This window comes from Bacteroidota bacterium, from assembly GCA_005882315.1.
Classification (GTDB): domain Bacteria; phylum Bacteroidota; class Bacteroidia; order Chitinophagales; family Chitinophagaceae; genus VBAR01.
In genome coordinates, this window is record VBAR01000003.1 from 561,517 (window position 1) to 665,922 (window position 104,406).

97 protein-coding genes, 1 other RNA gene and 1 pseudogene (1 of these 99 only partly in view) are annotated in these 104,406 nt (G+C 38.1%); 25 read left to right on the top strand and 74 right to left on the bottom strand.

Annotated elements, in window-relative coordinates:
* A protein-coding gene (gene glgB, locus E6H07_15895) for a 1,4-alpha-glucan branching protein GlgB (GenBank protein ID TMI62885.1) crosses the window boundary here: on the bottom strand, nucleotides 1-66 show its 5' end (the start). Its footprint begins 1,950 nt before the window's first position; the window shows 66 of its 2,016 coding nt (coding positions 1-66); it begins with the start codon at nucleotides 64-66; its stop codon lies off the left edge, out of view.
* Between the two features lie 163 nt (nucleotides 67-229).
* Between glgB and E6H07_15900 the strand changes: the two genes are divergently transcribed.
* Together E6H07_15900 and E6H07_15905 are read left to right on the top strand one after the other, a co-directional pair.
* Nucleotides 230-3,013 carry a hypothetical protein gene (locus E6H07_15900; protein ID TMI62886.1) on the top strand — a complete coding sequence of 928 codons (2,784 nt, stop codon included), beginning with the start codon at nucleotides 230-232 and terminating at the stop codon, nucleotides 3,011-3,013.
* A gap of 6 nt (nucleotides 3,014-3,019) precedes the next feature.
* Complete coding sequence (locus tag E6H07_15905; GenBank protein TMI62887.1) at nucleotides 3,020-3,769, top strand: GLPGLI family protein; 750 nt, start codon at nucleotides 3,020-3,022, stop codon at nucleotides 3,767-3,769.
* A gap of 1 nt (nucleotide 3,770) precedes the next feature.
* Here E6H07_15905 and E6H07_15910 read toward each other — a convergent pair whose 3' ends face one another.
* The 5 genes from E6H07_15910 to E6H07_15930 all read right to left on the bottom strand — a co-directional run bounded on the left by E6H07_15910 (nucleotide 3,771) and on the right by E6H07_15930 (nucleotide 11,093).
* Nucleotides 3,771-5,645, bottom strand: coding sequence for an alpha-amylase (locus E6H07_15910; GenBank protein ID TMI62888.1), 1,875 nt, complete (start codon nucleotides 5,643-5,645; stop codon nucleotides 3,771-3,773).
* Between the two features lies 1 nt (nucleotide 5,646).
* A complete protein-coding gene (locus E6H07_15915) occupies nucleotides 5,647-6,978 on the bottom strand; it encodes an SLC45 family MFS transporter (GenBank protein ID TMI62889.1) in 1,332 nt (443 codons plus the stop codon).
* A 118-nt stretch (nucleotides 6,979-7,096) separates the two neighbouring features.
* Entirely contained in the window at nucleotides 7,097-8,386 is a 1,290-nt protein-coding gene (locus E6H07_15920; GenBank protein TMI62890.1) for a glucose-1-phosphate adenylyltransferase, read from the bottom strand.
* 8 nt (nucleotides 8,387-8,394) lie between these two features.
* Nucleotides 8,395-9,813: a glycosyltransferase gene (locus E6H07_15925; protein TMI62891.1), complete on the bottom strand. Its 1,419-nt coding sequence runs from the start codon at nucleotides 9,811-9,813 to the stop codon at nucleotides 8,395-8,397.
* An 11-nt stretch (nucleotides 9,814-9,824) separates the two neighbouring features.
* The gene (locus tag E6H07_15930) at nucleotides 9,825-11,093 is read right to left on the bottom strand and encodes a sugar MFS transporter (GenBank protein ID TMI62892.1); all 1,269 of its coding nucleotides are present in this window, start codon (nucleotides 11,091-11,093) and stop codon (nucleotides 9,825-9,827) included.
* Between the two features lie 121 nt (nucleotides 11,094-11,214).
* On the opposite strand from E6H07_15930, the gene E6H07_15935 reads away from it, so the two are divergent.
* Nucleotides 11,215-12,165, top strand: a complete 951-nt coding sequence (locus E6H07_15935; protein TMI62893.1) for an ROK family protein — start codon at nucleotides 11,215-11,217, stop codon at nucleotides 12,163-12,165.
* Nucleotides 12,166-12,255: 90 nt separating this feature from the next.
* Here the strand turns inward: E6H07_15935 and E6H07_15940 are convergent, their stop codons facing one another.
* From E6H07_15940 to E6H07_15960, 5 genes are all read right to left on the bottom strand, one after another.
* Complete coding sequence (locus E6H07_15940; protein TMI62894.1) at nucleotides 12,256-12,771, bottom strand: DUF4382 domain-containing protein; 516 nt, start codon at nucleotides 12,769-12,771, stop codon at nucleotides 12,256-12,258.
* A gap of 112 nt (nucleotides 12,772-12,883) precedes the next feature.
* Nucleotides 12,884-13,888, bottom strand: a complete 1,005-nt coding sequence (locus tag E6H07_15945; protein TMI62895.1) for a phosphodiester glycosidase family protein — start codon at nucleotides 13,886-13,888, stop codon at nucleotides 12,884-12,886.
* 8 nt (nucleotides 13,889-13,896) lie between these two features.
* The gene (locus E6H07_15950) at nucleotides 13,897-14,574 is read right to left on the bottom strand and encodes an NAD-dependent epimerase/dehydratase family protein (protein TMI62896.1); all 678 of its coding nucleotides are present in this window, start codon (nucleotides 14,572-14,574) and stop codon (nucleotides 13,897-13,899) included.
* Nucleotides 14,575-14,773: 199 nt separating this feature from the next.
* Nucleotides 14,774-16,417 (bottom strand): AarF/ABC1/UbiB kinase family protein, encoded by a 1,644-nt coding sequence (locus tag E6H07_15955; protein ID TMI62897.1) that lies wholly within the window; start codon nucleotides 16,415-16,417, stop codon nucleotides 14,774-14,776.
* Between the two features lie 107 nt (nucleotides 16,418-16,524).
* Nucleotides 16,525-16,839, bottom strand: coding sequence for a YtxH domain-containing protein (locus tag E6H07_15960; protein ID TMI62898.1), 315 nt, complete (start codon nucleotides 16,837-16,839; stop codon nucleotides 16,525-16,527).
* 131 nt (nucleotides 16,840-16,970) lie between these two features.
* Here E6H07_15960 and E6H07_15965 point away from each other — a divergent pair, with 131 nt between their 5' ends.
* Nucleotides 16,971-17,441, top strand: coding sequence for an SRPBCC domain-containing protein (locus tag E6H07_15965; protein ID TMI62899.1), 471 nt, complete (start codon nucleotides 16,971-16,973; stop codon nucleotides 17,439-17,441).
* Nucleotides 17,442-17,529: 88 nt separating this feature from the next.
* On the opposite strand, the gene E6H07_15970 is transcribed toward E6H07_15965, so the two are convergent.
* From E6H07_15970 to E6H07_16010, 9 genes are all read right to left on the bottom strand, one after another.
* On the bottom strand, nucleotides 17,530-18,147 hold the full coding sequence (locus E6H07_15970) for a DUF4304 domain-containing protein (protein TMI62900.1): 618 nt from the start codon (nucleotides 18,145-18,147) through the stop codon (nucleotides 17,530-17,532).
* A 45-nt stretch (nucleotides 18,148-18,192) separates the two neighbouring features.
* A complete protein-coding gene (locus E6H07_15975; protein TMI62901.1) occupies nucleotides 18,193-18,591 on the bottom strand; it encodes a PAS domain S-box protein in 399 nt (132 codons plus the stop codon).
* A 195-nt stretch (nucleotides 18,592-18,786) separates the two neighbouring features.
* Nucleotides 18,787-19,521 carry a hypothetical protein gene (locus tag E6H07_15980; protein ID TMI63090.1) on the bottom strand — a complete coding sequence of 245 codons (735 nt, stop codon included), beginning with the start codon at nucleotides 19,519-19,521 and terminating at the stop codon, nucleotides 18,787-18,789.
* Nucleotides 19,522-19,677: 156 nt separating this feature from the next.
* Entirely contained in the window at nucleotides 19,678-20,133 is a 456-nt protein-coding gene (locus E6H07_15985) for a hypothetical protein (GenBank protein TMI62902.1), read from the bottom strand.
* Nucleotides 20,134-20,313: 180 nt separating this feature from the next.
* Nucleotides 20,314-20,736: a hypothetical protein gene (locus E6H07_15990; protein TMI62903.1), complete on the bottom strand. Its 423-nt coding sequence runs from the start codon at nucleotides 20,734-20,736 to the stop codon at nucleotides 20,314-20,316.
* 143 nt (nucleotides 20,737-20,879) lie between these two features.
* Nucleotides 20,880-21,365: a hypothetical protein gene (locus tag E6H07_15995; GenBank protein TMI62904.1), complete on the bottom strand. Its 486-nt coding sequence runs from the start codon at nucleotides 21,363-21,365 to the stop codon at nucleotides 20,880-20,882.
* Nucleotides 21,366-21,387: 22 nt separating this feature from the next.
* Complete coding sequence (locus E6H07_16000; protein TMI62905.1) at nucleotides 21,388-21,813, bottom strand: hypothetical protein; 426 nt, start codon at nucleotides 21,811-21,813, stop codon at nucleotides 21,388-21,390.
* A gap of 1,269 nt (nucleotides 21,814-23,082) precedes the next feature.
* A complete protein-coding gene (gene lipA / locus E6H07_16005; GenBank protein TMI62906.1) occupies nucleotides 23,083-24,000 on the bottom strand; it encodes a lipoyl synthase in 918 nt (305 codons plus the stop codon).
* Nucleotides 24,001-24,201: 201 nt separating this feature from the next.
* Nucleotides 24,202-25,002: a hypothetical protein gene (locus E6H07_16010; protein ID TMI62907.1), complete on the bottom strand. Its 801-nt coding sequence runs from the start codon at nucleotides 25,000-25,002 to the stop codon at nucleotides 24,202-24,204.
* 149 nt (nucleotides 25,003-25,151) lie between these two features.
* On the opposite strand from E6H07_16010, the gene E6H07_16015 reads away from it, so the two are divergent.
* Nucleotides 25,152-25,565 carry an OsmC family protein gene (locus E6H07_16015; protein TMI62908.1) on the top strand — a complete coding sequence of 138 codons (414 nt, stop codon included), beginning with the start codon at nucleotides 25,152-25,154 and terminating at the stop codon, nucleotides 25,563-25,565.
* Between the two features lie 342 nt (nucleotides 25,566-25,907).
* Here the strand turns inward: E6H07_16015 and E6H07_16020 are convergent, their stop codons facing one another.
* The 7 genes and pseudogenes from E6H07_16020 to serA form a co-directional block, all read right to left on the bottom strand.
* Nucleotides 25,908-26,453, bottom strand: a complete 546-nt coding sequence (locus tag E6H07_16020) for a hypothetical protein (protein ID TMI62909.1) — start codon at nucleotides 26,451-26,453, stop codon at nucleotides 25,908-25,910.
* A gap of 11 nt (nucleotides 26,454-26,464) precedes the next feature.
* On the bottom strand, nucleotides 26,465-27,721 hold the full coding sequence (locus tag E6H07_16025; GenBank protein ID TMI63091.1) for a DUF2851 family protein: 1,257 nt from the start codon (nucleotides 27,719-27,721) through the stop codon (nucleotides 26,465-26,467).
* Between the two features lie 98 nt (nucleotides 27,722-27,819).
* A pseudogene (gene maf / locus E6H07_16030) lies at nucleotides 27,820-29,340 on the bottom strand (septum formation protein Maf).
* Between the two features lie 95 nt (nucleotides 29,341-29,435).
* Complete coding sequence (locus E6H07_16035; protein ID TMI62910.1) at nucleotides 29,436-29,957, bottom strand: 3-deoxy-D-manno-octulosonate 8-phosphate phosphatase; 522 nt, start codon at nucleotides 29,955-29,957, stop codon at nucleotides 29,436-29,438.
* A gap of 97 nt (nucleotides 29,958-30,054) precedes the next feature.
* The gene (gene iscX / locus E6H07_16040) at nucleotides 30,055-30,294 is read right to left on the bottom strand and encodes a Fe-S cluster assembly protein IscX (protein ID TMI62911.1); all 240 of its coding nucleotides are present in this window, start codon (nucleotides 30,292-30,294) and stop codon (nucleotides 30,055-30,057) included.
* A 126-nt stretch (nucleotides 30,295-30,420) separates the two neighbouring features.
* Nucleotides 30,421-30,756 (bottom strand): 2Fe-2S iron-sulfur cluster binding domain-containing protein, encoded by a 336-nt coding sequence (locus E6H07_16045; protein TMI62912.1) that lies wholly within the window; start codon nucleotides 30,754-30,756, stop codon nucleotides 30,421-30,423.
* A gap of 176 nt (nucleotides 30,757-30,932) precedes the next feature.
* Nucleotides 30,933-32,168 (bottom strand): phosphoglycerate dehydrogenase, encoded by a 1,236-nt coding sequence (serA, locus tag E6H07_16050; GenBank protein ID TMI62913.1) that lies wholly within the window; start codon nucleotides 32,166-32,168, stop codon nucleotides 30,933-30,935.
* A 102-nt stretch (nucleotides 32,169-32,270) separates the two neighbouring features.
* Between serA and E6H07_16055 the strand changes: the two genes are divergently transcribed.
* From E6H07_16055 to E6H07_16075, 5 genes are all read left to right on the top strand, one after another.
* A complete protein-coding gene (locus tag E6H07_16055) occupies nucleotides 32,271-33,530 on the top strand; it encodes a beta-lactamase family protein (GenBank protein TMI62914.1) in 1,260 nt (419 codons plus the stop codon).
* A 52-nt stretch (nucleotides 33,531-33,582) separates the two neighbouring features.
* Nucleotides 33,583-35,088 (top strand): NAD(P)H-hydrate dehydratase, encoded by a 1,506-nt coding sequence (locus tag E6H07_16060; GenBank protein ID TMI62915.1) that lies wholly within the window; start codon nucleotides 33,583-33,585, stop codon nucleotides 35,086-35,088.
* Between the two features lie 92 nt (nucleotides 35,089-35,180).
* A complete protein-coding gene (locus tag E6H07_16065; protein TMI62916.1) occupies nucleotides 35,181-35,759 on the top strand; it encodes a hypothetical protein in 579 nt (192 codons plus the stop codon).
* 267 nt (nucleotides 35,760-36,026) lie between these two features.
* Nucleotides 36,027-36,665 carry a hypothetical protein gene (locus tag E6H07_16070; GenBank protein ID TMI62917.1) on the top strand — a complete coding sequence of 213 codons (639 nt, stop codon included), beginning with the start codon at nucleotides 36,027-36,029 and terminating at the stop codon, nucleotides 36,663-36,665.
* 176 nt (nucleotides 36,666-36,841) lie between these two features.
* Nucleotides 36,842-38,548, top strand: coding sequence for a cytochrome c (locus E6H07_16075; GenBank protein TMI62918.1), 1,707 nt, complete (start codon nucleotides 36,842-36,844; stop codon nucleotides 38,546-38,548).
* A gap of 4 nt (nucleotides 38,549-38,552) precedes the next feature.
* Here the strand turns inward: E6H07_16075 and E6H07_16080 are convergent, their stop codons facing one another.
* The 3 genes from E6H07_16080 to E6H07_16090 all read right to left on the bottom strand — a co-directional run bounded on the left by E6H07_16080 (nucleotide 38,553) and on the right by E6H07_16090 (nucleotide 42,277).
* A complete protein-coding gene (locus tag E6H07_16080; GenBank protein ID TMI62919.1) occupies nucleotides 38,553-39,683 on the bottom strand; it encodes a Rieske 2Fe-2S domain-containing protein in 1,131 nt (376 codons plus the stop codon).
* Between the two features lie 72 nt (nucleotides 39,684-39,755).
* Nucleotides 39,756-41,021 (bottom strand): aminotransferase class V-fold PLP-dependent enzyme, encoded by a 1,266-nt coding sequence (locus E6H07_16085; protein TMI62920.1) that lies wholly within the window; start codon nucleotides 41,019-41,021, stop codon nucleotides 39,756-39,758.
* Nucleotides 41,022-41,035: 14 nt separating this feature from the next.
* Nucleotides 41,036-42,277: an MFS transporter gene (locus tag E6H07_16090; protein TMI62921.1), complete on the bottom strand. Its 1,242-nt coding sequence runs from the start codon at nucleotides 42,275-42,277 to the stop codon at nucleotides 41,036-41,038.
* Nucleotides 42,278-42,593: 316 nt separating this feature from the next.
* Between E6H07_16090 and E6H07_16095 the strand changes: the two genes are divergently transcribed.
* Nucleotides 42,594-42,884 carry a hypothetical protein gene (locus tag E6H07_16095; GenBank protein ID TMI62922.1) on the top strand — a complete coding sequence of 97 codons (291 nt, stop codon included), beginning with the start codon at nucleotides 42,594-42,596 and terminating at the stop codon, nucleotides 42,882-42,884.
* Nucleotides 42,885-42,919: 35 nt separating this feature from the next.
* On the opposite strand, the gene E6H07_16100 is transcribed toward E6H07_16095, so the two are convergent.
* The 5 genes from E6H07_16100 to E6H07_16120 all read right to left on the bottom strand — a co-directional run bounded on the left by E6H07_16100 (nucleotide 42,920) and on the right by E6H07_16120 (nucleotide 48,470).
* On the bottom strand, nucleotides 42,920-43,468 hold the full coding sequence (locus tag E6H07_16100) for a GNAT family N-acetyltransferase (protein ID TMI62923.1): 549 nt from the start codon (nucleotides 43,466-43,468) through the stop codon (nucleotides 42,920-42,922).
* Between the two features lies 1 nt (nucleotide 43,469).
* Nucleotides 43,470-43,916 (bottom strand): GNAT family N-acetyltransferase, encoded by a 447-nt coding sequence (locus tag E6H07_16105; GenBank protein ID TMI62924.1) that lies wholly within the window; start codon nucleotides 43,914-43,916, stop codon nucleotides 43,470-43,472.
* 94 nt (nucleotides 43,917-44,010) lie between these two features.
* Nucleotides 44,011-44,931: a hypothetical protein gene (locus tag E6H07_16110; GenBank protein TMI62925.1), complete on the bottom strand. Its 921-nt coding sequence runs from the start codon at nucleotides 44,929-44,931 to the stop codon at nucleotides 44,011-44,013.
* Between the two features lie 163 nt (nucleotides 44,932-45,094).
* The gene (locus tag E6H07_16115; protein ID TMI62926.1) at nucleotides 45,095-47,023 is read right to left on the bottom strand and encodes a tetratricopeptide repeat protein; all 1,929 of its coding nucleotides are present in this window, start codon (nucleotides 47,021-47,023) and stop codon (nucleotides 45,095-45,097) included.
* 190 nt (nucleotides 47,024-47,213) lie between these two features.
* Nucleotides 47,214-48,470, bottom strand: a complete 1,257-nt coding sequence (locus E6H07_16120) for an imidazolonepropionase (protein ID TMI62927.1) — start codon at nucleotides 48,468-48,470, stop codon at nucleotides 47,214-47,216.
* 265 nt (nucleotides 48,471-48,735) lie between these two features.
* Here E6H07_16120 and E6H07_16125 point away from each other — a divergent pair, with 265 nt between their 5' ends.
* Complete coding sequence (locus tag E6H07_16125) at nucleotides 48,736-49,119, top strand: BlaI/MecI/CopY family transcriptional regulator (protein ID TMI62928.1); 384 nt, start codon at nucleotides 48,736-48,738, stop codon at nucleotides 49,117-49,119.
* Between the two features lie 3 nt (nucleotides 49,120-49,122).
* The gene (locus tag E6H07_16130) at nucleotides 49,123-50,796 is read left to right on the top strand and encodes a M56 family metallopeptidase (protein TMI62929.1); all 1,674 of its coding nucleotides are present in this window, start codon (nucleotides 49,123-49,125) and stop codon (nucleotides 50,794-50,796) included.
* 3 nt (nucleotides 50,797-50,799) lie between these two features.
* On the opposite strand, the gene E6H07_16135 is transcribed toward E6H07_16130, so the two are convergent.
* The 5 genes from E6H07_16135 to E6H07_16155 form a co-directional block, all read right to left on the bottom strand.
* Nucleotides 50,800-51,831, bottom strand: coding sequence for a type IX secretion system membrane protein PorP/SprF (locus E6H07_16135; GenBank protein TMI62930.1), 1,032 nt, complete (start codon nucleotides 51,829-51,831; stop codon nucleotides 50,800-50,802).
* A gap of 5 nt (nucleotides 51,832-51,836) precedes the next feature.
* Entirely contained in the window at nucleotides 51,837-56,942 is a 5,106-nt protein-coding gene (locus tag E6H07_16140; GenBank protein ID TMI62931.1) for a PKD domain-containing protein, read from the bottom strand.
* A 774-nt stretch (nucleotides 56,943-57,716) separates the two neighbouring features.
* A complete protein-coding gene (locus tag E6H07_16145; GenBank protein ID TMI62932.1) occupies nucleotides 57,717-58,124 on the bottom strand; it encodes a heavy-metal-associated domain-containing protein in 408 nt (135 codons plus the stop codon).
* Nucleotides 58,125-58,147: 23 nt separating this feature from the next.
* Nucleotides 58,148-58,780: an orotate phosphoribosyltransferase gene (locus E6H07_16150; GenBank protein TMI62933.1), complete on the bottom strand. Its 633-nt coding sequence runs from the start codon at nucleotides 58,778-58,780 to the stop codon at nucleotides 58,148-58,150.
* Between the two features lie 54 nt (nucleotides 58,781-58,834).
* Nucleotides 58,835-59,758, bottom strand: a complete 924-nt coding sequence (locus E6H07_16155) for a TIM barrel protein (GenBank protein TMI62934.1) — start codon at nucleotides 59,756-59,758, stop codon at nucleotides 58,835-58,837.
* Nucleotides 59,759-59,852: 94 nt separating this feature from the next.
* On the opposite strand from E6H07_16155, the gene E6H07_16160 reads away from it, so the two are divergent.
* Genes E6H07_16160 through E6H07_16170 form a run of 3 tightly spaced genes read left to right on the top strand, consistent with a single transcriptional unit; the run spans nucleotide 59,853 to nucleotide 62,795 of the window.
* Entirely contained in the window at nucleotides 59,853-60,806 is a 954-nt protein-coding gene (locus E6H07_16160) for a formylglycine-generating enzyme family protein (protein TMI62935.1), read from the top strand.
* 12 nt (nucleotides 60,807-60,818) lie between these two features.
* Nucleotides 60,819-62,162, top strand: coding sequence for a Gfo/Idh/MocA family oxidoreductase (locus E6H07_16165; protein ID TMI62936.1), 1,344 nt, complete (start codon nucleotides 60,819-60,821; stop codon nucleotides 62,160-62,162).
* A 6-nt stretch (nucleotides 62,163-62,168) separates the two neighbouring features.
* Nucleotides 62,169-62,795 carry an NUDIX domain-containing protein gene (locus E6H07_16170; protein ID TMI62937.1) on the top strand — a complete coding sequence of 209 codons (627 nt, stop codon included), beginning with the start codon at nucleotides 62,169-62,171 and terminating at the stop codon, nucleotides 62,793-62,795.
* Here the strand turns inward: E6H07_16170 and E6H07_16175 are convergent.
* The 10 genes from E6H07_16175 to E6H07_16220 form a co-directional block, all read right to left on the bottom strand.
* Nucleotides 62,772-63,221, bottom strand: a complete 450-nt coding sequence (locus E6H07_16175; GenBank protein ID TMI62938.1) for a hotdog fold thioesterase — start codon at nucleotides 63,219-63,221, stop codon at nucleotides 62,772-62,774. The two genes, E6H07_16170 and E6H07_16175, sit on opposite strands and share 24 nt — an antisense overlap.
* 11 nt (nucleotides 63,222-63,232) lie before the next feature.
* Nucleotides 63,233-63,703 (bottom strand): pantetheine-phosphate adenylyltransferase, encoded by a 471-nt coding sequence (gene coaD, locus E6H07_16180; GenBank protein TMI62939.1) that lies wholly within the window; start codon nucleotides 63,701-63,703, stop codon nucleotides 63,233-63,235.
* 48 nt (nucleotides 63,704-63,751) lie between these two features.
* Nucleotides 63,752-64,687: an aspartate carbamoyltransferase catalytic subunit gene (locus E6H07_16185; GenBank protein ID TMI62940.1), complete on the bottom strand. Its 936-nt coding sequence runs from the start codon at nucleotides 64,685-64,687 to the stop codon at nucleotides 63,752-63,754.
* 64 nt (nucleotides 64,688-64,751) lie between these two features.
* A complete protein-coding gene (locus tag E6H07_16190; protein ID TMI62941.1) occupies nucleotides 64,752-65,471 on the bottom strand; it encodes a hypothetical protein in 720 nt (239 codons plus the stop codon).
* A gap of 22 nt (nucleotides 65,472-65,493) precedes the next feature.
* Complete coding sequence (gene pyrR / locus E6H07_16195) at nucleotides 65,494-66,018, bottom strand: bifunctional pyr operon transcriptional regulator/uracil phosphoribosyltransferase PyrR (protein TMI62942.1); 525 nt, start codon at nucleotides 66,016-66,018, stop codon at nucleotides 65,494-65,496.
* Nucleotides 66,019-66,191: 173 nt separating this feature from the next.
* Nucleotides 66,192-66,794 carry a PorT family protein gene (locus E6H07_16200; GenBank protein ID TMI62943.1) on the bottom strand — a complete coding sequence of 201 codons (603 nt, stop codon included), beginning with the start codon at nucleotides 66,792-66,794 and terminating at the stop codon, nucleotides 66,192-66,194.
* Nucleotides 66,795-66,949: 155 nt separating this feature from the next.
* Nucleotides 66,950-68,581 carry an L-glutamate gamma-semialdehyde dehydrogenase gene (gene pruA / locus E6H07_16205; protein TMI62944.1) on the bottom strand — a complete coding sequence of 544 codons (1,632 nt, stop codon included), beginning with the start codon at nucleotides 68,579-68,581 and terminating at the stop codon, nucleotides 66,950-66,952.
* 60 nt (nucleotides 68,582-68,641) lie between these two features.
* A protein-coding gene (locus E6H07_16210; GenBank protein ID TMI62945.1) for a peptide chain release factor 2 occupies nucleotides 68,642-69,734 on the bottom strand; the annotation gives its coding sequence in 2 pieces (ribosomal slippage) (nucleotides 68,642-69,673 and nucleotides 69,675-69,734; 1,092 coding nt in all).
* 42 nt (nucleotides 69,735-69,776) lie between these two features.
* Nucleotides 69,777-71,057 carry a DEAD/DEAH box helicase gene (locus tag E6H07_16215; GenBank protein ID TMI62946.1) on the bottom strand — a complete coding sequence of 427 codons (1,281 nt, stop codon included), beginning with the start codon at nucleotides 71,055-71,057 and terminating at the stop codon, nucleotides 69,777-69,779.
* Nucleotides 71,058-71,285: 228 nt separating this feature from the next.
* The gene (locus E6H07_16220) at nucleotides 71,286-72,032 is read right to left on the bottom strand and encodes an acyl-CoA desaturase (GenBank protein ID TMI62947.1); all 747 of its coding nucleotides are present in this window, start codon (nucleotides 72,030-72,032) and stop codon (nucleotides 71,286-71,288) included.
* A gap of 216 nt (nucleotides 72,033-72,248) precedes the next feature.
* On the opposite strand from E6H07_16220, the gene E6H07_16225 reads away from it, so the two are divergent.
* Nucleotides 72,249-72,515: a hypothetical protein gene (locus E6H07_16225; protein TMI62948.1), complete on the top strand. Its 267-nt coding sequence runs from the start codon at nucleotides 72,249-72,251 to the stop codon at nucleotides 72,513-72,515.
* Nucleotides 72,516-72,670: 155 nt separating this feature from the next.
* On the top strand, nucleotides 72,671-73,498 hold the full coding sequence (locus tag E6H07_16230) for a dienelactone hydrolase family protein (protein ID TMI62949.1): 828 nt from the start codon (nucleotides 72,671-72,673) through the stop codon (nucleotides 73,496-73,498).
* A gap of 56 nt (nucleotides 73,499-73,554) precedes the next feature.
* Here E6H07_16230 and E6H07_16235 read toward each other — a convergent pair whose 3' ends face one another.
* Nucleotides 73,555-74,469 carry a hypothetical protein gene (locus E6H07_16235; GenBank protein TMI62950.1) on the bottom strand — a complete coding sequence of 305 codons (915 nt, stop codon included), beginning with the start codon at nucleotides 74,467-74,469 and terminating at the stop codon, nucleotides 73,555-73,557.
* Nucleotides 74,470-74,573: 104 nt separating this feature from the next.
* On the opposite strand from E6H07_16235, the gene E6H07_16240 reads away from it, so the two are divergent.
* Nucleotides 74,574-75,497 carry a CPBP family intramembrane metalloprotease gene (locus E6H07_16240; GenBank protein ID TMI62951.1) on the top strand — a complete coding sequence of 308 codons (924 nt, stop codon included), beginning with the start codon at nucleotides 74,574-74,576 and terminating at the stop codon, nucleotides 75,495-75,497.
* Nucleotides 75,498-75,609: 112 nt separating this feature from the next.
* Nucleotides 75,610-76,326, top strand: coding sequence for a hypothetical protein (locus E6H07_16245; GenBank protein ID TMI62952.1), 717 nt, complete (start codon nucleotides 75,610-75,612; stop codon nucleotides 76,324-76,326).
* Between the two features lie 2 nt (nucleotides 76,327-76,328).
* Here the strand turns inward: E6H07_16245 and rnpB are convergent.
* From rnpB to E6H07_16260, 3 genes are all read right to left on the bottom strand, one after another.
* Nucleotides 76,329-76,718, bottom strand: an RNA gene (rnpB, locus tag E6H07_16250) — RNase P RNA component class A.
* Between the two features lie 56 nt (nucleotides 76,719-76,774).
* Nucleotides 76,775-77,788: a hypothetical protein gene (locus E6H07_16255; GenBank protein ID TMI62953.1), complete on the bottom strand. Its 1,014-nt coding sequence runs from the start codon at nucleotides 77,786-77,788 to the stop codon at nucleotides 76,775-76,777.
* Between the two features lie 101 nt (nucleotides 77,789-77,889).
* Nucleotides 77,890-79,806, bottom strand: coding sequence for an amino acid permease (locus E6H07_16260; GenBank protein ID TMI62954.1), 1,917 nt, complete (start codon nucleotides 79,804-79,806; stop codon nucleotides 77,890-77,892).
* A gap of 129 nt (nucleotides 79,807-79,935) precedes the next feature.
* Between E6H07_16260 and E6H07_16265 the strand changes: the two genes are divergently transcribed.
* Nucleotides 79,936-80,310, top strand: coding sequence for a hypothetical protein (locus E6H07_16265; GenBank protein ID TMI62955.1), 375 nt, complete (start codon nucleotides 79,936-79,938; stop codon nucleotides 80,308-80,310).
* A gap of 20 nt (nucleotides 80,311-80,330) precedes the next feature.
* Here the strand turns inward: E6H07_16265 and E6H07_16270 are convergent, their stop codons facing one another.
* From E6H07_16270 to E6H07_16330, 13 genes are all read right to left on the bottom strand, one after another.
* Entirely contained in the window at nucleotides 80,331-81,296 is a 966-nt protein-coding gene (locus E6H07_16270; protein ID TMI62956.1) for a polyprenyl synthetase family protein, read from the bottom strand.
* Nucleotides 81,297-81,339: 43 nt separating this feature from the next.
* Nucleotides 81,340-83,337 carry a ribonuclease R gene (gene rnr / locus E6H07_16275; protein ID TMI62957.1) on the bottom strand — a complete coding sequence of 666 codons (1,998 nt, stop codon included), beginning with the start codon at nucleotides 83,335-83,337 and terminating at the stop codon, nucleotides 81,340-81,342.
* A gap of 2 nt (nucleotides 83,338-83,339) precedes the next feature.
* Nucleotides 83,340-84,410 (bottom strand): tetraacyldisaccharide 4'-kinase, encoded by a 1,071-nt coding sequence (lpxK, locus tag E6H07_16280; GenBank protein TMI62958.1) that lies wholly within the window; start codon nucleotides 84,408-84,410, stop codon nucleotides 83,340-83,342.
* Entirely contained in the window at nucleotides 84,400-84,969 is a 570-nt protein-coding gene (locus tag E6H07_16285) for a 5-formyltetrahydrofolate cyclo-ligase (protein ID TMI62959.1), read from the bottom strand. Before E6H07_16285 ends, lpxK begins: the two co-directional genes overlap by 11 nt.
* A gap of 53 nt (nucleotides 84,970-85,022) precedes the next feature.
* A complete protein-coding gene (locus tag E6H07_16290) occupies nucleotides 85,023-85,571 on the bottom strand; it encodes a methyltransferase domain-containing protein (GenBank protein TMI62960.1) in 549 nt (182 codons plus the stop codon).
* Nucleotides 85,559-86,371, bottom strand: a complete 813-nt coding sequence (locus E6H07_16295; GenBank protein ID TMI62961.1) for a DUF3822 family protein — start codon at nucleotides 86,369-86,371, stop codon at nucleotides 85,559-85,561. Before E6H07_16295 ends, E6H07_16290 begins: the two co-directional genes overlap by 13 nt.
* Nucleotides 86,372-86,455: 84 nt before the next feature.
* Nucleotides 86,456-86,953 (bottom strand): DUF4442 domain-containing protein, encoded by a 498-nt coding sequence (locus E6H07_16300; protein TMI62962.1) that lies wholly within the window; start codon nucleotides 86,951-86,953, stop codon nucleotides 86,456-86,458.
* Between the two features lie 2 nt (nucleotides 86,954-86,955).
* Nucleotides 86,956-87,456 (bottom strand): DUF255 domain-containing protein, encoded by a 501-nt coding sequence (locus E6H07_16305; protein ID TMI62963.1) that lies wholly within the window; start codon nucleotides 87,454-87,456, stop codon nucleotides 86,956-86,958.
* Between the two features lie 9 nt (nucleotides 87,457-87,465).
* Nucleotides 87,466-89,025: a peptidase C1A papain gene (locus E6H07_16310; GenBank protein ID TMI63092.1), complete on the bottom strand. Its 1,560-nt coding sequence runs from the start codon at nucleotides 89,023-89,025 to the stop codon at nucleotides 87,466-87,468.
* Nucleotides 89,026-89,286: 261 nt separating this feature from the next.
* The gene (gene lysA / locus E6H07_16315) at nucleotides 89,287-90,498 is read right to left on the bottom strand and encodes a diaminopimelate decarboxylase (protein ID TMI62964.1); all 1,212 of its coding nucleotides are present in this window, start codon (nucleotides 90,496-90,498) and stop codon (nucleotides 89,287-89,289) included.
* A 74-nt stretch (nucleotides 90,499-90,572) separates the two neighbouring features.
* Nucleotides 90,573-91,277 (bottom strand): SMC-Scp complex subunit ScpB, encoded by a 705-nt coding sequence (gene scpB / locus E6H07_16320; GenBank protein ID TMI62965.1) that lies wholly within the window; start codon nucleotides 91,275-91,277, stop codon nucleotides 90,573-90,575.
* A gap of 127 nt (nucleotides 91,278-91,404) precedes the next feature.
* The gene (atpG, locus tag E6H07_16325; protein TMI62966.1) at nucleotides 91,405-92,286 is read right to left on the bottom strand and encodes an ATP synthase F1 subunit gamma; all 882 of its coding nucleotides are present in this window, start codon (nucleotides 92,284-92,286) and stop codon (nucleotides 91,405-91,407) included.
* Nucleotides 92,287-92,395: 109 nt separating this feature from the next.
* On the bottom strand, nucleotides 92,396-93,091 hold the full coding sequence (locus E6H07_16330; GenBank protein TMI62967.1) for a hypothetical protein: 696 nt from the start codon (nucleotides 93,089-93,091) through the stop codon (nucleotides 92,396-92,398).
* Nucleotides 93,092-93,401: 310 nt separating this feature from the next.
* On the opposite strand from E6H07_16330, the gene secA reads away from it, so the two are divergent.
* The 3 genes from secA (at nucleotide 93,402) to E6H07_16345 (ending at nucleotide 98,736) form a co-directional block, all read left to right on the top strand.
* Nucleotides 93,402-96,698, top strand: a complete 3,297-nt coding sequence (gene secA / locus E6H07_16335; GenBank protein TMI62968.1) for a preprotein translocase subunit SecA — start codon at nucleotides 93,402-93,404, stop codon at nucleotides 96,696-96,698.
* Between the two features lie 150 nt (nucleotides 96,699-96,848).
* Entirely contained in the window at nucleotides 96,849-97,826 is a 978-nt protein-coding gene (locus E6H07_16340; GenBank protein TMI63093.1) for a YitT family protein, read from the top strand.
* A 67-nt stretch (nucleotides 97,827-97,893) separates the two neighbouring features.
* Nucleotides 97,894-98,736, top strand: a complete 843-nt coding sequence (locus E6H07_16345) for an ion transporter (GenBank protein TMI62969.1) — start codon at nucleotides 97,894-97,896, stop codon at nucleotides 98,734-98,736.
* Nucleotide 98,737: 1 nt separating this feature from the next.
* Here the strand turns inward: E6H07_16345 and aroQ are convergent, their stop codons facing one another.
* On the bottom strand, nucleotides 98,738-99,157 hold the full coding sequence (gene aroQ / locus E6H07_16350; GenBank protein TMI62970.1) for a type II 3-dehydroquinate dehydratase: 420 nt from the start codon (nucleotides 99,155-99,157) through the stop codon (nucleotides 98,738-98,740).
* A gap of 38 nt (nucleotides 99,158-99,195) precedes the next feature.
* Here aroQ and E6H07_16355 point away from each other — a divergent pair, with 38 nt between their 5' ends.
* Nucleotides 99,196-99,624, top strand: coding sequence for a hypothetical protein (locus tag E6H07_16355; GenBank protein TMI62971.1), 429 nt, complete (start codon nucleotides 99,196-99,198; stop codon nucleotides 99,622-99,624).
* A 1-nt stretch (nucleotide 99,625) separates the two neighbouring features.
* Here E6H07_16355 and carA read toward each other — a convergent pair whose 3' ends face one another.
* The 6 genes from carA to rpsM all read right to left on the bottom strand — a co-directional run bounded on the left by carA (nucleotide 99,626) and on the right by rpsM (nucleotide 104,375).
* On the bottom strand, nucleotides 99,626-100,726 hold the full coding sequence (carA, locus tag E6H07_16360) for a glutamine-hydrolyzing carbamoyl-phosphate synthase small subunit (protein TMI62972.1): 1,101 nt from the start codon (nucleotides 100,724-100,726) through the stop codon (nucleotides 99,626-99,628).
* Nucleotides 100,727-100,847: 121 nt separating this feature from the next.
* Nucleotides 100,848-101,327 carry a 50S ribosomal protein L17 gene (locus tag E6H07_16365; GenBank protein TMI62973.1) on the bottom strand — a complete coding sequence of 160 codons (480 nt, stop codon included), beginning with the start codon at nucleotides 101,325-101,327 and terminating at the stop codon, nucleotides 100,848-100,850.
* 136 nt (nucleotides 101,328-101,463) lie between these two features.
* A complete protein-coding gene (locus tag E6H07_16370) occupies nucleotides 101,464-102,465 on the bottom strand; it encodes a DNA-directed RNA polymerase subunit alpha (GenBank protein TMI62974.1) in 1,002 nt (333 codons plus the stop codon).
* A 117-nt stretch (nucleotides 102,466-102,582) separates the two neighbouring features.
* Nucleotides 102,583-103,188 carry a 30S ribosomal protein S4 gene (rpsD, locus tag E6H07_16375; protein ID TMI62975.1) on the bottom strand — a complete coding sequence of 202 codons (606 nt, stop codon included), beginning with the start codon at nucleotides 103,186-103,188 and terminating at the stop codon, nucleotides 102,583-102,585.
* A gap of 231 nt (nucleotides 103,189-103,419) precedes the next feature.
* Nucleotides 103,420-103,836 (bottom strand): 30S ribosomal protein S11, encoded by a 417-nt coding sequence (gene rpsK / locus E6H07_16380; GenBank protein TMI62976.1) that lies wholly within the window; start codon nucleotides 103,834-103,836, stop codon nucleotides 103,420-103,422.
* Between the two features lie 158 nt (nucleotides 103,837-103,994).
* The gene (rpsM, locus tag E6H07_16385) at nucleotides 103,995-104,375 is read right to left on the bottom strand and encodes a 30S ribosomal protein S13 (protein TMI62977.1); all 381 of its coding nucleotides are present in this window, start codon (nucleotides 104,373-104,375) and stop codon (nucleotides 103,995-103,997) included.
* Between the last annotated feature and the right edge of the window lie 31 nt (nucleotides 104,376-104,406).

Consider the following 104,406-nt stretch of genomic DNA (forward strand, 5'->3'; position numbering starts at 1 on the left):
TGAGCGGACAGACCCTTGATCATTTTCTTCATTTTTTTGTGTGGACTTTTTCGAAAGTTGCGTCATAATAAATTCGTTTCTTTTCCGTTCATGTAAAATACAATCCTTTAACGTAAAATTAGAATCTATTTTGCGGCATTAAGGATAAGAAGATGGAAATTCGTCCCGCTTTTGAAATCCACTATCCACATTTAACCAGACCACTCAACCTAAACCGTATAGCCAACTAATGAGAAAAACATTTCTATGCCTGCTTGCATTTATTATAGCAGCAACCGCCTACTCACAACAATCTTCTTTAAAAGGAATTATTACCGATACTTCAGAAAAAAAGAACCTGCAATACGCAGTTGTTTCATTGATCCGTGAACAGGATTCTGTACTTGTAAAATTTGCCCGTACAAAACCGGATGGTTCTTTTTCCATTCATGGATTAAAACCCGGTAATTATATTCTTACCGTATCAAGACCAAAATATGCCAGCTACACAGATAAAGTTGTTATTAAAGAAAATGAATCGAAGGATCTTGGCACACTCAGTATCATCTCTGCAGGCAAACTGCTTGAAGAAATAGTGATTCGTCAGAATAGAGCCATAGTTGTAAAAGGTGATACAATTGAATATAAAGCCGACAGTTTTAAAGTAGCGATGGGTGCCAATGTGCAGGAACTTTTAAAACGTTTACCCGGTATAGAAGTAGATAAAGATGGAAAGATAACTGCACAAGGTAAACAAGTGGAAAGAGTATTGGTAGATGGTGAAGAATTTTTTACCGACGACCCGGCAATCGTAACAAAAAATCTGCGGGCTGATGCCATTGATAAAGTACAGTCCTACGATAAGAAAAGCGACCAGGCAGAATTTACCGGTGTAGATGATGGTGTACAAAGTAAAACGCTTAATCTCGTATTGAAGGAAGATAAAAAGAAAGGCTATTTCGGAAAAATAGCTCCGGGTGTTGGAACCAACGGCCGGTACAGTAATGAAGCAATGTTCAATTTATTTAAAGGAAAAAAGAAAGCAGCTGCCTATGGTATAATGTCCAATACAGGTAAGATCGGTTTAGGTTGGGAAGACAATGATAAATTCGGCGGTGGCGGTGATTTTGCAGATGGCGATATAGAAATGGGTGCCGGTTATATTTCGATCAATAATAGTGACTACGATGATGAATTTAGCGATTGGGGTCAAAGTTACTGGGGCGAAGGAGTACCCGTTTCACTGAAGACAGGCGCCCATTTCAGTAATAAATGGGAGAAAGATAAATTTCATATCAACGGCAACTATAGTTTTAAAAGACAGACCAATGATGCCGAAGGCGGTTCTTTATATAAATACCTTCTACCCGATTCCGCTTATTACAGTTTCGAAAATCACCGGAATATTTCAGAAGAGAACAGGCATCTCTTCACAGGATTTTATGATGTAAAGATCGATTCATTATCTTCTTTTAAGATCCGCTTGAATGCACAAAAGTTAAAAAGTATTCGCCAGCAGTTTACTAACTCTGGTACCAATGATGAATTTGAAGAAGCTGTAAACCGTAATATCAGGAATTTAACCACCAACAGTAATAGCGAAGCAGCCCTGCTAAGTTTATTGTGGAGAAAGAAATTTAAAAAGATCGGTCGCACCTTATCTGTTTCTGCTTCGCAAAAAATAAGTGACAAGAGTAGCGATGGATATTTTGACTCCTATACACAAATCTATAATGCAGGGACAATTAGTGACCTCGATTCTCTGCGGCAATACAAAGAAAATACGGGCCGCAATTTAAAAACACAGGCAAGGGCCGTATTCACCGAAAAATTTTCGTCCAAATTAATGGTTGAGTTTAATTATACATTCGGACTTAATAATACATTGAATGATCAGCAGACATACGATAAAGCGATCAATGGTAAATATGAAGATTATAACCAACTATTCAGCAACCGCTATTCATTGAATATTTTATCCAATACTGGTGGTGCTAAATTCCAGATCAATGGAAAGAAAATAACTGGTAATGCCGGTCTTAATATCGGCCGTACTACTTATTCACAAAAAGATTCAGCAGGTCTGCTTAGCAGTAAATATTCTTATACTAATCTGTTACCGAGTTCAAGGCTTACTTATAAATTTGGTCCACAGAAAAGTTTGGGATTAAACTACAATGGCAGCAACAGGCCGCCTTCTATGAGCCAAATACAGCCATTAGTGGTTAATAATGATCCGTTGAATTTAACAATTGGTAACCCCGACCTGGAGCAATCTTACAATCATAATTTTGGACTTAATTACAATGATTTCAAAACACTGAGCGGTAGAAATACCTGGGCAAATGCAAATTTTAGTTTTACCGACAAAGCGATCGTAAGCAGTGAAACGATCAATGCAGAAGGAAAACGAATTGTTCAATATGTGAATACTGCTGGTACTTATAATTATGGTTTTTATATAAGCAATGGATATAAAATAAAAAAACCAGAAATGCGTATAAGTTTCCGCATAAACAGCAACGGCAGCCGCAGCGTTAACTTTATAAACGGAACCAAAAATGAGAGTAACACTTTCCGTTATGGTATAGGCCCCGGAATTTCAAAATATAAAGAAGGTAAATACGACATTTATATCAACTACGATTTCAGCAATAACAGTAACACCAGTTCATTAAACAATCGTAAAACAAGTTTCTGGTCACAAAACATCAACAATAGTTTTAATTTTTATGTTGGGAAGGATGAAAAATTCAGCATTGGCACCAATCTTAATATAAACCTGCGTGAGAAAACAGATGCCTTTGATAATAATAATGATGTGTACAACTGGTCGGCTTCTACAAGTTTGAAATTATTTAAGAATAATACGGGTGAAATAAAACTGGAAGTACAGGATATTCTTAACCAGAAAATTGGCTTTGATCGTCAGACCACATCCAACTATATCTCCGAACGTACTTATGAAGTGCTGCGTCGCTATGCGCTGGTCAGCTTTATATGGAACTTTAGTAAAGGTCCCGGACAAAAATAAAATAACATGAAAAAATTATTTTCAATACTCCTGTTTAGTGGTGCTACCTTTTTGGGAAAGGCACAAATGCAAACTGATTTTATTACTGCAGGTAAAATAAAATTTGAAAGAAAAACAAATGTGCACCGGCTTTATTTTACAGACGAAGAAATGGGCAGTTGGGAGGAGGCTTTTAAAAAAGCAATTCCTCAGTTCCAAACGAATTTATTTGAGCTCAGCTTCAATAACAATCAATCACTATATAAGCCTTCGAAAGATAATCCTGAAAATAAAATGGGATTTTTTGGCGAAGCACCCGGTGCAAACAATGTGATCTATAAAGATCTTGAGATGGGAAAAGCAGCCAGCCAGAAACAAATATTTGAAAAACTGTTTCTCGTAAGCGACAGCATTCCGCAATATGAATGGAAACTACAACCCGAAACAAGAACCATTGCAAATTTCGAATGTAAAAAAGCGATCACCCGTATCTGCGATTCAGTAGTAATAGTTGCCTTTTATACGGAAGAGATTCCCGTTTCATCCGGCCCTGAATCATTTGGCGGTTTACCGGGCATGATACTAGGGTTAGCTGTTCCCCGTTTATATACTACATGGTTTGCAACAAGTCTTGAAATTTCGAACGCTGCACCACCTGCAGCACCAACAAAAGGTAAAGACACAGATTCAAAAGGATTATTAAAATCAATTGAATCGGGTATTGGTAAATGGGATGCCAAGTATAAGGATAGATTGATCTGGCAATCGATATTGTAAATTATTTTTTCAATTCCAGTACCAATACATATTTTTCTCCAAGCGTCAATGTAGGTTCAAGATTGAACGTAGCTCCTGTTGCTGCATCCAGTGCTTTTGTAAATCCATTCATCCGTTCTGCAAATCTTGAAAGATCAATAATAGCCGGCGTTTCATTCGAGTTTACAATGCACATGACTGTTTGCGTGGATGTATAGCGGAAATAAACATAAACACCATCCTCCGGTACAAACTGCATGGTCTTACCGTTTTTTATTGCGGATGAGTTTTTCCGGAAATTGGCCAATGTTTTTACATAATTAAATGCTTCATTCTCTTCAGCAGTTCTACCAGATGCATCAAATTTGTTTTGCGCATCGCCGGGCCAGCCACCGGGAAAATCTTTTCTTACTTCAGCATCAGTTGGATCTTTAAAATTTTTCATCAGTATCTCTGTGCCGTAATAGAACTGCGGTATCCCTCTTATGGTAAACAACATTGCAATTGCCATTTTATAGTTGCGCATATTTTCTCCAACAATTGAATAAATGCGATCCTGGTCATGATTATCCAGCGAGGTACAATTATTCATCGGGTTTTTATAAAGCATATCCTGGGCAAGTGTTGTATAAAGACTACTTACTCCCCCATCCCAACTAAATGGCTGTTTGATCGCATTGTGAATGGAAAACATAACAGGAAAATCAGTAACACCCGGGCAATTATGTTTAAAAGGAACCGTAAGATTATTTTCAGAATAGTAAGCTGTGCTGGCAACAAGGTTCACTGCTGTCTCGCCAAAAACAGTGATCTTCGAAAACTCTTTGCGTAATACATCATTTATTTTATTAAGAAAGACAGGGTCATTATAAAAATAAGTATCTACCCGCCAACCGTCCAATCCAAATTCTTCTGTAGCCCAAACTGCATACTGAATTAAAAAATTTGAAACAAAAGGGTTTCGTTGATTTAGATCCACCAAAAAAGGTGTGAACCATCCATCGGCTGTGATCTTTGCATCCAGTTTAGAAGCATTCGGATCGAACAGTGTTTGATTTTTATGAGAAGTATTCTGGTAGGTTGGCCATTGATTTATCCAATCCTTTGCAGGCAGATCACGAAAAAGAAAATGATCATTACCGATATGATTGTACACAGCATCCTGGATAATTTTCATTCCCTTTTTATGGGCCTCATCAATCAAAGATCTATATGCTTCATTTCCTCCAAATCGCTTGTCCACTTCATACTGATTCGTAAATGCATAACCATGATAAGTGCTGCGGCTTGTACCGCCTTCCATTGTCCGGCTCATATTATTTTCAGTCACCGGTGTCATCCAGATAGCAGTAGCACCTAGATCTTTTAAATAATCAAGATGGTTTTGCACACCTTTTAGATCACCACCATGCCGGTCGAATGGATTATTGCGGTCATGATCCTTATCCCTCATATCAGCGAAAAAATCATTAGAAGGATCGCCATTACTAAAGCGATCTGGCATTATTAAATAAATCAGATCCTCTGATGTAGCTCCTTTTACTCTTGTCTTACCATTTTCTTTGCTGCGGGATTTTAATTCATAGCTTATATCTTCTGCAGCTATTCCGCTACCGGAAAGAATTATTTTAAACCTGCCCGGTTTAGCTGCGACAGAAATCGTAATATCAACAATCAAATAGTTGTTGCTTTCCAGTTTTGTTGTTTTATCAAGTTTGATACCGGGATAAGTTATACTGACTTTAGAATACTGTTTAATATTTTCTCCATGCAAAACGATCTGCAGTTTTGGATTTTTCATTCCCACCCACCAATGAGTGGGATATACTCCAAACATATCCGTAGCATTGGCAGTGTTTGCAAATACTATTAAGAGGATAAAAAATATTTTTTTCATATCACTTACCATGTTTTGATTCTTTAACAATCAATGAACAAACGATGCCAGCTGTGCAGAGGAGTATGCCACCAATGAGTACTGCAGTCAGCCGGTCATTATGAAGAAAATTCTCCATGATCTTTCCAAAGAATAACGAAGCAATTATTTCAGGAAGCACAATAAAGAAATTGAAGATGCCCATATAAATACCCATTTTTTCGGCGGGCAGGCTTCCGGAAAGCATTGAATAGGGCATTGATAGTATAGATGCCCAGGCAATACCAACCATACTCATGGACATATAAAGCATCCAGGGTTCATGAATAAAATTTACTGAAATTAAACCCAGCCCACCAATGATTAGGCAAACTGTGTGTGTCATTTTCATTCCTATCTTACCAACCCAAAAAGGAATTGTGAATGAAAAAGCAAAAGTGACAAGATTCAAAATGGCAGAAGTAGCATTTGCATGCTCAAGTCCCTTAGTATAAACTTCACTGTTTGTTTTCGCATCACCACCAAATATATCGGCAGCTACACCAGTACTGTAATAAAACCACATGAGGAATAAACCTGGCCATGTTAAAAACTGAACAACAGCCAGTCTTTTCATTTGATCTGGCATATTACCAATTGCTGATATTATTTCTTTTGCAATACCCTCGCCTTTATGTTCCTTTTTTAAATTCTCCTTCCAGTTCGGATCTGAAGGTGGATACTCTTTACTCTTGAACACAGTAAGTAAAACTGCTCCGAGAAAAACAAAAGCTCCGATATAAAAAGACCACATAATATTTTGCGGAATGCCCCCCGCTCCTTTCTCTCTTGAAACACCAAACCAATTAACCAATAACCCTGGCAAAAAACCCGCAATAAAAGATGCAGCGCCAATAAACATGCTCTGCATCGAATAACCGAAAGAACGTTGCTTATCATTCAGGTTGTCTGCAACAAATGCCCTGAAGGGTTCCATGCTTATATTAATACAAGAATCTAAAATCCATAATGTACCTGCGGCCATCCAAACTGCAGAAGAGTTTGGCATAATAAATAATGCCAGTGAACTTAATATAGCACCAACAAGGAAATAAGGTCTTCTTCTCCCCCATCTCGGATGCCATGTTCTGTCGCTAAAATATCCGATGATAGGTTGAACAAGTAAGCCAGTCATTGGGGCTGCTAACCATAAGCCCGGTATTTCTTCAGGAGTAGCACCGAGGAATTCATAAATAGCACTCATGTTTCCCATTTGCAAACTCCAGCCGAACTGAATTCCGAAAAATCCGAAACACATATTCCAGATTTGCCAGAAAGATAAACGTGGCTTTATACCGGTGTAGACTGTAGACATATGCAAGCATTATTTAATGGATGGAAGATAAGGAGATTAAGTGCAGATTGCTTATGCTGTAGAACTTTCTAAAAAAAATCCCGCCGGTGGCGGGATAGAAATCGTTTGCGGTTGAAAATTAAATTACAAACCCATCGGGTATCACTGATCCTTTCTTTATGACGACAATACCGTCTTTCACTGTATAGAGTATGTGATCCTGGTTTTGCAAATGATTACCGCCATTAATACGTACATCACTTCCTATTCGTACGTTTTTATCAATGATCGCATTGCGGATATAACATCTTTCACCAATACCCAATTCTGGCAATCCTTTCGCTTTTGCTTCAGCAATTTCATTTAATGTTTCATACTGGTCATTACCCATCATATAAGTACTTACCAGTGTAGTGCCGTGGCCAATTCGTGAACGAATGCCAACAACACTATGCTCCACACGGGATGCATTTATAATGGAACCTTCAGCTATCATTGTTTTCTCCAGCGTAGTGCCGCTGATCTTTGCGGGTGGCAGCATGCGGGCCCTTGTGTAAATAGTACGTTCATCATCAAATAAATTAAATGCCGGTATATCTTCTGTAAGATCAAGATTGGCCTCAAAAAATGAATAGATATTTCCAATATCAGTCCAGTAACCTGTGTATTGGTAGCTTGCTACTTTCAGTTTATTAATAGACTGAGGGATGATCTCTTTTCCAAAATCTGTTGCGTCAGCATAATCAGTTTGCAACAGATCAAATAACAATTGGCGGTTAAAAATATAGATACCCATCGAAGCAAGATAATTCCGGCCAGCCGCTTTCATCTGGGCATTCGTTTCACTTACCCATTCAGGCAATAACTCTTTTTTGGGTTTTTCAATAAATGCAGTAACAAGTCCTTCCTGTGATTTTAAAATACCAAACTCAGGGGCTTCTCTGTCACCAACCGGAATTGTTGCAATAGAAATATCAGCGCCAAGTTGTTTATGATTTTCCAGCATCTCTGCAAAATCCATTTGATATAACTGGTCACCTGATAAGATCAAAACATAATCGCTTTCAAAAGGGCCAATATGACGAAGTCCCTGTCTTACCGCATCTGCAGTACCTTGAAACCAGGTTGGGTTATCGGGAGTTTGCTCAGCAGCAAGGATATCGACGAAAGCTTTACTGAAAGCACTAAAGTGATAAGTATTCTTAATATGTCTGTTAAGCGATGCAGAGTTGAATTGCGTTAACACAAACATTCTTCCTATCCCATTGTTCAGGCAATTTGAAATTGGAATGTCAACGAGACGGTATTTACCCGCAATTGGAACAGCGGGTTTGCTTCTGCTTGAAGTAAGCGGGTATAATCTTGAACCCGCACCGCCACCGAGGATCACGGATAATACTTCATTTGTAGTTATAGTTCTGGTAGCCATAATTGAATTTATTTAAGCGACTCATATAAAGATATATATTGTCCGGCAGAATTTTCCCATGAGTGATCAATACGCATCATATATTCTCTTATCTCGTCAAATTGTTCTTTCTTATTATTATAAAGATCGATGGCCCGGCCAACAGAGTATGATATATCCCATGCGGATGCCCGGTCGAAACGAATACCGAAACCATCTTTTTCGCCAAAGTCTTTTACTGTATCCTTCAATCCACCTGTGCTGCGAACTATTGGAACAGTACCATAACGTAATGCATACATCTGGTTTAGTCCACAAGGTTCAACACGGCTTGGCATTAAAAGAAAATCGGCACCAGCATATATTAAATGACTAAGCGATTCACTATACCCGATATAAACATTTACATATCCTTTCAATGAATATTTCAATGCATCCAATTGTGCTTCTACAGCCGGATCACCGGAACCTAATATCAGGAAATTGCATTGCCCCTGGTGATGATAAATAGATGAACTGATAGCTTCAGGTAAAATATCGGCAGCCTTCTCTCCTACTAAGCGTCCAATGAAAGTAAATAATGGTTTTGCCGGATCTAGTTCAAATTCCTTACAAAGCTTTTTCTTATTTTTTTTCTTTCCCTTCTCAATATTTTCTGCTGTAAAGTTTTTTTCAATGAATTCATCTGTTTCCGGGTCCCATACTTCATTATCGATACCATTCAGTATCCCGGTACATTTCCCTTTTTCATATTCAAACAGATATTCAAGGCCATTGGAGTTGTAGCGCAGTTCATCCATATAGCTGTAGCTAACCGTACTTACCTTCCATGCACATTTAACTGCTGAAGCCAATGGGTTAATTGATTTCTTCCATTCAAGCATTCCGGATTTCCAGCTATCATAAGCAGGTATCAGGTTTGATTTACCCCAATCTATCCATCCCTGGTATTGTGCATTGTGAATTGTAAGAACAGTAGGAATGAATTCTAAGTTTTTAAACGCATAACAATATTTAACCATAAACGGAATAAGCCCTGCATGATAGTCGTGCACATGAATTATATCAGGTCGGTGGCTCCATTTACTCACCCAATCGCAAAAAGCGATCTGGAAAGCAACGAATCGTTCGGTGTCATCATCGTATCCATAAATTTTTTCACGGTCAAGCAATCCATTTATATCGATCAGGAATAGATCGAAACCGAGTTTGTTTGTTTTTTCTTTTATAACACTGTAATGAAAAAAACGTCCAGCCAGGTATTGCCCGCCTTCATGTACGAGTTCCCATTCATTTTGCAATAAATATTTTGTCCGGTACATGGGCATTACCACTTTGGCAAAATGCCCGATCTTGGTTTGATATTTAGGCAAGGCACCCACTACATCACCTAATCCGCCGGCCTTCGCCATAGGATAACATTCTGCAGAGACGTGTATGATTTCCATATAATACTTTATTAGATCCCGGTCTTATACCCTCTTAGAGAATAATAGAGAATATAAATATAACAGGGTATCATTAGCCAATATCCCATTTGTTTTGAACCAAGCATTTTTGACAATTCACCATATAATGGCGGGAGAATAGCACCACCTACAATTCCCATGATAAGTAAAGCAGCTCCAATTTTTGTAAATCTGCCCAGGCCATCAATTGCCAGTGGCCAGATAGCCGGCCACATTACTGCATTTGAAAAACCCAGCAAAGCAAAACAGGCAACAGCGGTCATCCCTGTTGTGAAAATTGCTAATAAAACAAGAAACATACTCAGGATGGTGCTTGCCACCAATGCTTTCCTTTGTGAAATATATTTTGGAATACAAATAATGCCAGTAACATAACCCAATAATAATCCGTACCCGGTGAACGATGCAAACGTTGAGGATTTTTCCAGTGGGAAGCCAAGAAATTCACCAAATCCTGCAAATGTATCATAACTGATCACTTCAACTCCTACATAAAAGAAAATAGCAACTGCTCCCAACACGAGATGCGGGAACTGGAATACACTGGTTTTATCCTTGCGATGAAATGTATCAGCTTCCTCTTCCTCATTTATTTCAGGCAGGTGAAGAAAATAAATTACTACTGCAAGTATTGCTAAAACAATTGCAATAGTTATATAAGGATTCACTACCCTTGATGCCAGCAGATCCAGCTCAGCATTTTTATCACCGGCTGATAAAGTAAGCAATTTTGCTTTCAAGGCATCTACATCTTTTAAAACGATGCCACCTAAAATAAATACGGCAAGTATACCCGCTACTTTATTACAAATACCCATAATGCTGATACGTTGTGCAGCACTTTCCATCGGGCCCAAAACAGTAACATAAGGATTGGAAGCTGTTTGCAGTAATGCAAGACCAGTTCCTATTATAAATAAACCAATTAAAAATAAAGAATAGCTACGTGAACTTGCAGCTGGAATAAAAATTAATGCACCTGCTGCCATCACAAACAATCCTAATGACATACCTTTTTTGAAACCGGTCTTTTTAAGGATCAAAGAAGATGGAATAGCCATAACAAAATAAGCAGCAAAAAAAGCAGTAGCTACCAGGAAAGATTGTGTATCTGTCAGTTCACAGGCAATTTTTAAATACGGAATTAACTGGCTGTTGGCCCAGGTAACAAAACCGAAAATAAAAAAAAGTGCCCCGATTATGATCAAAGGAAAAATAAAACTGTTTCGCCGGTTGATGACTGCTGTTTGTGTATTCATAATAATGCAAAGTTTGCCCGAACTTAACGAAGAATCGGTAATTTGTAATAAACTATTTTTTGTATCCCTTCAATAATGTTTCTTTAGTTTCCTGTACCTTCAGACCAGTTTAATTCTTACTATGGAGCAACTCGTGATCGGCATTGATATCGGCGGTACCAGCACCAAATTCGGGATAGTGGATGTTGATGGTAATGTTTTATTCTCCGGCAATATGTCCACAAAAAAACATGCGACAGTTGAAACTTTTATAGATGAGCTCTACGAAGAATTGTCGGTACTGATAAAAAGAGCAGGCGGATCTTCAAGAATAAAAGGGATCGGTATTGGTGCACCTAACGGAAATTTTTACACCGGGAATATTGAATATGCAGCGAATCTTGTATGGCAGGGGATCGTGCCATTGTCAAAACTGGTGCAGGCAAAATTTAAATTACCTGTTGTAGTAACTAATGATGCGAATGCTGCAGCTATTGGCGAAATGACCTATGGCGCTGCGAAAGGAATGAAGGATTTTATAATGATAACACTCGGTACCGGTGTGGGCAGTGGTATCGTTGCAAACGGCCAGTTGATATACGGTCATGATGGTTTTGCCGGCGAGTTGGGTCATACTATAATTATCCCTGATGGAAGATTACATGCAGGCACAGGGAAAAAAGGATCATTGGAAAGTTATGCGTCTGCAACAGGTGTAATGCTAACAGCTATTGAATTGCTGGTTAAAAGCAAAGAGCCAAGTTTATTGAGAGATGTACCGAAGGATAAACTCGATTCCAAAGCAGTACATGATGCGGCCCTTCAGGGTGATAAAATAGCGTTAGAGATCTTTGAATTCACCGGGAAAATTTTAGGGCTTGCATTGGCCAATGCAGTAATGTTCAGCAGCCCGGAAGCAATAATTCTTTTTGGTGGTCTTACCAAATCAGGCGAATATATTTTAAAGCCTACAAGAAAATATATGGAAGAAAACCTGATAAAAATTTTCCAGGGTAAAGTAAAAATATTAGTGAGCCATTTAAGAGAATCCGATGCTGCTATATTAGGAGCAAGTGCATTGGCCTGGGAATGATCAATTTTATTTTCTCAATCACATCCCTTCAAAAAAAGGAACAGCCACCCGCATATAACGTGATGGCTGTTTTACCCTAAATGTATAGCCCTAATTCTTAAGAGTTAAAACCGGTGAAAGGCGATAAGTGCCATTACCTTCAAGAACTACAGAAAGATTTGCATCAAAGTCAACGATCAATGAATCCAAAGTTCCGTTGAGTTCTTTATCTACTTTGATCATCAATTTTGTTTGTGTTCCATTATCCATTACTAATGGAAATGTTTGCCCGGCTACTTTAATTGAATTATTTGTACCCAGGTAGAGACGAATTTCCTTTACAAAATTGGATGGTAAAATTCCTGTTGCAAGCAAAGTATCAACACCATTTTGCAAACCGAGCAGGTTATATATTCCGGCATTGGTACTTAAAGAAACCCAGGCTGAAGTATCATTCCTTAATTTTACTTTTACTTCCTGTATATCTACATTCACTTCTTCAAATGCCGCCGGCGCATCGGTCATATGAACATCTAACTTATAACTTCCTTTTTCTTTATTACATGCTAAAAATACGAGTGTAGATAAAATTGCGATTACTGCTGTAGCCAGCGTTATTCTTTTCATAGTTGACGTTTTGTTTTATTGCAGTTGTATTCAGAAATACCATGCCAAACTGGATGTGAAATTTCCTTAACAACTTCAGGATACTGTCATATTTATGAAAAGTTGAAGCTGATCATTTTATTTTAATAGTAAAAACTGCAGGAACTGGTCTTTGTACTCCTTCAGAAGAAGGTTTGATAGTTGTTTTACCATTCACAAGCATGCAACTACTACCACCACCATCAAGATTCAATGCTTCCCAACAACCAAGATCTTTTAATATTTGTGCCTCTTGGTTTAATGTTGCCCCTTCTGCTATCATAGGAAATCTACCTTGTACAACGAGTATTATAAGTTTATTATCCTTTGTATATCCCATTGCTGTTCGTGGATGTTTATCATTGATGGCTTTACCTGCAAATTTTATTTCTTCATTGTTAGTTATTTTTATTTCACCTTCTTGCAATAATACCGGGCCTCCCCCTATAGCCGATTGCATTTTCCATTTGAGAAACCCCTTTGGGGCATGCAAACTTATTTTTTCATGCAAGTGACCGTCATACTTAGCCCTGTAAGTCTTTACGAATTTTGAATTGATTGTTGTCGCTGAGTCCTTGTATGCCTCGACCGGATGTTGGCTTGCAAGTGGACGTTTTGCAAAAGAGTCAGAGTATACCCATGCAATATCAGCATTGCCTTTTTTGTCAATACCGATTGCACTACCAAACGGATGACGATATGTAAATGTGTCTTTTCCTCTACCGTTTATTGTATGAATGTTATAACCGACTAGTCTTGAATCATCAATTACCACATTCAGGTTTTGGTTTGTTTCAAATGAAAAGAAAGTACAGTTAACAACAAGCAACGGCTGCTTATTCTTTTCATAGAATTGCGAAGGAGTTAATCTTCTTTTATAAGTTGTATCAGCATCAAACAAAAGATGTTTGTCTTTCAGGTCAGCAATAACATAATAAGCAATATTGGGTTTGCCATCAAACATAGAATCAGTTGTTTTAAACACATGAACTGATCCTGGCAAAGGCTGGTAGAGTGAATCAACATTCTGCCATTTGAGTTGTGCAAAAACCTGAACTGAAAATGAAAATAGCATTGCAACTAAAAAGAATATTTTCATGGGTGGTATTACTGTTTTGATAGCGAAATTATATCTTTTACCTCCAGCACTTTTTTCTCATATCCTTTAGTCACAGCATTGATCATTGCCATACCAATTTGTTTCAATGAGACAATTGAGTCGGAACTAAAAAATTTAATGACAGGTAATAGCCAACCCATATATGTGTAAAGCTTCAATGTATTTTTCAATCCCTTTGTGGGTTGAATTATACCGGGTCGAAAATTATAGGCCTGTTTAAAACCAAGCTTTAGCAAATCATTTTCTGTTTTGCCTTTTACTCTTGCCCACATCATTCTTCCTTTTTCAGTACTGTCGGTACTGGCACCAGAAATATAACAGAAACTTATTCCGGGGTTTTGTTTCAAAACAGTTTCGGCAAAATTCATCGTCAGCGTATAAGTCATCCGGTAATACTCGGGTTCCTTCATTCCAACGGATGAAACACCGAGACAAAAGAAACAGGCATTATATCCTGCTAACTGATTTTCTACCGGCGAAAGATGGAAAAAATCCGCATGAACAATTTCTTTCAACTTGGGATGCGATACGCCGCAGGATCTCCGGTTGATAACTAAAACCGATTCCACTGCATCATTCTGCAAGCATTCATGCATTACCCCCTCACCTACCATACCTGTGGCACCGGTTAGAATTACCTTGAGTTTTAATTGCTGACCATTCATAAGGATTAAAGTTACAGGAATAGTTTATTCGGCGACACCTGTTCTGCTCAATATTAGTGTCTCAATTTGAGATCAGGTTGTTGTGAATTCTTTTTGAACCACATAGACACATAGAACTCCTATGTGAAAACCTATGTAACTATGTTCCTATGTGGTTCAATTGTTTTTCAAACTGAGACACTACTGCTTAATAATATGATCAACCGAATTTTGTTTTAATAAACAAACGTATTGCTGTCAATCCGGTAACGATAATAGTAGTATAAAAAAATCCTGTTGTTATGTTACTATCGGGCCGATAAATAAGTAACATTGTTGAGCAGACCAATAACAATCCCATAATAAATACAAAAGCAAGCCGGTTGGTACCCTGGCGCAAAGCTTTATTCGTAAAACTATCCTCCCTGAAATTGATCTCGTGGCGGAGTACACCTTTACGCAGGTTGCTTACTATTTCTTTAATGTCTTTTGGAAGCGTATCGACGAGGTAAAGATAATCTTCAGCAGAGTTGACGATCTTTCCCCATATATTTTCCCAACTAAATTTTTCAACTATTCTTTCTCTTGCATAAGGTTTAATAAATTCTATCACCGAAATATCAGCATCAAGGTCTTCTGCAAATTTTTGAATAGTACCGATCGCTTTTATAAGCATATAAAGACTTGAAGGCACTTTTAATCCATGCCGTAAAATGATACGGAAGGATTCCGTCATAATATTAGAAACATTCATTTTCCCGTATGATATATAACTGTATTTCTGTACCAGTTCATTAATATCAAATTCCAGCTCTTCCATGTTTTTATAATACCCTATTTCCATCAGGCCCAGCAATGCTTTAGCAATTTTATGTTCATTATTTTCCGAAAAGCCAAGCAGGAAGCTGATGAGTGCATCGATCTGTTTAGGCTTAAGACCTGACGTCATCCCATGATCAAGTAGGATCAATTGATTGTTTTTACCAATAAACATATTTCCCGCATGCGGATCAGCATGAAAAAAACCATACTTCAGGATCATTTTAATAATGACATGTGTTCCGTTCTCTGCAATTTTTTTAGTATCATATCCATTCTCTTTCATTCCTTTTATATCACCGGGTCTTAATCCTTCCACCCATTCCATTACCAATACTTTTTGTGTAGTAAACTTGTTATATACTTCGGGGATATGAACGGAAAAATCGTCTTTAAACATTTCTGAAAAACGCATCATGTTTGATGCTTCGTTAGCGAAATCAAGTTCCTTCATCATGATAGCGCCGAAATCTTCTACAAAACTCACAAGATTAAAATTGGCCAGCTCCGGGTAAGATTTTACAGCTTGTTGTGCCAATAGTTTCATCAGTACCAAGTCAAGCCTGATCTTTTGTTTGATATGCGGACGCTGTACCTTGACTGCCACAACCCGTCCATCTTTTAATACAGCTTTATAAACCTGCGCAATGGAAGCAGATGCTACTGGATCAGGGTCTATCTGTTCAAATATTTCATTAATATGATCGCCTAGTTCTTCTTCGATAATAAGATATGCAAGATCATTATCAAAAGGCTTAGCTGAGGTTTGCAATTTTTTTAATTCAACTCTTAATTGTTCAGAAACAAGGTCAGGTCTGTCAGCAACGATCTGCCCGAACTTGATGAATGTAGGGCCGAGATCCTCAACCACCAGGCGGATACGTTCGGAACGGGTCATCAGTTTTTTCCGCTTCGGATCAACAAACCGGCGGATAGGCCGACGGGTAAAAAACCATTGGGTGAAACTATGCCGGATGATAATAAAAAGAATATTGAGGAAGCGGAAAAAATTCCTGAAGAACCGATTGAGGCGGAAAATCCACATACTGATTAATTTAATAGCGCTGATTACACAGGCACCGGGTTTAGCTGCTCAATAACAAAGGAGCCCTGAACATGGCTCCTTTATTGAAAAAAATGATTACTGTAGAGTTATGCAGGATATTCCTTCATTTCCATTTCTTCCCTCACCTCTTCCTTCGCAGGTCTTGAAGATTCTATGATCTGTAAAACCTTTTTACGAACATCTTCACTCAGTCCTGCAATATTTTGCTTAAAGATCTCTTTAAGCTCTCTCAAATCCTCTGCTTTAATGTTTTTCAGGTTAGTGATATCCTTCCACTTATCCTTCAGTTTACCAAACGAATCACCCAATTTCTTTTGGGTTTCAGTGCCTTTTTCCGGCGCCATGATCATACCCAACGCAATACCTGCAGCCGTTGCGGCCAATAGAGTTTTTGTTCCCATGATTATTTTGTTTTATTGAATAAAGTTAGATTTTCAAGAACCTTGCCAAAGATGACAAGCCCGTCATTTACAACCAGCCTGTGAGAAAAATGACCGATACATAATTCTGGCATTAATTTTTGGGTATCCTTATGAATCAAAAGTTTTTTAAAATGAAAAACAATATAACCGGCCGTGTAGAGCTTGAAATAAATGCTCCTGTAGAAAAAGTATGGGAAGCACTGACAAAGCCAGAAATAATAAAGCAATATTTTTTTGGCACTAATACATTTACAGACTGGAAAATGGGAAGCCCGATCATTTTCAGAGGTGAGTGGGAAGGAAAAACCTATGAAGACAAAGGCACTATACTGGAGGTAGATAAATATAAAATGATCAAATACGATTACTGGAGTTCAATGTCGGGTATTGAAGATAAGCCTGAAAATTATGTCATCATTACTTATCACCTGACGCAGGTTGATAGTAAGACAAAACTTGTAATAACCCAGGAAAATATTCCTGATGAAAAAATGAAAGAACATTCCGAAGAGAACTGGAAAAAAATTATGACTGATATGAAAAGATTAGTGGAAAAGAAATCATTTAGTTTAAGCGCATAATCAACCTGTCGAAACCGGTGCTGATAGCGAACAAAAGATGAGGATTTATTCGTCAGCCAGCATAGCAGCCCAATGTTAGCTGTTGTTTTTAATCCGTCAATTTGTATTTATCTCTATACTCAAACAGTGTTGATTTCATATTGTTAAAAGTGTACTTGTCTTGTTTAAGTTTGTCATACTCCAATTGTGCTTTGTCAAACTGCTCATACTCTCCAAAAATTATCAGTCTGGCAAACTTGACGAGGTTAATATTCTCGTCTTGCAATAATTGTAATACGTCAGATTTGGTTTTGCTTCTTTCAAAATAGGGAACAATAAAGTTGAGAACATTGTCTGTTGTCTCTCTCTTTAATTCTGTGATGTCAGTACTTAAATCTATGTCGAACCACTTGTCAATATTGTATTTCAGCTTTCCGATTCTTTGTCTGATTGCACAATCGGGTTCTGTTGGATAAGAGGGGATTTCGCCATTATGATATGTATAAAAAGTCAGCCAATATTCAGGTATAAAAAGCCCTGTGTTAATTGTAAAAGAGATATGGTCTTTTGAATAAAACGAACTCTTCTGAACATTAATAATTTGTCCAAGGTCTTGAAGTTGTCGATAAAAATTGTTCCCTTTCTTTTTAAAACCCAATGGCTTTAAAATTGTCTGAAAACAATCCTTAATTATTATGTCAAAATTTTGTTCTGTAACGGTCTTCATAAAATAACAGTTAAGGTATGTATTGCCGCAATTTACGAAGCTCTTTTAAATTTTATGATCGTCGGTAAGTTCCTGTGTTAACTTAGTGAAACCTATTACGTTTCCGTTATCATCATGAAGTGCGGTGATAAGAATACTTCCCCAGAATATATTTCCATCTTTTCTAACCCGCCGCCCTATATGACGGGCACGGCCTTCTTTTTTTGCTAATTCAATTAATTGTTCAGGTAGCCCGGACTGCCTGTCTTGCGGCATATAAAAGATCCTGAAGTTCTGCCCAAGGATCTCATCTTCTTTATACCCTTTTATTTTTTCAGCTCCCTTATTCCATGATAAAATAGTTCCGTCAGCATCCATCAAAATGATAGCATAATCCTGTATCTCAGCGATCATTTTTTGGTGCAGCTTCTCAAGTATTTCCTTTTTTTCCATATCTGATTTCATAACGAGGCGCAAAAATAAGTAAACGTTGCTTTTAATATGCTCTTAATATGCTTTTATTAACCTGAAGCAAGTCACTTATAAATCATGTTTCAACTTCTATAAAGATCCATGCTTCCTTTTAAAAGTTTAAATTTTTTCAGCTTTAGTTCTGTCAGGCTGAGCTTGGTTGTCACCCTGAGCTTATCGAAGGGCTGCTCAGCCATTTTCCTTTTTTGCTGACAATATTTTAATGTCGGAATACAAATAAATGCCTGCAACCATTATTGCTCCAAGTCCTGCTGCAATACTCTTAGCTGTCAATGGTTGCAAAACCAAATAAACACCAAATACAATTAGGAAAATGCAAAAAGGATACACAAAAAGTCGGAATATAATTCTCTTTATGCTCCACTCATTGATCTGATTCTCAATTTTGATCTCTGCTGGTTTATTATTCAAAACGTCAGTCAGGTTTTTTATGAATGTGCTAATATTCTTTCTATTCACGCCGAATGAAGTAAACGATGAGAAATTTTTTGGATCGCAGATGCTGTTTACTAAAAGCCGGTCTTTGTCTTTTATAATTATTATTACTTCCCAACTACCTCTGTATGCTTTGAAAAAATTCTCGCTGTTGCTATCTATTCGCAATTCTAAGTCTGTAACAGTTCGTTTAATGGCTTCTTGAAATTCTTCTTCTGTAAAGTTGGCTTTATACTCTTTAAAACGTAGTCGCCTGTATTGAACAATAGCAAAGAAAATAGCAAGGGCTAAAAACGGCCATAAACTATTTATAAGTTCATTTGTTGACCGAACTCCTGTGTAAGAATTCAGGTAAATTTCGATTAAATCTTTAAAAAGCAATACCACAAGGAATAGAAAAAAAATTACAATCCCATAATGATTAAAAGTCTGACCCAAAGTCAGCTTTAATCTTTTAGTGTTCTTCATTGTGGTTATCCACTTTTGTTTCATTTATGCAGTTGTTGGTATTAAAGTTCGGGAATTTTCTTTTATAGTTATCTGTCAGGCTGAGCTTGGTTGTCACCCTGAGCTTGTCGAAGGGTTGCTCAGCTTTTGTACTAACTGTTCATCAGGTATAAAAGATTATTTCCGATCTCCCCACATATTAAATTTATAATAGCCCAAATACTTTAATTCGTTTAAAGCTGTTTTTAATTCTCCTACGTTTGAATAGAAAAAACTGTCGATCTTAATTAATACATTTCCGTCTTTTATTATTCCTACTGTTTCGAAGTTCCGTGTTATAGTTGTGTGTCGCTTATGCGTATCAAAATAACCATCCAATTCAGTAAACGAGTAAGTTCGACCTGTCCTAAAAATTATATTCCTGATGCTTATTATTTTATTGATATGATCAATCGTGATACTTTTTACATAAAAACACATAATAGAAAGGATGAATATTGCCAGGAAAAGAAGAGCCATTATTGATTGCCAAAGATCATATTCGTTCGAAAATTTTATCCTGATCCAATATGCATAGGGGGTATGCCACTCCCAAAGCCAGTAAAGTGCAATTGCTATGAGAAAAGCAACCATGAGCATAAACATCCAAAAGCCCCAAAAACTATATCTCGATTTTATAACCATCTTAGACTACGCCATTGTTTGTATTCAAAATACGGGATTTTCTTTTATAGTTCCCTTTACCAACAACACAAAATATAAAACCTCACAATAACAGAGTTGTTGGTGCAATGTTCTTAAGTTGGGATTTCATTAACTCCGGACACCAGCAACGGCATAAATGACAACTGAGAGAATCAAAAAAACTAAAGTAAAAACAATATATAGTATTGTAAGCTTGGCATGTGAAATACCTGTCTTTCCTATTTTATAATTATTTGCTTGCTGCTGACATACTTTCAAATATTTTTTTGGAGCAAGTACATTAACATAAATCCAAATATAGATTAGGGTGCCAATTCCAAATATTATAAGCATAGCTGTTGACATGGAGTTTATCAATGTTATTTGAAATAAACCCGAAAAAAGCATATGAAAAGAAGCAAGATTAGCTATCAGTAATAGAACCATACATAATGCCGCTGTTTGAGCAGAATTTTCTTTGTCAACCGATAAATAATACCTAACATTCCAATAGTAAAGCTTACAAAAAGTTATTCTGAAAAATTTCTTCATATGTCATACTATTTACGCCGTTGTTAGTATTCAAAATACGGGATTTTCCTTTATAGTTTCTTATACCAACAACACAAAATATAAAACCTCACGATAACAGAGTTGTTGGTGCAATGTTCTTAAGTTGGAATTGCATCTAAAAGCTATGGCACCGACCAAATAGAAGTGATCTTGAATTTGCCATTTATTTTTTCAATCGTTAAAAAACCCTGATGACCCTCAGTTCTTTCAGAAGGTAGAACCATAGGATACCCGAAGAAAAAGGAGCATTTGCCTTTGTCATTTTCGGATGCCTGCAATAACTCAAAGAGTCGTCCTTTACTGACTGTTTCCATAAACCATGCACCAAAAAACTCATCATACTTTCCTTGCAAAAACCTTTTATAAGAAACCATATAAGGCTCCTTGGAATTTGAATTATCTTTTATATTACAAGCACTGCAGGGAAAAGGAAATTGAAAGAACTCCGAAATATTTTTAAGGTCACGCTGATTTACGGCTTTTTTGAAACCTATACAAAACTGTTCCAATTGAATACTGTCTTTTTGTTTTTGGCGGTCACAATTGACTTGCCCGTTTACAAAAATGGAAAGAGAGCTTCCAAAAATTATTAATAAGAGTCGATTCATATTATTTTATACCAGATGAATTTTATCTATTAGGCAACCTGTCAAACAAATATTCCAAACATGACACAACTCCATTATACTGAAATTTATCTTTAAAGCTTTCGGCTAATTCTTTAAACAGAGCTTCAACACGCAGTTTAGATTTCATAAGTTGCCAATTATCCTTCCCATCTACTATAGTCCTGATTCCGATTAAAGAATTAATAATATCTGAAGAAAGGGTTTGCTTTTCAATAATGCCTTTTACAGTTTTTAATTCATTCTCTGTTACATCAATTTGATACAAAAACATTGCACCTTCAAAGATTGAATCTATATTATCGAAAAAATTAAAAACTACAATAGGATATGGCTTATTAGTATCCCCATTGTAATAAATGTATATACATCCCGGAATCGCATTGGGCGGCTTAAATTTTAATTCATCAGGGGTTTTTGTTGAGTCCATTTTCGAGAACATCCAAGCTCTTCGAGCTTTCCGAAGGTTTATCGAGTCCTCCATCCAAGATCTTCGGCTGTTTGCCGAGTCCATCTCAATGGATACACCTATTCCATATCTCTGACTGACAAACTCATCATGAATTTTTGTAGAGTCCTCCTTAGCGGGATTCCTTCTTCCAGTTCTCTGACTATTTGCTGTGTTATACAGAAAAAGTATGATGGATAATATGAAAAGTATTTTCCGCATATTAGTTCATAAAAATCACTAAATGGAAACTGACCTGATTTACGCTAACGAAAAATTAAACCAATTATTTTACATCTTGAATGGATGAAGCCTCTGAGATGTCTCGCTCAAAATCTTTAAATATAAAATAACATTAACCCCGGCTCGACATGACAAGACCCCGGATAATAGTTGATGAACTCCTGACCCGATAGCTATTCGAAGTTCGGGGATTTTCTTTTATAGTTCCCTCTACCAACAACACAAAGTATAAAACCTCACAATAACAGAGTTGTTGGTACAATGTTTTTAAGTTGGAATTTCATTAATTCCCGCAGATCAGATTCTTACCTAAAAAAAGAAATTTGCCTTGTTTATCGAACACGAAGGATATGTAGAGTCTTCGATAACTGGAATTTGGATCAGTCCAAAAATAGTATCGATAAGATACGTAATCGGTTTTGACATCATTCACTTCCTGATTTTGAATCTCATTCGGATTTCCCAGATACTTAAACAAAACTGATTCAGTCAAATCACTAAAGGAACATTCGAGCAATCGGCTTCTAACATCATACCTGTAATTTGTATTTGTTAAGGAGTCATTTTTCCATCCAATTGATACTGAATCTAAGACTGCGAGCCAATTATCTTCGACAGATAATAATTGACATTTTGCATAATTACTCATGCATAAGAATGATAATATTAAAAGTGTCTTATTTAACATCTTAAATTAATTGCGTATGGCATTTTTCAAAACTACTATTCTTTAAAACGAAAAAACAAACCGATTATTTTACATCTTGACTGAATGGAGTCTCTGAGATGTCTCACTTAAAATCTTTAAATCTAAAATAACATTTGCCACGGCTCGACATGACGGACTCTGAAAGTGAGTTACTGGATACTGGATACAAGATATTTGATATTGAGATATTAGGATATTGGATACTGACTCCTGAAACGACTCATAACTCCTATCTCATAACTCCCAACTCCTATCTCATAACTCCCAACTCCTATCTCATAACTCCGAACTCATAACTCCTAACTCCTACCTCCCAACCACTCCTTCCTTCCCAATCCGGCAAACACATGTCTTTCGCTGTGGTAAGATGAACGGACAAGCGGGCCGCTTTCTACATAATCTAATCCGAGGTTGTAACCTATTTCGCGGTATTCAGCAAATTCATCAGGATGTACAAAGCGATGAACAGCTAAATGTTTTTTTGTAGGTTGTAAGTATTGACCGATTGTAATTACATCGCATCCGCTGTCACGCAGATCGGTCATTGTTTGTATCACTTCTTCTTTCTTTTCGCCGAGACCGAGCATAATGCCACTTTTTGTACGCATGCCACCGGCTTTCAATGTTCTTATTACATCCATACTGCGGTGATACCTGGCCTGTATGCGTACCTGTTTGGTAAGGCGTTCTACTGTTTCAATATTATGGCTTACTACTTCCGGCGCAGCATCAATAATGCGTTGTATGTTTTCTTTGTCTCCTTTAAAATCGGGTATCAGCGTTTCGAGTGTAGTTTCGGTATTCAAAGACTTTACTGCTTTAATGGTATTGTACCAGATAATACTGCCACCATCCTTTATTTCATCCCGGTCAACAGATGTGATAACGGCATGTTTTACTTTCATTAAATGAATGGCTTCAGCTACACGTTGAGGTTCATCCCAATCAAGTGGTTCGGGCCGGCCGGTAGCCACTGCACAAAAACCACAACTACGGGTACAGGTATTCCCAAGGATCATAAATGTAGCAGTGCCTGCGCCCCAGCATTCACCCATATTCGGGCAGTTGCCGCTTTCGCAAATGGTATGCAGTTTATAATTGTCAACAAGGCCACGTACATGTTTATACTCTTCACCAATAGGCAGCTTTACACGAAGCCAGTCGGGTTTCTTGGTTCGCTGAACAGGATTATCTGATGTTATCGGAAGTTCGATCATTTTGAGTTGTCAGTTGTGAGTTGTCAGTTGTGAATTGTGAATGGTCAATTGTGAATGTTGCGGATCAGCCTTAATCAACATTTACCGATAACCAGCAACTGGCAACTCACAACTTACACCTGTTAACTGGTAACCAGCAACTGACAACTCACAACCCACAACTGGCAACCAAAAATAATTATCCCCGCAAATTTAAAGGTATTACTTGCGCCTGCCAAACAGCACGGCGATATAGGTTTGGAGGTATAGCTGTTTTTCTTTCTGGAACAGTACAACTTCCATATTCTTAGTGTAGTATTCTGCACTTATACCCACTTCAATGCCTGAAACCACTTCATTGAAACGGCCATAATCGAAACGGAAAGCAAATTTGCCAAATGCACCAGGGGTAACTTTTATTTCGCCCCAGCCCTTACTAAGCCCGCCTCCACCAATGATCACAGCATTGTTGAGAAAAAGAGCACTGTCTTCTTGTGTATAGCGGATATACCTGTTTTGACCTACCATCGGGTCCTGTATTTCGAGATAGTAGGGACGCAGAAAGCCCAATGCAAGACCTGCATTATAGAGCAAAGACACGGCCACCCCATTCTTATTTCCCTTTTGACCAAGTATATACTGCTGGCCAAAACCCAATGTGAGCTGGTAAAAATTATTGACCTTTCCATAGATATAAGGGTTGCCGAAAACAACACCACCGGCAGGAACCTTTTCTTCTTTGTAATGTTTGATCTCAGTAATGTCGATACGGTAAAGGTTTGTTTTTCGATTGGTCTTCATTTTACCTAATTCATAAAAAATACCATACCCATTGCTGCGCAACTGAAGGCCAAATATGTTTTGCTTATTGAAGATCAAAATGCCTTCCTCCGCCTGCTTTTTCAAAGCATTTATTTTTTCGCGGCGTTCATCGTCTTTGTTTTTTCCTTTTCCACTGGGCTCCTGTGCTGAGGCAACAAAACAAACTATAACAACAACTGCAGTGCTTAAGAGTTTCTTCACGTTGTATTTAATTTTGCTAAGAGGTTAAATAAGTTAAAAGAGATAAGGAGATAAAACCGGAAACACAATCATCTTCTATAAAACTCTTTTCCTCCTTTTCTCCTTTATACTCTTAGTATATAACGTAAATTTAGGGCAAAATATTCAAAATGACATCGACAGTAGTTTATAACGGCGAGTTAAGAACCACCTGTACCCATTTAAGAAGCGGAAATAGTTTTGAAACGGATGCCCCTGTGGATAATAATGGCAAAGGCGAACGGTTTTCTCCAACTGATACATTGGCTACCAGCCTTGCGAATTGCATGATAACAACAATGGGTATTAAAGCCCGTACAATGGGTATTGACCTTACAGGTGTGAAAATTGATGTGCTCAAAATTATGAAAGCCGATCCCCGCCGTGTCGGCGGAATTGAATTGACCTTTCATATACCTGATCCACTAAAAGACGTTGATGAAAAAACAAAGACGATCCTAAAAAATACAGGAAATACCTGCCCGGTGGCAATAAGTCTTCATCCGGATATAGAACAAAAAGTGGATTGGGGTGGTTGGAGTTAGAAGACAGATACTGGATACTGGATATTGGATATTGGATATTTCAAAGTTCGAAATTCATTACCTGCCTGCCGGTGGCAGGTTCCTTGTTCGTTATTTTCAAATTGTTTCCATTCCAAAAAAATACAGATGAACCACGAAGGCACGAAGTCACAAAGACTTCACCAAGATAACTTTGTGTTACTTGGAATCTTAGTGTCTTCGTGGTTTAAAATTCAAATTGAGACAATCTTTTTTTAGCCAACTGAATTACTACTATTGAACTGACGTTGCGACGCTCCGTTCAGGGTTCTATAATCCAATTGGGCATTAGAACAAATCAAAATCTAGATCCAATACATCTTCTCAATCATATTTTATTTTAAGATTAATTGTTGATTTGAAATAAACTCTTCCATTTTTATATTTCAACTTCGGGCCAGCGTCCCATACCTGATGCTTTTCATACTTTTTTAATAATTCATTGTAATCTATATCAGGTTGATTGAGGTAAGAAAAGTCAATCCATGAATCTTTACATTTTAAATTAATTAAAACACTAATCGTGGCTACAAAGCAAGTACGGGGATATAAAATTAAAGGGTAACGTGGGTTATCATTAAATCCACGTTCTGCATCTTCCTGGCTAACCCAAAGATCATAACGAAAACAATCATTTTCGGAATAACCTGTACTTAATCGAATAGTATCCCTACTGAGAATTTTTGCTTTGAAAGTTGTAGAAACTCTTAAGCAAATTGGAGCAGAAGTATTATTAAATATCATTAGCTCTCCAGTTCGTAAAGTAAGACTATCAGAAATTTTAACTTCACTAATAATCTTAAACTTGGATTCCTGAGACCACAAAAAGTGATTTAATAATAAAAATGAAATTGCAAATAAGTATTTCATACGAGCCTATATCAAGTGTTTTTTAAAAGGTAGTTTCCTACTCCACATTCTAAACACATTTTCCTATCACAATATTGTGTTTTCAGTTCAATTAATGCCTGGCTATCGTAAGCAGATCTATTTTCAATTCCAAGATGTTTAAATCCTTTTGTAATGGAGTTGGATTCAGCAGCCGTTTCTTCGAGCCATTGCAAGGCTTTCAGTTTATATTTTTCTTCTTGATGATAGTTGCCGTAGGCAAACAAAACCGGACAAACTGTGTTGATGATAATATTATCGATCATTGTTGTTCCCAGTTTTTTCTTTCTGAATGCAGACTCTTCATCAAACCGGTAATGATAATGCCAGTAGTCATTAGCTGTTACATCAAACCATTTCTTTACCTCAGAAATAGATTTTGCTTCTTTAATTTTTGAGAATAAATGTGATGACTCAGTGATCAAAACCGCCAGTTGCGCCAGGCGTATAGTTGGAAAATTTCCCGGCCGCATTCTTAAAAAATGAACAGGAATATGAACAGGTTTAAGATCATATTTCTTTTGAAGAAATTTATATTCACGTTGCAGCAGTTTAGGATAATCTTCTTTAAAATCTTCATTCAACAGATCTGCCTGTCCCAATAGCAAAGCTTCCACCTGGTGAATTTGATTTTTATGTTTTGCCAAAACATTTACCGGAATTGATTTTGCAATTGCTTCAAATGCATCGGCATTTACTTTTATACCGAAGTTGCGGGCAAGCATCCACCAGAAACTTTCTTCCCAGTGATCATTATTCTGTTGTTGAAATATTTCAACAGCTTTTGCTTTGCGCAGCAACCGTTCGGCCAGCAATCTTTCTTTCCAGCTTTGCCAGGTGATATCTCTTACTGACTGAATACTATTTTCACAAGGAATAAAAGAAGATGAATTCATCAGCTCTTCATAACGCTGCAGCAATAATTTGGAAACACGGTTCTTTAATTCGAGAACAGGAATGGAATGATCACCCGGTTCATTTTGCCAAACCACATGCAGAATTACATTGTTGTAATTTTCATCACCTTCATGTTTATGTTTTACCCAATCAGTACTGTTTACATGCAGCTCTACCCTGCCGGCCCAGGTTGTTTTTCCAATTTTGATCTTTGCATCGGTAAAATCCGGCCCTTGATCAGTATTGTAATGACCGGGAAAAATGATCTGCAATTCTTCACCTGCAACAGTAGTTAATTCTCCTTTATTGAAATACTGGAATTGCCAGATGAATTGAAGTAGGCGTTCGGTTATACCCCCTGTCCCCCTAAAGGGGGAACTTAGATTTGAAGAGTCTTTTAGTTTTATTTCGTTGGCCATGGAATAAATTGACTTTTCAAAATTAATGAATGTCAACTCCCCTTTAGGGGCTGGGGGTTTAGTTCTTGTAACACTCTCACCACCCTGCTTACAGGCAAACCCATCACATTATAAAAATCTCCATTAATAGATTTGATACCCACCACGCCGATCCATTCCTGAATGGCATAAGAGCCGGCTTTATCGTAAGGTTTACATTTATCTACGTAGAATTCTATTTCTTTTTCCGACAATGAATGAAATTCTACTTCGGTAACATCTGCGAATGTGATCTCCTTATCTCCTTTCCTGATCACAACTCCGGTTATTACTTTGTGCTTTTCACCCTGCAATGCCAGTAACATACTTACCGCCTCTTCACGATGTACCGGTTTCCCGATGATAGCTTCACCCAACACAACAATTGTATCTGCTGCGAGTATAATATCATCTGTCCCTAATTTTTCCTGAACAACCGATGCTTTATTCTGTGCAATATGAATAGCTATTTCCTCAGGTGATAAACCGGGCGGATAAGTTTCATCCGAATCACTACTGATCGCTTCAAATGGTATTTCGGCCCATTCCAGTAATTGTTTTCTTCGTGGAGATTGTGATGCGAGTATTATTTTCTGCATGAATCAAAGATAGTATTTGAAGAATATCATGGATACAATACCTGTGAGCATAATAATTTTTGCCAGTGTGCTCAGCAAGTGAAAATCTTTTTCTGTTTTTGACTTATACAATAGAAACAAAAAATAAGCAAGGGGTAAAACGATCAATGCCGTACTATAAACGATCGGCCACCACCATTCGAATTGAATTACATATGCCTGGAGTATTACCATCGCAGCCATTAAAACGATCAGCCACACTGCTACATAAACTTTCGTCGCATTTACTCCCCATACGATGGGCATTGTTTTGCAACCATAACGCATATCACCATTCATATCTTCCATATCCTTTACTGCTTCGCGAATGAGTGAAATTATAAATGCAAAACCTCCGTATAAAAACCCCAGTCGTAAAATTCTTGCATTTATCGCCTGGCCATGCACAGAACTGCTCCAGACCTCTGCCAGCATAAGGATGATTATAACCCATGCTGTTAATAATGAAATAAGAATATTCCCCGATAACAATTTCTTTTTTAATGTAACCGAATAACCAAACAAACCCATCACGCAGATAGTATTCAGAATAACAATAAACCACAAACCGGTTTTCCATGAAACATAAGCGCTGAGTAACACACCTGAAAAACTTAAAATGAAATGCCACAGAATAGCCCATCTCCTGGAAATGACTGAATCCACCACATTGCCGCTGGGTTTGTTTACCAGATCAATATTGATATCAAAATAATCGTTGATGATATAACCGGCAGCTGCAATTAAAACTGAAGCAGCAGAAAGCAGCCAATAATTTAGTCCTTCAATAACCGGGGGCTGCCCTGCTCTTTCCAATACAGGGTAAATAATAAACGTATAAAACAAGAATTGTGTAAGCGCAATAAAAAAAAGATTGATGGGCCGTGTCATGCGGAAAAAAGCGGCGATCAATCTCATGCAGTTAATTTTTGGGAAAGATAACTTGTTTAGTTCGGAGTTCGTAGTTCGGAGTCGGGAGTCCTGACTACTAACTCCAGACTCCGAACTCAATACTATTTCGATACAACATCAGTTCCGTAATTCCATTTGCCCTGTACTTTCAGCACCTTTTCAATTACTTCTCTTACACAACCGAAGCCACCATTTATCGGAGAAATATAATGAGCTATATCTTTTACTTCCGTAACAGCATCTGCAGGACAGGCACTGACACCGCAGTGTTTCATTACTTCAAGATCGGGCAGATCATCAGCCATGTAAAGCAGTTCATTCCACTTCAGGCCTTTTTTATTCATGTAGGTTTCTAAGAATTCTTTTTTATCAATTACCGTCATGTACACTTCTGTAATTCCCAATCTATTCAAACGATCGACAACAGGCTCTGATGTACCGCCGGAAACAATCACTACTTTAAATCCATTCCGGGTTGCCATTTGCAATCCAAATCCATCTTTGATATGCATTTGTCTTGCCTGCACTCCATTGGGCAATACGAGTACTGTACCATCAGTCAGTACGCCATCAACATCAAAAACAAATGTGGTGATCTTAGAAAAGAGTTCAAGAACGTTCATACCCCTAACCCCTAAAGGGGAATTTTAATTTGTAAATAATTCGTAATGTATAAAAATATCCGGAGGTTTCATTACTCCCCTTTAGGGGATGGGGGTATTATTTTTGGTTATCCCTCCACTCATATACCCATGAGCTTTGTATCATTTCAAGGTGGCCTTCATTGCTTTCTTCACGTTTGCCCTGAAAGTTTGGAACCTGTAATACCCATTCCAGCAAATCAGTAAAACGGACACGATAAATTTTTCCTTCATTGAAATCATCGCCAAAACGTTCATAGAGTTTCAATGCAATGTCTTCGTAATCGTTCCAATTTATCGGGGGTTCAAAATGAGTCATAGTTTTGATGTGCGAATGTGCAGATTTGCAGATGTGCAAATAAGCCATGATTTTAAATATTTATATTTCAATATTTCCTTCAACCTGAAATTCATTCGCAAATCTACACATCCGCAAATTCGCAAATTACTCTCCCAGGAACTGTGTCTGGTCAGGAATGGTTACTTCTATTTCGCCGGCACCATCCATTAATAATGACTGGCAACCCAACCGTGAATTCAATCTTGGATTAACAGCCCTGTCTATAAAATCTTCTTCCTTATCAGTTATTTCGTCAATAAACTCCATTCCTTTATCAATATATAAATGACAGGTGGTGCAGGCACAAACACCCCCGCAATTATGATGCAGGTCTATATCATTTTTTAAAGCGAGTTCCAGCAAACTCTGCCCCTCTTCAACATTATTATAAATTACAGGCTCCAGTCCTTTTTGCTCAAATTTCAGTTTTACCGTGTACATGCTTCGTCTTTAATTGGGTTGCAAATCTAATGGATATGAGAATAAAAGGGGTTACTTGTTTGGGAAAAGATAGTCAGTCAGCAGTATTCAGTCAGCAGCCGGCAGAGAGTAAAGTCAAAATGGTCAGATATGTCATAGAAGTCAATGCAATCCCTACTCGCCACTGGCTACTCGCTTTAATAAAGCAGCCTCACCTTTATCGTAGCCCTCACCTCTTTAAGTAACTGCTGTGCCTGGCCGGAGATACGCTTATCTACATCCAAAACCACGTAGCCAATGCTTTCATTGGTCTTTAAATACTGTGCAAGAATATTGATATTATGTTTTGAAAGCTGTGTATTGATCTCTGAAAGTACACCGGGAACATTTTCATGAATATGTAAAATTCGATGTGTTCCTTCTTGCGGTGGTAACGCTAATGCCGGTATTGTATGTGAACCATAACTGATCCCTTTCTCCAGGTAATTAAAAAGCTTTGAGCTTACATCATCACCAATATTTTGTTGTGCTTCTTCCGTGCTGCCGCCGATATGCGGTGTTAAAATAACATTTGGCACATCCTGCATCGGTGTTTGAAAATGATCGCCATTTTTTTCCGGCTCCCATGGAAATACATCGATAGCTGCACCGCCAATATGACCATCGATCATAAATTTTCGCAGCGCATCAAGGTCTACTACTTCTCCCCTTGCATAGTTAATGAGTATGGCGCCTTTCTTACATTGCTTAAGTGTTGTCTTATTAATTAAGTTTTTCGTTTGATCTGTTTCCGGAACATGAATCGTTACAATATCTGATTTGCCTAACAACTCTTTTAATGATCTTGCATCTTCTGCATTACCCAACGGCAATTTTCTTTCAATATCATAAAACAATACTTTCATGCCCATCGCTTCGGCCAGTACACTTACTTGTGAGCCGATATTTCCATAACCAATAATGCCCAGCGTTTTTCCACGTAATTCATAACTGCCTTTTGCATCTTTCATCCAGATGCCATCATGTGCAGCTTTATTTTTATCAGGTATGCGACGGATAAGCATAATGGAAAGACCAATCACAAGTTCCGCCACTGAACGTGTATTTGAATAAGGTGCATTAAAAACGGCTATACCATTCTTAGTTGCCGATTTCAGATCCACCTGGTTTACACCAATACAAAAACAACCAATAGCCTGCAGTTTTTTTGCAGCCTCTAATACATTTTTTGTGATCTGCGTTTTGGAGCGGATGCCAAGGATATGAACATCTTTGATCTCTTTGATCAGTTCCTCTTCGGTGAGAGCCTTGGTTATTTTCTCTGTTTGAACATACCCGTTTTGCTTAAAACTCTTTACTGCTACGTCACTGATATTCTCCAAAAAAAGAATTTTGATCTTGTCTTTAGGGTAACTTGTTTTAGCTGGTTCCATTGTGGCGCAAAGATGCGCATATCTGTTGAAAAAAATTCAAAACAGATGTTAGGGTGAATAAGGTTTGAAACCTTAATTTTGAAGTAATTCAAATCAATCCCAATGAAAAACAGATTCCCTTTTTCTGTACTGCTGGTTCTACTATGTGGCTGCACTCTTTTTTCTGACAAAACCGGCGAAAGTAAAACACCGGTAACAGATGACTCATTAAGTTATTATCCGCCGACGCCAGGTAAACTAAATCAAGATCAGTTCAGGATATATTACAGGCATATGTCATGGATCATAGATACAATATTACAAACCCGCAATTTTAATGGCGGTATATTAGTTGCAAAGGATGGCAATATCCTTTATGAAAAATATAAAGGCCTGAGAGACCTGAGAGGCACTGATTCCATTAATGCAGAAACTCCTTTTCATATCGCTTCTACTTCAAAAACTTTTACCGGGATCGCTACATTACGTTTAGTTCAGCAGGGTAAACTGAATCTTAATGATTCGCTACAAACATTTTTTCCGGGTTTTCCTTATCCTTCCGTTACTGTAAAGATGTTGCTAAACCACCGCAGCGGGCTACCCAACTATGTTTATTTTATATCTAGCAGCAGTCTCGCTAAAAAAAGAATGATCTACAACCAGGATGTACTGGATGTTTTAATGAATGAAAAACCAAATGCAGATTTTAAACCAGGTACACGGTTCAGTTATTCTAATACCAATTTTGTACTGCTTGCTATGATCATTGAAAAACTTACCGGCATTCCATTTCCGGATTATATGCAGCAAACTATTTTTACTCCGCTCCAAATGAAAAATACTTTTATTTTTACATGGAATGATTCTGCAAGAGTAACTATGTCTTTCACGCCGGGCGGCAGACTCTGGGTATATGATAATTTGGAAGGAACCTATGGTGACAAAAATGTTTTCTCTACTCCAAGAGATCTGTTGAAATGGGACCAGGCTTTATACACCGATCAATTGATCAGCAAAGCTCTGCTTGATTCAGCGTTTACACCTTATAGCCATGAACATCCATCTATTCATAATTACGGGTTGGGTTGGCGCATGATGAATTTACCAACCGGCAAAAACATAATTTACCATAATGGTCGCTGGCATGGATTTAATTCCGCCTTTGCAAGATTAACGGATGAAAAGGCAGTGATCATTGTATTGGGTAATCGTCAATCATCGCTACCCTACCAGGCTGTTATTAAATGTTATAATATTTTTGGCCCTTACTTCCCAAATGAACCAATACCTGAAGAAGAATTGGATGCTCAGGATACAGCTAAAAAAACTCAAGCTGTGAAGGAGCTTAATAAGCTAATAAATTCAAAAAAGAAGAAGAAATAATCATTTCGTTTTTGAATTTTCTTTACTGAACTTTGGTAGGAATTAAATACCAATGAAGATTCTTAATTCGGCGCAGATAAAAGAATGGGATAAGTATACCATTACCAACGAACCTGTCACATCTCTCAAACTGATGGAGAGGGCCTCAACAGCCTGCGTAAAATGGTTAGTGGAAAATAATTATACAGGTAAACAGTTTACTATTTTTTGTGGCAAAGGAAATAATGGCGGCGATGGTTTGGCAATGGCAAGATTACTTGCTTCAAAAAATAATACTGTTACTGTCTATATTCTTGAAACCGGTGTACCGGGCACTGATGATTTTCAGCAAAATCTTACCAAGCTTAAAAAGAAACCGGTTGCTGATATTCATTACATACAAGGCGAAGAACATTTTCCCCAGTTTAGTTATGGAGAAATAGTTATTGATGCATTATTTGGTTCAGGTTTGAACCGCCCTGTTGAAGGGCTTGCACAAAAACTAATTGACTATATTAATTCATCCGGTTGCGAGATCATCAGCATTGATATGCCATCGGGTTTATATCCCGATGAGTCATCGAAAGGAAATACAACAATACATGCTACGGACACTTTAAGTTTTCAATGTTATAAACCTGCCTTTCTTGTTGGTGAGAATGCAAAAGCAGTTGGTGATGTACATATATTGAATATTGGTTTGCATCAGCAGTTTTATGATGACCTGTTCACTACTTATGAAATAACAGATACAGAGATCATCAAAGCGATCTATAAACCCCGCAATCGTTTTACACATAAAGGCAATTATGGTCATGCAGCATTGATCGCTGGCAGTACAGGTATGATGGGCGCCGCTGTGTTGGCAGCAAAAGCTTGTTTACGAAGTGGTGTTGGTAAACTCACATGTTATGTACCGAAGACAGGTTATGAGATCATGCAGGAATCAGTTCCTGAAGCGATGTGCAGCATCAGTGGATTTAAAGATTACATAGAGATCACTGAAGGACTTGCCCGTTTTAATTCGGTCGGCATTGGCCCGGGCATTGGTTTATATGATAGCCATTACCAGTTATTGCAAAGTGTAGTTGCACAATTTAAAAAGCCAATGATAGCAGATGCGGATGCATTGACATTATTTGCAAATAATAAAGATCTCTTCACCCAGCTTCCTCCCTACTCTATCATTACGCCGCATCCAAAAGAATTTGAAAGACTGTTTGGAAAAACAAATAATGATTTTGAAACATTACAATTAGTACAGCAAAAAGCAAAAGAACATAAACTGGTAATAGTATTGAAAGGTCATCATACATTTATCGCTACTCCCGGCGGCAAAGGATTTTTTAACAGCACCGGTAATGCAGGTATGGCTACCGGCGGCAGTGGCGATGTGCTTACAGGTATTCTCACTGCATTACTTGCACAAGGCTATGGTGAAGTGGAAGCTGCTATACTCGGTGTTTATCTTCACGGACTAGCCGGAGATTTTGCTGCTAAAAAATATTCACAGGAAGCAATGATTGCTGGTGATATTGCAGAGAGTTTGGGTGAAGCGTTTAAGAAGATAGGAAATTGAGAGTATATGTCGCATAAAATTACATTGCTACAGTAGAAATTTATACCAGTCATTGTGTAAATTGCAGAGTTAATAGCAACACTGTCGGATACATGCAAATTCAAAACAAATACGAAATTTTAGAAGGACTTCCGACTTCCGGACCTATGTATATTCCTATATCGGAAGACGGTGTGGAATTTTATCATGAGGGGCTTGTAGTTCGTTTTTTTAAGGATGACGGAACCAATTGGGTTGCAAATTTTAAAACTGGTTGGACAAAGTATAGAAATGTTTTCGAGATACCCAACACCGACAAAATTGTAGTTATTGCAAATGGACAAGGTTATATAATGACACCTGCCCAGCAAAAACCTGTTTCCACTTTTGGATATGCAATAACAGATTTAATTCCTTCAAATGACGGGAGATTTATTGCGGTAGATATTACTGATTTAGTAATCATAAATAATGATGCGACAGTATGGAGAAGCCAAAGAATTTCATGGGACGGAATAGAAGAACTTAATGTTAATAATAATATTGTAACTGGACTTTCTTACGACCCAATGCATGACTCTGACGAATGGGTGAATTTCTCTTTCAATCTTGACACAAAAGAAATTACTGGTGGTAGTTACAATCGTTACCAATTTGAAGAATCTAAAAAGCCATTCTGGAAATTTTGGTAGCTAATTTATAAATTTAGCAGTTGAGGCATCTCAGAGATCAACAAGTCTGATATCCCTCCCTTAGAGTTATTAAATTCAAAGTGACAAACATACTTGGCTCGGGATGACAAGACTCTTAAAGAATGAAGATGGCAAATTAAGATTGAGTCTTTCTGCATTTAAACTCTTAAATAAAACCAAAAAAATGGTTTTTAGAAACTGGCTGTATTTTTTATTCAGCTTTAGTTTTAACTTCAGAATCATCAATTAATCCCAAAACCAAAGTATATGAAACAGCTACTCCTATTATTGCTATTTGCAGTACTCATTTCTATTCCCACTTTTGGCCAGGACAAGAAGATCGAAACAAACTATTCTGATCCTTTTCAAATCGACAGTTCTGAATATTTTGTGATACCAAAGCTTTTTGATAATGATGATAAAGAAGCGTATGGAAAAAGTCTTAACTATTATGCATGGGGAAGTTATACCAATATAATTTTTTATAATTCCAAAACAAACCAGACAAAAAAATTATTCAATCAATTAGCTCTTATCTCAAGTTTTAGTATTCCCCGTTATTATGATTACAAACCTGAGCCTGCATCATCACCGAATTTATTACCCGAGCATATTGTTTACCTGGCAAGAACTGAAAATTTCAACGGCGATAAATCACTCAACTCAGATGATCCCGTATATCTTTTTCTTTCCACAAAAACAGGTGATAACCTGAAACAAATAACACCCCAGGGCTTTCATGTTTATTCATGGACTGTTTCAAAAGATAAAAAGATGATCCTGGTAAAAGGGAAGGCAGATAAAAACGGTGATAAGAAATTCGGCCAGGGCGATGATGATATTTATTACCGCATCGATTTGAATACTGATATTTCAAAAATAAAATGCGAACCGATCAGTATGTAACGCTGGATTGATAAGAGCCGATTAAGTTTACCTACTTTTGGATGCCACCGGGCCGGCATCCCGGAAATTTTAAAAAACGACAAGAGTTCTACAAAAAAATACGCTATAGAAAAATATTAAGGTTACTATTTTATGCAAATGGGTATCAATAAGCATCTCACTTTAAACCCCTGCTCATGAAATACATTTTTACTGCACTACTCTTTACAGCAGTTTTATTTTTTGCCTGCGATCAATCCAAACAAACAGATCTGTTCAGTTTAGAAAATCTAAAAACAGAACAGTTTACTGTAAATACAGACAGGGATACAGTTTTACAAACAGCTAAAGGAGCAATCTTAAAGATCCCGAAAGGAGTATTAGCTTCTGCTGATGGCAAACCGGTGAAGTTGGAGATTAAAGAAGCTTATTCAATGGCTGATATTATTAAAGCAGGTCTTACAACAACTACCAACGGCCAACCACTCAGTAGTGGCGGTATGATATACATAAATGCTGCTAACGGACAAAATGTAACTATCAATGAAGGTATACAGGTTGCAGTTCCTTCAAACAATATCAGCAATGAAATGAAATTGTACAAAGGCGAAACAACCGCCGATGGAAAATTAAATTGGATAGAACCAACTGAGTTACCGGAGAATAGTCAAATAGCATCCATTAACCAGGGCGAAGGTCTGTTTCAGAAAAATTGTAGCAGTTGTCATGGCATAGGCTCAAGTGTAACTGCACCTGATCTTGCTCATTTTCTTAATCGCTTTCCCGATGTTGACCAGGAAAACTATTGGGGATTCCGGGCACATGGCCCTTATCCATCCAATACCGATAGTGCATCGAGCATTTCTTCTGAGCTAAGAGAAGTTGATACGGCTAAAAAAAAACAATATTCATTGCGTGAAAAATATCCTGAACACCGGTATTATCATGCAGAAGAAATTTATGCATGCAATCTATGGAGCATGACACCAAATGCCGGTCCGTCATTTACTATTTCCCGGGAAGACCTTGTTAGTATCTACAAATATGTTCAGTTGGAAAGCAATCGTAAAAATCTACCGATGCCGGCTCATGCTTACCTCGATGATTGTGTTGACAGTTGTATAAAATATATAGATCGTAAACAGTTTTTGACAAAACTGGAAAATGCAACAAAAGAAAAAAGAGAACAATTGATCCAGGAAAATGGCGTAATGGCCGAGGTAATTCCTGATCCAACCTGGGGTAACCCTAATGATACAGTTAATAATGCTGATTATTATAACTGGAAAGTGTCTCCTCAAAACTATAATGCTACCTATTATCAATTCCGCATTGAAACATTCGGCTGGTACAATATTGATATGTTATTACCCGAACGGGACGAGAATGTAAAAGAGAGTGAGTTATTTGCAAGCCTTAGCGGTGAATGGCAGGACAGGGTAAATATTTTCCTGATCATTCCTTCCCATAAAGTGTATGGCCAGGGTGGCCCGGCAGAAAGAAATCCAAAAGAGTTTGCATTCTTTAATGTAAATGGGAAACTGCCTTTACCCCAAAATGAAACAGCATTTATACTGGCTGTATCAGAAAAAAATGATAAGGTCGGTTATGCTTTAAAAGAATTTAGAACAGGTCTACGCCAGCAACTTGAAGTTGAAGTAAAAGAAAGTACGAAAGAAGAATTTGACCGGGCAATTGCTTTATTAGGGGTAAATCAAATGAATGTTACAGTTAAACCATCACTCAATGCAGATTCTATCCGCTTTGCAGATAAACAGCTAAAAGATATTGAAAAAGGGCTAAAAGATGCCGAACAACTTAAGCCAAAAAATTGTAGTTGTGAATGCGATGAGGGAGTCATTGGTTCATTTACAAAGCCGGTAGCATCTGTAAATAAAAAATAAAGTATTACACATTCATATCCGGGTTTACCAGATCGGCAGTCAATGAATCTCCTTTATGTGGTTTTGGTGCTTTCATTTTTTCTGTATTAATATGTTTTATCTGCACCAATGTTTCAAGACAATTGTCTACCATTTCTTTTGATGTACGCTGTATGTATTCGCTTTTTTTAAACTGCATTACGTTTTTATCCATATCCTCTGCTGTCCATCCTCTGCTCCAACCCAAAAAACTAAAAGGTGGAAATGTAAAACCGAGATCGGTAAAGAAGACCATCATCTGACCGGCTACCTGCTGAATATTATCCTGTCCGCCAGTAATGATAAATGATGCCACTTTATTTTTTATCAACACTCTATCTTTTAATGTTATCTGGTTTTGCACGCAGTTCAGTCGTTCTGCCATTCTGAAATACAGTGAAGACGGATTACCCCAGCGAATCGGCGTTGCTACGAGTAAAACATCGGCCCAGAGAATCATATCACGGTAAACCTCCGTCATTCCATCGTTAGGTTTCATTTCGGTGATACTGCATGGCCATGTACATGCATTCATATGCTGGCTGTAATAACCTTCGCATGCGCGGAATTTCAGATCACGCAGTTTGATCATTTTAGTTACAGCACCATGTTTTTCCTCTGCATATTTTAATGCCATATCTAATGCGGCTTCTGAGGTGCTGTAACGAGGTAAATTATCATTCATATTGGTAGTGGAGATACCAAGAATATTTTTTGATCCTGGAGTTGTCAGGTAATCCAACTTCACCAGGTCTTCTATTACTTTCAGATCATGTAATTCACGATGAGCTTTTTTAATAGGTTGAGCACTCAGTAAAATATCATCACCATCAATTTTTACTTCATACACGGCCTGCTGATCTTTATAACCCGGAGGTGCAGAACCGGTTTTAATATTATACTCCCAACCATGCCACGGACAGGTAACATACAAACCATCATATTTATTTTCCACCAAACCTAAACCCAGCGGACCAGCTTTATGTAAACATGCATTTGCAATGGCAGATATTTCATTATTATAATGAAACAACGCAACCTTGTGCGGGCCGCATTGTACAATCTTCTGACTATTGTTTGGTAATTCTGAAACGGAGCACACCCTGATATATTCCATAGTAATAGATTTTACGCAGCTAGTAAGTTGAGAAAAATAAAGGACTATCTGAAATATATTTTTTGTAAATAACTACTGACTAGCAAGCTCTTTAATGGCTTTGACCAACACATCCAGATCTTTTGGAGTAATATATACACTCGGTGTTATGCGGCAACCATGCACATTAGCATAATCAATTGCTACAGTATAGATTTTATATTTCTTTAAAAGTGTTTCTGCAAGATCAGCCGGCTTCATTCCTTTGATACCCACATTTGCAATAGCACATGAACGCTGATCATCTGCCGGCGTATTTAATATCACATTGGGTATGCTTCTTACTTTATCACTCCAGTAATGTTGCAGGTATCGAAGTCTTTCTTCTTTTCTTGCAGGCCCGAGCTTTTGATAAAAATCAATTGCATCTGAAATTGTAAGATCAGTATGACAAGGATGTGTACCGGTATGATTGAGACGATAAATATCTTCATCTTTTTTATCCTGTCCTGGCCCCAGCAGCGGCCATATATCTTTTATATTTTCCTTTTTTACATATAAAAATCCTGCGCCCAATGGAACACTTAACCATTTGTGTAAACTGGTACCATAAAAATCACAACCAAGATCAGGGATCTTATACTGGAAATGTGCAAATGCATGTGCTCCATCTACCAATACTTTTACTCCTTTTGAATGGGCCATATCACAGATCTTTTTTACCGGTAATATTTGTCCCGTAATATTGATGATATGACACACCATCAACAGTTTTGTTTTTGGAGTAATAGCAGATGCGTAAAGGTTTACAATTTCATCATCTGATGCAGGATGATTGGGAACGGAAACAATTTTATTTACGACACCATGACGCTTTGCAACGAGCTTAAACATATCGAGCATAGCTCCGTAATCCTGTTCGGCCATCACGGCTTCATCGCCGGGTTGCCAATACATGCCACCGATAACAGTATCTAATGCCTCGGTCGTATTTCTTGTAATAATTAATTCTTCTGTTGAGCAACCGGCGAGTTCAGCCAGCTTTGCTGCCATTATCTTTTTATCATCAAACCGCTTTGTCCGCATGTAGTAAGCAGCTTCAAAATTTATTTCACGAATATGCCTAATGTAATTTTCCAGCGTTTCCTGGGGCATAAAACTGTAATATCCATTTTCAAGGTTGATGTAATCAGGCTTTAGTTTATAACCACCTCTTACACCTTCCCAGAACTTTTCATCTTCAGCCAGTGCAGAAGGCGAAAGATGTTCGTATTGCTCAATGAGCTTTTCAAGCTGGCTTGCAGCAGGTATTCCCATTCCCATAATTGAAATATTTTTAATGAAGTTTCTTTTATTCATAAAAGAAAATAAAATTAATGCTCTACAAAATTCAGATCCTTACCAAAAGTTTCTTTTGTATACAAAGCTGAAATAAATCCAATCGCTAAAACAACAATGCCGGTTATCCATGCTGCCGTTACATATGAATTTTCTCCAACGATAACATTATTTCTTAAATACTGGAACAATAAAATTATCAGCGGCAAAAAACCACGTACCATATTCGGAATAGAGATAGCAGCCGTTGCCCGTAAGTTGGTGCCAAACTGTTCTGCACTCATAGTGATATATAAAACAGAAAGACCAGAGCCAAAACCTAATCCCATGCAAAGCAAGTACATATTTGTTGCGCTACCGCCACCTTTTGTAATAAAAAATAAAGCAATAAAGATTGTAATGATGCCATAATAGATCAACAAGGTTTTTTTCCTGCTCTTGATCCAGTTGCTGATGAGCCCGGCGCTAATATCACCAAAAGCCAGCGCCACATACTGTAACATCAATGATTTTGGCTGATCGAAATTTTTTATGCCGAACCGTTCAGCAAACTCATTTGAAAAACCAATCAATATTCCAATTACAAACCACACGGGTAAGCCGATGAATATTGAACGCAGATAGCGAAAGAATCGTTCCCGGCTTTTCAGCAACATTAAAATATTCCCCATCTGTACATTCTTTTGTTTTGCGAAATCATACATACCACTTTCCAAAATCCGTATCCGCAAAAAAAGTAACATCAAACCCATTCCACCACCGATAAAATAACAAAGCCGCCAGTCTTTACCACTTAAGTCATGAATAAAATAAGCAGCGATCGTTCCCATTACTCCACTGGTAGCAATAACGGTGGCAGCTAATCCTCTTTTTTCTTTTGGCAACAATTCGCTTGTCAAAGTAATACTTGCGCCTAATTCACCGGCCAAACCCAATGCAGCAATAAAACGTAGCCATTTATATTGTTCAACATCAGTAACAAATCCATTTCCAATAGATGCTAATGAATAAAGCAATATTGAACCAAATAAAACATTCTTGCGTCCTTTCTTATCGCCGAGTATTCCCCAAATGATGCCACCAATGACGAGTCCAATCATTTGCCAACTAATTATAGACTCTCCTACTGTTTTCATATCATCCTTTGCTACATGCAGGTCGGAAAGACTTGAGATACGTACAATACTATACAACAACAAGTCGTAGATATCTACAAAAAAGCCCAATGAACCAACGATCACTGGCAATGAAAGCAATCCGTACTGTTTTGGCTGCATGTTTACTTATTCAATTCAATCAATTAAAAATATGGTTTAAATGGTAACCTGAATAAAAAAAATCTCGGCTTTGGGAAAAACATATAAACTATCCTTTACCATTCCGATTCTCATTCAAGCCAAAATATTTTCCCATGAAATATCCACAATTTCATTTTCATTGTTGAAAAGTCCGCTCTCACAACCAAATAATTAACAAGTGTTGGTTGATTTTTATTTTTCTTTTATAAGCCGGGGTTACTTTTGTAAAAAGCAGGTATCAAACTGCGGCAATTAATTTGTGAACTGAATTATTAAACCTGTTAAATTTTAAAACATGGTACAGAAAACCTACTACAAAACAAAAGATTATTGCAAAGTGAAATTTTCTTTTGAAGCTGAGAATGCAAAATCAATCAAAATATTAGGCCTGAATGGCGACTGGAAAAAACCTGTTGCAATGACAAAAAAGAAAGACGGCAGCTTCGCAGCTGAACTGAATCTTCCAAAAGAAACCAAACACGAATTCAAATACCTTATTGACGGTAACGAATGGCTGAACGAGCCCCAGGCTGACACAGAAGTTGCCAATGATTTCGGTGGCAGCAACAGTGTGATCGTTCTTTAATCAACTTTCATATTAATTTATTGGCCGGGCAAAGTCTACTGAAACCTGGAGTAGATAATTGTGTCCGTGAATTTGCCCTTGAAGTAATTATTTTCTTTCAGGTAACCTTCTTTTACAAAGCCTGTATTTTCAAGTAATGCAGAGGAAGCTTTGTTACCTGCTTCAGTTCTTGCTTCAATACTATGAAGACCAAGGGAAGCAAATCCGTACTCTACGGTTAACCGGATAGCTTCTTTCATAATTCCTTTTCCCCAATGATCAGGACGAAGGATGTATCCTATCTCTGTACGATAATTATGCGGCTGCATATTCCAGAGACAAATAGTACCGATTATCTGTTGCGGATCTTCCTTTAATGCAATTCCCCAAAGGATAGCTTCATTTTTATCAATCCCTTCATTAAACTGTTCAATTAGTTTTTCAATTTCATCTAGAGTCTTTGCTGGTTCTCTTCCAATAAACTGCATTACTCTTTCATCGGAACGTAAAGTAAACAGCCCCTGTGTATCGGCTTTTGTTAATCGCCGCAATAACAATCTTGTTGAACTTAGTTCTGGAAATGGATCAAAATTTATTTGTAGCATATCATAATGATTTTTTATGCAGCCATTCTTGTTTTGTCATTTCAAATTTTATTTCTCCCTTACCATAAATCCCATTTTCTCTCCAGCCTGCGCTACGATAAAATTTTTCTGCCCTTGTGCCAGGTGAAGTACTGAGCCACACTTCATTTTTATTTTGCTCAAAATACCAATCGAGCATTTCTTCATGCAACTTCTTACCAATGCCCCTGCCTTCAAAATCAGGATGGATGAATAATGCCCAGATATTATTATCCTGCAGATCGGCAATTGCAAATCCAGCTATACGGTTATCAATTTCACACACCCAACCCCTGCCTCGCTTTGTAATAAAGTTTTCTACATCTCCATCCGAAACTAATGCAGGGTTTGATAAAACATTTTCTTTAACTGCATTGCGAACAACCTGTATTTGCGAAATATCTGTAAGAACTGCTTCCCTGAATATCATTTAAACTCCTGTTGTAATTGAAGTTCAAAGCTATTCAAAAAAATAACCGCTCCATAAATATGAAGCGGTCTGTTCAGGATTTATTTATCAAAGGCTAGTAAGGTAAAATAGTTGTGTAGCTGTTGCCGTTCGGACCTGTCCATGTCACTTTAAAATAATAGGCACCGACACCGGGACAAGTAGTCGGGTTACCCGCTGCATTCAATCCAAAAGTAGCTGTACCTGTAAATAGGTTGGTTTTATGCTCTACTGCACCAGCTGTCAACCGGAAGCTACAGTCCTGGCGGATGATCAGTGGCGAAGTAATAGCAGTTGTGAAGGCATTTCCGAAACGGTTAGTACCCCACTCTGCCACACCTGTTGTATTTCCTTCTGTGTGCAAACCAGTTGTCGTAATGACCGCACCATTATTATAGGTAAATACTCTTTGTTTATCCACCTGCCAGTTACGCTGTGTACCATCATTAAATGACAAAGACAGGTTACTACTGTTAATACGATGTGTTATTGAATTTAATATGGGCAGATTGGCAAGTAAACCACCACTTACATTTGTATAAGTTTGTGTACCATTGATGGTAACACTTTTATTATCTCTTAATCTTGTAATTTTTACATTTTGAAATGCAATCGTAACTGCGGCACCTGCATTTTTCCACTGTACTCCCTGAGCCATCGAAACAACGATAGCACCGGTACGTGTACGGATACCATTACAATTGCTGCCGCTGAAAGTAATTGTAATTGTCCTCGGATTGCTGACGGCGTCATATACGGCAGCAGCATCGCAGATCACTTCTTGTAAGCTTTGGTAGCGACCACTGAAAGTACCGTTTGATTCAATCGCGACATTTGTTTCATTCAAAATTCCATCCAACTCACCAGAAAATTGTGATTCATCTTCAGCATGTGCAGCTATTTCATCGTTATCATTTTCTTTGGTCGTTTCTTTTTTACATGATGAGAAAACCAAAGTAACGGCTAAGGCGGAAAGAACCAGGATGTGCTTTTTCATAAAATCAGATTTTAAAATTTATTATTTGATAAATTTTGGAGGTATAAGATTGTAATAAAATTCCACATCACCACAGTATGCAGTTGTAATACTTGCCAGAAATACGAATGAATCGGGATTTTCGCAAACACTAAGGGGAATTGTACGAACAAAAATTGCGATTTCAGAACTTGATCAGCATCCTGATCTTTCTTGCCAACGGAACGAGGTTGAGGTATTTGATATTTAAAAATTCATAATGACGAACCATGAGTAATGTTATCGCTGGTTCTTTTGCATCGATTGCGAGATTAAAACATTCCAATGCTTTTTCCCTAGCACCTGCTCTTGCATAATCCATACCCATCCATAGATTGGAAATATATTCGCCGGAAGCCCGGAGTTTTTTATAGGTGTCCTCTACCTCAAATATCAACCGCATAATATCCTTACTACGATAATATTCTACCAATCCCTGGTTACCACCTTTTGTTGCAGCTTTGATCGCTTCTTCAGTATTACCCAAAAACCAATACAATCTTGACAACTCACAATACATCTCTTTCTGTTGTGCAGGGTCGAATGCAAATTTTTCAATGAGGCTTTTTTGCAAGGCAATTACTTCGTCCTGGTTGCTTTTATTTGCCAGTGCCCGTATTTTATTTTGCAATAAATAGATCCAGAGCTGGTTCAGCTCACTTCCTTCGTGGTACAGTTCGACTGCCTTTTCAATTTCTCCTTTCGCTTCGTGTATCAAGGCCAGCCATAAATAAACATTGGACTGACCGGGATTTAATTCAATTGCCCGGCGATAAGATTTTTCTGCTTTCGCCCACTCAAATGTCTGATGATACCAATAGCCTAATGATGCATGTATTTCCCCGGAATTGGGATCCAACTTCAATGCTTTATCTATATGCTGCCTTGCGATCGTAAGCATTTTATCCGGTTCATCATAACCGCGATATGATGCCAGCAAGTGAGTATCCGCCAGTCCTGAATAAGCATTGGCAAATGATCTATCTATTTGAACTGCCTGCTGAAACAAATCCCTTGCCTGCAACATATCTGTCTTGTTTCTTTTTTCAATCAAAAAACGTCCACGCAGGTACAGGTCGTATGCATGCAGATCAGTCGTAGGTGTATGATCGAGGCTTTGTGTTTCTTTATTAGAAATTTTTGCATTCAATACCTGCGCAATGGCAGTCGCAACGTCCTTCTGAATATTGAATAGATCTTTTACAGGTTTATCATATGATTCCGCCCAGAGATGATCATCGGTAGTAGCATTGATCAACTGTGCGGTTATTCTTACATGTTCTCCCATTTTCCGCACACTACCTTCTAATATTGAGGCTACTCCCAGCTCCCGGCCTATCTCTCTCATGGATTTTGGATTCTTCTTGTATTGCATCACTGATGTACGGGAAACAACTTTTAATGATTTTATTTTTGAAAGCTGGGTGATAATATCTTCTGTCAACCCATCACTAAAATATTCCTGTTCCTGGTCGCTACTCATATTTTCAAATGGCAATACAGCAATACTATTTTGCTGGATCTTTAAATCATTCAGGCTATCCTGCAATATGCTTTCAAAATCAGGACGGCCGGTTTTAGTTACCAGTTCGTAAATATGTACCGGGTTTTTTACATTCTTTAGTTTTACCTCTTTCAAATAAACAGCATCGAGTCCCTTTTTATTTTCAATATTTCTATAAACAACTTCTGAAATGTAAATACCTCCTGCAGGAGCTAATGCCTGTATCCGGGATGCGATGTTTACCACATCTCCAAAAACATTACCATCCTGAAGCAACACATCACCCATATGTATGCCAATACGCACAGGTACTTGCGGTTCTTCTGCAAGATCTTCCTGTAAGAGTTTTGCAAACTCCGCAGCATCTGTAGAACTTTGAAAAAGTAACAGGCTGCCATCACCATAGTATTGAATGATTTTTCCGTTTAGTTCATCTGCCACCAGTTCCATTTCTTCGCGGAATCGGGTGATTTTGGCAACAGCAGCTTCTTCATCCTCCTGCATCATGGATGTATACCCGACAATATCGGCGAAAAGGATAGCGGCTAATTGATGTGAATGTTCTGCCATGGAATGGAATCGGGTCGCAATTTACTGAAAAGAAGTCTTTCAGATTCCGAAAGATAAGTAAGCGGCAATGAAATCTTAGTTTATTCTTCAATTGTGAATTTCGGGTCAATAAATTTTCATTCCGAATAAGGCAAAGAATAATAATTGTTGACTAAAAAGTTAAATTACCCGAGTGGCTGCCAGGAATTTTTTAGAGAACCTCTCCATTGATCATTACCTTATCGATAAGATTATTTCCAAAAGCATAGGGCAAATAAGCAAGCGAAGGAACTGGTTTTGTAAAAACCAGGTTTGCTTTTTTTCCAACTGTAATGCTTCCGGTTTCATTTTCCAATTCCATTGCATAAGCACCATTTATTGTCGCTGCATTAATAGCTTCTTCAGGATACATTTTCATTTGTATGCAACTCATGGCAACAACAAGGTTCATATTTCCGGAAGGAGAAGAACCGGGATTATAATCAGAAGCCAATGCAATTGCACAACCGGCGTCTATTAATTGGCGTGCCGGTTGAAAAGGCATGCGAAGAAAAAAAGCCGCAGTTGGCAACAGCGTTCCGATCGTATTTGACTTAGCAAGTAAAGAAATCGTTTGCGTATCCATCGTTTCCAAATGATCAACAGAAACAGCGTTGAGTTTAACACCAGTTTCCACACCGCCTGATAAATTGAGCTGGTTGGCATGGATCTTTGGTTTTAATCCATGATTCATTCCAGCACGACAAACTATTTCGGTTTCTTCGGATGAAAAAAAACCAGTCTCGCAAAACACATCGATGTAATCGGCCAATTTCTCTTTTGCGATCACAGGCAGCATTTCATTTATGATCAAATCCAGATAGCCTTGATGATTTTCTTTATATTCCAACGGGTAAGTGTGTGCACCAAGAAATGTTGATTTGATCAACAGGTTTGATCTCTCTTTTAGTTTTTTTATTACCCGAAGCATTTTCAATTCGCCATCAACTGTCAAACCATAACCGCTTTTGATTTCAATAGCACCTGTACCCAGCTTGCTTACTTCTTCCAGTCTTTTCCATGCAAGATTGAAGAGATCATCTTCACTCATTGCATTTAATTTCCTGGCTGAGTTCAAAATGCCTCCGCCTTTTGCAGCTATTTCTGCATAGGTTAATCCTTTTATCTTATCAACAAATTCTTCTTCGCGACTTGCTGCAAAAACTAGATGCGTATGACTATCACACCAGGCAGGAAGAATAAATTGGCCTGTTGCATCAATGTGATGTACAAAGGAAGATGTACGATGTACGATGTCATTTTGATTACCATACTCAGCTATGACTCCATCCTCGATTACCAGGTAAGCATTTTCAATTACTGGTAATACTGAAAGTTCTTTTCCGCGAAGCACCCGATAGCTATCGGGTTTATTTTCTTGTCTTGTGTTGACAAGACATTTAATATTTGTAATAAGTGTAGCCGGCATTAGTAATTTTAATTTGATGTAAAGACTTTCACCCAATCTACCTGCATTGTGCCGGTTTGTATGGTTGGAGTTGTAGCTCCAATAACATTTTTCTTTTTTGCCTGTATCATAAAAATCATTTAGAGAAGTAAAAATAAAATGGCAAGAATTGTTTTCAGTGTCCGGTTTTGATACAATATACACTATGTTAAAAAACGTTAAAAGAAAAAGTTTTTGATTGTAATACGAATTTAATCGTATATTCGTGGGGTAAAACCCGTATTATATGTCTTCTACTAAATTTTTAAAACCAACAGAAAGCGAACTGGAAATATTGCAGGTGCTTTGGAGAAACAATATTGCCACCGTTCGTGAAGTGCATGAAGAGTTATCGAAAACAAAAGATGTGGGTTACACTACTACCCTTAAGCTGATGCAGATCATGAATGAGAAAGGTTTAGTGAAAAGAGATGAAAGTACCCGTACCCATGTATATCAAAGTGCAGTGAACCGTGAGAATACACAAAAGCATATGCTGAATAGAATGATCGATTCGCTTTTCGGCGGGTCTTCAACGCAGCTTGTGCTACAGGCTTTGGGTGAAAACAAAGCAACACCTGAGGAATTAGAAAAAATTCAAAACCTTTTGAACAATATAAAAAGAAGCTAAGGCATGCCTTTTATCAGCCAATCTAACTTTCTGCAGGCACTCGGCTGGGCTGTGGTAAACAGTCTCTGGCAGATGGCTTTGCTCTGGCTGATCTATAAATTCTTTATTACAATTGCTAAACCTGGCAGTGCTTTAAAATCCAAATCAGCATTTATTGTTTTACTCACTGGTACTGCATGGTCTGTTTTTAGTTTTATAAAAGCATTTATCTCTCCTTCAACTGAAACACTATTTACCTGGAATAATATCAGCTATTCATTAAATGATACGCTGACCTCAATTCTTCCTTTTGCATCTATCTTATATCTTTTATTGCTGGCGATACCTGTAGTTCGTTTTATAATCAGCCTGCGGCAGGTAATGCATCTCAGAACAAAAAAGATCAAAAAGATAGAAATAGAATGGCGTTTGTTTGTGAAAAAGATGTCAGCCTATCTTGATATCCGTAAACCAGTACAGGTATGGATATCAGAAACTATCAGCACTCCTGTAACTGTAGGATTTCTGAAGCCTGTAATATTGGTACCGCTTGCTGCAGTGAACCAACTGAATACTCAACAAATGGAAGCAGTATTGTTGCATGAACTGGCCCATATCAAACGTTACGATTACTTAGTAAATATTATTACTGTTATCATTAAAACCATTTTTTACTTCAATCCATTTACCCGCAACCTTGCCAATGTAATAGAAGAGGAAAGAGAAAAAAGCTGTGATGAATGGGTGTTGCAATACCAGTATGATGCCTATGCTTATTCAACAGCACTTCTTGCATTGGAACAAATGAAAAGGCATTCACTTCAATTAGCATTGGCTGCAGCATCTAACAGGGAGCTTTTGCTGGAACGTGTAAAGAAAATAATGGGTATCCCCTCCTCTCCTGTTTATTCTGTAAAAAATAACTTGAAATGGATCTCAGGTCTTGTTGGTTCCGCATTGATATTTATGCTGCTATTCACTAACTCATTTTCTGAAAAGCAATCTACTCTGAAAAATGAAAATTCTTTAGCTTATGCTTTTGAGAATTCATCTGCTAACCCTGAATTGGATCTGAGTTTTATCAACCGGAAACAAAAAACCTCATCTCCCCATTCAGTAAGAACGATAAATGGCAAAATAAACGACGAAGAAGCAAAAGGAAATTATTTACCTGCTGAAGAAATGAACAGATACTTTACGCAGGCAAACTTTATGGAAGCTGAAGGCACACCGGTGCTTGATGAAAAAGATGAAGAGCAGGTAAAAGAAGCGATGGATGCATCGAAGAAAATTATAAAAGAGGTTAAGCTAAACGAATTAGAAGCATTCGCTGCCGATGCCCTTACAACAAAGGAAAAACAAGGGCTTAAACTCTATTACGAAGAAGAACTTGACAAAGTGAACTGGGATAAGATGGAAGAGAAATTACGGACATCTTACAACAAGATAGACTGGCCACAGGTAAATCAAAAGATCGGTGTTGAGTTGAAAAAAATAAGACTTGATAGTTTTATCACTGTATATAATGTTGCTCTCAGCAATATAAAGATCGCAAAGCAGGAGTTACAGGATCAACATCTAAAAGGAATTCCTGATTCTCATATTACAATTTGCGCATTGGATTCGGCCAGGAAAGTGATGGAAGAATCATTAAATCAATTGAAAGCAGTAAAAGAGAAGAAGATCATCAAACTCTAATTGTCACCACAAACACCTGGGACATTTTTCACTGTATTTATTACCGATAATAAAACCAATGACCAATTCATGTGTGCCATTGCTGTAAGTATCTATTTCAGTTTTCGTAAAATCATAAGCGTAACCCACATTGAAAGTATTACCAACATTTAATCCTGCCATCGCTGCATATCCATCAAACTGGCGATAGCTGCCACCCAACCACATTAGATCACGGTACTGCATCTTCAGGTTGATCTCAGCCTGGTAATTATTTTTAAAGGCGCCATTTATATACTTGACCATTATTGAAGGAACTGCATTTACATCAGGCCCCATCAGGAAACGATAACCAGCCGTAAAGAATGTATGAGGTATCAACTTTCCTGTTGTCTGCATAGTAGCATCATCGACAAATGCAAGCTTCTGTGGTATTATCTGCTGTGCTGATAAGCCAATAAAATAATTGGACGAATACAACCAGAGACCAAATCCAATATCTGGTTTAATTTTCCCTATTTCGCTGTTTGCATTCCCAATAGCAGGGTCTGATGCACCATTGCCAAAATCCGCTTTGCTTGCATCAAAAGTTATATTCGTAATGCCAGCTGAAAAGCCAGCCGATAAATTCGTTTTAGGACTTAAGCCTAAATGATACGCATAGGTTGCATAACTGGTAAAGCGGTTAAAATTCCCGGTCTTATCATTTACAATAGTTAGTCCAACCCCATGATGCGGCGCAGCAGCTTCATAAGTTTCCCAATATGCCTGGCCCCGTGGATTTACACCCGGTATATCATATGAAGTAGCATTTGTTCTCAGATCTTTTTTACCCAAAGCCGTATGCACAGTCATATAAGCTGTTTGCGGCGCACCACTAAAACCTACCCATTGATCCCTGCCGCTTATTTTTAGATCGGTATAGTTTTCAATTCCGCTTAATGCAGGATTTAAAATATAATTATTGAGAATGTATTGGGTATAATGTGGACGCTGTTGTGCAACCGCAGCACAAACAGAATTTAAAAGCAACAATATGAGCAATACTTTTTTCATTTTCACTAACGAATTATATCAACGTAACCTGTAAGTGGTTTACGCCCATTTTTAGGATTAATAATATAATAGTATGTACCGACAGGTGCATCTCTTCCATTTATCTTGCCATCCCAAGGTACAGGATAATTAACTGTATGATAAACCAGTTGTCCGTAACGATTATAAACATCGATCACACATCCAGGATAAGATTCAAGAAACGTGATATCCCATTTATCATGTGTGCCATCGCCATTGGGTGAAAACGCATTCGGCACAACAGGTGCTTTTAATACTTTCACAAATACATCATCGGTATCAAAACATCCCTGGTCTGTTGTTACTTTCAATGTATAAGTAATATCATCCAATGGATTTTGAACAATTGCGTTTGCAATATTTGCACTGCTTAGATAAGTTGTCGGCGTCCATGTATAACTTACCTGCATACCTGTAAACAGTGTAGGCGTCAATGTAACCACTCCTCCTTCCAATACAAACTTATCAGGTCCTGCATTTGCATTTGGTGAAGGATTCACAGTTATAGTTTGAGTAGCCGAATTAACGCAGGTATTGGTCCCAGTATAAGTATAAGTAATTGTATGCGGCCCCGGACCAGCGGCAGCAGGATCAAAAGAGCCACCAGAAGTAACACCTGTACCAGTGAAAACACCTGTACCTGGTAAACCGTTGGTAATTGTTGCCTGTGATATATTGAAAGAAGGAAGATTGTCACAAATTGCATTCACCGGATTAAACACAACTGTTGGTGTAGCGAGAACAGTTATTGTTTTTGTTGTTGTGTTTACACAATTAATTCCCGAATACACCACGTACCTTACTGTATATGTCTTTGTAAACGGTGTACCAAACTCCGGATAAGTATGCGTGTAGGTAGCACCGGAAACAGGATTGCTAGCAGTTGTTTTTATTGTTGGGTCGTTTGCAAAGTCCCAATAGATCTCAACCTTGATGAGATTTCCAAAATCAACCGTTGAGCCATCTGTTATAGTTACTGTTTTATTACTGCATAATATATTCGGATTACTTACGGCAAATCCTGCAACTGGAATTGAACCATTTACTGTAAAGGTTTGTGCTATGGTGTCTTTACATCCAGCGGCAGATGTGGAAACGAGGGTAGCAGTGTATACACCTACTACTGTATAACGATGTGAAGGGTTTTGAACTGTTGATGTATTAGGATTGCCTGCATTTGCATTAGGATCACCAAAGTTCCAATCCCAGCCTGTAATACTTCCTGCTGCTATACTACTTGTGTCAAGGAACGGAGCAAATGGATCGGTCAAACAAATCTCTGGAGCAACAAAGCCAGCTTTAGGCCGGTTATTGATCACAACATCTCTCATTAATACCGTGCTCACACAACCTTTATTTGTTTCTACCTGCAAGGTTGTAGGGTAAGTGCCTGCATTAGCATAAGTATGAGTAAATGGAGTTCCTGTTGTCAGTATAGATGTACTGCCATCTCCAAAATTCCATCTCCAGGTTGTAAGTACCCCTGCATTAGCATTTGATATATCTGTAAATGTAATGCCCCTTGTTTGACATAATGGAGCACTGGTATTATACGCAGGTATCGGCAGAGGATTTACAATAACAGTTCTTGTTGCGATCAATGCAACAGTTTGACATCCTTTATCTGTTCCTACTTTTAATGTTACAGTATATGAACCCGCAGCAGCATAAGTATGAGAAGGGTTTTGAACTGTTGATGTATTACCATCTCCAAAATCCCATTGCCATGAATTAACAGTTGCATTTGCCGCTGTACTCTGATCTGTGAATGATATTGAATTACCCAGGCAAACTTCAGGTAATGAGTTGAAGGCCGCTTGCGGCTCTGCGTAAACAGTATTAACCACTCTCACAGAATTATCAATACATCCATTGTTGGAAGTAGCAATTAATGTAACCGTGAAAGGTCCTGTTCCGGAATAATTATGTAATGGATTGGTTTGAGTGGATGTGTTGCCATCTCCAAAATTCCATGTATAAGTTATCTGTGCCCCTGTGCCATCACTGATCGTTGTAGTATTTACAAACTGTGCAGCGCCAACAGGCAAACAAATATTCGGAAAATTAAATGCTGCAACCGGTTTAGGGTTTACTGTAACTGATCTTGAACTTTGGTTGCTGCAACCTTTATCCGTAGTCACAGTTAAGTTCACCATATGTGGCCCCGCAATTACAGGCACATAAACAATGGATGCGTTATTACCACCAGCAGGAACAGTATTAACAGTCCATGAATATTGATTGATAACTCCTCCATTTGAAACAGATGTAGAATTCAGGCTCAGGTTTCCAAATTGACAAACCGGTGTTCCATTTGTAAAATTCACTGTTGGTAATGGTAACACAGTTATAATCTTTATCATTGTATCCGATCGGCAGCCTACGGCTGAATTGATCCACAGTTTTACTATATAATTACCGGGGCCTGCATAAGTATGGGTTGGGTTTTGCAATGTTGATGTGGATGCATCACCAAAATCCCAGAACCATTGAGTAACCGAACTTCCCGGGGCTGTACTTGCATTCGTGAAATCTGAAGTACCGCCAATACAACTTTCAATACTGTCAACAGTAAAGGAGGCTGTAGGTCTTGCAAAAATTGTATTTAAAATTCTTACAGAATCATCAGCGCATCCGTTATTAGAAATAGCAGTTAACGTAACTGTAAATGGCCCTGTTCCGGAATAATTATGTAATGGGTTGGGCTGAGTAGATGTATTACCATCTCCAAAATCCCAGTTATAAGTTAGTTGAGAGCCTGTACCATCGCTTATAACAGATGTATTGGTAAACTGAGCAGCGCCAACAGGTAAACAAATACCAGGGAAATTAAAACCAGCTACCGGGTTCACATTTATTACTACGGGCAATGAAAACAGCTGGCTTTGACAACCCGAACTAGTAACAACTCTTAATGTAACATTATAACTTCCTGCTGTTAGATAAGTATGTGCCTGGGGATTTCCATTAGTAGCATTTGCTGTATTGCCATCACCAAAATCCCAAAGCCATTGAGATAATACTCCTCCTGGCGGCACTGTAGAGGCATTGGTAAACGTAATCAATTTACCTACACATTTAGGCGCAGCTACTGTAAATCCTGCCACTGGTGGATTACTTATAGAAATTGGTTTCGAAACTGTATCAGATATACAACCAACATCAGTTATGATGGTATGTTTTACATTATATGTGCCTGCTGCGGAAAATGTATGTATCGGGTTTTGCAAAGTGCTTATAGCTCCCGCATCTGCAAAATCCCACCAATAGTTAGTGATCGGTCTGCTCTGTGTATTCAATGCACTATCACGGAATAGAACAGGATTTGTCAAACATCCATCTGTTGTGAAAGCAAATTCAGCTGTCGGATTTTCGAATACCTGCAGATCAAAATCTATTTCCTGCTGATTACCGCATCCATCGGGTGTTGGATTGGTGGCAACGATGCGAACAGGATAAGTACCTACAGTATTAATTGTATATGGAGTTGGTAATTTATATCGGTATAAAGTTTTGCCCGACACTACCCATGAAGAATCAAACATAGGACTGGGTATTGATACATTCGGAAACAACCCATTAAACTGCCAGATCAAACTTGTTGGCTGATACGGAAACACCATTGATAAAAAGAATGGCGAACTTTTGCATGCAGTAGGAAAACTTACAGTAGCATGCTGGTTCTGTACAGTGATGAACTGAAACAAATCTTTAATATTTGTACCAGCATTATAACCATATGATTCTGTAGGGCCATATCCGTATGCAATAGCATTAAAGCCGGAATCGGATTGTAAAGTATGCTGACCCGCAGTAACACCCTGTTTTAAATAAGAATATCCTGGTAACTGTGGATGTGGTTGTATTGTAACCGGCGAGACCGGCACTCCATCCAACCTCAAAGATGAAATTGCAGTACCTGTATTTGGAATGATCGCATTTATATAGTGTTGATTGATAGCAAAATTCGGAGTCGCATTCCACAATACTTTATTGATGTTTTGTTCTATCGGGCTTAAATAAATTACTTCAGGATCACCCTGGCCACTATTATTACAAGCACCCTGCGATGTTAGGTATTGAGCAACTGTTATAGGTTTATCAGCTTCAATGTAATTAGGTGATGATGTCGGACCTGCCTGGTAATAAAAATTATTAACCAGTCCGGTTAGGATACTCCCGTTTAATCTCACAACGGTTGTTGGATCCGAAACACAAACTCTGAAAAAATTATTAGGAGATGAGCCGCCTGTAGGGGCTGTTAAAAACCGCTTACCCCATGCAGTTTTTGGGAAAGCCTGAACCATATAATTGTCCGAAGAACTCGATGCGCCATTACAAGTAAGACTTATTCTCCCACTCCCAGAGAATACACCTATCCGCTTACAACCATTACCCACGTCAATACTCCTGATGGATGAACCCGTAAGATCAACACCACGAAAAGGATTAGTGTTAGTCAGCAATTGCCCCATCATATTGTAGGTCTGCCCTTGGGTCAAATTTACCGTGAAAGGCACCCCGGCTGGTTTTGTCAATGTATTGGCACTTGGTGTGATTTCAACAGTTGTTGTCCCAGTATCGCAGGCCACCACATAAAACCAACAGTTGGCTTGCCCGGTATTAGAAACATTATCGTAGTTGATAGAATAATATTCTTTTCCTAAAGTATTAGTTGGAAATAAAATCGTGGCACCAGAAACACTTGAATTATAAATATGGGCATAGGCTACAATTGGTTTATCTGCTACGATATGTATTCCTTTGTTTTCCGGAAGCCCGGTTTCATTAATTAACCTTGCATCCTGAGCTCCGAATTTTGGTAAAGCCGGAGTAGTAAAAACGGTATTAGCAGGAATATTAGAAAAGGTCTGAGTATATCCGTTTCCGGGTATAGAAACAGTTACTGTCGTAACCGCCTCTGTGGAGAAGTAAAGAACCATTTCCTGAACATTATTTGCCACCATCACCTGGTGATAACCATAAGCTACCCAAAAATCTTTCCCTTTATTTGAAAAGTCCTGAGCATGGCTTTTTTGGCCAATAGTTAAACAATAAACTAGGGTACAAAGCAGAGTTAAGCGTTTCATTATGTCCAGAGTTCCTTAAAGGTTGCTCAATTTAGAAAAAGAATTCCAGAATAATAAGTACCACGTACAATTCCGGAAAACGTGTGAATGAATTGTTTAGACGAGGCAATGAAAAAAAGCTTTTATAACATGACCAGGGCATTCAACAAATAGTCTACTGATCACATCAATCATTTAGCTATTTCCTCAATCTTATTCAGTTCCCAATTATAAAATCAAGATGGTACAAAATGAAGATAAACGATATCTTTTATTCTTTTACCCATTTATTAATTATCATAACCTATTATATTTTGATTTTCAATGAATAATAAGGCCGTTATGCTACATTGGCAGTTACTAATATAATGTGGGTGCTTTATCCACTAATTGTCTAAAATATTCAAATATTAAATAGGCGCTAAGTGCATCATATAATTTGATATTGTATTAATTATGAATTAAAATTAATCTAGCAACATAAGCTGATGAAAGACAGATATTAATTTTGAATAATACTAAAAATACTAGGGCAAAGTAAAAGCCCAACATCTGAGCAATGACTGCTCAAACCACCCTATTTTTCGGGAAGTGTGATATAGAAGGTTTTCATTAATTCGTTTGTTGAGGAAAGCCGGCCTCGGATAAGATCTTGAGTTCTCCCAACCAGCCAGAGGAAACTGGTTATTTTAATCCATGCGATTCCAATCCCAAGTTTGATAGAAGAAAAAAACAGGACCGTTTTGTTGTGGGCACAAAAAAAGACAGGCTTAAACCTGTCTTTTCAAAAAAAAATTATTGTGCTGGCGTTGGCGGAGATGGCGGGGCTTTGTGAATATTTGGAGCCTTGCTAGGCCCTCCGTCCTCAGGCTTTTTGCAGGTCTTTGGAAGCCGATTATACGAGTCTTCGTTGGCCGGTACATCGTCCGCATCGTACCCGGCATTAGCGATAGCGGTCTTTATCTCCTCAATATTTATCCGGTCGGTCAGGTATTTCACTGTGGTGATTTTTGACCGCCAATTTACCTGGATCGTCATTATTCCATCATACCTGAGTAGGTAGGTTTCAATTCTCGATTTACAGGCTTCGCAGCCTACTGTCGGTGTTTTAATTTTTGCTGTGAGATTTGCTTTAACTGGCTGGGCATTGGAGATAAAAGAAATGCCCGTAACCATAAGGGTAGCGAGAAAAATTTTCTTCATTTAAAAGAATTTTTATAAAATTATCAAATTCCTTTCCAGTTGGCAGGATCACTGCTCCACTTTAACAAAACCTCCTGTAATTCTCCCGCAATTATTCCCTTTTCAATTGCTAAATCAACAAGTGTTGGATAATTGGTAAGCGGGTAAAGCTTTACTCCTGCTTTTTCGAAAGCTTGATCAGCTACATTGAAGCCATAGGTAAAAATGGAAACCATCCCGGCAATTTCAAGCCCTGATTCTTTTAAAACATCCACGACCTGGAGGCTGCTTTTGCCTGTAGAAACCAAATCTTCAATAACTACAACCTGCTGACCGGTTTCATATGACCCTTCGATCTGGTTTCCTAGCCCATGCTCCTTAGGTTTGGGACGAACGTAGATATATGGCAGCTTTAACTGATCGGCAGCCATGGCGCCCCATGCAATGCCTGCTGTGGCCACACCAGCGAGTAACTGTGCATCAGGAAATTTTTCAAAAACCACATTACATAATTCCGATTTGATGAAATCCCGAACATAGGGAAACGATAATACTTTGCGATTATCACAATAGATGGGACTTTTCCATCCACTTGCCCATGTAAAAGGGTTTTGAGGGTTTAAACGGACTGCCTGAACCTGTAAGAGTTTTTCAGCTACTGCTTTTTCATTCGTCATAGTGCGGCAAAGTAAAGGCAGGCAGGCAGCAGAGTTATTCTATTTTATCAACAATTAAAGAAAAGCATCTACTTCACGATAAGCTTTTATAAGGGCCAGTTCACCTTCAGTTCCTTTTCCTACCATACCATGTTCCATTCCCATTATTCCTTTGTAGCCTTTATCGTAAATGTGTTTGAAAAGATTTTTATAGTTTATTTCACCTGTGGTGGGCTCTTTCCTGCCAGGATTATCACCTATTTGGATATAAGCAATTTCTTCCCAGCATTTATCAATGTTTTTCATCAGATCGCCTTCATTACGCTGCATATGATAAATATCGAAGAGAATTTTACATGCCTTGCTATTTACTGCTTTGCATATCATATAGGTCTGGTCAGAGTGACGTAAAAACAGATCCGGGTTATCACTTAATGGCTCCAATACCATGGTAAGTCCGGCGGGTTCTAATATATCAGCCGCCTTTCTTAGCGAAGTGATCACATTCGCAGTTTGCATATCGAAAGATAAGCTACGGTCATAATTACCCGGCACAACTGTCATCCACTTTGCACCGCAACGTTTAGCAACATTGATAGCTTCACGGCAATCTTTCTCCATCATATCAATAAATTCTTTCTTTCCTGACGTTAATGAAATACTCCAATGCCAGTTATTGGATGTAATTACAAAAACTCCCATCTGCATACCGAGTTTTGAAAGTGTATCACCGATCTTCTGCTGCATTTCCGGAGTACGGCTCATCATTCCATTGTCTTCAATACCACGAAAGCCTTTATCATAGGCAAATTTTATCTGGTCAATAAAATCACTTCCCCCGCTGTTGCTGAACGTACCATCATGAAAAGCATAGTTCAGGTTAAATATTTTATCAGCATTTCCATCATCATTGTTATTATCTTTTGCAAACAACGAAGGAGATGTAATAGCTGCTGCGCCTGCCAATAAAGAATGTTTGATAAATCGTTTTCTTTCCATGTTAATATGATTGTGCGATAAATGTAATTCTTTTACTGAATAATCAGTTCGCCGTAACGCTTCTTTACTTAACTTTCAAGCTCTAAACTGTACGATGAAATTCCTTCTGATTGCCGCCGTATTATTTTCATTCAATCTTCTTTCTGCACAACAGCAAACCGACAGCGTATTTAAAGTTTATGAACAACCTGTACCCCGTTCAGCTTTAAAAATAAAAATGGCACCAATACCAGAAGGCAATTTTGTTTTAGGGAATAATAATGCAGCATCTCCGGATGAAAAGCCTGCACATAAAATAAATCTTTCAGCTTTCTGGATGGGCATGTATGAAATAACACATGACCAGTATGATATCTTTTTCAAAGACGAACTTACCAGCGTCAATGCTGATGTAGATGCTGTGACAAGACCCACTGCTCAGTACATCGATCTCAGTTGGGATATGGGAAGAGATGGTGGTTTTCCTGCAAACAGCATGTCGCAATTCAATGCGCTGATGTTTTGCCGCTGGCTTTATAAAACGACAGGTATTTTTTATCGTCTGCCAACAGAAGCCGAATGGGAATATGCATGCCGTGCAGGCAGTAAAGACGGATATTATTTCGGTAAGGATAGATCCGAACTTAAAGACAACGCCTGGTTTGTAGATAACAGTAATTCAAAATATCAGAAAGTAGGACAGAAAAAGCCAAATGCATGGGGATTGTATGATATGCTGGGCAATCTTACAGAATGGACACTTGATCACTACTCTGCAGACTACTATACTAAACTGAATGATGATGCTTTAAACCCCGCTGCTGAAATATTGAAATCAAAATTTCCGCATACATTGAAAGGCGGAAGCTATCTTGATAAAGCAGAAGACCTATACATTACTAAACGATGGTCATCCGATCCATCCTGGAATAAACGAGATCCGCAGATACCAAAAAGTAAATGGTGGCTTACAGATGCGGCACACGTTGGATTCAGAATTGTCCGACCTTTAGCAGCACCAACAAAAGAGGAAGCAGAAACGTTCTATAAAAAATATCTTGGAAAATAAAAATTGCAAACCATGAATAATGAAATTAACAACTCAAAAAGTCGCAGAGAATTTGTAAAACAAAGTTCATTGATAGCAGGCGGATTGATCGCTGCTCCACTCCTTTCTAAAGCTAATTATTTTTCCGGTGCTGCCGGTGAAATAAAAATTGCATTGATCGGTTGCGGAGGACGTGGCACCGGCGCTGCAATGCAGGCTTTGCTTACAAAACAAAATGTAAAACTCGTTGCAATGGCTGATGCTTTCCGCGATAGGCTGGATGGTTGTTATAAGACATTAACCGCAGAGGATCTTAGTGATGCCGGAGGAGGAAAAGGAAATGTAAAAGCAAAAATTGATGTGCCTGAAGAAAGAAAGTACACCGGCTTTGATGCTTATGCAAAAGCAATTGCTCATGCTGATGTGGTAATACTGACAACACCTCCTGGTTTCCGCCCAATACATTTTGAAGAAGCTATAAAGCAGGGCAAGCATGTATTCATGGAAAAACCAGTGGCAACAGACCCGGCTGGTATAAAAAAAGTATTAGATGCAGCAGAAATTGCAAAACAGAAAAAACTAAATGTAGTTGTGGGCTTACAACGTCATTACCAGAATTCGTATCGTGAATTATATAAACGCAAAGACAAGATCGGCGATATTACTTCAGCGCAGGCATGGTGGAATAATGATGGCGTATGGGTAAATCCCCGCAAACCAGAGCAAACTGAAATGGAATACCAGATGCGTAACTGGTATTATTTTGTCTGGCTTTGCGGTGATCATATTGCAGAACAGCATATCCACAATATTGATGTCATCAACTGGTTCAAAGGTAGCTATCCTGTAAAAGCACAGGGTATGGGGGGAAGACAGGTAAGAAAAGGAAAAGAGCATGGCGAGATATTCGATCATCATTATGTTGAGTTCACTTATGCTGATGGTTCAATATTGAATAGCCAGTGTAGACATATACCCGGAACCATGAGTAAAGTGGATGAACTATTGATCGGAACAAAAGGAACTATTAAATGTGGTGCTGCAAATATTACAAGCAGAAGTGGTAAAATAATTTATCAGTTTGATAAAAAAACTGACAACAATCCTTACCAAACTGAGCATGATGAATTGTTTGCCACTATTGAAAGAGGCGATTACAAATTTGCGGATGCGGGCAATGGTGCAAAGAGCACAATGACATCCATCCTTGGAAGGATGGCAACGTATAGCGGCCAGGTGATAGATTGGGAAAAAGCTATTAATAGCGGAATTGATATTATGCCGAAGAAATTTGGCTGGAATGAAATGCCGCTTGTCCTACCGGGTGACGATGGGTTCTATCCTATCCCGGTTCCGGGCAAGGTGAAATATTTTTAATACGATATGTTCATTAAAATATTTTTCGACGACAAGCCGCTTTATCTCTGCGATGAGATAACCACGTATATCAATGAATATGTTCATCATGATGATGCCATCTTTATTGATGAACTGAATTCACATACAATAAAATCGATGATACATGAAATGCAGGTGGCTAAAGTGCATGCGGGTGTTTTCTATCATAAAGATTTTGATGAATTGAAAAAAGCTTTTTTTAAAAAATTTACATTCATACAAGCGGCTGGCGGATTGGTGACAAATGAAGATGGTGATGTGCTCCTGATCTTCAGAAGAGGAAAATGGGATCTGCCGAAGGGCAAATTAGACAAAGGAGAAAAACTGGATGAATGTGCTGTGCGGGAAGTTGAAGAAGAAACAGGTTTAAAAAAACCAAAGATCGAAAAAATTTTATCTGCTACCTATCATACTTATCATGAAGGCGCAAGATATATCCTGAAAGAAAGTAACTGGTATAAGATGAAAATAATCGGCGAACAAAATTTAGTGCCGCAAACCAACGAAGGCATTGAAGAAATAAAATGGGTGAGGCCGGATAAATTAAAAACTTATTATAGCAACACCTATCCGAATGTTGTTGAAATATTACAATCCTGGTCTGATAAATGATTCTTTCTTTGGCACTACAGCTACTGTAAGCCGGCTGATGCAGATCAATTTATTCAACTCATCATAGATCTTTATATCCCATACATGAGTATTTGCGCCAAGATGTAAAGGAGTTGCAATACCTGTTACATAACCTTCTCTTGCACTGCGTACATGATTGGCATTAATGTCAAGTCCTACACAAGCATATTTCGTGTGATCAACCACCATTGCTGCTGCAAGGCTTCCTACGGTTTCTGCAAGCACACAACTTGCACCGCCATGCAATAAACCATAAGGTTGCAGTGTCCTATGATCAACCGGCATTTTAGCCTTCAAAAAATCTTTCCCTATTTCTGTAAACTCAATGCCGATATGCTCAGCCATTGTTTTTATCTCAAAAGGCCTGAGTTTCTCGATCGTTATTTCTTTATCAAACCAGATCATAGTCTTTTAAATTATTTTTTTAAAGAATTATAAACTAACTCAGGTAAAAAGTGACTTGCATCACCATTATTCCTGATAATATCTCTCACAATTGTAGATGCCACCGAAGTGTACTTCGGTTCACCCGTTAAAAATATTGTTTCAATTGATTTATCCAACTGTCTATTAGCATCGGCAATTGTTTTTTCATACTCAAAATCGCTTACGTAGCGGATGCCGCGTAATATAAACTGTGCACCGATCTTTTTACAGAAATCAACCGTCAGCCCCTGATAGATCGCCCCTTCTACCCTTTCCTCATCTTTATACAAATCATTGATCCATGTCATTCTTTGTTCAGGAGTAAACATTGGCGCCTTTGCTGTATTCAACCCGATACCCACGATGATCTTATCAAATAAGGGAATAGCCCGGTTAATAATATCTACATGCCCGAGTGTTACAGGGTCAAAGGTGCCAGGAAAAAGACAAATACGATACATAGAATGATTATTAGCGATGACAAGCTAATAATTATTGATTAATAATTATTAATTATTCAGAGGATTTCTTCCTGAAAGCAGGTACAATACAGCCATTCTCACCGCTACACCATTTTCTACTTGTTGGAGGATGATAGATTGTTTGCTATCTGCCACATCGCTATCTAGTTCTACACCGCGGTTTATCGGGCCAGGATGCATTACAGTTATTTCTTTACTCAAACTGTCTAGCAGATTTCTCTTGATGCCATAAGCAAGATTGTATTCCCGTAGCGAAGAAAATAAAACCTGGTTCTGTCTTTCTAATTGTATACGTAATACATTGGCTACATCACACCATTCAAGTGTCTCCTTCAGATTATAACTTACTTCTACTCCAAATGCGTCCGCAAGATATTTCGGAATTAATGTGGGCGGACCACATACAGTAACCCTTGCTCCCATTTTTGTAAGCAGGTAAATATTACTCATCGCTACACGACTGTGCATGATATCTCCGATGATTGCCACTTTTAGTCCTTCCAATTTGCCGAACTTTTCTTTCATTGAAAATGCATCAAGTAATCCTTGCGTAGGATGTTCATTGATCCCATCACCGGCATTTATGATAGCTGCAGGAATATGTTTAGCCAGGAAATGCGGGGCGCCGCTTGCACTATGCCGCATCACTACCATATCCACTTTCATGGAAAGAATATTATTCACAGTGTCCAGTAATGTTTCACCTTTTGCTGCCGAAGAACCAGAAACTGCGAAATTGATCGTATCAGCACTTAATCTTTTTTCAGCTAGTTCAAAAGAGAACCGTGTACGTGTCGAATTTTCGTAAAAAAGATTGACGATCGTTACATCACGAAGCGATGGGACTTTTTTTACGGGTCGCTGTAAAACTTCTTTGAATTGTTCGGCTGTAGAAAGAATTAATGAAATATCGCCGGGTGTAAGGTCTTTAATGCCGAGCAGATTTCGAGTGGATAGTTGCATTAAAGGGCGAAGTTAACCGCTTTGGGCACAATATGCAAAAAGAATTTAAGCGGAGAAATCGCAGCTAAAATGCTTTCTTTTCTTTTAAGACCGGGTAGAGTTGTCCGCTTATCTCGATGTAACTATTTTGCAGCAGGTACCTGATCATTGTTGTGTGCAATGGAGGGTTTTGGTCACGGTTGCGGGCAAGCTTTAATTCTGCCGTAGTAAGCGGCTCTACGGCACCCGTATAAGTTATGTATTCATTTACCCAGGCATAATTGCCGGTGTAATTTTTGTTTAGAGTTGCATTTGTTTTTCCGGGTTCATATATTTCAACAGTGATATCGATTGTGCAAGAAATGGTTTTCTTTATATGTGTGATATCCGCCTGGTAGGTTTCAGATTGTACTTTATGCTCCTGTGCGGCCAGATCAAACACTGTTTTTGATTTTTCCCTGCTAGCTAATCGGGTATTTTGTTCTCTTTTCTCATCCCCTATTTTCAAATTAAAGAATGTAACCTTCAATTGATAAGCTGCCGGGTTATTTACGAATGCAGAATCGAGGAATTCAAAATGCTTCTTGCTTTTTTCTTCCTTTTTTTTGAAATCGTTTTTTAGCAATTCAAGAAAATAGTTATCCTTTTGAATCTCTCCGGTTGTATTATCGGGAAAGATGAACTGAACAGCTATAAAGACCGTATCAACAGATAAACGAGAAACAGGATGATTAGGTAATAGAGTATTGAAAGCAGAATTAGAAAACAATAACACCATTAAGAAATATGTCATTGTTTTTTTCATGTTACGGTTTTATGCAACAAAATTATTCAAGAAAAATCACTTCATCTTTTCCATCTTTTGATTTCCATAGCACTTTTACTTTTTGGGTAACGATGGAATCAATGGATTTACCGGCATAATCTGCTTGGATAGGGAGTTGGCGGCTGAATCTTCTGTCAATTAATACGCAAAGTTCTACTTTTTCGGGCCGACCAAAATCAAGTAATGCGTCCAACGCAGCTCTAATCGTTCTTCCCGTGTACAACACATCATCTATCAGCACCACATTTTTATTTTCGATTGAAAAAGGGATATCGGTCCGGTTAGCATTATGCAATTCCTTGCGGATATCATCACGGTAAAATGTAATGTCGAGTTTACCGTATAAAATTTCACCTCCAGGTATTTCTTTTTTTATTTCTTCCACTATCCGATCAGATAAAAAAATACCGCGGGGCTGTAACCCGATCAATACTGTGTTTTCAAGATTGACATGATTCTCGAGAAGCTGGTGTGCCAGTCTTTTAATTGTAATTGCCAGTTGTTGTTCGGATAAAATAGATTTCAATTCAAAAATTTCACTAAAAGTAAGCAAGGAACGGAAAACTCCATCATATCAACAAAACAAATTTTAATACAGAGTTTTGACGCTTCAACCTTTAAATACTAATTCACATAAAAAGAAAGCTGCTTCATAACAAAGCAGCTTTCTTTTTATGGTCTTTCTAAAAGATAAATGTATCAATGTGAAAATTGATAAAACGCTCCTATTTGCCACACTCTGTTCCTTGATTCAGGAATAGAATTATTTTCGTTAATGTTAGTAATACCAAGATTATACCTGGCATCAAATCCCACTCCTATTTTTGTAAGATAGCTGGCACCAAAGGACCAGGCAAAACCTACCGTATTCACATTATCTTTTACGTCAACTTCCGTATCGCCTATTTCATTTTTAGCTGAAACTAAAAAGCCAACCTGTGGGCCAGTTTGCAAGCGAAATCCATCATTTATCATATACTGGACCAATACAGGAACGTTAATATAATCTCGTTTAAGCTTCACTCCTGTAGCTTCTGCTCCTTCCGTTGAATATACAATTTCAGGTTGCACGGCAAAATGATCAGATAGATGAATATGTGCTAAACCTCCGATATGAAAACCTGTTCTTGAATCGTATTCGTTATTATCATCCTCACCCTCAACATGGATGTTTGCAATATTAACCCCTGCTTTTATTCCAAGCTGTACATGAGTAGTTTGATTTTTAGCCTGAGTGTTTTGAGCATTTATAAAATAATTCATCAATAAACACGCAGCCGCCATTAAAATGTTTTTTTTCATAATACATGATTTTAGTTATCCAATTCACAATTCTTGACAAACAAATGGATAGTTAAAACCATGCCAGCAAGGTTTTTATAACAGGTTAAAACGAAGAGATTTTAAAGCAGAGTAATGAAAAATATAAAAAAATTCCTGTTGTTTAGACTTCCTTTTTATTGTTCAGACATAAAAGGGTAACGATAATCAATTGGTGGATTAAATGTTTCTTTAATTGTTCTTGCACTTAACCAGCGATAAAGATTTAAAATACTTCCTGCTTTATCATTTGTACCACTAGCTCTTGCACCTCCGAATGGCTGCTGACCTACTACTGCACCCGTTGGTTTATCATTGATATAAAAATTACCGGCAGCGTTTCTGAGTTTTGTTGTTGCAAGTTCAATTGCATTTCTATCAGTTGAAATAACAGCACCGGTCAATGCATAAGGTGAAGTGTTATCCAAGAGTTCCAATGTTTTTTCAAAACTGTTTGCAGGATAAATATAAACGGTAAGTACTGGCCCAAATATTTCTTCACACATTGTTACGTACTTAGGATCTTTAGCTTGTATTATAGTTGGTTGAACAAACCAGCCTTGCTTACTATCACATTTTCCGCCAACCCATATCTCCGCCTTCGGATCTTTTTTAGCGTTATCAATATATTGTTTGATACTATTGAAACTTTTTTCATCGATAACAGCATTAATAAAATTGGAAAAATCTTCCGGGTTTCCCATTTTAAAACTCTTTACACCTGCTATTAATTTCGCTTTTACTTCTTCTGCAATATTAGAAGAAATATAGGCTCTCGATGCAGCTGAGCATTTTTGCCCCTGGTACTCGAATGCGCCACGAAGCAATGCTGTAGCTACTACATCCGGGTCAGCAGATTTATGTGCAATCACAAAATCTTTACCACCCGTTTCACCAACAATGCGTGGATAAGATTTATACATCGGCAAATTTTCACCAATCGTTTTCCACATATAATTAAATACACCTGTAGAGCCTGTAAAATGCACTCCTGCAAATGCCGGGTGACTGAAACAAACTTTTCCCAATGTAGGGCCATCAACATAAATTAAATTGATAACACCATCCGGCAAACCAGCTTCTTTTAAAATACGCATAAACATTTGTGCAGAATATATCTGTGTATGTGCCACTTTCCATACAACAGTATTACCACACATAGCTGCTGATGTTGGCAGGTTACCACCAATTGCCGTAAAGTTGAAAGGAGTGATTGCTAAAACAAATCCTTCAAGCGGACGATACTCCATCCTGTTATGCATACCGGTACTGCTAATGGGTTGTTGCTTATAAATTTCACTTAAGAAATGAACATTAAAACGTAAAAAGTCGATCAGTTCACATGCAGCATCAATCTCCGCCTGGTAAGCATTTTTACTTTGTCCAAGCATCGTTGTTCCATTCATGTACGGACGATATTTTGTTGCAATAAGATCAGCTGTTTTTAAAAATATTCCTGCACGGCTTTCCCAACTCATATTAGCCCATTCTTCTTTTGCTTCCAGCGCTGCATCAATTGCCAATCGTATATGTTTTTCGTCACCCTCAGAATAAGTTCCTAAAGTATGAGATGTTTCATGCGGAGGACGCATCGTCCCTTTTTTATTTGTCCGTACTTCCTTACTGCCGATATACATCGGTACATCTATTTGCTGACCTTTTAATTCAGCTAAAACTTCTTTTAATCTTTTTCTTTCAGAAGAACCCGAAGCATAACTTAATACAGGTTCATTCACTGGCATGGGATATGAAAATGTTCCAATACTCATAACATGAAATTTATTATGATAAAATAATTCTATTTAAAAATGAAAGACTCCGAAATATTATTACGCTTCACTTTCTTTTTCACTCATCAAATATGCTTTTATAAATCCATCGAGTTCACCGTCCATCACCGGTTGCACATTGCCCACCTCAAAATTGGTACGATGATCTTTTATCATTTTATAAGGGTGAAAAACATATGAACGGATCTGTGATCCCCATTCGATTTTTTTCTTAGTAGAATTTGTGGCATCTTTTATAGCCTGGCGTTTGCGTAGTTCTTCTTCATACAAACGACTCTTCAGCATTTGCATAGCCAATTCCCTGTTACCTAACTGACTTCTGTCCTGCTGGCAAACAACAACGATTCCTGTAGGGATATGGGTTAACTGAACTTTTGTTTCTACTTTATTTACGTTTTGCCCACCTGCACCACCACTTCTTGATGTTTCCATTTTTACATCAGCAGGTTTTATTTCAATATTGATCGTATCATCAACCAACGGGTATACAAATACAGAAACAAAAGAAGTATGTCTTCTTGCATTACTATCAAAAGGTGAAATACGAACTAAACGGTGAACGCCGCTTTCTGCTTTTAAAAATCCATATGCAAAAGGGCCATCAAATTGGTAAGTACATGTTTTTATTCCGGCGCCATCGCCCCATTGCCAATCGAGTTCTGTTACTTTCCATCCTTGCTTTTCGCCATACATGCGGTACATACGTGCAAGCATTTCTGCCCAGTCCTGGCTTTCTGTTCCACCGGCACCGGAATTTATCTGCAATACAGCAGGCAATTCATCTTCGGGTTCATTTAATGTGGCTTTGAATTCTGCGTCATCAAGCATCGTCAATGCTTTGTCGTAAGCTGCCTTTGTTTCTTCTTCGGTAGCATCGCCAGCTTTCCAGAAATCAAATAATACAGCAAAATCTTCTACGGCTGATTCTGTTTCTTCAAACAAATTCACCCAGTATTCATTCACCTTGATTTCTTTCATGGTAGCAGTTGCACGGGTATTATCATCCCAAAAACCCGGACTCAGAGAAAGCTGCTTATCGTTTTCGATTTTAGATTGTCGGTTAGCGACGTCAAAGAAACCTCCTTATCCCGTCAATGCGGGACCGCATATCCTGTAATTTTTCGATTGTCATGGCGCAAAATTAAGGGAGTTTGAGCTCCCTGATTTATACAATTTATCTTCCTTGTGTAAAAGATCTTCTTGATTTTCTTCCACCACCGTATGCACGGAAATTACCTCCCGATGATTGTGGAGCTGCCGAAACAGGTATATTATGCATTAGCTTATTATCAAACGCATGACCTTCTGTTACAGGAATAGCTTTCTTAATCAACTTTTCAATATCGGTAAGAAACATTTTTTCACTCCAGTCGCAAAAAGAAATGGCAACACCACTAGCGCCTGCCCTACCCGTTCTTCCGATACGATGTACATAGGTTTCGGGGATATTTGGCAATTCATAATTTAATACGTGGGTCAGTTCATCAATATCAATTCCTCGGGCAGCAATATCTGTTGCTACCAACACACGGGTCTTCCTGTTTTTAAAATTAGTTAACGCCGATTGTCGTGCACCTTGAGATTTATTTCCATGAATTGCTTCTGTACGGATACCAGCATGATTCAGGCTGCGTGCCAGTTTATCTGCAGCATATTTCATTTGGGTAAATACAAGCACTGTTTCAATCTTTTCATCCTTCAGCAACTGAATAAGCAGTGATTGCTTGTTTTGTTTCTCAACAAAATAAACTGATTGCTGAATCATATCCACTGTAGTTGCAGGAGGTGTTACTTCTACTTTTACAGGATTAGTCAACAACATGCCAGAAAGATTTTTTATTTCTGATGGCATGGTAGCGCTAAAAAATAATGTTTGTCTTTTTGCCGGAAGTTTTTCAATAATGCGCCTTACATCATGTATAAAACCCATATCAAGCATACGATCTGCTTCATCCAATACAAAGTATTGAATATCGTTTAATGAAAGCACCCGCTGCTGCATCAGGTCTAGCAAACGACCGGGTGTAGCAACGATGATATCAATTCCACCGCGAATCGCTTGTACCTGGCTATATTGCGGAACACCGCCAAAAATAACCTTATGCTTAAAAGGAAGATAGCGACCGTAAGCTTCAATGCTTTCACCAATTTGAATTGCGAGTTCACGGGTTGGTGTAAGAATTAAAGTTTGAATACGGCGATGATGTCTCCGATCGGATGATTGCTGATTCTTTGTTTGTTCATGCTCCAGTTGTTTTTGCTGAAACATTAATTGCAATACAGGAATAGTGAATGCAGCCGTTTTACCGGTGCCTGTTTGTGCACAGCCCAACAAATCTCTTTTTTGCAGAATGGCGGGAATAGCTTGTGACTGAATCGGTGTGGGGTTGGTGTACCCTTCTTTGCCTAGGGCCTGTAATACAGGCTCTATTAGCTGTAAATCTTTAAATGACACGAAAAATATTTTAATGAATAAATGTGATAAGGCTATCAAAAAAGAATTGATACTTATCCGCCTTACGTTAAAACATCACAATATTTGGGAAGGATTATACAACACAAACAGAGAGAGCTGTAACATTAAGAACAGCAAAGATAGCATTTACTGGCCGTATTTGCTAATTAAATATAATCTGCCGATTGTATAAAACAAGAATAACGAAACAATGACTAAATGATCATCCTAGTCATGACTGAGTGGCTGCTTGTTAATTTTTACTATTCGCAGCTTGTGAAAGAAAAGTATAATGTAGTAAACAGGATCTATTTCAAACCATTTTCTTCCCATATTTGGTGATGCAGGATATTTATGATGATTATTATGATAAGCTTCGCCAAGCATAATAAAATCAAAAGGCCATAAATTCTTTGATGTGTTTTTCATCTCATAATTTACGGAGCCATATTTATGTGCCACCCAGTTGATAAAAACAGCCGCAATAGGTACAGTAAGAATATGAAAAGGAATTAAAAACCACCACCATGCAGATGGCGCAAACAGAATATAAAGTACAGTATAGATAAGCATCCACATTACTCTTGACATCCATGAATGTGCCCAGTTATCCAACCTGGCCCAATCAGGAAGGTTTTTAAGGAACCTATCTTCAGGTGTGATCTTCCCTTTGAACAATGCAGTAGAATAAGCCCTGGTATTCCACATCAGGGTAAAAACATTTTTATCATACAATGGTGAATGCGGATCTTTCTCCGTATCAGTATAAGCATGATGCATTCTGTGCAGGATGGCAAAGTTCCGTGGACTCACATAAGCAGAGCCTTGCGCCAGGTAGGCGAACATATAAAAAAATCGTTCCCATGGTTTAGTCATACTAAATACAGCATGAGAAGCATATCTGTGTTGTAAAAAAGTAAGGGTAAAAAGAGATAGATACCAGTGGCATAAAACGAAGACCAGAATAAAAAGCATTAAGGAGAATTGAGATAAGAAACTACGATGTTGGCCTGAAAGGTAGCCAAACTTCCCCTACTTACCATATTTAATATCCCGGTTCACTGTTAAAAGGTTTTCGAATCTGTTCAGATGTTATATAAATGTCATAACTTATAGTGTTGATAAATTTTATTTCTGCAAAATTCATCTTAGCATAAGAATTGCTCATAAATTAAAAACTCTGTAAAAGCTATGTATATCCAATTTATTAAAAACATCCAGTTCACCAAAGTGCTGAAAGTACACCTGCGGTTGAGAGAATTCAATTTTTTGAAACATAACGCAGAACCTTCTCCTTACTTTAGTGTAGATACAGTTGATGACCGTGGCAATCGTATTACATTCAGCATGTTCGACGTTGATGGCAAATGGAGAATTAAAGAATTACCAGGTTTACCTGACTGGATTTATGATGCAGAGAACCAGTTCCACAATGCCATACTTGAAGAAAATCAATAGGTTTTACAAACCTGTCTTTCCGATTTCATATTGCTGACAATTTGTGTAATGACAGTCTTCATTATATAGAGGAGTCTTTTTGTTTTCAAAAGATGGCTGTACTTGAAAATATTTTTTGAACTTTAAACTCCTTTCTAAAATTTAAAAAATCTAATATGAGATCAACTTCTATAGCCTTGGTTTGCATTGTTTTGCCATTTTTATTTCTTACTGCCTGCAATAATGAAACAAAACAAACTGCGGAAACAAAACCATTAAAATTAAAAGAAGAAGCTATCACGTATAAAGTAGACAGTCTCAACATGAACAGTTTTCTTGTTTATGATGAGAACAAAGAAAGAAAACGTCCCGCAGTATTGGTAGTACACGAATGGTGGGGATTAAACGATTATGTAAAAAGTCGTGCAAAACAACTGGCGGAACTCGGTTATGTTGCTTTGGCAGTTGATATGTATGGCAATGGACAAATGGGAACAGATGTACAAACAGCCAATGCACTTGCTATGCCATTTTATCAAAATCCTCAGATGGCGAAATCTCATTTTGATGCAGCATTGAATAAGCTAAAAGAAAATCCGAATGTTGATACTTCAAGAATTGCAGCCATTGGTTATTGCTTTGGTGGCGCGATAGTTTTAGGCGTTGCCAAAATGGGTGATGATCTAAAAGGAGTAGTAAGCTTTCATGGCAATTTATTTGGCGCACCTCCTGATAAAAATTTATTGAAAGCAGAAATACTTGTTTGTCACGGAGGTGCTGATTCTTTTGTAAAGCAGCCTGAGGTTGATCAGTTTAAAAAAGAAATGGATTCAATCGGTGCTAAATACACTTTAAAAGTATATGACGGCGCCACTCATGCATTTACTAACCCACAGGCAACTGAATGGGGCCAGAAATTCAAACTGCCTCTTGCTTATAATGCTGCTGCTGATACCGCTTCATGGAATGAGATGAAAAATTTCTTTGACCGCATTTTTAAATAATTGAAAGCCCCGCTATAAAGCGGGGCTTTTTTTTCTGGACGGCCAATTATGCTTGATTATGGGAGAAAAATTATTCTTTGACTGTTTCCATTATTCCAGGTAAGTAATGCTTTATTATCGCAATCACCATTATTAGGAAAACCAAAATCCAATCTCAGTTCACGGTCATTGATCTTAATTTTCAACGTTCCTTCGCTGATCCAATGACAGGCTACTTTCTTGATCAGCGGATCAACCGTATTCAATATGATTGTTAACCCGTTTCTGAAAGTTGTTTTTGAACGACCTTCGATCTGGTACACATCATCACGTACAATTCGTGTAAGCATACCGGCGATCTGTTTTACATATTTAATGCCTTCGTAAGTGTAACCTCTTCCGTTAGGGAAAGTTACTTTACCATCATTTACTTCGATGCTCCATTTGTGTACAGGTGGCTCACTCAGGTTTCTGAAAATTTTGGTGCCTTCAATATGTATACGGTTTACATGATAACGTACAAAAGTGAGGGTAACAACAGAACCCGGTCTGCGTAAAGGCGCTGTAAAATGCAATACTAATTTACCACTGCGCACTTTGCCATCACGACCTAAACAACCATCGCCAAAATCTATCGTAACAGTTTTAGGATAAGTGCTGTCGTTAGGAGTAATTGTGATCGTTGCACAATCACCAATCCTTGCACGCAGTTCTTCAAATGCAGGAAGATATAAACGAGCCTCAACAGAAAGTTTTCCTTCCACGCCAAAACCACCGGCACTGCCTTCTTCATCAGCAGCAGTCATTGCGATATCATCAGCGTCGTCAAAGCTTGCTTCAGCTTGTGAACTTTCATCAGATAATTCTGCAGCTTCTGCTTCGGTTACAGCTGTATTGGAAACACTTGCTTCTTTTTTGCAGCTAAATAAAAATACATTGAGTAAAAGAATGGATGCAATTAATGCGATCCGGTTAAATGATACAAATTTCATAGCTATACATTTTAAAAGGGTTCAGGAATTTCATTTACGCTACATAAGAACCGTGCTGACAAAAAAAGTTTAAACCAGGAAGAAATATTTTATTTTCATCCTTTATGAAGGCTATTATCAATTACCTGGGGCAGTATTTCTACGAAGTGAATAAGTTCGTTTTAAGCGGAACTATTATTACAGCAGCCCTGTTTATCTTCCTCAATTATCATTTTTTTATCGATAATACGATTGAAGCAAGTCCCTCTCTTATTTCTAATTTTATTTACCGTTATATAATTTTTTTCAGTGCATTTGTAATTCCCTATTGCTTTGTTTTATTCATCGGAAAGGGAAAATCATTTGTCAATAAAAATTTCATTCTTCTTCTTTTACTCGCCCCGGCTATTTTTTCATTAAAGACTACATTAAATTTCAGGTTCAATATTTCAGAAAACGATGATCAGAATCATTTCTGGGAACTCGTTCTTTATTGGCCCTCACTTATGGTAATGATTGTACTCGTTCTTTTCATGATCCGGAGGATCTTTCATCCCAATGAAAATTTTTATGGAATAAAAATTAAAGGCATTGACTGGAAGCCTTACTGGTTGATGCTACTTATTATGCTTCCATTGATCGCAGCAGCATCTACACAAAATGATTTTTTACAGATGTACCCTAAAATGAAAATGATGTCGGGCTTTACTCACCCTGAAAATTTTGGATTTTGGGAGAAACTACTCTTTGAACTTGCATATGGCAGCGATTTTATTTCAATAGAACTTTTCTTCCGGGGTTTTCTCGTTTTTGGATTTGTAAAATGGTTTGGAAAGGATGTTATTCTCCCGATGGCCCTATTTTATTGTACCATTCATTTTGGTAAACCCATTGGCGAATGTATCAGTTCATTTTTTGGAGGGGTGCTTCTTGGTGTTGTGGCTTATAATACCCGATCAATTTTAGGGGGGTTGATCGTTCACCTGGGTATAGCATGGTTGATGGAACTGGGAGGTCATATTGGCAACCAGCTATTTAGAAATGGTTGAAGAAAATAAATATGAAGTACGAATTGAGTTAAATACGAAAGATTTTTCGGGAATTACTATGAGATACGGAATAGGGATATTACTTTAGATGCCCCTTTAAAACGGATACCTTTTGAATAAACTATTACTCTTTTCTGGAGCTTTTATTATAATTTTTTCAGCCTGCAAAAAAACCGAGGTGCCTTTGCCGATGAATGAAGCATGTATCCAGCAAACTATGGATCCGCTTGCAGTTGCCTACGATACCAACCAGGTTTATTACATTAATTACTCAGGTAAGCATTGTGGCTTTATGCCTTTTAATTCAAAAAATTATTGGGTGTATGAGGATTCAATTTTTGACGGCAATGGTAATTTTAAAACCGTAAAAATTGATACCCTGCGTTATACCAAAACATTACAGACCCCAGATCAACTGATCTGGTGGGAAACAAAAAAAGATGTTGGTCTTCCCAGGAAAATATATGCGAGTGAAAACGCCATTTATGGTTTAGAAAACGGAAGTTTTATCGTGGATTCATTTTATACTAAAAGGGAACTGTATGAAGCGGAAAAAGACACTGTAAACTTTCTTGCCAGCTTTGTTGATATTGTTGCGTTTGGAAAAATCATTAAAACGACTGAAGCGCTGAGGACTGAAGCAGGAAGTTTTTCAAATTATATCATGTTGGAAAAATATGCACCGGGTTATCGTCGCGATAGGGTTTATTTTGTGCCGGGCTTTGGTGTTATCAAATATACCAGTGAGTTTTATAAAGCCCCCGGTCCTCCTTCTAATATGAAACTCTTTATCAAGTCTACCTTGATCGGTTATCACACCGAAAATTAAAAAAAAGCTACAAACCCATAAGCCGGATTCTGTTCGCATCATTGCTGATGCGGGCCATCATTTATCTGTTCTTATAGTTGCCCATAAGAATCAATCTGCCCACCCTGTAATGCACGCCTTGCAGCGATTCAGGCGAGTAGCCTTCAAACATTACTATACGTGGCATTTCAGCATGTAAGGTTTACCCGTCCCGATAATTACTTAGCGGGACTGTGAGCTCTTACCTCACATTTTCACCCTCATCCCAACTTTTCAGCCGGGACAGTTATTTTCTGTGGCACTATCTGTTGCATGGCATTTATAGCCTTACACCCGGCTCTTCACCGGTACATTACTCTGTGCTGTCCGGACTTTCCTTCCCGATAAATCGAGACGATAGCCGGGTTTGTAGCAGTATTTTCAATGAACTTAATTTTAAAAAGCGAACAGCAAAAATAAATAGACTTATTCAGTATTGAAAGAATATCTCCGTAGCACCATAACCAAACCTGGAATCATATTGGTTCACAAAACTCTTTACTTCTTTCCGGTGTTTTAGTAAATCATGAATTTCATCACGCAGTTTGCCACTGCCTACTCCGTGTATAATAATAAAGCTGGGCTGAAAATGTGAAATAGCTAACGCATAATATTTCTCAAACGTTTTGAGCTGTAAGCCAAGTATTTCATAATTACTCATCCCCCTCCAGTCATCAGTTAGTTTTTCAATATGCAGATCAACTACACTACGTGGGGGTTCCATCATTTGCCTGAGTTTAGAAATATCATAGATCCTTTGTCCTTTACCCAAATGACTCAAATCTTCTTTGTCCTCAATTATCTTATCCGGATATTTTTCAAACAAAGAATAAGAGAACATGGCCTCATTCTTTTTCTTAAGCTCTTCGATGCGGTTAAAAACCTGTTTAGGTTTCAACTTAATATTCGTTTCAAAATACTCTGCTTTCTTTTTATCGAACTTATCTAATGTAAACTCAAATTCAAAAACCGGGTTATCATTTAAATGCTCAAAGGGAATGTCGTGAATATAAAAATCCTCGAACGGGTTAACTTGATTTTTCAGTTCGAATTCCTTTTTTCCAAAATAGGTAAGGCAGTAATTGAAATTGTAAACCTGCTTTGTCCGGTTAACCAAATGTACTTTGAGCTCTTCCACTACTTCATCGCCAAATTCATCAAGGTCCATTACAGGTAAAAAGGTCAACCAAACACCATCTTCTTTTTGCTCAGGTTTTGTTTTCTCCTTTCTTACATCATCGATATAAGCTTTTTGTTTTGGAGAATTAACGATTTTCTTTTCAGTAAATCTTTTAAAATAAGGAAAGTCAACCTGGTCCATATATACAGGAAAGCTTATCCCTTTTACATCTACAAGCAACATTTTATCATTGAGAATGTCAAGTACCTCGCCTTCCTCGTTAGAATGAAGAATCAAAATTTTATCACCAACCTCGTATTTCATTTCATTTATTTGCTCAGTAAAGATACCGAATGTACAAGTCCCGATAGTTATCGGGAGCGACACAACATATGCTGATTGTAGCAATACAGCCTGTTACCCAATTATTTTCCAGCCAGTTTACTTTTCTTATATCCATACAGGAAGTATAATATTAATCCTATTCCCAACCAGGAAAGAAACCATAGCCAATTACTTTTTGTCATACCCGTGAGCAGATACAAACAAGTTGTAACTCCCATTAGAGGAATTAATGAGTAATTTTTGAGAAAGGCGAAAAAAGCAAGAATAATTATTATAATCCAAAAAATAATTATTGAAACTTTGGCTGTTCTGCTTTGCGTAGTATCATTATCAGAAATAAATTCTTTAGCTAAAGTAAATTTTTCTGAAACGTTTGAGCTTAATTGTATTTTTGCTTTTAATTTAATAAAAGCTGAGTCATTGTGATTTTTTGAAACTAAATGCTGTTCTAAGTTTTGCACAACTGCAAAAGTGTCAACGTTATTCTTAGGAATAACCGCCGAAAAGGCATCCACCTTTCTTTCAAAAGAAAAATCAAACTTATCTGCAAAATAATTTTTTGCGAAAAATAACAATAATACAATAGCAATCACTATCAAGCCTGGAAAAATAATTTTACTATTCACATAAGGAATATTAAACTTGCCCGGAATTTTTTCTCTTCTTGGTATCAACAACACTCCACCGCAAACCAGTACAAATGCAAATAAAGTGGCAATACTTGTAAAGTCGAGTACAAAACTTTTGTCAGTGAATAAAATGGGAACACCAACAACAAAGCCTGTAACAATTGTTGCAAAAGATGGTGTTTTAAACCGCTTATGAATTTTCTGAAATACGGGTGGTAGTAACCCATCCCGGCTCATGCTCATCCAAATTCTTGGTTGCCCCATTTGAAATACAAGTAAGACACTTGTCATAGCTATAACAGCGCAAATAGCAACCAGCAATTGCATCCATCCTATATTCAGATTTTGTTTCTCAAAAATGAATGCCAGCGGGTCACCAATGCCTTCAAAGTTTTTATAATTTACCGCTCCTGTTATAACCAACGTCAGTAAAATATAAACAACCGTACAAATGACCAATGAGTAAATCATCCCTCTTGGTAGATCTCGTTGTGGATTCTTGCTTTCTTCTGCCAATACACTCACTGCATCAAACCCAATATAAGCAAAGAACACCCCGCTAACTGCTGCCATCACTCCACCAAAACCATTCGGCATAAAAGACTTAACCCCTTCATCATTTGCCGGCGTCCAGTTGAACGTAAGACCGTTTGAAAATAACAATGCACCACCAACAAGAATTACTAATGTTACAATTGCAAGTTTGAGTATAACCATTGAGTTACTGAAATTCCTGCTCTCTTTGATTCCACGATAAACAAGATAGGTAATGAGCAGGTTGATGACTAATGCCGGTAGATCCAAAATCATTCTTAGTCCGCCAATCTCAGGAGCAGTGGCCCATGCATTCAAAGCCTCTTTATTACTGCTTCCGGAAAGAACAGCTTTATGTGCTTCCGTATAACTGCAACTTAGATAATCGGGGATATGAACATTTAGTTTTTCAAGAAACGAAGTAAAATAATCACTCCAGCTAAATGCCACATAAATATTACCAATTGAGTATTCCATTATCAAGGCCCAGCCAATTATCCACGCAAACAATTCACCAAAACTTGCATACGCATAGGTGTAAGCGCTGCCTGCAACAGGTATGCGGCTCGCAAATTCAGAATAACATAATGCTGTAAAGGCACAGGCTATACCGGTAATTACAAAAAGTAATACTACTCCGGGCCCGCCTTTAAAAACGGCTTCGCCCAAAGAACTAAAACTTCCAGCGCCAATGATAGCTGCAATTCCAAAAAAAGTCAGGTCACGAACTGTGAGTACCCTGTTGAGCCCATGTGCATGTGCATCGCCGTCGCCTTTAGATGATTCAGAAAGTATAGAAGAAATTTCTTTTCTGCGGAACAAAGAATTTGCCATCAGCATGTTGATTTTGGGCTGTCAAGATAATGAAAAATCAGTACCTGATTAAAATCAGGCATGAGATTGATTTTCTTCATTCCTGACGTTCAGGCTTCTTCTAATTTTTGTGTTCTAAAATTAAATGAAATGAAAACTTACAGAGAACCAATGAGCATATCTTCCTCTTATCATGGAGCAATAACTCAAGAATCTTTATGGACACGTTTTATTAACTGGTGCACAGACCAGGAAGAAAAAAAAATGTTATGGCTTGCTATCGGGCTGGCCGGTCACGGTTGTGTTATAACGATACTTACACTCCTAGCTATCATGCTTTCCGGCAACCCGGTGATCTTGTGGCCATTTGCAATGGCAGCAATGGCAAGTTGTTTGATTGTGAATCTTGCCGCATTACCAACTAAAATAACAATACCTGTATTCTTTTTCAGTGTGCTGATCGATCTAGTGATAATCGGTATCTGTATTTCGAATGGGATAAACATGAACAGCATTTTCGCTTAACCATTTTTTAAAAGCACTGACTATATATCCCTTTGAACAAGAAATTGAGCCAGCTCCCTGAGCGGCTCTTTTCTTTTAGAGAGAACTGCAATATCATCGAGATGCGTCAATGCTTCGTCCAGGTATTTTGCTTTTAATTTCAATGCCCATTCATCTACTTCTGATTCTTTATAAATTGAAAGTACATGCTGAATTTTATCAGCTTCATTAGTTTTTAATAATTGCTGTAAATCTTTTTTATTTTTGGCAGAAGCAACTTCCAGAACATGTATCAATAAAAATGTTTTTTTATTGGCCAGGATATCTCCGCCTACCTGCTTACCGAATTTTTGTGGATCGCCGAATGCATCCAGATAATCATCCTGTACCTGGAATGCAATGCCCAGCTTACGGCCAAATTCATATATAAGGTTTTGATTTCTCTCACCTGCACCACCGAGAATAGCCCCTACTTGCAGACTTGCTGCCAATGCAACCGATGTTTTCAGTTCGATCATTTTTAAATAATCATCCAGGCTTACAGTATCCATTTGCTCAAAATCCATATCCATCTGTTGGCCTTCACAAACTTCCATCGCTGTTTTATTAAACAAGTTCAATACAGCATGCAGGTAAGATGTATTTATTTTATTGAGATAATCATATGCTTTTACCAACATTACATCACCAGCAAGCAGTGCAGTACTCTCACTATATTTTGAATGAACGGTTTGCATACCCCTCCGTAAGGGGGCTTTATCCATTATGTCGTCATGTATCAAAGTGAAATTGTGGAATAGCTCAATGGCTGCGCCTGTATGCCATGCGTCAGGATTTATTTCATCAAACAATTCATTGCCCATCAGGCATAAAACAGGACGTATCCTTTTGCCGCCGAGTTTTAAAAAATACTCATTCGGTTCGTACAAACTGGCTGGTTGTTCCGGGAAATGCCGTTGGTTAAATTTTTCTGTAAACTGTTTTGATAAGCTTTCGAATGATTGCATGGTTTATTTTTCAATTTCAAATATAATCCAAACTCAATGCTCTTTACTTTGCATTTTTGGTTTTTGACTTCTTAGTTTTCGCTTCTTCTACAACCCATTCGTAATCCAATTGTCGTTTAGTCAAATTAGCCGCCACTACTTTTATCATCACCTTATCTCCCATCCTGAATTTTTTACCACTCCGCTGACCAGTCAAACAATAATCTGTTTGATCATGATGAAAAGTATCAAAATCAAGAAGACTGTTTAATGAAACAAGTCCTTCACATTTATGTTCTATTGTTTCCACCCAGAAGCCAAATGCAGCTACACCGCTGATCACACCTTCAAACTCTTCGCCCAGGTAGTCCTTCATATATTCCACCTGTTTGTATTTATTCGCAGCCCTTTCTGACTCCATTGCAGCTCTTTCCCGTTCACTGCAATGCTTGCATTTCTCTTCCATCTTCTTATCTACAACAATGGCTTCTATAAGCGATTGTTGCAATACACGATGAATAAGCACATCCGGGTAACGGCGTATCGGTGAAGTAAAATGACAATAATGCTCGAAACCTAAACCATAGTGACCCACATTCTCTATTGTATATTTTGCTTTTGCCATAGTACGAATGCCTAATTGTTCCAGCACATGCTGTTCTGGTTTACCATGTGCATCCTTCAATAACTGGTTAAATGATTCAGCAATTTTATCCGGCGAAGACATATCGAATTTATGTCCAAACTTTTTTGCAAAGGCAACAAACGGCACCAGCTTTTCCTCATCAGGATCATCATGAATACGATAAGGTACTGGCAACGGCTTATTATGAATTTTAATTTTCGACAAATGCTCTGCTACCTTCCGGTTGGCCAATAACATAAATTCTTCGATCAATTGATGTGCTTCTTTACTTTCTTTAATAAGTATCCCGATCGGTTTGCCTTTTTCATCCAGCTTGAAACGTACTTCCTGTGAAGAAAAATTTATTGCTCCGTTTTTAAACCGTTGCTTACGCATCCGTTGTGCCATTTCATTCAGTAATAAAAGTTCTTCCTTATGCGGCCCCTCTTTTCCTTCAATCATTTCCTGTACATCTTCATAAGTAAACCTGTGATCAGAATGAATAACCGTTTTACCCAGCCAGTATTGCTTTACATCACCCTTAGGAGTTAACTGGAAAATAGCGGAGAAAGTGAGTTTATCTTCTTTCGGTCTTAATGAACACAAAAAATTAGAGATATGTTCCGGTAACATTGGGTTTACCCTATCTGGCAAATAAACAGATGTGGCTCTTTCATATGCTTCTTTATCCAATTCTGTTTCTGTCTCCACGTAATGGCTTACATCTGCGATATGCACGCCTATTTCATAATTTCCATTCTTTAGCGGACGAAATGAAAGGGCATCATCAAAATCTTTTGCATCTACAGGATCTATTGTAAATGTGAGTATCGAACGGCAATCTTTTCTTTTGCTGATCTCGTCCTCTGTTATTGTTTCGGGAATTCTTGCAGCTACTTCCATTGCTTCATCTGAAAATTGAAGTGGGAAGCCGCTGTCGAGCAAAATCTCCTTCATTGCAAGATCATTCTCATTTTCTATATTCAGCACATGCACCACTTCACCCACAGGCCGCTTATCGCTTGACTCCCATTCCACCAATCTTACCACTACTCGTTCATTATTTTTTGCTTCGCCAATATTTTCCTGCGGTATGTAAATATCCGGCATTGGTCGGTCCATTTCCGGAATAAAGAATGCAAAGCCTTTGTTCATCTCAATGCGACCGACAAACTCTTTACGTTTCCTGGTTACCACTTTAATTACTTCACCCTGCATTCTGCCGACGCCTTCTTTTCCTTTTGTAATTTCTACCCATACCATGTCGCCATGCAGGGCCGTATTTAATCCCTGCTGCCTCACCATAATATCACTGTCAAGATTCTCAACAATTATATAAGCTACACCAGAACGGGTCATATCCACCGTGCCTTTATATACTTTTGCAGCCGATGATTTCTCTTTTGTTTTTCTCTTCTTTGAGTTTTTTCTTCCCATTTTTAGTTTCTTTCAAAATTTTTTATAAATGATTCTACTCTTGTATTAAATTTTTCTCCCTCACCAAACAAGAAATGATGACGGATAGGTATCACATACACAGGCATCCCATGCAACTCACTCCCAAACTTATCCAACCTCACTGCATCTTTTTCCGTTGTGAGTATTAGTTTTTCATTTGATTCAATTGCTTCGAACCTGCTTCGGATATGCCTTAAATCATCAATAGTGAAAATATGATGATCAGAATATTCAATCAGTTGATAGATTTTGCTATGCTTCTCCAAAAGTTTTTTCAACGAAGCGGGGTTAGCGATCCCGGTCACCAATAAAACTTCGGTAGTGTTTTTTAATTCTATTCCCGTTTTTTCAACCAGGTGATAACATTGGCCATATTCAATCGTTGTAAAATAAATTTCCTGTTCCGGTAAAGGATCTATTTGCTCTGTTATTTTTTTCTTTTCTTCTTCAGATAAATCAGGTTTGCATTTTGTAACAACAATTATTTCCGCCCGTTTATAAGAGGATTTTAAATCCCGCAGATCACCTGTAGGTAAATAAAAATCATCAACAAATAAATTATCATGATCAGTTAACAAAATATCAAGCCCAGCTTTGATAGCTCTATGTTGAAATGCATCATCGAGAATAATAGCCTGTGTCTCCGGTCTGTCGTGAAGCAATTGCGGTATTGCAAAAATCCTTTCTTCACCAACTGCAACCGCTAACTCAGGAAATTTTACATGAAACTGCATCGGCTCATCGCCTATTTCCAGTGCTGTAGTATTTTGTTGTGCCAATGCATAACCTTTCGTTTTTCTTTTATATCCACGGCTCAGTGTTGCTATTTTATACTTGTCTTTTAATAATTCGATCAGGTACTCTACCATTGGCGACTTACCTGTACCGCCGACAGATAAGTTTCCAACTGAAATTAATGGCAATCCAAAAGTTGTTGAACTCAAAATATTTTTATCATACAGCTTATTTCTCACCCAGATTATAAACCAATACACCAGAGCAAGGGGCAAGAGTAACTTCCGGAATGAACGCAGAAAAAAGTCAGAAATCATAAACCTTATGTGGAGTGATACAAGTGGTTAAAGTTAAGTCAAAATTATTGCGATCATCCAGTTTATCTATGGGATCAAAATAACTAAACCCGATGATAATACATTCCCTGCTGCAAAGATAGAGATACCTGTCATAAAAACCTTTTCCGTAACCCAGCCTGAAACCTTCATTATCTATGCAAAGCAGCGGCACAAACAGGAGATCGATCTCATTAGGCAATAAAACATCACCATTCATTGGCTCATAAATATTATGCTCATTCTTCTTAAACTTCGTTTCTTCATCCGTAATTACTGCCGTCATTACTTTCTTTTTGAAATCAGCTTTAGGGTAACAGATCTTTACTTCGGGATTTTTAAATTCTATATAATCTGTAAATAAATGAGTGTTAGGTTCTTTATTTTCCTCGATGGGCCAGTAAGAAAGCAGCGTGTTGATAAAAGGGAGTTTCACCGTTTGAAACTGTATCAGCAGCAGATCATCCAGCTTTGAACGTTCTGCATTTGATAATTCCATTCGTTTATCACGGTAATATTTCCGGGCTTCAGCCTTCAACATACCGTTAAGATAGAAAAAAGAGGCGATAACTGATAATTAGCAAGAGACAACTATTATCGTTCCCCTGTTTCTATAAAAATGGAAAATACTGTTGTTCCGTAGTTACGTTCAGTTTTGAAGAAAGGAAATGTTTTATAATCATTCCGCGGTGTATGTTCAAGAACAAACCAGCCGTCTTTATTTAGTAATTGCTTTTCAAAAATAAGTTTAGGCAGATCATCAATATTCGTAAGTGCATAGGGCGGACCGGCAAAAATGAAATCAAATTTATCTGTACATTTTTCTATAAAACGGAATACATCAGATTTAAATACTTTAAAATTTTCCAGTCTCAACGTTGATGATGTTTTTTTGATAAAGTCATACATACTTGTATCCTTCTCTACGATCGTTAGATCCTGCACACCCCGTGAAGCCAGTTCATAACTGATACTGCCGGTACCTCCGAATAGATCCAACGATTTTAATCCATCGAAGTCAAGGTTATTCTGAAGGATATTAAACAAGCCTTCTTTCGCCACATCTGTAGTAGGTCTTGTATAGGGCATTTTTGAAGGCGGATTAAACCGCCTGCCTCCATGTTCACCGGCTATAATGCGCATCTGGCAATGTCATTTAATACTGTGAAGAAATGAGCAGGATGATCCTCATGGCTCCATGTTGCGTTCCTGAATTCAATATTCATGAAGTACTGATACATTTCTTTATACAATGCCGAATCTTTATCTACCAACCCGGTTATCCTCAACTGTACTTTATATTGAGAAAGTGAATACGCATTGCAAAGATTCAGCAACTCATAAATAACATCATGTGGTGTTGCATATTCAAACCTTTCAGCAAGCAATAATTTATTTTGATTAACAGCTACCAGCTCAAATTCATCAACACCGAAATCAACCTTTAGCAAACCATCTTCATTATTATCAAGATTCTTCAGCGCCAATGTTGGAAAATTTTTAAAAGAAGCAGATGGATAACGTCGCATTAAAAATTGCTGTACCCCTTGCGGCACAGTATATATATCATTCAATTGCCAATCGATCATACTTTCCGATACAATATTTTTTCCAGCCAAAACACCATGCACAGATTTAAATAGTTCACCAAAATTTTCATTGCTGTAATAATCCTGTGGCACTAAAATATGTTGCGGATAACAGTAGCAAACAGAGACCTTATAAAAACTTGCACTTGCTTCAGGATGCAGACTTAATATTTCAGCAAGTACTTCAATATTCATTTCATCAGCTGAAAAACTTGCAAGATGATACAACTGGTTTGCCTGCGCATTAGAAATGGCAAATGAAAAATTCTTTTCGCCAAGACTTATTGAAAGCACTGGCTGGATCATTTCCTTTTGTCCATCATGCTGTATATGAAAAAGTTTTTTCAAATTCATTTTCTATGCTGCAATGTTAGGATAAATTCATTTGATAATAAAGAAAAGGAGTGCAAACACAGGCTTTGCAATTTAACGGGAAAGCTACAAGCTCACAGGCTTCTGCTTTGCTTTAAATGACCATGTAACAAAAAATTCAGCAACAATTTCTCCAGATTTATTACGGCCAACAGATTTTGCCGTAACCGTTTTCCCTTCGCCAGTTGAAATAGAATCTTCAACGGCCTGTTTTATCAGCAAACCATCTTCGCAGGTAAACGTTGTTTTATCGGCTGCTTTTTTAAAATAATGTGATTCAACTTTTACCACCAGCATACTTACTGGTGGTTGACGTTTATAAATCTGTGCAAGAGCCAGGGTACCGGTACTCATTTCAGCTGCCATACTCAGGCTGGCAAAATAAGTACTCTGAAAAGGATTTTGTGTAAGCCATTTAAATGGGATCGTAACGGAACATTTATGCTCATCCACTTCTCTCACCCTTACACCAGAAAAATAAGCAGCCGGCAATTTTGAAAAAAGAAATAGACGGAACTTAAATGGATGTCTTGCTAATTCGAAAAATTGATCAGCATTACTCATAACTATTGCTCCGGGTATTGTTTAGGGTCAAATACTTTCGGGCCCCACTCGGTAAAAAATGATTTCACTTTGTTTCTGTCATACGATGTTTTGCCATCTTCAAGGTACCATGAATTTTGAGTATGAAGCAACTCACCTTCAGCATCCAGCATTAAGAAAACAGGAAAACCAAAACGTTGCGGGTATTTATATTTAGCCAGCAATTTTGTATTATAATTTTCCTTGCTGTAATTCATATGATACACTATATAGTTTGCATTCATCAATGAATCCAATTGAGCATCTTTACCGACGTAGTAATAAAACCTTGCACACCAGATGCACCAGTTACCACCTATTTGTATAAGCACATGCTTACCCTCATCTTTTGCTTTTTTTACGGCATCCTTAATAGCCTGCTCTGCATTTTCTTCAGGTTTATAAAGACTAAAACTCTTCATATCCTGCGAATACATAACAGAAATTGAAAACAACAAAATGGTAAGAGAGAATATTTTTTTCATTTGCTTTTATTATTGCTTGTCAAATGCGACTACGCAAGCTACTGCTTTATTATCATTTGCATCTACCTTAAAATAAATTCGTCCGTCATTTGTACTATTAAACCTCGCAGAGGAAATCAGCATAGATTGTAATGCTTCATTTACTTTTCCAAGGTAATCGGGTCTTGCACTACGGCTGATGGCTGCATTGATGGAATTATAATCAAGCTCCTCTTTACTTACAACAATTGCGATATAATCCCTGTTACCAATACTATCGGCTTCCATTGATTGTGCTTTAGGGAATAAACGATAACCAGTGATACCGCAATAAGGTGAATGTTTAGAAACAGTTTCACCTGGTTTTAAATACGGAAACAAAACATAGCTGCTACCATCTGTTTCCATTCCGAAAATATAAGTATAACACTCAGTCGCATTTTCAATTGACATTTTAAAACGTGTCCCTACTGAAATCGGCGATGCTGTTTGAAATAAGTTATTCCCCGCATTACGCAGTTGAATATTTTGTCCGCCATCATTGTTCACTAAACCAATTGTACACTCGAGAGGAATATTTGCTACTTCGGTTCTTTTTGGTAATGGATCAATGCCATATGCTTCTTTTGCATACTCGGTGAAGTCGCTATACCTTACCCAACCTATTCCGTTCTTACCCCATTCAGGCCCCCAGCTATTCATGATCTGGAATGCGCCGCCTTCTTTGCGATCATCATACCCGATCACACACATTGCATGTCCGCCAAATCCCATTTGTGATTGATCCATTCCCTGCGGGTGCCATACTTCCTGCCCTATCATCTCCTGCATAAAACTTCCTCCGACCATCATACCAATTACAACTGGTGCATCTTTAGCTAAATGTTCTTTTATTGCACGAACACTTATTGCATTGATATTATCTCCATTGGTCAATCGTTGAAATCCATGGATCACATTCTGTTTTCCTTTATTCAGATCATTTCTATCAGGTTCACTACTACAATCCTGGTCATTGTAAGGATATTCACTCAACGGCACACCACCTGTGCTGCTCATTGCCTCCATTGCTTTTTGTATATAAGAACCCTGGCAGCCTTCCAGTTTTATTTGATTATATAAATAAGATGGACTGAAACGAATTGCATTTGGATCAGCTCCTGTAGCTGCAGCAGTTAAAACTGTTTGTGCACCATAAGCACTGCTCCATGCTACACAACTTCCCTGTTGTCCCTGGTTAAGCCGGTTGGGTGCAAATTTTAATAGTGATACTGCTTCAGGTAAAGGATTTTTTGTATTATCATCTTCCAATCCTTCGTACACAGATGCTTTGTTAAATTCATCAGGACTAAAATTGTAACCACTTTGAGAAAACAGGTTTGTGATCTGAGACACATTACAACCGCCTTTATTCATAAAGAAATAAGCTCCTGCTGCAATAACAAGCAGAAATATTATTCCTTTCCCTTTGAACAATCCTAACAATAAAGGAAGTAATGCCCCAAGCCCGCCTCCTCCACCAGGGAAATTTGGTCTACGGCCACCACCGCCATCGTCATTATCACGTGGCTGGTTAGGATCATCTGTCATTCGGATAGGCATAGAAGTAATTTTAGTTATTGGGAATAGAAATTAAATTTAAGAAGTTCAGATGAAAAACTATGCCACAAGATTGTTTCTGAATAACTAAATTCACGTTTCAACACTTGTTATGCTGTTAGTGCTATTGATCTTTGCTGGTATTTATCTTGTGTGGATCTTGCTAAGGCCAAAGAAAACTGAACGAAAAAGATTCAGTCTTCGTGAAAGAAGAATGCAGCGGGAAGAAGAACGAGAAAATGCAAAAGAAGATTAATCCATCAATTGATTGCGCAGCAGATCATCCATCACTTCTCTTTTTCTTATCAGTTTTGATTTACCATTTTCAAATAAAACTTCAGCTGGTTTGTAACGTGAATTATAATTAGAGGCCATTTCAAAACAATAAGCACCTGCATTTCTAAAAATCAAAAGATCACCTTCTCTTGTTTCAGGCAACTGACGATGTGAAGCAAATGTATCTGTCTCACAAATATTACCTACCACATTATAGATTTTCTTTTCACCACCAGGATTCGAGATATTTTCTATTTCATGATAAGCATCATAAAACATGGGGCGAATGAGATGATTCAATCCACTATTTACTCCAGCAAATGTGATTTCACCGGCAGGCTTTATCACATTCACTTGTGTAATGAAATACCCACATTCACTCACAATATATTTTCCCGGCTCAAACCAAACCTGTAAATGCTTGCCATTATTTTTCCCAAACCATTCAAACTCTTCTTTTACTTTTTTTCCAAGCTTTTCAATATTGGTTCCTTTTTCACCAGCTTTGTAAGGAACTTTAAATCCGCCTCCGAGATCAAGCACTTCCAGTTCGGGAAAATGCTTAGTTACTTCAAACAACACTTCAATACCTTTTGCAAACACTTCCACATCTTTTATCTCGCTGCCGGTATGTATATGCAATGTGCGGATGAAAATATTATTGTCCTTAATAACTTTTAAAACTTCATCAATGTTTTCCAACGGCACACCGAACTTACTTTCTGCATGACCTGTTGAAATTTTTAAATTTCCTCCAGCCATAATATTCGGACGCAAACGAATACCAACAGGGTAGCTATGTCCATATTTTTTTCCAAACTTTTCAAGATTAGAGATACTATCGATATTAATGTGCACACCCAATTCTTTTGCTTCCATTATTTCTTCGAATGAAATATTACTGGAAGTGTATAAAACATTTTGCGGAGCCAATCCTGCTTTCAATGCAAGCTTTACTTCATTTACTGAGCTGCAATCAACATTACAACCAATACTGTTTACATATTTTAGCACATTAATATTGGTAAGTGCTTTTGCTGCATAAAAAAAACGGGCATCACAACCTGCAAAAGAATGAAGCAGGTTTTCATATTGTTCTTTTATTCTTTCTGCATGGTAAACATAAAGCGGTGTTCCGTATTCAGCGGCGGCTTGTTTCAATTGCTCAGGTGTAAGTTCTAGCGGCATAGCGACGAAGGTATAAAACACAAGGCACGGTTCAAAAAACCGTGCCTTGAAAGTTTATGTTGATTATTTACAAATCAGCTTTCTTCTCCCTCGTTTGTATTTTTATTTGTTATCAACTCTCCTGTTTCAGTTACTGATAGCTCAGCATCAGCAGGAGTTTCAGTTACGTTGTTTTCTTCTGTGTTCAATTCAGATGGAGTATGATTGATAAGTGTTGGTTCTACCAACTGCTCGGCGAGTACTTCTTTGATCTTTGGCAGGTCATCGGCAGTATTGATGCCGAAATAATCCATAAAGCTTTTAGAAGTTCCGTAGATCAATGGTTGGCCGGGTTTTTTTTCATCACGGCCGCTTATGATGATTAAATCTTTTTCTAATAACTTTTGTACAGCATAATCACAGTTTACGCCACGAATAGCTTCTATTTCACCTTTGGTCACCGGTTGCTTGTAAGCGATAATTGCCAACGTTTCGAGTGAAGCAGCAGTTAAACGCTTCAGGTATTTTTCACCATTCAGTTGGGCAATTGTTTTATGAAATTCTTTTTTAGTTAAAAACTGCCAGCCGCCGCCGCTTTGTTTTACTTCGAAAGGATAAAACTCAGAGCCATATTTTTCAACAATACCTTCAATAGCAGACTCTACCTGGTCAAGTTCTACTTTATCATCCATATAGCCCAAAGCATTATTCACCAGGTCAAGCAATTCGAGTGTAGTCAATGGCTTGTCAGACGCAAAAATCAGCGACTCGACATGCAGTATCAGATTATTTATTTCCATAAATCAGATTAAATAGGTAACGAAAATACAATCAATGCTTAGAAGCACATAACACAGTTATCAACATTTAAAAATTGATTAACTAACCAATATCAGAACACAGTCCTTTAAATAAATAGTCCGGTGGTTATCCTTGTAAAGCAGCGGCGCCGCTTACGATCTCAGTCAGCTCGGTAGTAATTGCAGCTTGTCTTGCCCGGTTATAGCTTATACGTAATGCACGAAGGATCTCATTTGCATTTTCGCTTGCTTTATCCATTGCAGTCATGCGGGCACCATGTTCACTGGCATTTGCATCCAATACAGCTTTATATAATTGCGTATTGAGGATCTTCGGCATCAGTTCATTGATCAACTGATCTTGTGAAGGATCATAAATAAAATCAGCTTTTGTTGCGCCGGCTTTTTTCTGCACTTTAGGAATTGGCAGGAAACGTTCCACCTCAAAACGCTGAGTAGCCGCATTTTTAAACTGGCTGTAAACAAGCTCCACCACATCAAATTGTTTTTCTTCAAAAGCTTTCATGGCAGCCTGCGCAGCAGCCTGTACATTTTCAAAACTCAGGTGTAGCAAAATATCTTTGTAAGTATCAACAGCATTAAATTTATTTTTCTGAAAATGTTCAAACCCTTTTTTACCGATACTCCAGATCGTAACATTTCCTTTTTTAAACTGCTCAGGATATTTCTCAGCAATTGTTGCCCTGGTCAATTTGGTCAGGTTTGAATTATAAGCACCGCACAATCCACGATCACTGGTAATTGTAATAAACAAAACTCTTTCTACCGGACGTTCAACCGCCAGGTTCATTCCTGAACCACCTTCCGAATTGCTCACGATATTGGTCAGCATTTCCTGTAGCTTTTTTGCATAGGGACGCATTTGAATAATTGAATCCTGTGCACGTCGCAGCTTGGCTGCACTTACCATCTTCATCGCCTTTGTGATCTGCTGTGTACTTTGTACTGATTTGATGCGGTTTCTAACCTCTTTTAACTGACCTGCCATAGCTTTCTAGAATTGGCCGCAAAGGTAGGGTTGTGAAGCTAAAATTCCAGCGGAATGTGGAAAAGAAATAGATATCGGGATCAGGGCGACTGAGCTCTTAATCAAGGGCTTAATTTTTCAACTCAAACTCCCTCTTTAGCCCATAAGTAATAGCGATCCGACCCCCTTCTTTGGTACCATCTTTCACCACTTTCTCATCCTCTTTATAAAATCTAATATTGATAGGGCCATTAACCAGGTTATCCAAATCACCAAGAGTAAGTGTAACCCTACCATTCCTGACCGTATCGACCCGGTTAATATCGTTGCTTTCAAATGAAGTGTCTCTTGCAAAAATTCTGACATAATCAACAAGGTTCAACCCGTCCAGATCAAATATCAGCTCGCCACGGCTGAGTACGGCAGGTATTTCTGTACTTAATTTAAAAGGCTGAAAGCTGAACTCTTCTTCGTATTGCTTTTTATTAATGTCGGTAAATATGATTTTATGATTTCCTGCAAAGCCTGCGAGTGGTTTTATTACTTCATAAAAAGCGCCGGTCATTCTGCTACTATCTGTCGGTACAACTTGCCCATCCAGTTCCACCTTTGCCGGATCATTCAACACCAGCGTGGTTCCATTAACACCGCCAAAGCGGTATTGCAGCATTATGGATACATCTTGTTTACCTTCCTCAGCCCATATTTTATAGTCAAAATAAATGGCATCGGGGTTCACATCTTTGCTATTTCCAATTTCGTTGCTGGTGCAGGAAGAAATTAATAAGGTCAAGATGTAGGTGGAGAGTAATAATGGACGACTCATAAAGTGATTTGGAGTTAATACCGGTTCAGGCCGCAAGGTTAGTTAAAAAATTTAAAATACATTTTACTCCAACCCAGCACTTAGTTATAATCAAAAAATAGATGGTAATAAAGGTTGGGTTTCCTCCTGCTCAAATCATACTTAAGTCCATAGACCACATGTTATCTGTGTGCTTCCTACGCCATAAATTGCCTACCTTTGGCCTCCTTAAAAAACCCGCTGCCATTTTGGCCATAAAAAAGGGATAGCAGGGTTTTTGACGACCAAAAAGACTAAATATTAAAACTTCAATCCCCAATCTTAAATATCTATGTTAGGCTTTATCTCAAAATTCTTTGGTGGCAGCAAATCGGAAAAGGATGTAAAGAAAATCGAGCCCCTTGTAATAAAGATCAACCAGCATTTTGCAGCTTATCAATCCATATCCAACGATGAACTCCGGGGCAAGACCCAGGAATTCCGTCAGCGCATCAAAACTCATTTAACAGGAATAGAAACCGAAATAGCTGAAGCCAATCGTAAAGCTGAAGAACTTCCTTTTAATGACCTGATGGGTAAAGACGCTATTTACCAGCAGGTGGATAAACTGAAAAAAGAAAGAGATAAACAGATTGAAGAAATACTCCAGGAAATTTTACCCGAAGCATTTGCTGCAGTAAAAGAAACGGCCAAACGTTTTACAAATAATACAGATATTATTTCCACTGCAACACAACTGGATCGTGACCTCAGTGTCAAAAAAGATTATATAAAGATCGATGGTGATAAATGCATTTTTAAAAATACATGGACAGCCGCAGGAGGTATTGTTACCTGGAACATGGTGCATTATGATGTACAGTTGATCGGTGGTGCAGTTCTTCATTCAGGAAAAATTTCAGAGATGGCGACCGGTGAGGGTAAAACATTAGTATCTACTCTCCCATCCTATTTGAATGCTCTTGCAGGTGAAGGTGTACATATTGTAACTGTCAATGATTACTTGGCCCGTCGTGACCAGGAATGGAACGGCCCCATCTTCGAATGGTTGGGTATTACTGTTGATTGCATCGATAAACATCAGCCCAACAGTGAAGAAAGAAGAAAAGCTTATCTCGCAGATATCACTTACGGTACTAATAACGAATTTGGTTTTGACTATCTCCGTGACAACATGGTACACTCTGCAGAAGAAATGGTGCAACGCAAACATCATTTCGCTATGGTGGATGAGGTAGATAGTGTATTGATCGATGATGCAAGAACTCCATTGATCATTTCCGGTCCTGTTGCTAAAGGCGACGACCAGCAATATCATATTCACAAACCAAGAGTGCTGCAACTTTACCAGGAGCAGGAAAGAATTGTCCGCAATTGCCTGAACGAAGCAAAAAAACGTTTTGCAGAAGGTGATGATGATGCAAAAGGTGGTGGCATGTATCTCTTCCGTGCATTCCGTGGTTTACCCAAATATGGCCCTGTGATCAAATACCTGAGTGAACCTGGTGTAAAAGTAAAAATGCAGAAAGCAGAAAATTATTACTTGCAGGATCAGCAGCGTCATATGCCTATCATCGATGAAGAATTGCTTTTTCATATCGATGAAAAAAACAATTCAGTTGATATGACAGATAAGGGTTTGAACATGATCACCCGTACAGGTGAAGACCCTGATTTTTTTGTATTGCCGGATATCGGCGTAAAACTGGCTGATATAGAAAAAAGCAGTTTAGGTGCCGATGAAAAATTGCAGCAGAAAGAAGTATTGCTGAATGATTATTCTCAAAAAGCAGATCGCATTCACAGTGTTCAGCAATTGTTGAAGGCTTATACATTATTTGATAAAGATGTGGAGTACGTAGTAATGGATGGAGCCATTAAAATTGTAGATGAACAAACAGGTCGTATTCTTGATGGAAGAAGATATAGTGATGGTTTGCACCAGGCGATTGAAGCGAAAGAAAATGTAAAGATCGAAGCGGCTACACAAACTTATGCTACTGTTACATTGCAAAACTATTTCCGTATGTACCATAAGTTGGCGGGTATGACCGGTACAGCGGAAACAGAGGCAAAAGAGTTGTGGGATATTTATAAACTGGATGTGGTTACAATTCCTACCAATATTCCGATGATAAGAAAAGATCAACAGGACCTTGTTTATAAAACCAAACGTGAAAAATATAAATCGGTTATTGATGAAATAGAAGCATTGCGCAATGCAGGTCGTCCCTGTCTTGTGGGTACTACTTCTGTTGAGGTGAGTGAGTTGTTAGGTAAAATGCTATCGGTTAAAAAAATTCCGCATAATGTACTGAATGCAAAACAACATGCAAGGGAAGCACAGATAGTTGCTGAAGCAGGTTTACCCGGCGCAGTTACGATTGCAACAAACATGGCCGGTCGTGGTACGGATATTAAACTCGGTGCCGGTGTAAAAGAAGCAGGCGGATTAGCTATCATTGGTACTGAACGCCATGAATCAAGAAGAGTTGACCGCCAGTTGCGTGGCCGTGCAGGTCGCCAGGGTGATCCGGGTTCATCGCAGTTCTATGTTTCATTAGAAGATGATTTGATGCGGATGTTTGGCAGTGAACGTATAGCCAGTTTGATGGATAAGATGGGTTATAAAGAAGGTGAAGTGATACAGCATAGCATGATCAGCAATAGTATTCAAAGAGCACAACGCAAAGTGGAAGAAAATAATTTTGGTATACGTAAAAGGTTGCTGGAATATGATGACGTAATGAATGCACAGCGGAATGGTGTGTATGGAAAACGCCAGCATGCTTTGTTTGGTGAACGCCTTGCGCTGGATATTGACACCGCTTACTCTGTTGTTGCAGAAAATTTAGTTGCAGGTTACAAAGAGATGGAAGATTATGAAGGATTTAAAATGGCCTGTATTGTAAACTTTGGTCTTGATATAACAATTGATAAAGAAGAATTTTCAAGAACTGATATCAACTCACTGAGCGACCGCTTGTACAATGAAGCAACAGAAAATTATGAATCACGTAAAACTGCATTAAGCAAACAAGCTTTACCTGTATTTAAAAATATCCGGCTGCAGCAAGGTAATCATATTGAGAATGTTTATGTGCCGTTTACAGATGGCAAGAAAGGCCTGAATGTTTTGGTCAATATGGAAAAAACATTAAAGAGTGAAGGTTCTGAGGTTTGTTCTTCTTTAGAAAAAACAATTTCGCTGCAGGTAATTGATGATGCATGGAAAGAACACCTGCGTGCAATGGATGATCTGAAGCAAAGTGTACAGACCGCTTATCTTGAACAAAAAGACCCATTGGTTATTTACAAGATGGAAGCCTATAACCTGTTTAGAAATATGACAGGGGATGTAAATAAAGATATTGTTTCTTTCCTTGCTCATGCATCCCTGCCTATACAACAGGAAAGTACAAACCTGAAAGAAGGCCGCCAGGAAAAAACAGATTACAGTAAGATGCGTGCAAATAAAGAAGAAGTGGATGCTGCAGGTGAAGATTATGCAGCAAATGAAAAAGATAAATTAGTGCCGGTAACAGTTGGCCCTAAGATCGGACGCAATGATCCTTGCCCTTGTGGTAGTGGCAAGAAGTATAAGCACTGTCATGGTAAAGACGCTTAAGCAGATAACAATTTATAGATAATAGTTAAAGCATTCACGAAAATTGTGAATGCTTTTTTTTGTTTTGCTAACCTTGTTTGTACTGTTCGTGCATGACTGATATTTCTTAAATTTGAAATACTTCAAATCAGATTTACCATCATGCCGAATATGAACACTCCCTGGAAGCGTTTTGTGACAAAGCAGGTTCTCCGGTATAAAAAAGCTACGCCGGAAGAAGGCCGTGAGTTCAGTAAATATGAGCTTGCAAAAGCCTACCGTGAATTAAAACTCACTGTTGTTTCTACTATCAAAGACTTTTTTTTCATTTTACTAGGCATCATCTCAGCGGCATTTGGCCTGGAAGGTTTTTTGATTCCCTCTGATTTTATTGATGGTGGAGCCACAGGTATAGCATTACTCGTGAATGAGCTTACTCTGGTTAACTTTTCTTTATTACTCATACTTATCAATATTCCATTTCTGTTACTGGGTTTGAATATTATCGGAAAAGGATTTGCTATCAAAGCGGCTTTATCCATTGGCGGGTTGGCGCTGGCTGTTACGTTTATCCATTTTAAGCCTGTTACTGATGATAAATTACTGGTAGCCGTGTTTGGCGGTTTCTTTCTTGGTGCAGGTATCGGTTTATCTATTCGTGGCGGGTCTGTTATTGACGGTACTGAGATCGTTGCACTTTTTCTAAGTAAGAAGTTAGGGACTACTGTAGGCGATATTATAACGCTTATCAATATCATCATATTTACTGCAGCCGTATGGCTCATCTCTGTAAATGTAGCATTGTATGCCATGATCACTTATTTGGCCGCATCCAAAACAGTTGACTTTGTATTGGAAGGTATAGAAGAATACACAGGTGTTACCATCATTTCATCCCACCAGGAAGAAATAAAAGAAATGGTTATAAATGTTATTGGCCGTGGCGTTACGGTTTATTCCGGCAAAGGTGGTTATGGCAAGGAGGGGCACACTGAAGAAAAAAATATTATTTATACCGTTATCACCCGGCTTGAAATAAGTAAGCTGAATAAGGAGATACAGAAAATTGATCCGAACGCATTTGTAATAATGACGGCGATCAAAGATATCAAAGGCGGTATGATTAAGAAAAGAAGGCTTAAGCATTAAACCAGATGCTTTTCTGAGAGTTACAGTTTCTTTATATCTTTAGTTCCACCAAATTCACAGCTGCTTCATGTATCAGAAAATAAAGAAAGACGCATACATTCTTCTTCATCCCGAATTAGGAGATTCAAAATGGGATAAATTCCTGAATGCATTTATCCTTACATTAATTGTACTGAATGTTATGGCGGTCATATTGGAGACAGTACACCCCTTATACGAGAAATATAAAACAGCTTTTGACATATTTGACCTGGTATCCGTTATCATTTTTACGATCGAGTATATACTACGGGTATGGAGTTGTAATGTTGATAAAAAATATTCTGGCTCTGTAAAAGGAAGACTGAAATACATGTTAACGGGCGGGGCAATAATAGACCTCCTCGCCTTCTTCCCCTGGTACCTGCATCGTATTCTAGGTTTTGACTTAAGAATACTTCGTATTCTGCGGCTACTTCGTTTCCTGCGATTATTCAGGCTTACCGCATATACCAGATCAGCACAGATGATATTTAATGTTTTTAATAGCCGTATCAGGGAACTGTTACTAAGTTTGTTACTGGCCATTTTTCTCATTATCATCTCATCATGTATTGTTTTTTTTGCTGAACACAATGTAGAAGGAACCCAGTTTACAAGTATACCAGCCACCCTATGGTGGGCTGTTGTTACACTTACCACAACAGGCTATGGTGATATGTATCCCGTTACTGCAGTAGGCAGAACATTAACCGGGATAATAATGCTTACCGGCGTTGCTTTCTTTGCATTGCCCGCCGGTATTATCACTGCGGGTTTTTTAGATGAAATGCGGATCATCAGAAAAGGGAAAACTTATAAATGTCCGCATTGTGGTGGTGATATTACCAATCATGTACACAAACATCATCTTGACGATGGAAACAGTTGATCTATTTTGAAAGAAAATATTCCAGCGCAAGCTCATATCCTTTTAATCCCAAACCAAAAATACTGCCGGCAGCTTTACCACTTACATGAGATAATTTTCTGAAATCTTCCCGTGCATGCACATTAGAGATATGCACTTCAACAACCGGTGTTTTAATGGCAGCAATAGCATCGCCAATAGCTACAGAAGTATGCGTATAACCTCCGGGATTAATGATGATCCCATCATAACTAAAGCCCACCCGGTGTAATTCATTGATCAGATCACCTTCCACATTACTTTGATAATAATGAATGTCAGCAGAAGGGTATTTTGCTATTAATGTCTTCAGATAATCATCGAAAGACTGGTTACCATAAATATCCGTTTCCCGTTTACCAAGCAGGTTGAGGTTAGGGCCATTGATAATTGCTATCTTCATCCCCCGAAAATAATCTAATTATTTAAAACCCATCCACCATGAGTTTTTTAGAAGCACTTTACGGAAGCCAATATTATGAAATACAAAAACAAGGTAAAGATGGAAATAAAGGCAGGACGAGTGCTAACTTTTTCCTGGCTGCATTGATCATTCTAATCTTCATTGCAGTGCTAATGATAGGCGTAAGCTTTGTTCCGGGGTTTAATGAAAGTCTTACAAAGTCTATAAGAAATGTATTCGGTTACAGCAGCGGCCGGTCTATTGGCAAATTGCTTGCACTCCCACTTTTCATCCTACTTTATTTTATACTAAGCTTATCAGTTGGAAGCAAAGAGAATTTTAAAATAAAGACAGAGGCCTTTATGCAATATCCGGATGAAGTGAAAAAGAAAGCGAATGCAAAACTCCTTATCCCTTTCTTTGTTTTATTGGCGATTGTTGGAGTGCTGGCCTTTTCCAAGCTTTAGCCTATTGATTTTTTATTGTATCAATAAACTCATCAAACAAATAACGACTGTCCTGCGGACCCGGTGTACTTTCCGGGTGATATTGAACCGAGAAAACCGGTTTGCCTTTCACTTTAATGCCTTCGATCGATTTATCATTCAGGTTCACATGCGTTACTTCAATATGCTTTGCGTTTTTTACAGACTCAGGATCTACACCAAAACCATGATTTTGGGTAGTGATCTCCGCCTTACCGGTCAGTAAATTTTTTACTGGGTGATTTAATCCGCGGTGACCATGATGTAATTTGTAAGTGGAAACGCCGTTTGCCAAAGCAACCAGTTGATGTCCCAAACAAATTCCGAAAATTGGTTTGTTTTCCTTCATTACATCTTTTACCGTTTCAATTGCATAATCCATTGCTGCCGGATCGCCGGGGCCATTAGAAATAAAATAACCGCTGGGATTAAATTCTTTCAGCGAAGCGATATTTGATTTGGCAGGAAATACTTTTACAAAAGCCCCACGTTCAACCATACAATGAAGGATATGCTGCTTTACACCATAATCAAGCACTGCAATTCTCACAGGTGAATTCTTATCACCCATCTCATACGACTCTTTGGTACTTACCTGTGAAGCCAGTTCAAGACCATTCATATCAGGTACTTTCTTCAGCTCTTCTTTCAGCTTTTCTGCATCCAGGATCTCAGATGAGATGATGCAGTTCATAGCTCCCTTGGTTCTGATATGCGCAACTAAAGCTCTTGTATCAACACCTTCGATGCAAACAATCTTATTTGCTTTCAGGTACTCATTCAGTGAACCCTTTGCTTGCTTTCTTGAATACACTTCTTCAAGATTGCGGCCGATCAGGGCACGGATCTTCACCGATGATGATTCCACATCCTCATCCTTCACTCCGTAATTGCCAACATGAACAGAGTTCATGATTAACACTTGTCCATAATAACTTGGGTCGGTAAATACTTCCTGGTAGCCGGTCATTCCGGTATTAAAGCATATTTCGCCACCGGCTGTGCCGATATAGCCAAATGCTTTGCCATGAACTAAAGTTCCGTCTTCGAGAAGGAGTATTGCGGGTTGTTTGGAGTCTGCCATTAGTATTAAAAGTTTTGCAAAGAAAACGAATGAATTAAAATATTGCCTCAGAACTTTTTCACAAAATAAAAAAAGGCAGAACCGCTAACGATCCTGCCTTTGTATGAGTTGGTTTTTTCAATTATTCTTCAGTCTTTGGAGTTTCAGTCGTTGCTTCTGCTGCTTCAGTTGTCTTTTTAGCACGGCCGCGGCGTGTTTTCTTAGTAGCTTCTTTAGCCTCGCCTTTGCCTTTACCATAAATTTCATTGAAGTCAACCAGCTCGATCATTGCTGTTTCAGCATTATCACCAGGTCTTGCACCCAATTTGATAATACGGGTATAACCACCTGGGCGGCCAGCCACTTTTTCAGCAACTGTGCTGAACAGTTCAGTGATCGCAACCTTATCATTAAGATAGCTGAATACCACACGACGCTGGTGTGTTGTGTTCTCTTTACTCTTAGTGATCAGTGGTTCTACATAAACACGCAATGCTTTTGCTTTAGCAACTGTTGTTGTGATCCTCTTGTGAGTGATCAAAGCAATTGCAAGATTGCTTAGCAAAGCATCTCTGTGTGCTTTCTTTCTGCTTAAATTCTTGATTTTGTCTCCGTGACGCATGACGTTTAAGTTTTAGAGCCTTGTACCGTGTCAGGATTTACAAGACTTGCTTTCATAATTTATATAATCAGAAAGCGGTTATTAAAAATAAAGACTATCCATCCTAAGTCTCCCCTTTAGGGGGACAGGGGGTGTCTTAAAAATCTTCTTTATCCAATCCTAATTTTCCGAGATCCATTCCAAAGCTCAAACCTCTTTCAGTCAGCACCTGCTCAATTTCAGCAAGTGATTTCTGACCGAAATTGCGGAACTTCATCAGGTCTTCCTGTTCGTACTGTACCAGTTCGCTCAGTGAATTGATCTTAGCAGCTTTCAGACAGTTGAAGGCACGTACAGAAAGATCGAGATCTTCCAAAGGTGTCTTCAGTATCTTACGCAGTTGCAGTGTTTGCTCATCTACCAGGTCTTCTTTCTTCTCTTCTTTATTATCGAAAGTGATGTTCTCATCTGTAATGATCATCAGGTGCTGGATGAGGATACGTGAAGCCTGCTTCACTGCTTCTTCAGGATGAATAGTACCATCTGTAGAAACTTCCATGATGAGTTTTTCGAAGTCCGTACGCTGCTCCACACGGGTGTTTTCAATTGTATACTTTACATTTTTAATAGGAGTATAAATTGAATCGATAGGAATATAACCGAGCGGTGCTTCTTTTGGTTTGTTTTCTTCAGCAGGAACATAACCACGGCCTTTACCGATAGTCAGTTCTATATCCATTTTAGCAGATGAATCGAGTGTACAGATCAGCAACTCAGGATTCATGATCTGGAAGCTTTGTGTTCCTTCAGCGATCATACCTGCTGTAAACTCAGTCCTGTTACGGATAGAAAGCATGATCCTTTCATTGCTTACTTCATGGTCAACTGCTTTTCTGAAACGAACCTGCTTCAGGTTCAGGAAAATTTCCACTACATCTTCACTCACACCTTTCATGGTTGCAAATTCATGATCAACACCATCCACCTTCACTCCAACAATTGCATAACCTTCCAATGAACTTAATAACACACGGCGAAGGGCATTACCAATTGTAACACCAAAACCGGGTTCCAAAGGACGAAACTCAAACTGAGCTTCAAAATCGTTTGCCTTTTGTAAGATAATTTTATCGGGCTTCTGGAAATTTAATATTGCCATATTGAATGTTTAAAATTTAAAGTGTATTGTTTTTTACCAATCCGCATAGTACCAGTGTCAAAAGTGAAAGGTGAAACGTGAAATTATTCTTTCACATTTGCCGTTTCTCGTCTCACGTTACTTGCTGTACAATTCGACGATCAACTGCTCTTTAATATTTTCCGGTACACTTTCCCTTTCAGGATAAGTGATGAAAGTTCCTTTCATATCAGCTTCACTCCAGTCCAACCAGCTAAACTTAGGATTCTTACCTTTTATTAAGCCTGTAACAGCAGCATTGCCTTTACTTTTTTCTTTCAGTGTGATCACATCACCTGCTGTCAACTGGAAAGAAGGAATGTTTACCACACCACCATTTACCTCGATATGCTTGTGGCTTACGAGCTGGCGTGCAGCAGGACGTGAAGGAGCAATACCGAGACGGTAGATGGTATTATCCAATCTTGCTTCCAGGAGTTTGATCAGGTTTTCACCTGTTACACCTTTGCGGCGTGCTGCTTCTTCAAATGTTTTGCGGAATTGTTTTTCCAATACACCGTAAGTGTATTTTGCTTTTTGTTTTTCACGAAGCTGGAGTGCATACTCACCTAAGCTTTTACGCTTACGGTTTGCTCCGTGCTGACCTGGAGGGTTGCTGTTTTTACCCAACCATTTGCCATTGCCCAGTATGGGCTCACCAAAAATGCGAGAAATCTTGGTCTTTGGACCAGTGTAACGTGCCATAGTTTTTTATTCATTTCCGCTTTTTAAATACCGGTGAGCTGATCGTTGAAAGCGGTAAAAATTAATCAGCCACCCTTTTATTAAAATGAACTGCTTTGATCCTTTCAAAGCAATTATGACTTTCTATTTCTTCTTCTTCTGATAATAATGAAGGCAGAAATTACTGCTATCATTATTATAAATCCCCCTGAATAACCGTTACTCATTATAAATCCGGTTTAGGGGAAAATTTTAAACTCTTCTTTTCTTCGGCGGACGGCAACCATTATGTGGAAGCGGCGTCACGTCTTTGATCATCACGATATCAATACCACTTTGTGAAATGGCACGGATGGCACCTTCACGGCCAGATCCCGGACCTTTTACAAAAACGTCTACTCTTTTCAAACCAGCATCCATTGCGGTTTTAGCTGCATCTGCTGCTGCCATCTGTGCGGCATAGGGAGTGTTCTTCTTAGAACCCTTGAAACCCATTTTACCAGCACTGCTCCAGGAAATAACCTGGCCGTTTTTGTTTGTTAAGCTGATGATGATGTTGTTGAAGCTTGCTGTAATGTGTGCATCACCGTATGAGTCCACTCTTACAACTCTTTTCTTTGCGGCAGCCTTTGCGCTTACCGGCTGCTGTGTTGCTGTTGCTTTTGCCATGTTTTTGTTCTGAGGTAATCTTTTGTTTAAATAATTATCCCGATTTTGTCGGAACTGAATCAACCCTCCTGCTGATCTGTTAAGCTATCTGGTGTCGATTCAAAGTTGTCAGATCTATATAAATTGGCAATTGCTTATCGCATATTGCCAATTGAATATTACTTCTTAGGTGCCTTCTTTTTACCGGCAACTGTTTTACGCTTGCCTTTTCTTGTACGGCTATTGGTTTTTGTTCTTTGACCACGAACCGGTAATCCCTTACGATGACGGAGACCACGATAACAGGCGATGTCCAATAAACGCTTAATGCTCATTTGAACTTCACTACGCAGAGCACCTTCCACTTTCAGTTCTTCAGTGATAGTGTTACGGATAGCATTCAATTCATCATCATTCCAGTCGTTTACTTTCTTGTTAAGATCAATACTGTTCTTACTAAGAATGTATTTAGCAGTAGCCGGGCCAATACCATATATATAGGTAAGTCCGATTTCTCCTCTTTTTTGTTTGGGTAAGTCTACACCGGCGATACGAGCCATAGTTTATTTTCTATTTAAATTTTGAATTTTG

What these genes read in the sequence shown, in the direction of transcription:
- rpsK (TMI62976.1), bottom strand. Translation starts at nt 103,836, where the DNA reads ATGGCAAAAGCAACAGCAACACAGCAGCCGGTAAGCGCAAAGGCTGCC.
- E6H07_16305 (TMI62963.1), bottom strand. Translation starts at nt 87,456, where the DNA reads ATGAAAAAAATATTCTCTCTTACCATTTTGTTGTTTTCAATTTCTGTT.
- lysA (TMI62964.1), bottom strand. Translation starts at nt 90,498, where the DNA reads ATGCCGCTAGAACTTACACCTGAGCAATTGAAACAAGCCGCCGCTGAA.
- E6H07_16255 (TMI62953.1), bottom strand. Translation starts at nt 77,788, where the DNA reads ATGAAATACGAGGTTGGTGATAAAATTTTGATTCTTCATTCTAACGAG.
- E6H07_16330 (TMI62967.1), bottom strand. Translation starts at nt 93,091, where the DNA reads ATGAGTCGTCCATTATTACTCTCCACCTACATCTTGACCTTATTAATT.
- E6H07_16110 (TMI62925.1), bottom strand. Translation starts at nt 44,931, where the DNA reads ATGAAAAAGCACATCCTGGTTCTTTCCGCCTTAGCCGTTACTTTGGTT.
- E6H07_15925 (TMI62891.1), bottom strand. Translation starts at nt 9,813, where the DNA reads ATGGAAATCATACACGTCTCTGCAGAATGTTATCCTATGGCGAAGGCC.
- scpB (TMI62965.1), bottom strand. Translation starts at nt 91,277, where the DNA reads ATGGAAATAAATAATCTGATACTGCATGTCGAGTCGCTGATTTTTGCG.
- E6H07_16340 (TMI63093.1), top strand. Translation starts at nt 96,849, where the DNA reads ATGAACACTCCCTGGAAGCGTTTTGTGACAAAGCAGGTTCTCCGGTAT.
- E6H07_16265 (TMI62955.1), top strand. Translation starts at nt 79,936, where the DNA reads ATGAAAACTTACAGAGAACCAATGAGCATATCTTCCTCTTATCATGGA.
- E6H07_16130 (TMI62929.1), top strand. Translation starts at nt 49,123, where the DNA reads ATGCCTTTTATCAGCCAATCTAACTTTCTGCAGGCACTCGGCTGGGCT.
- E6H07_16225 (TMI62948.1), top strand. Translation starts at nt 72,249, where the DNA reads ATGTATATCCAATTTATTAAAAACATCCAGTTCACCAAAGTGCTGAAA.
- E6H07_16080 (TMI62919.1), bottom strand. Translation starts at nt 39,683, where the DNA reads ATGGAATATATCAGGGTGTGCTCCGTTTCAGAATTACCAAACAATAGT.
- E6H07_16045 (TMI62912.1), bottom strand. Translation starts at nt 30,756, where the DNA reads ATGTACACGGTAAAACTGAAATTTGAGCAAAAAGGACTGGAGCCTGTA.
- E6H07_16240 (TMI62951.1), top strand. Translation starts at nt 74,574, where the DNA reads ATGAAGGCTATTATCAATTACCTGGGGCAGTATTTCTACGAAGTGAAT.
- secA (TMI62968.1), top strand. Translation starts at nt 93,402, where the DNA reads ATGTTAGGCTTTATCTCAAAATTCTTTGGTGGCAGCAAATCGGAAAAG.
- lipA (TMI62906.1), bottom strand. Translation starts at nt 24,000, where the DNA reads ATGATCGAACTTCCGATAACATCAGATAATCCTGTTCAGCGAACCAAG.
- E6H07_16370 (TMI62974.1), bottom strand. Translation starts at nt 102,465, where the DNA reads ATGGCAATATTAAATTTCCAGAAGCCCGATAAAATTATCTTACAAAAG.
- E6H07_15975 (TMI62901.1), bottom strand. Translation starts at nt 18,591, where the DNA reads ATGAAATCAGATATGGAAAAAAAGGAAATACTTGAGAAGCTGCACCAA.
- E6H07_16200 (TMI62943.1), bottom strand. Translation starts at nt 66,794, where the DNA reads ATGAAAAAAAACATTTTAATGGCGGCTGCGTGTTTATTGATGAATTAT.
- E6H07_16095 (TMI62922.1), top strand. Translation starts at nt 42,594, where the DNA reads ATGGTACAGAAAACCTACTACAAAACAAAAGATTATTGCAAAGTGAAA.
- E6H07_16090 (TMI62921.1), bottom strand. Translation starts at nt 42,277, where the DNA reads ATGCAGCCAAAACAGTACGGATTGCTTTCATTGCCAGTGATCGTTGGT.
- E6H07_16300 (TMI62962.1), bottom strand. Translation starts at nt 86,953, where the DNA reads ATGAGTAATGCTGATCAATTTTTCGAATTAGCAAGACATCCATTTAAG.
- aroQ (TMI62970.1), bottom strand. Translation starts at nt 99,157, where the DNA reads ATGAAGATAGCAATTATCAATGGCCCTAACCTCAACCTGCTTGGTAAA.
- E6H07_16125 (TMI62928.1), top strand. Translation starts at nt 48,736, where the DNA reads ATGTCTTCTACTAAATTTTTAAAACCAACAGAAAGCGAACTGGAAATA.
- E6H07_16055 (TMI62914.1), top strand. Translation starts at nt 32,271, where the DNA reads ATGAAAAACAGATTCCCTTTTTCTGTACTGCTGGTTCTACTATGTGGC.
- E6H07_16105 (TMI62924.1), bottom strand. Translation starts at nt 43,916, where the DNA reads ATGATATTCAGGGAAGCAGTTCTTACAGATATTTCGCAAATACAGGTT.
- atpG (TMI62966.1), bottom strand. Translation starts at nt 92,286, where the DNA reads ATGGCAGGTCAGTTAAAAGAGGTTAGAAACCGCATCAAATCAGTACAA.
- E6H07_16295 (TMI62961.1), bottom strand. Translation starts at nt 86,371, where the DNA reads ATGAATTTGAAAAAACTTTTTCATATACAGCATGATGGACAAAAGGAA.
- E6H07_16015 (TMI62908.1), top strand. Translation starts at nt 25,152, where the DNA reads ATGACATCGACAGTAGTTTATAACGGCGAGTTAAGAACCACCTGTACC.
- E6H07_15985 (TMI62902.1), bottom strand. Translation starts at nt 20,133, where the DNA reads ATGGTTGCTTTTCTCATAGCAATTGCACTTTACTGGCTTTGGGAGTGG.
- E6H07_16135 (TMI62930.1), bottom strand. Translation starts at nt 51,831, where the DNA reads ATGAAAAAAGTATTGCTCATATTGTTGCTTTTAAATTCTGTTTGTGCT.
- pruA (TMI62944.1), bottom strand. Translation starts at nt 68,581, where the DNA reads ATGAGTATTGGAACATTTTCATATCCCATGCCAGTGAATGAACCTGTA.
- rpsM (TMI62977.1), bottom strand. Translation starts at nt 104,375, where the DNA reads ATGGCTCGTATCGCCGGTGTAGACTTACCCAAACAAAAAAGAGGAGAA.
- E6H07_16150 (TMI62933.1), bottom strand. Translation starts at nt 58,780, where the DNA reads ATGACGAATGAAAAAGCAGTAGCTGAAAAACTCTTACAGGTTCAGGCA.
- E6H07_15995 (TMI62904.1), bottom strand. Translation starts at nt 21,365, where the DNA reads ATGAATCGACTCTTATTAATAATTTTTGGAAGCTCTCTTTCCATTTTT.
- E6H07_15965 (TMI62899.1), top strand. Translation starts at nt 16,971, where the DNA reads ATGAATCAAAAGTTTTTTAAAATGAAAAACAATATAACCGGCCGTGTA.
- E6H07_15910 (TMI62888.1), bottom strand. Translation starts at nt 5,645, where the DNA reads ATGAAAAAAATATTTTTTATCCTCTTAATAGTATTTGCAAACACTGCC.
- E6H07_16100 (TMI62923.1), bottom strand. Translation starts at nt 43,468, where the DNA reads ATGCTACAAATAAATTTTGATCCATTTCCAGAACTAAGTTCAACAAGA.
- E6H07_15960 (TMI62898.1), bottom strand. Translation starts at nt 16,839, where the DNA reads ATGGGAACAAAAACTCTATTGGCCGCAACGGCTGCAGGTATTGCGTTG.
- iscX (TMI62911.1), bottom strand. Translation starts at nt 30,294, where the DNA reads ATGACTCATTTTGAACCCCCGATAAATTGGAACGATTACGAAGACATT.
- E6H07_16145 (TMI62932.1), bottom strand. Translation starts at nt 58,124, where the DNA reads ATGAAGAAAATTTTTCTCGCTACCCTTATGGTTACGGGCATTTCTTTT.
- E6H07_16035 (TMI62910.1), bottom strand. Translation starts at nt 29,957, where the DNA reads ATGAACGTTCTTGAACTCTTTTCTAAGATCACCACATTTGTTTTTGAT.
- E6H07_16120 (TMI62927.1), bottom strand. Translation starts at nt 48,470, where the DNA reads ATGCCGGCTACACTTATTACAAATATTAAATGTCTTGTCAACACAAGA.
- E6H07_16235 (TMI62950.1), bottom strand. Translation starts at nt 74,469, where the DNA reads ATGAAATTTGTATCATTTAACCGGATCGCATTAATTGCATCCATTCTT.
- E6H07_16285 (TMI62959.1), bottom strand. Translation starts at nt 84,969, where the DNA reads ATGTTGAAGGCTGAAGCCCGGAAATATTACCGTGATAAACGAATGGAA.
- E6H07_15915 (TMI62889.1), bottom strand. Translation starts at nt 6,978, where the DNA reads ATGTCTACAGTCTACACCGGTATAAAGCCACGTTTATCTTTCTGGCAA.
- E6H07_16290 (TMI62960.1), bottom strand. Translation starts at nt 85,571, where the DNA reads ATGCGCATTATAGCCGGTGAACATGGAGGCAGGCGGTTTAATCCGCCT.
- serA (TMI62913.1), bottom strand. Translation starts at nt 32,168, where the DNA reads ATGGAACCAGCTAAAACAAGTTACCCTAAAGACAAGATCAAAATTCTT.
- lpxK (TMI62958.1), bottom strand. Translation starts at nt 84,410, where the DNA reads ATGATTTCTGACTTTTTTCTGCGTTCATTCCGGAAGTTACTCTTGCCC.
- E6H07_16170 (TMI62937.1), top strand. Translation starts at nt 62,169, where the DNA reads ATGTTCATTAAAATATTTTTCGACGACAAGCCGCTTTATCTCTGCGAT.
- E6H07_16175 (TMI62938.1), bottom strand. Translation starts at nt 63,221, where the DNA reads ATGATCTGGTTTGATAAAGAAATAACGATCGAGAAACTCAGGCCTTTT.
- E6H07_16355 (TMI62971.1), top strand. Translation starts at nt 99,196, where the DNA reads ATGAGTTTTTTAGAAGCACTTTACGGAAGCCAATATTATGAAATACAA.
- E6H07_15940 (TMI62894.1), bottom strand. Translation starts at nt 12,771, where the DNA reads ATGAAAAGAATAACGCTGGCTACAGCAGTAATCGCAATTTTATCTACA.
- E6H07_16310 (TMI63092.1), bottom strand. Translation starts at nt 89,025, where the DNA reads ATGACAGATGATCCTAACCAGCCACGTGATAATGACGATGGCGGTGGT.
- E6H07_16160 (TMI62935.1), top strand. Translation starts at nt 59,853, where the DNA reads ATGAAATTCCTTCTGATTGCCGCCGTATTATTTTCATTCAATCTTCTT.
- E6H07_16155 (TMI62934.1), bottom strand. Translation starts at nt 59,758, where the DNA reads ATGGAAAGAAAACGATTTATCAAACATTCTTTATTGGCAGGCGCAGCA.
- rpsD (TMI62975.1), bottom strand. Translation starts at nt 103,188, where the DNA reads ATGGCACGTTACACTGGTCCAAAGACCAAGATTTCTCGCATTTTTGGT.
- E6H07_15930 (TMI62892.1), bottom strand. Translation starts at nt 11,093, where the DNA reads ATGAATACACAAACAGCAGTCATCAACCGGCGAAACAGTTTTATTTTT.
- E6H07_16260 (TMI62954.1), bottom strand. Translation starts at nt 79,806, where the DNA reads ATGGCAAATTCTTTGTTCCGCAGAAAAGAAATTTCTTCTATACTTTCT.
- E6H07_15905 (TMI62887.1), top strand. Translation starts at nt 3,020, where the DNA reads ATGAAAAAATTATTTTCAATACTCCTGTTTAGTGGTGCTACCTTTTTG.
- E6H07_16185 (TMI62940.1), bottom strand. Translation starts at nt 64,687, where the DNA reads ATGCAACTATCCACTCGAAATCTGCTCGGCATTAAAGACCTTACACCC.
- carA (TMI62972.1), bottom strand. Translation starts at nt 100,726, where the DNA reads ATGGCAGACTCCAAACAACCCGCAATACTCCTTCTCGAAGACGGAACT.
- E6H07_16230 (TMI62949.1), top strand. Translation starts at nt 72,671, where the DNA reads ATGAGATCAACTTCTATAGCCTTGGTTTGCATTGTTTTGCCATTTTTA.
- E6H07_16020 (TMI62909.1), bottom strand. Translation starts at nt 26,453, where the DNA reads ATGAAATACTTATTTGCAATTTCATTTTTATTATTAAATCACTTTTTG.
- E6H07_16075 (TMI62918.1), top strand. Translation starts at nt 36,842, where the DNA reads ATGAAATACATTTTTACTGCACTACTCTTTACAGCAGTTTTATTTTTT.
- E6H07_16190 (TMI62941.1), bottom strand. Translation starts at nt 65,471, where the DNA reads ATGAAAAAAACAATGACATATTTCTTAATGGTGTTATTGTTTTCTAAT.
- E6H07_15900 (TMI62886.1), top strand. Translation starts at nt 230, where the DNA reads ATGAGAAAAACATTTCTATGCCTGCTTGCATTTATTATAGCAGCAACC.
- coaD (TMI62939.1), bottom strand. Translation starts at nt 63,703, where the DNA reads ATGTATCGTATTTGTCTTTTTCCTGGCACCTTTGACCCTGTAACACTC.
- E6H07_16165 (TMI62936.1), top strand. Translation starts at nt 60,819, where the DNA reads ATGAATAATGAAATTAACAACTCAAAAAGTCGCAGAGAATTTGTAAAA.
- E6H07_15970 (TMI62900.1), bottom strand. Translation starts at nt 18,147, where the DNA reads ATGAAGACCGTTACAGAACAAAATTTTGACATAATAATTAAGGATTGT.
- E6H07_16070 (TMI62917.1), top strand. Translation starts at nt 36,027, where the DNA reads ATGAAACAGCTACTCCTATTATTGCTATTTGCAGTACTCATTTCTATT.
- E6H07_15990 (TMI62903.1), bottom strand. Translation starts at nt 20,736, where the DNA reads ATGAAGAAATTTTTCAGAATAACTTTTTGTAAGCTTTACTATTGGAAT.
- rnr (TMI62957.1), bottom strand. Translation starts at nt 83,337, where the DNA reads ATGGGAAGAAAAAACTCAAAGAAGAGAAAAACAAAAGAGAAATCATCG.
- E6H07_15980 (TMI63090.1), bottom strand. Translation starts at nt 19,521, where the DNA reads ATGAAGAACACTAAAAGATTAAAGCTGACTTTGGGTCAGACTTTTAAT.
- E6H07_16140 (TMI62931.1), bottom strand. Translation starts at nt 56,942, where the DNA reads ATGAAACGCTTAACTCTGCTTTGTACCCTAGTTTATTGTTTAACTATT.
- E6H07_16060 (TMI62915.1), top strand. Translation starts at nt 33,583, where the DNA reads ATGAAGATTCTTAATTCGGCGCAGATAAAAGAATGGGATAAGTATACC.
- E6H07_16000 (TMI62905.1), bottom strand. Translation starts at nt 21,813, where the DNA reads ATGGACTCAACAAAAACCCCTGATGAATTAAAATTTAAGCCGCCCAAT.
- E6H07_16345 (TMI62969.1), top strand. Translation starts at nt 97,894, where the DNA reads ATGTATCAGAAAATAAAGAAAGACGCATACATTCTTCTTCATCCCGAA.
- E6H07_16065 (TMI62916.1), top strand. Translation starts at nt 35,181, where the DNA reads ATGCAAATTCAAAACAAATACGAAATTTTAGAAGGACTTCCGACTTCC.
- E6H07_15950 (TMI62896.1), bottom strand. Translation starts at nt 14,574, where the DNA reads ATGAATGGTCAGCAATTAAAACTCAAGGTAATTCTAACCGGTGCCACA.
- E6H07_15920 (TMI62890.1), bottom strand. Translation starts at nt 8,386, where the DNA reads ATGGCTACCAGAACTATAACTACAAATGAAGTATTATCCGTGATCCTC.
- E6H07_16115 (TMI62926.1), bottom strand. Translation starts at nt 47,023, where the DNA reads ATGGCAGAACATTCACATCAATTAGCCGCTATCCTTTTCGCCGATATT.
- E6H07_15935 (TMI62893.1), top strand. Translation starts at nt 11,215, where the DNA reads ATGGAGCAACTCGTGATCGGCATTGATATCGGCGGTACCAGCACCAAA.
- E6H07_16270 (TMI62956.1), bottom strand. Translation starts at nt 81,296, where the DNA reads ATGCAATCATTCGAAAGCTTATCAAAACAGTTTACAGAAAAATTTAAC.
- E6H07_15945 (TMI62895.1), bottom strand. Translation starts at nt 13,888, where the DNA reads ATGAAAATATTCTTTTTAGTTGCAATGCTATTTTCATTTTCAGTTCAG.
- E6H07_15955 (TMI62897.1), bottom strand. Translation starts at nt 16,417, where the DNA reads ATGTGGATTTTCCGCCTCAATCGGTTCTTCAGGAATTTTTTCCGCTTC.
- E6H07_16085 (TMI62920.1), bottom strand. Translation starts at nt 41,021, where the DNA reads ATGAATAAAAGAAACTTCATTAAAAATATTTCAATTATGGGAATGGGA.
- E6H07_16220 (TMI62947.1), bottom strand. Translation starts at nt 72,032, where the DNA reads ATGCTTTTTATTCTGGTCTTCGTTTTATGCCACTGGTATCTATCTCTT.
- E6H07_16365 (TMI62973.1), bottom strand. Translation starts at nt 101,327, where the DNA reads ATGCGTCACGGAGACAAAATCAAGAATTTAAGCAGAAAGAAAGCACAC.